This window comes from Sphingobacterium sp. UBA7855, from assembly GCA_002500745.1.
Classification (GTDB): Bacteria; Bacteroidota; Bacteroidia; order Sphingobacteriales; family Sphingobacteriaceae; genus Sphingobacterium.
Map to the genome: position 1 here is coordinate 230,686 of DLST01000012.1, position 99,835 is coordinate 330,520.

Consider the following 99,835-nt stretch of genomic DNA (forward strand, 5'->3'; position numbering starts at 1 on the left):
AAAGTCGCCACAAAACGGTACCTCTATCCCTAAGTCAAGCGGTCTTTGACAGCGCTTAAAGTTTCTTTGGCACATGTTCGAGGCATGTTTGCCTCCCTTCGACTGCGCTTTAGCAGGAATTTGAGCATACTTCTATTTGCGTGATCGCCTTGAACAGAAATTTGCCACAAGCATCGGCAGCGAATTTTTTTTCAAACACTGATTGAAGAACGTGTCAAAAACACTACAAAGATATTGGAATCGTATAACTCACAGCCACAGGCTCTCCTTGCAGTCTACCCGGCTTCCAAGGACCAACAGCCTGAATCGCTGTTGTAATCGCGCTATTGACCTTGATAGGAATATCCTGATCATATTTAAATTTACTGAGTCTACCATCTTTGTTGACAACAAATGTCACGTTAATAAGCCTAGACTTCAATTGAGTAATTAAATTGTCCGGTATATCAATCTTCCGATAAACGGCTTCCATAAACTGCTTCAATTTAAGCGGAAGAATCGGTGCAGATTCCTTCGTCTCAGCATCGTATAAAATAACCTCTCCATTGGCACGGAATCGTTTCCCACTTTGGAGAATTCCACCTAAATACTGTTCTTCATAACGGCTCCCCATATTCCAACCTTCCCATTTACCCTCTCTTTCATTATCCTTTAGCTCTCCTTCAAAATAAGTACCATCCGAATAATCCAGTCGAAGGAATCCATTTCCCCTCTTCAATAGGTAATTTCCCAAAGAATCCATATACAACAAGTGATATGGTTTTGTCATTCTCGAACCCGTAAAGGGATTTTGTGCAGTGTCAATATGCGTCACGAGCATTTTCAATTTTCCTGTCGGATAATAATAGTATGAAGAATCCGTAGGCACACCGTCTGCATCAAATTTCTCTAAGCTTTTCAACTGTCCATTTGGATAGTAGACTGTCGACTCCCCGACATACTTCCACCCAAAAAAACCAACTGTGCTATCTCGGCTATAAGCGAAGGATTTGATGGAATCCGTATCTGTATAGTAGCTAACAATATTAAAAAATCGACTTGATTCATCTCCAACAGGAACAATACATTGGTAAGTATGGGACTCTGGTTTTGTCTTAACAGGATTCCCCGATTTATCAAAGTAATTCACTATCGTATCGCTAATAAACAATCCCCCCCTTGCTTTCGAAGAAAATGTTTCTGTAATAGCTCCTATCAAAATAAGCACAATTAAAAATAAAGTCGATCTGTTCATAAATATGACAACGTTAAAGGACGAAAATACGGCTTTATATAATAACACCAAATCAAAAAAGCGGCAATTTCATTCGAAATTGCCGCTCTTCAAGTATTATAGAATTTAAAAGATTACTTAACGTCCCACCATACTGGTACTGTAATCGCTTTCGTACCTGGATAGTTTAAGTTAGTTGTTAACTCCGTATTCGGATACAACAAACGCTGAGGCATTTCACCATTAGCCAAAATGGATGCTTTTGATTGAATCAAGAATGTAGGATATCCTGTTCTTCTATATTCAGTCCATGCTTCAAAATTTTGGAAACCATTCATTGCGTAATACTTCTGCGTAATGATTGCTTCTAATTTTTTTGAGGCATCTGTTGGAAATTTCCCAGCAACAGCTAAATACTCAGTTAATCCTTCCGCACCTAAGTAGTTAAATGACGCAGTAACACCTTCATTATACAGTGTAGCAACACTTCCTGTCCCCCATCCTTTCAAAGCAGCTTCAGCTTGCAAAAATTTGCTTTCAGCAATAGAGAATAATTTTACAGGAGCGATTGCAGAAGCTGTATTTTTCGCATTTGCCCCAGTTACTGGTGAAGGAGCGGAGACTAATTTCGTGTTTTGTCCTCGGAAGTCCCCCTGTTCTAAGTAAGCTACTGTATCTTGCAAGGTTACATTATCAGCTTTTAACAGTCTATTATACAATGCAAATGATCTTTTATCTTTATTTGCTGCAAATGCTTTAACAGCCGTTCCACTCGCAACTACATTTTGAACATATTTTAAACCAACCATTTCTGTATAGAAAGGATTTTGGTTACCACCTGTCGTCGTAAATGTGATGGAGACATCCTCATTTAAAAATGTCGGATTTGTCGCATACAATGCTTTAATACCTGCTTGAGCGGTCGCAGCATCTACGTTTGAAATACGTAAATAAGCTTTCAATTTCAAGGTATTTGCGAATGCTATCCAAGATGCCTTATCGCCTCCAAAAAGCATATCTTGTTCTCCCGGTGTAGTACCAAGATTACCTTTCAATAACTCAACACCTTTATCAATACTTTCGAAAATACTGTTGTATACCTCTTTTTGTGTTTGATATTTTGGACTTAAGTTCGTTGCTCCTTGCAGCGCTTCATCTAACGGAATATCTCCAAAAGCATCAGTCGCTACTTGCAATGTATATGCTTTCAACAAATACGCCATACCAATTGTATAGTTGTTTGCACCACGCTCCGAATTAATGATGATTTCAGCATTGTTGAGTGCACTTCTATAGATAGTTGACCAAATACGATCCGTTGCTGTATTTTTGAGGTTATACTGATCAATAGTTTGATACTGCGACGATGATGGAGCCTGTGTCCAATATTGCGCCCACAAACCACCATATACTTGAAGCTGATTACCTACGATCTGGCTTAACGAAGCTTCAACTGTCGGCAGCAAGAGGTTTGGTTCTACTTTTTCTGGGTTATTTGGATTTTCATTAACATCCAAATATTTATTACAACTTGTAAATGCTACGGATCCAACCAATGCAGCAAAAACAAACTTTTTAATATTCTTGTTCATTTTGTTATTCTTTATAGTTTAGAAGGATACCTTCACATTGATACCATAGTTACGCAAAGACGGCTGAGCGGTATAGTCAAAACCTTGTGCATTTCCAGCACCAGCAGAATTTACTTCTGGATCTGCATATTTATTTTCGCTTGGCGTCCAGATAAACAGGTTATTACCAAATACACCGACAGTTACATCACCAAAAGGCGTATTTTTTAGCATATCTTTTTTGAATTTATAAGAGATAGCCAAGTTGCGCAACTTCACATAAGAAGCATCTACCACATTCATACCCGCCTCCAAATATGGATAGTAATCCACTTTGTCATAAGTTGCTGTCGTATTTACAACTGAATTACCATTTGCATCTAAGTAAACTGAGTTAGGGAAGATTTGACCAAAACGCTCACCTCCTGTTTCTGCAGATGTACCTGTAAATGCCATGATATCTTTAGTACGTGAATAGAATACACCTCCATGTTTCATATCAAACAATGCAGTTAATGACCAGCCTTTGTAATTGACAGTCGTTCCTAATGAGGCTTGAAATTTAGGATTATAACTTCCTAAATACTTTGCTTCAGAAGTAGGTACTGGTAAACCTGTTTCTTGGTCAACGATAGTTCTACCTTGTGCATCAGTGGCATTTGTCACAGCATAAAATTCACCGTAAGGGCGTCCTTTAGCGGCAACGATAGACATACCTGAGAAACCACCTAAAGAAACTTGATCAATACCATCCATCAATTCAACAACTTTATTGTTGTTTTTAGTAAAAGTACCCATCAATTCCCAGCTAAAGTTTTCTGTTTTCATTGGTGTCCCACGCAACGCAAGTTCAACACCCGAGTTTTTAATCTTGCCGGCATTAACAACATTGAATCCGTAACCTGTCGAATTTGCAATAGGAATTGCTAAGATTTGATTTTTCGAGTTGTTATTGTAGTAACTAAAATCAACAGTTAAACGATTTCTAAAGAAACCCAATTCTGCACCAACTTCAGCTGATGTAGTGATTTCCGGTTTCAACTCTGCATTTCCTAGAGTCGATCCAGACATGAATGCAGACACATTACCAAATGGGAAAGTTGTCGTTCCAAATCCACCACTGATCTCGCCTCTAGAAAATGTTGTCAACAATTGGTATGGATCTGTATCCGACCCAACTTTAGCATAGTTAGCACGCAATTTACCGTAAGAAAGGATTCTCTTCGCATCTTGGCTTAACAACTCAGAGAATACAAATGAACCACTCACACTTGGGTAAAAGAATGAATTGTTTTTCTTAGGTAATGTAGAAGACCAGTCGTTACGTGCTGTCGCTTGTAAGTATAGGAAGTTTTTATACGACAAATTCAAATCTGCATAAAGTCCGACCAAACGACGTTTTGACCATGAGTCTTGGATTAAGTTCAATGGTCCATTGGAGTTCGCTAAATTATAAAAACCGGGCTGTACCAAACCTCCACTTTCGTTAGTTGCTGTACTTAGATTAGAAACATTACGTTGACGAATGTTGTTACCCAACATTAATGATCCTTTAAAATCTTGATTAAAGTCATGGGTAGCAGTAACCATGAAATCATGAATGATCTCTGTTACATTGTATTGATCGATACGATACTCACCATTGTCAATTAGATCGTTACCTGTCGAATAATTACCTGAAGTTTTATCAATTGGTGTAAAATTATATTTTGGAGATTCAGAGCGTCTGCGGTCAGTATAATGATCTACCCCTACACGCTCTTTGAAATCCAGCCATTCAAATGGCTTATAACCGACGTTAAAATTACCCAGAATGCGATTTACATTATTATAATTGTTGTAATTTGCCAATGTCCAATAGGGATTCATAGAATAAGCTCCATAATAGCCATACTCATTACTATGGTTTAGACCATTTGCATCGACATAACCATATCCATTATATGGATTGCTTAAATCTTTCATGTCAGCAACAGGAATATCACGAGGAGTTTGTAACAAGTTATTGTATACAGACGAATTTCCCTGTCCTCCACCTACGTTGTTCGAGTTAATCTGACTATAGTTAGCTGAAATTCCTGCATAAAATTTATTAGAGAATTCAGTTTGACCATTGAATCGAACACCATATTTGTTGTAGTTATCTTTGCTCCCAGGATAAACTCCGTTTGAGTTCAGGGAATTCAGACCTAAATAGAAGGAAGACTTTTCACTACCACCAGAGAAACCTAAATTATTATCTGTTGCAAATCCAGTATTAAAGAAATCTTTTACATTGTTTTTTACGGCCGAGTATGGTTTTGTCTGTCTTACACCATTTATAGCTTGGCCCCATTCTTGTGTCTTTCCTGTGAAAGGCGCACCCCAAGACCAATTTTCTTTTGGATCATTGACAAAAACCAGGTCTCCATTTTTAGTATAACCAGAGTAACCTTGACCATATTCGTTTTGAAACTCAGGTAATTTTAAAATAGAAGAAAAGGTGTTTGTTGTATTGAAAGTAATATCTGTTTTACCGCCACCTCTTTTACCTGTTTTAGTGGTAATGATCAATGCTCCGTTGGATGCACGCGATCCATATAATGCTGCTGCAGCCGGACCTTTCAATATGGTCATCGATGCAATATCATCAGGGTTGATATCATTACCGCGGTTACCAAAATCTACACTTGATAATGATGAACCACCACCGATTACACTGGAGTTGTCAATAGGAACACCGTCAACAACGATTAAGGCTTGGTTATTTCCTGAGATAGACGAACCGCCACGCAAAACGACACGAGATGAACTACCTGGAGAATTTGAGGTCGATGTAATATTCACACCGGCAACTTTACCAGCCAATGCATTGATAGCACTTGAATTTTGACCTGACCGCAATTCCTCGTTGTTCAAGGTCGGTGCTGAATAACCTAATGTTCTCTTTTCTCTTTTGATAGCATTGGCAGTTACGACAACCTCTTCAAGCGCATTGTCATGATTATCTAAAGAAACATTGAACACCGTGTTGTTGTTATTCACAATAATGGTTTTATCGTCAAAACCAACGGAACGGAATACAACAACTTTGCCTGCAGGTACATTCAATGAATAATTACCATTAGTATCGGTCTGTGTAGCCTGATTAGTACCTTGTACAACTACTGTTACCCCTGGTATAGCTTTACCGTCAGCAGATGTAACACGACCACTAATCTTTTTTTCCTGAGCGAATGCGACCGAAGTCAGAATCATTCCGCCAACAAGAAAACTTAGTAATGTTTGTTTCATGTTTTAGTTAGTTAATTTTATTATTTTTTCTAATCCTATATATTGATATAAATTATACCCGTTCATATAACTGTCCAAACATAAATTGTGTAGACAATAAAACCGCAACCTATCAAATAGACTATTGCAGTTCATTTTTTAACAGTTGAAAATATTATTGAAAAAGCAGCCCTAGGTAGATGCAGGGCAATTCTTAGATAAATATCCAGCTGTAAATTTGCTCTTTTCAGCATTTACAGTAAATAATAGTTAGTGCGATTTTTATTAGCGGTGTCAAATATAGAAACCCCAAGTTGTTTTTACAAGTTTTTTAACATAATCCCTCAAAATCAGTAAATACCGCAATAATTAGAAGTCAAATTTGCAAATTGTTACTAAAGAATCATTTTAGAATAAAAACTAATCAAAGCAACCTCAAACAGAATTTTATACGGAATCCGATATATTTAACAAAACATTAACAATGCTAAAAGAAATCTTTGAGACATCATTCTTTAAACTATCAAATATAAAAGAGACTTAATTTATAACGATTCTAAACATAAATTAGTAGAATGAAAACCAAACTTTCATGACCTTATGTCGATCCGTAACAATGAAGGGAAACAAAAAATCTCATCTGGTCGATAGCACTTTAAAATCAAAAAAAAGACGCTCTACCTTCTCAGGCTGAGCGTCTTTCACTTGGTATGAAATAAGTCCAAATACGACTTATTTATTGCTATTAATCAATATACTCAAATTTAGTGTAAGGCACCAAAACTGCTGGAATCTTAATTCCTTTTTCAGTTTGATTATTTTCTAATATCGCAGCTACAATACGTGGCAAAGCTAATGCTGAACCATTTAAGGTATGCGCCAATTGCATCTTGCCATCGGCATTTTTAAAACGTACTTTCAAACGATTCGCTTGGTAAGTTTCAAAATTGGAGACGGATGAAACCTCCAACCAACGCTTCTGCGCAGAACTATACACTTCCATATCGTAAGTCAATGCAGAAGTAAAACTCATATCCCCACCACATAAACGTAAGACACGGTAAGGCAACTCTAATTTCTGCAACAGTCTCTGCACATATAAGCTCATCTCTTCCAGCACTTCATACGACCTTTCGGGATGTACGATCTGCACCGTCTCTACTTTGTCAAATTGATGCAAACGGTTCAATCCACGTACATGTGCTCCGTAAGAACCTGCTTCCCGACGGAAACATGGGGTATAAGCGCAATGTTTGATTGGAAACTGCGCCTCTTTTACAATTTCGTCTCTATAAATGTTAGTGACTGGAACCTCAGCTGTAGGAATAAGATAGAGATTGTCATTACCAACATAGTACATTTGCCCTTCTTTATCCGGTAATTGCCCCGTAGCAAATGCAGAATCTTCGTTGACCAAAATGGGCACCTGTACTTCTTCGTATCCTTCTTCAGCTGCCTGATCCAAAAAGAAATTGATCAATGCACGTTGCAATTTTGCTCCTTTACCTTTATAGATAGGAAAACCCGCACCGGCAACTTTTACGCCAAGCTCTAAATCGACAATATCATATTTGTTCAACAATTCCCAATGCGGCAATGCGTCCTCCGACAACGCAGGGATTTCGCCATGGGTCAAAACAACTTCGTTATCGTCTGCACTTACACCTGCCGGAACGGATTGATGTGGTAAATTGGGTAATTGCACGATCTTCTCATTCAATTCTGCCTCAATTGTTCCTAATTGATCTAAAAGTTGCTTCACTTGCTCTTTATATCCAGAGGATTTGGATTTAACGGTTTCAGCTTCTTCTTTTTTACCTTGACGCATCAGATCTCCAATCTGTTTTGCTGCCGCATTAGCCTCTGCCGAAAGTGCATCAGATTCCGATTGGATCTTACGGCGCTCTTCATCTAAACTAATGATTTCGTCGATCAATCCAATTTCCGTGAAATGCTTGACAGCCAATCTTTCGATTACCGTATCCCTGTTCTCACGGATATAATTTAATTGCAACATAATATAAATGTGTTATTTAAAATAGTGAACAAACTTAGATAAATTTGCCTTTATTTACAAGCTATTTTATTCCCATAACACCTTTAGAAAGGCTTTTTGAACCTATTTTATGCGCTTTACTAAACAATACTCACCTCATCACACAAATATACATCTTGAATAGCGTGAAGCAGCGCTACACCCTCTTGCATCGGTTTTTGAAAGGCTTTACGACCGGATATCAAACCAGTTCCTCCAGCGCGCTTGTTGATAACCGCTGTTTTTACGGCTTCTTGGATGTCATTCTGTCCCGAAGCCCCGCCAGAATTGATCAAGCCTGCCCTACCAGCAAAGCAATTAAGAACCTGGTAGCGGCACAGATCAATTGGATGGTCGGAAGAAAGCTGTGTATACATTCGTTCATCTAGCTTTCCATAACTGCTTTTACCCATATTCAACGCTTTGAATCCCCCATTTAATTCGGGTAATTTTTGCTTAATAATATCGGCTTTGATTGTTACCCCTAAATGATTGGCTTGTCCGGTCAAATCCGCAGCTAAGTGGTAATCTTTATCACCGACTTTAAAAGCCGAATTACGCAAGTAGCACCATAGTACCGTCGCCATTCCCAAGGAATGAGCTTCCTCAAATGCTTTTGCTACTTCAATAATCTGCCGATCTGATTCTTCAGATCCAAAATATATGGTTGCCCCTACCGCAACAGCACCCATATTCCAGGCTTCGCGAATCGTTCCGTACAAGATTTGGTCGGCTCGATTGGGATAGGTCAGCAATTCATTATGATTGATTTTAACCAAAAACGGAATCTTATGGGCATACTTTCGTGCAACGGATCCTAAAACGCCAAAGGTAGAAGCCACAGCATTGCAATTGCCTTCCAAAGCCAGCTTAACGATATTCTCTGGATCAAAATACTGTGGATTTGGAGCAAAAGACGCTCCGGCACTGTGTTCAATACCTTGGTCCACAGGCAATATCGAAAGATACCCGGTATTAGCCAATCGACCCGTTCCAAAAAGTTGTCCCAAACTGCGCAAAACCTGCGGGCTACGATCACTTAAACTGTATACTTGGTCAATAAATTCTGCTTGTGGGAGATGTAGCATTGTTTTGGAAACTGCAGGTTGATCAAATTCTAACAAATAACTCGCTTCTGCACCTAGATGTGCCTGTATTTTTTCGATGTATTGCATAATATATTTATTTTAACGTGATGGAGTTTACCATTATCTTTAAAATAAAACTCTAAAAACCACAGAATGTTTTAGCGCATATAATGTAGTAAAAAAAACTTAACTTTGACCATGTTATATTTAGTTCCAACACCTATTGGCAATCTGGAGGACATGACGTTCCGTGCGGTCAATGTCCTAAAAGAAGTGGACCTCATCTTAGCAGAGGATACAAGGACTAGTGCTCCGCTTTTAAAACATTTTGGAATCGACAAAAAAGTATTTGCACATCATCAGCACAATGAACATAAAGCGGTCTCGGAAATCATTAAATTCTTAAAAGAGGGACAAAACATTGCTTTGATTTCAGACGCTGGAACACCAGCAATCTCCGATCCGGGATTTTTACTGGTACGTGAGGCCATCAAAGAAGGACTGGAGGTACAGTGCTTACCCGGAGCAACTGCATTCGTGCCGGCGCTTGTCAATTCGGGGCTTCCCAACGACCGTTTTTGCTTTGAGGGTTTTCTACCCGTAAAAAAAGGAAGACAAACACGCTTAAAAGCTTTAGCAGAAGAAAAAAGAACAATGATCTTCTACGAATCACCACATCGTATTCTCAAAACAATTGAAGAATTTATCACCGTTTTTGGACCAGAAAGACAAGGGTCGATATCTCGTGAGTTGAGCAAACTCTATGAGGAAAATGTGCGCGGAACATTAACTGATTTAAAATTACACTTTGAAAACAATCCGATTAAAGGAGAATTTGTATTTTGTGTAACAGGATTGGAATAAATTTTAACAATCTTTATGTATTAAAAAGTATTTGACATGAACATGGAACAATTTGCACAGGATGGGCAGGACATAAAAATCATTGAAAAATTGGTTTCTAAAGTCCAGGATATGCTTACTCCAGGAGAAAAAATAGATTATATTGCCGTTCAAAAGAAGCCTGCAGTGACTATTTTACCGGATAGTATTACCATCAGTAATAAGCGCATATTTATGTGCGAGTTTACTAAATTGGGCTTAGCTACGGATTTCGAAATTTTCGGCTGGCAAGATATCAAAGATATTGCGTTTAAAGAGGAAATCTTCGGTTCGAAAGTGACTGTTATTCCTTTTACTGGGGAGAATTTGAGCATCGATTATATCCCTAAGGTTCAGGCCAGAAAATTGTATCAGTATATTAAAGCGGCGCTTGAAAATTATAAAAAAGCGGAATTGGCCGCCGAAAAAGAGAAAATAGTGATTGCTCCAACTGTGGCAAAAGAAGGGATTATCGAAAGACCGGAAAGTAATGCCGCAGGGCAGCCAGCAGCTGCAGCACCTGCTCAATCAGCACCGCAATATTATGGGGCTGGTCAGCCAACTCCGCAGGCGCAGGTTCAGGCACAGCAACCGATCGCATCCACTCCAACTATTCCATCAGTTTCGGCAGCTCCTATCTCACCTGCTGCGGCAAAGGAAGAGGAAGAGGATGAAATTACCTTAAAGCTCAAAAAATTAAAAACGCTCTTCGATAAACAATTGATTACCCAAGAAGAATACGAGAGTAAAAAGCGAGAAGTATTATCCAGTTTATAATTATAAATGGGAGAAAATATATAGTGAAAAACAACTATTTACTGGCACTTTTAAGTGCCTTTTTATTGTGGCTGGGCTGGCCTCCAATCCCCTATTCCAGTCCATTGTTATTTATTGGATTTGTACCGCTGCTGATTGCTGTTGAAAACATTATCCGAAGTGAAACATGCAAAAGAAAAGGCCGTAAAGTATTTCTTACTGCAGGACTCACCGCAGTTGTGTGGAACACCGCCTCGATTTATTGGGTATATAACTCCATTTCGGCAGTTATGCCGGCATTTGCAGCCGTTGTGATCAGCCTGATCCCTTTTTGCCTTGGAGCGGCTTTAATGGCGCTGGCGTTCAGACTGTATGCACAACTACGACGCAAAACGAACATCCTATTATCCCTTTTCGGATTAATGGGATTCTGGATAAGCTACGAATTTTTACATGAATCCTGGGATTTAGCGTTCCCGTGGATGACATTAGGAAATGGTTTCGCCAGTTTCCACCAATTGGTGCAATGGTATGAAATCACGGGAGTCTACGGTGGAACCATATGGATCTGGCTGGTCAACATCTTGGTGTTTACACTTTACCTGAATCGGAAGGAACTTTATCCGATCAAACGTAAGATTGTCCCGATTGCTTCTTTAGCCGCAGTATTGTTACTTCCCACCGCTTACTCGCTGATACGGTACTTTAACTACGAAGAACATCAGAATCCGGCACAAATAGTCGTTGTTCAGCCAAATATTGACCCTTATATTAAATTTAATATAAGTCCTGAGGAACAATTAAACACCTTATTCGCTTTATCAAATTCAGTCGGGAAACCCAATACGGAGTTTTTTATCTGGCCTGAAACGGCGCTTTCACAGAATGGCGATTTCGATGAGGAAAACTTTAGGGAAACCTACTCTTACCAGCGCATCTTAAAATTTTTAGATCAATATAAAAATGGCAATGTACTTTCAGGTATTGAAAGCTATCAGCTGTACAACGATGCCAAAACACCAACTGCGCGCGAAATAGCTCCTCATGTTTATCAAGATAATTTCAATGCCGCGACATTGATCGATTATTCTTCCAAACTACAATTTTATCATAAGTCCAAGCTCGTTCCGGGCGTTGAACAAATGCCTTTTGGTGCAGCCATGAACTTCTTAAAACCTTTATTTAAAGCATTCGGCGGCACTACGGGAGGCTATGGAAAACAGGCCGAACCATCGGTATTTTATGCGCAAAGTGGCATTGGTGCAGCACCGGTCATCTGTTACGAATCCATTTGGGGCAATTATGTTGCTAAGTATGTCAAAAAAGGAGCACAGTTTATTGCGATCATCACCAACGATGGCTGGTGGGGAAATACATCGGGCAAAGACCAACATTTACAGTATGCTAAACTACGTGCGATTGAGAACAGACGATGGGTGGCTCGCTCTGCCAACACAGGGATATCTGGCTTTATTAATCAACGGGGAGATATTGTGCAACAGACGAAATGGTGGCAGCCTGCGGCCCTCAATCAGGAAATTAATTTAAATGAAGAAATTACGTTCTATACGCAAGCAGGTGATATCGCCGCTTATTTGGGTTTGACGCTCGCATTAGGAGGATTTTTGATCCTGATTGTGATCAGACGAAAAAAGGAACTCATATAAATTGAAAAATAGCGCCAATATGAACCAACATATTAGCGCTATTTTTCTTTATCAGAACAGAAAAACTTCCATCCCATACTATCCAGGGCAAAAAGGACCTCATTCTTAGAAACCGCAGTACTCAGACATCGACCTGCCATAATTAGGAAATTAAAATGATAAAAATTAGTGATTTGATAGCGTTAATTTACTTGAGAGATTTGTAATTTTGCGGCATGCAAGTATATTTTGATAATGCAGCGACTACAGCCTTAGATCCTGAAGTAATAAAAGTAATGATCGATGTGATGGACAATAACTTTGGTAATCCATCTTCAATCCATAGTCACGGACGACAAGTAAAGACAATTGTAGAAAAAGCACGAAAAACGATTGCCAATTTGCTTCATGTGTCTCCTGCAGAGATATTTTTTACATCAGGTGGAACGGAAGCAGACAATATGGCTATCGTGAGGTCAATAACCGACTTTGGGATAACCCATGCCATTACCTCCCCCATTGAACATCATGCCGTATTACACACCTTAGAGGAACTGCAAAAAGCAGGTAAAGTGCACCTTGACCTGTTGGAGGTTGATGAAAAAGGCAATTTAAATATCAACCAGCTGGAAGAGCTTTTAATGCGTAACCCCCGCACTTTTGTCTCTATTATGCATGCCAATAATGAAATTGGGAATCTCAACGATATTCACCATATCGCCGAGTTATGCCAAAAGCACAATGCTGTATTTCATTCCGATACTGTGCAGACGATGGGGCATTACCCACATGATCTTACTCAACTTAAAATAGACTTCGTCACAGGAGCTGCTCATAAATTCCATGGCCCGAAAGGGGTCGGCTTTCTTTATATCAACGCCAATAACAAGATCAAACCTTTAATCTATGGCGGAGCACAAGAACGCAATATGCGTGGCGGGACAGAAAATGTATATGGCATAGCAGGACTTGCCAAAGCGCTGGAACTTGCCTATGAAAACATGGAAGAACATCATACTTATATACAGGGGCTCAAATCTTATATGATTGATGAGTTATTGAAAGCAATACCCGACATTGGCTTTAATGGCGTCATCGAACCAGACAAATCATTGTACACCGTATTGAATGTTTCTTTCCCTTGCAGTAACCTCGCTGACATGCTCCTATTCAATTTGGATATTGCAGGCATATCATGCTCTGGCGGAAGCGCCTGCAGCTCAGGGACCGACATAGGCTCTCATGTATTGAATGCGATCAAATCGAGCGCTGAACGCCCCTCGGTGCGTTTTTCTTTTTGTAAAAACAATACCAGGGAGGAAATCGACTTTGTTGTAAATACGTTAAAAGAACTTTGTACAAAAAACCAATAGCATTTTCAGATAAATGTTGAAAAGTTTATCCCAAATGAAATTAAAGCATCAATCATATGTGCGAATGTTTTAAAGATAAAATAAGCTCAAAAACAAGAAAGCCGGAAGTTGTACCTCCGGCTTTCTTGTTATTAAATCATTTATAAAAAGTTAACTCAATTTTTCGTCAACACATAGTATTTGGATATATCTCCGGTAATGTCATTTCCTGAGAGATCCAGCTGACTGAGCATTCCATTTCCAAGTTTGAATTTATAATCTACACCATCTAAGGTAATGATATTACCATCCAACTTCCATTTTCCTTCCCGAACAAACACATCTTCACTTTTATTTAGATATTTAGATGAATATTGATACGTATTGTCAGCATGTAATGAAATTAGTGTTTCAATTCCGTCGCAATCCGCACAAGGCAGCACGCCCTTATATTCACCAATCACTACTTCCGCCTTATCTCTTCCTTTAAGATCCTGTAAATTATCTTTATAGACGGCTACACTTTGCTTGGGATTATCACACCCCACCATTCCAATGATCACCCACAAACCCACAATCCAAATATACCTTTTCATCACATTCTAAATTCAAAAAAATCAGCATCTAACAGTTACACCAATAAATTCATAACAAATTAAATACCAAAAATTTAGAAAAGATTAAAAATCATCATCGTCATCGTCTGCCAAAACTGCCAATGCGCCCTGCAACTCGCCCAGAGCATGGAAATTACGACTTTTGCGGGCGATCTCGATTCCAGATCGGTATGTAGCAATCGCCGACTCTTCTCGACTTAATTTTTCGTACAATTTACCCAGATGATAGTAGGTTCCTACATATTCTGGATTAGACTGTACTAAATCCTCGAATCTCGACATAGCCTCCTGCTCATTCCCCTGCTTGAGATATTCAGCTGCAATCGCATATTTCAGAAAAGGATCCTCCGGGCTCTCTTTCAGAAATTCATTCAGTTGGTCCAATCGTGTTGACATATTTTTTTATTTCAAACTTAGACAAATTGAACTTTATATCCAATATAATACGTATACCTAGTGATAACAATCCACATCCCTGTATGATAGAAAAAAAACATTACTCTTCTAAACCCTTGAGAAATCTATACTTATCCAAAAATTACTATGCTAGCATACAAAATGACAATTTGCTGACGAAACAAATCTGTTGTCAGAAATCACTTGTTCAAAAAGAAAAATTACAAAAACAGCAACAAAAGCATTAAATATCTTGTTACATCAAAAAAAATAATCGAAAAATGCTTGAAAATTTTAAAAATATTCAATATCTATCAATTGCCATCTCAAGGGATTTTGGTTGATCTGAAACTTTTTAATTAAATGAAAATATGGTAAGTTTGGGTAAAACCAATCGTATATGAAAATATTAGTTTGTATAAGTAATGTCCCTGACACTACATCCAAAATCACTTTTACAAATGACAACACTGCATTTAATACAGCTGGTGTACAATTCATTATAAACCCTTATGATGAAATTGCTTTATCTAAAGCAGTGGAATTGGCCGAAGGTGGAAAAGGAACCGTAACTGTCATCAATGTGGGGGATGCATCGACAGATGCAACCATTCGAAAAGCATTGGCAATTGGCGCAGATAACGCTGTACGGATAGATGCCGCTCCCCGCGATGCTTGGTTTGTTGCGAATCAAATAGCAGCGTATGCCAAAGACAATGCATTTGACTTAATTTTAACTGGTCGTGAATCTATCGATTATAATGGTGCTCAGGTGGCGGCAATTATAGGAGAATTGCTACAGATCCCATCTGTTTCCATAGCCAAAAAAGTCGAGGTTGCAAGTGATATGGTGACCGTGGAACGTGAAATTGAGGGTGGTAAAGAAGTGTTAACGGCCAAGTTACCACTCGTCATCGGTACAGCCGAAGGTGTTGCTGAGCCTAAAATACCCAATATGCGTGGTATTATGAGTGCACGAAGCAAACCGCTGGACGTGGTGGAACCGTTCTCCGTAGAACTTCTTGCTCACATTGTCAACTATGAGACACCAGCTCCACGAGGTACGGTCAAACTTGTTGACGCTACTGAGGTAGAAAAATTAGTTTCTCTTCTTCATGATGAAGCTAAAGTTATTTAATCTTTAAACGCTAAAACACTATGTCGATACTTGTATATGTAGAAAATACCGATGGAAAATTCAAAAAATCTGCTTTTGAAGTTGTTTCGTATGCCAAATCCATCGCTGATAACATACAGACTGATGTTGTTGCAATTTCAATCGGGAATGTTGCCGAAGACGAACTTGCTGCTTTGGGCAAATACGGTGCTTCGAAAGTATTAAATGTCAATCAGGAACAACTTGCTTCTTTTGTAAACCGAGCTTATGCTAGTATCATCGCAGAAGCTTTAAAAAGTACGGGTTCGAAATTGCTTGTCCTGTCCAATTCATTTTCCGGAAAAGGACTTGCTCCTCGCATTGCAGCCAAGTTGGAAGCTGGTCTGGCCGATGGCGCGCTCGAATTACCGCACATTACGGATGACAAACTGACGGTCAAAAAAACGGCGTTCTCCAATAAAGCGTTCGCTACGCTCGAACTAACCTCGGATATAAAGGTCATCGCACTAAGTCCAAATGCATATGAAATAAAAGAGACTGGTGGTAATGCCACTGTCGAAACCTTTACGCCCAATATTGACCAACTTGATTTTTCAACCGTGGTTAAGGAGATTGTGCGCGCAACAGACAAAGTTTCTTTACCCGAAGCTGACATTGTGGTCTCTGCGGGCCGCGGTCTCAAAGGCCCCGAAAACTGGGGGATGATTGAAGAACTTGCGGATGTGCTAGGTGCAGCTACCGCATGTTCGAAACCTGTGTCCGACGCCGGCTGGCGCCCCCATTCGGAACACGTAGGACAAACAGGTATTGTAGTGAGCCCTAATCTCTATATTGCAATTGGTATCTCTGGTGCAATTCAACATTTGGCGGGGGTGAGCTCCTCAAAAACCATTGTTGTCATCAATAAAGATCCCGAAGCTCCATTTTTCAAAGTTGCCGATTATGGAATTGTAGGGGATGTATTTGACATCGTTCCAAAATTGACGCAAGCACTGAAGGCTTATAGAGGTATATAAACATTTAATCCATATATTCTCCCCATTTATTGAAACTGAATGGGGAGTTTTTTATTGGTTATAATTGCATATAAAAGCAAATTTATCTAAGTTTGTAAACCGGTTTGAAATTAAAATGAAGAAAATCAGATTAGATATCGTTGGTTTATCCTATAGTCAAACCCAATCAGGGGCTTATGCCCTGGTATTAGGTGAAGTGGAAGGCAACAGAAGATTACCCATCATCATCGGCAGTCACGAGGCTCAAGCTATTGCTATTCGGATAGAAAAAATGATTCCTAGTCGCCCGCTGACACACGACCTATTTCAATCCTTTGGAGAATCATTTGGAATTCGGCTTATTGAAGTTATTATCTACAATCTAATTGAAGGGATATTTTATGCTAAAATGATCTGTTCCGACGGCAACAAGATTGTAGAGATTGACGCACGCACTTCTGATGCTGTTGCCCTTGCAATACGCTTTGAAGCGCCCTTGTATGCCTACGAATTTATTATGTCCTCTGCAGGAATTATTATTGAAGGACATGATTTCGCATTTTTGGAAAATATGGACAAATCCAACAAAGTCCAGGATCCAAGTGTTGTTGAGGTCGAAGAAAAAACACCTTCAAAATCCCCACACAATCCTTTCTCCTCATTGACAAATGAGCAATTGGAACAAGCACTTAATCAGGCATTGACCGAAGAAAACTACGAACGGGCGGCGTTGATTAGGGATGAGATTTCCAAAAGGAAATAGTGCCTTTCATTAGAGCAAAACAAAATTTTAAATAACATCATTTATGTCTATTAAATTAAGATTGACCATCATGAGCTTCTTTCAGTTCTTCGTCTGGGGAGCATGGTTGATTACAATAGCGAACTATTGGTTTGGCACAAAGCAATGGGATGGTACGCAATTTGGAGCCATTTTTGCAACAATGGGAATCGCATCTCTATTTATGCCTACACTAATGGGAATCATTGCCGATCGGTGGATAAATGCAGAAAGATTATATTTTATTCTTCACTTATGTTATGCTGGTGTTTTATTCTATTTACCTCAGGTAAATGATCCAAACACCTTTTTTTATGCGATGCTTGCGGCGATGTGTTTTTATATGCCGACTTTGGCGCTATCGAATTCCATCGCTTATACTGCACTAAATGAAAACAACTATGATCTGGTCAAAGCATTTCCCCCTATCCGGGTGTTTGGCACAATCGGTTTCATCGTCGCGATGTGGATCACCAATTTAACGGGTAGCAAAGCAACGGCCTTTCAATTTTATATCGCCGGAACTGCAGCCTTAGCTTTAAGTCTCTACGCGTTTACGTTACCAAAATGTCCTCCGAAAAAATTACAACAGGAAAATGCTTCTTGGACACAGCTATTGGGCTTAGAAGCGTTTAAACTTTTTGGAAATTATAAAATGGCTTTATTTTTTATTTTTTCCATGTTCTTAGGCGCAGCACTCCAGTTGACCAACGCCTACGGCGACGTATTTTTGGATGAATTTAAATTCTACCCCAAATTTGCAGAATCTTTCGTCGTGAAATATTCGACGATCATTATGTCAATTTCACAAATATCCGAAACGCTCTTTATTCTTGCTATTCCATTCTTCCTGAAAAGATTTGGTATAAAAAAGGTGATGCTGATTTCGATGTTAGCTTGGGTTTTACGTTTTGGATTGTTCTCCTTTGGTGACCCTGCTGGCGGGCTTTGGATGATTGTATTATCCTGCATCGTATATGGCATGGCCTTTGATTTTTTTAATATTTCAGGCTCACTGTTTGTCGAAACCTCCACAACCTCCAGTATACGCAGTTCTGCCCAAGGTTTGTTTATGATGATGACAAATGGCTTTGGCGCCGTGGTAGGCAGTTTTGCTTCTGGGTGGATCATTGATCAATACTTTACCAAAAGTTTTCAGCATAGCAAAGATTTAGCCCAATACCTGGACACAACAGTGGATAACACTCACTTTCTGCACTTCTTAAAGGAAAGAAACATTTCGATCTTACCTGACGGTGTTTTAAGCGGCAATCTTATGCTAAAAGACTGGCATGATATCTGGCTTGCATTTGCGCTCTACACGTTTGTTATCGCAATTCTTTTTGCTTTATTCTTTAGACATAAACACGAGCGTTAACCGCTAAGCTTAAAATAAAAAAAGCCGCAATTAGCGGCTATTTTTTTATTTTAAAAAGACAAATCGTATGATTGGATCTTACTTTATTGCTATAGCTGTTTTTTAACAACATCAGCAGTCAGTTATAACACAATGTAAGCGAATGTTACGGTGAAGGGGTTAAAAATAGCGAAAGGTAATCTGGGGAGATTACCTTCACTTTAAAAACAAACTAAATTTTCAGACGTGTTTCACAACAGATCTACACATTAACCCTAACTCTTTATGAATCAAAAATTACTCTATACAAATATAGGAGACATATGTTAAGTGTATCTTAAGCTATCTTTAAGCTTAAAACAACGCTAAAATGTTTTATCTTACCTCTATAGTTTTCGTTGCAACATGCGTTCTATTGAAAAGATCGATCGCCTCAACCTCAATATGATATTTGCCTGCTTTAAGTTTTGGCAGATTAGCGACCCACAAATGACTGGATTTTTCAGGATTGGAAGGTCTACGAGTGTTCTTCAATTCAGTTGCTGTATCATATTTAGCCAACGAATTTAGAAATGCTGGATCGTTTTCATTTACAAAGTCCATTTCTTTCCATTCCCCCTGATTGATTCTATACCTGACCTTGTCGCCCTCCTTTCCTATAAAGAAATTAGCGTATATCGGATATCTTTTGCTGTACTTTTCCGGAATAACCGAAGCACCATATAAGTCAATCTGATACGTTGCCGGCTTATCGACAACCTTGTAATCGAAACTGTATTGATTATCTTGAATTTTCAAAATAGCATATCCTTTTGGTGTACCATCCCGCATTGTAGAAACAGGAATTCCTTTTTCATTCAACTCGCCAGAGTACCAATCACCCGATGTCGTGCCTACGTTATACTCGTGATGCGGCTTCTCTTGTTTCCATCCGTCTTTTTGCCCATAGAAATACTGCCGCTGAAAGTGTGTATGTGCCGATAAAGACAATGTATGCTTAAATGGAGCGAGCATATCAAAAAGACGTTGTCTATCTTCGTTACGAAAAACATCTGAGTTTTGATGGTATAAAGGAATATGGAACGCCAGCACAATTAATTTATCTTTAGCAACGTTTTTTAAGTCATTTTCCACAAACTCTAGCTGATCTTTACGAAATCCACCTAAATAACCTTTTCCTGTGCGTGGATTCGGATAAATAATATTGTCTAGGATAATAAAATGCGCATTCCCATAGTTGAATGCATAATTGTTGGGACCAAACGTTTTCTCGAATGATTCATCGGAGAGGCTATCTACTTTGGCATCATAGTTCATATCATGGTTTCCCATAACATTATACCAAGGCAATCCCATGGTAGAAATCACCGATTTATATTTTGGCTGTAGGGAAAGATCGTCGCCCACTAAATCGCCTAAGCTGATGCCAAATTTTGCAATTGTCTTATCCGAAATTCCGTTGATCACCCCGTTTTTGAAATAGGACAGTTCTTCCTCCGTGTAAGCCTGTGGATCACCGAAAACAAAAGCTGAAAAGTTTGGATCCTCTTCTTGCTGATACAAAGCAAAATTTACCGCAGCAGGGATTTTCCCTGTGGCAGCTACGGCAGGGTATTTTGAAGCTGGACTGCCGTTCAATTTATGGATATAATAGAATTTTGGATGATTATTTTCATCTAAAGGTACGGCATAACCTGCTGGTTTGACGACGAAAATGATATTGTCATTCCCAATGGGCAATTGATAATTACCATCTTTATCTGTGGTAGTTACCTCACGTCCGTTACTAACAGAAACAGACGCAATACCTTTCTCATTTTTATCTAATTTTCCGTTTTTGTTTACGTCCAAATAAACCTTTCCTTTTGCAAAATCTTGTGCGTGCGTAGCATGTACGAATGCCCAGGAAATTGCTAATGCCAAAAATGTTTTCATATGTTATTTTGTTTTGGCGCTAAAGTATTCCATTCAGGTTAAAGGAGTATAAAGAGAATATAAAGAATTCATCAAGAATCGAAGGGTATATCATGCAATCAACGTACTAATTAACACATATTTAATACTAAAGTAATAGGGATATCATTCGTACTTTATACGTTTTCATACGAATGCCCCCCCTATTAGCTCCCTATAAAGTACCTGTTATATTAGGCTGTATTAGTAGATTGACCTTTGTTCTTGCTTTGCAGTCTTTCATAAATGTTCCTAGAAAAAAGGAGTAGATACAAAAAAAGAGAAACCAATTGCTTAATTTCTCCTTTTACCCTTAGGTCTATTTCTTAATTACCTTGCCTGCGCGGTCGCCAACATGCGGTTGACTTCATCAATCATAGACTTTGCCGCGTCATGCATGCGCGGATTGCCTGCGAAATCGGCATCTAAAGTTACATGTTTGGATTTATCTTTGTAGTTGAACTCCAGATAAAAACGTGGAACCTTAGAATTTGTCGAATCCTGCTGCCATTCGGGACCTGTCATATCGGTATCCAAATTCCAAAAACCCAGCTCCATCGCTTTGCGATGTAAATATAATAAATCGTCTTTTGTAAATTTTACAGTATCGGTAATTAAAGAATCTTTTTTGTCTAAATATTTATAGATACGGGTTTTAGAATTGTACTCGTTGACCATGTGGTTTGGCTCGCCGTATTTGAATTCTATGGATTCAAAATCAGCAAAACGAAAAGGGGCATTTTTGATCATATTACTATAGTAATAAACACAATACATCAAAAACGGCACAATAATACAAAGGCCCAAAAAAATCTTCTTACTCTTTATTGTCATTGCTATAAATTTTGACAAAAATAAGGATTTATATAGGGTATAAAAGTTTATATCAAGATATGACATAAAACCTACATGAGCTACTGCGATCTAAATATTAGGAGAGCCTGCGTCAACAAAGGTCTTGGCATACCAGCTATCAGAAAGATCAGATATAATAACACCCTTGCGCGTTGATACATGTACAAACTTATTATTATGAAGGTATACACCAACATGATCTATCCCGCTACGCCCGAATGAAAAAAATACAAGATCCCCTTCTTGAAGTTTATCGACCTTTTTTCGCTTTACTACTCCTTCCATGTCACGAGAAGTGCGCGGTAAATTTCCTTTATAAACTTCCATGTAGAGCAGATTTACAAAGCCTGAACAATCCACACCGGATTTGCTCTGTCCGCCCATACGATGCGGTATGCCCATCCAGTCATCGATAAAAGAGTAAAGGTTTGGATTTAGCCTTTGAGGACTCACGTTAAGCAAATTGGCATAACTGTCAAGCCGCGATCCCGAAAAGGACCTTCCTCGCGCTGAACTAGCATCTGTCAAAACACCACCCTTAGCAGGATAAGAATTAGCGATAAGTACCTTTTTCTTTGTTGAACAACTGCTCAAAAATAGAACTACACCCAAAAAGAAAACAAAATAAAATCTGACAATCATGCTGTTCAATCTACGTTGTTGCCTAACAAACTTAAGTAAATTGCTATTTATATGCAACACATTTACCGTGTTGCTAAAACATTTTACAGTAAGAACCCCTTTTATCCATCCATCGAAAACCATTCATTATTGGTGACATAATTTTCACCAATGAGGTCTCAGCTACAGCTATTCCAATGCGATATCCCAGTCGAAAGATTCCTTTTCTCGATAAGGATGTCAGAGCAGGAAAAGAATTGTTCAGAAATCGTAACTTTGACGCCTAATTTATTTGACAATGGAAAAATTAAAAGGTGCATTGGCTGTCTTTTTAGGTGCAAGTAGTTTCGGAATACTATCAACATTTGTAAAAAAAGCTTACGGTAAAGGACTGACTTTAGGCGAAGTAACGGGAATCCAGGTATTGTTTGGCATGCTTATACTGTGGCTTATATATATTGTCATCAAACTCTTTTCGGCAAAGTCATTTCACGCTTCAAGCAAAAAATCTTCCTGGGTTAAGATATTGATCAGCGGTACATCTACCGGTTTGGTGAGTGTTCTCTATTATAAATGTGTTCAGCTCGTTCCCGCTTCATTAGCCATAGTCTTGCTAATGCAGTATATCTGGATCGGCGTGCTCATTGAGTTTATCTTTTTTAAGACAAAACCTTCAAAAAACAATTTGATCGGTATTGGAATTGTACTTGTTGCAACCTTATTAGCAACGGGGCTCATTGAAAAAGGATTACAACAACTCAATTTAACGGGTGTGTTATTCGGTCTTTTGGCGGCGACTGCCTATTCGGTGTTCATGATTGTAAATGGGCGTGTAGGCAATGACTACCACCCCATTCAAAAAAGTGCTATTATGGTAACAGGTTCTTGTATCCTGATTTTCACTTTATTTCCACCGTCTTATTTATTTAATGGTCAATTTGATGATAATTTTTTCTATTTTGGATTGATACTTTCTTTATTTGGCACGGTCATTCCGCCTTTATTGTTTGCCTATGGTTTGCCCAAAACTGGATTCTCCTTAGGAGGAATATTGAGTTCGGCCGAACTGCCTGTAGCCACCTGTATGTCATTTTTCATACTTCATGAAAGTGTATCGACTGTTCAATGGATTGGTGTGCTTTTGATCTTGGGTACCGTCATTTGGTTAAATGCAGCAAAGAGCAGTACACATTAGGGGTACCAATCACCTTTCGATCAGATAGCTGCACTCAATTTGAGGATATCTATCCGAATACAGCAATCAAAACTTCGTGATGTCGTACACGCCAACAGCGACAAAAGCGAATAAAAGTCCTTTCTGGGCAATAAAAGCAGACAACTTTCATACAAAAAAGGCAATCTTATTAGAGAAGATTGCCTTTTTGTATGTTATAAATCTTTATTGAACTAATGTGCCAATGTCTCTGGAATTTCTTCCACCTCGACTTCACAGGAGTCCGTTACTTCCATAAATTTAACCGGCACAACCTCATTTACCAATAAGGGATCGTACAAAGTCCGCACTTTAACATAATTTTTAGAGAAACCATGCATGTAACCGTCTTTCTCATCAGCCTCAAACAATACGTCTCCGATTTCTCCTAATTGCGATTCATAGAAAGCACGACGCTTCTTCTCAGAAAGGATATGCAGCATTTTGCTGCGATCGCTACGTTGCATTCCCGGTACTGCTCCATCCATTTGCGCGGCAATCGTATTTTCTCTTTCTGAATAGGTAAAGACATGCAGATAAGAGATGTTCATATCATTCAGGAAATTGTAGGTATCGATAAAATCTTCACGTGTTTCTCCTGGAAATCCAACAATGACGTCAACACCGATGCAACAATTAGGCATTAAAGACTTGATATATGCCACACGCTCTGTGTAAAGCTCTCTTTTGTACCTTCTGCGCATTAAACTTAGAATTTTATTGCTTCCAGACTGTAAAGGCATATGGAAATGTGGAACAAAACGTTTTGATTTTGCCACAAACTCAATAATATCATTGGAAAGCAGATTGGGTTCTATCGAAGAAATCCGAATCCTGTCGATACCTTCGACTTCATCCAAAGCCTTTACCAAATCCAAGAATCGGTCTTCACGTTTACCATCACGAATACCAAAATCACCAATATTAACTCCTGTTAACACGATTTCCTTTACACCTGAAGCTGCAATTTCTTCCGCTTGACGCACAATATCTTCGATCTTACCGGAGCGGCTTCCGCCACGCGCTAGAGGGATTGTACAAAACGTGCACGAGTAATCACATCCATCCTGTACTTTTAGGAAAGTACGCGTACGATCACCAATTGAATAAGCAGATACAAATTGATTGGTCTCATCGATCGGACCATTATAAACGATTGTCTTTTCCTGTTTGGTCAAATCATTGATATGCTCAATAATATTAAACTTTTCTGCAGCACCCAAAACCATATCTACACCAGGAATCTCGGCGATTTCTTTTGGTTTTAGCTGCGCATAACAACCAACAATCGTAATATAAGCATTGGGAGAGTGCTTTAAAGCTTCCTTAACCACTTTTCTACACTTCTTGTCAGCATTATCCGTTACCGAACATGTATTGATTACATAAACGTCCGCACGGCTATTGAACGCTGTGGTATCATAGCCCGCTTCTTTAAATAAACGACCAATGGACGATGTCTCCGAATAATTCAGTTTACATCCAAGTGTATAAAAAGCTACTTTTTTATTCTCCATAATATTTTGCAAAATTACATTTTTTTTCAGTAACCACTCTTATCATTTTAAGTTTTGACTTTCTCGTTATAAGGATTTTCCTTAGTTTTGACTATCTTGAATGCTGAATGCACAGGCGGCTTATTATAGTCAAACGAAATTAGTCAGGACCTTGATGTATTCAGGTATTCCCCGATCGAGAATCAGACCCATAAAGTAGTGCTATACATTCTCATAGAGTTCGATAATAGCATTGATATTTGACATTTAAAAATTACTTTTTTACAGATGAAACAATATTTAGATTTACTCAGACATGTATATACAGATGGTGTTGTAAAGACAGATCGTACAGGCACAGGCACCAAAAGTGTCTTTGGATATCAGATGCGTTTCAACCTCCAGGAAGGTTTTCCTTTGGTAACAACAAAGAAATTACACCTGCGATCCATTATACATGAGTTAATCTGGTTCCTAAAAGGCGAAACCAATATTCAGTATCTCAAAGAAAATGGCGTAAGTATTTGGGACGAATGGGCTGACGAACAAGGAAATTTGGGCCCTGTGTACGGATCGCAATGGCGGTCTTGGCCGACGCCCGACGGCCGTCATATTGATCAAATTGCACAAGTAATTAATCAGCTTAAAAGTTCGCCGGATTCCCGTCGTATTATTGTATCGGCATGGAATGTTGCTGAAATAGAACATATGGCATTACCGCCTTGTCATGCTTTTTTCCAATTTTATGTCGCTCCAGCGCAACCCGAAAAAGGAATTTTAAAGCCACAATTGTCCTGTCAACTCTATCAGCGTAGTGCGGATATATTTTTGGGTGTACCTTTTAACATTGCATCTTACGCACTTTTAACCATGATGGTTGCCCAAGTGTGTGATATGGAAGCGGCTGAATTTATTCATACCCTAGGTGATGCGCATATTTATAGTAATCACTTTGAACAAACCGAACTTCAATTGAGCAGAGAACCTAAAGCGCTACCACAGATGAGCATTAACCCCGATGTAAAAGATATTTTTGATTTCAAATTTGAAGATTTTGAATTATTGAACTACGAATCACATCCTCATATCAAAGCTCCGGTTGCTGTTTAATTATGATGGCACCTAATTTTGCAACAACATTCTTTTAGCGGATAAATAATCACCTTATATCAACAATGAGCAACCCAACGATCACATTAATTGTCGCTGCATCGGACAACAATGCCATCGGAATCAACAACAAGATGCCTTGGCATTTACCAAACGACTTTAAATATTTCAAGAAAAATACTATTGAACATTCTGTACTGATGGGCAGAAAGACATTTGAGTCCATAGGTAAAGCATTACCGGAAAGAAGGAATATTGTCATCACACGCAACGCAGATTTTCAAGGTGAAGATATTGATGTCGCTAACAGTATTCAGGAAGCACTTTTATATTGTCGCGACGAGCGCGAAGTATTTATTATTGGTGGTGCAAACATCTATCAGCAGGCCCTTCCACTCGCCAACAAAGTACTTTTAACACGGGTGCATACCACCGTCAAAGGAGATGCTTTCTTTCCTGCATTACCAGCCGAAGAATGGGAATTGGTTTCCTCAGATGCGCATCAGGTGGATGAAAAACATGCATTTGCTTATACCTTTGAAGTTTATTCAAGAAAATAGTTCTGTGTTTACGAATTTCAAAACGCAATATATTGGAGCAAAAAGCTCCATGATCCTATGGACATTACGTTTCGTAATTTTCTTACTGGGTACCTCGAACCGAGCTCTTGCACAATTTAGCCCGCCAACCACGATACGAACTCCAAGCGGGAACGTTACTTTACCGGGCGTATATACCCCCCGGTTCTATTCTTTCAATAGCGAACCGATAAGCAGTAGGTATAAATTTTATATTGTTTTGAAAAATGACAGCACCGTTGTTGCAAAAACAAAAATAAAATTAAGAACCACAACAGCACCCAGTGAAATATCCTGGCGAGAAAAAGGCAAGAAACATACGGTAACGCCCGAGCAGACAAAAGAAATCTATCGGATAGATTATTGGAACAAGAAAATAAAAGGCATTCCACAGGACAGTTGCTGGTTATTTTTGGTCGACACTGTCAGTCATGAACAGCGAATCCGCCGGTATAGCATGACCGCTGATATCAATCAGCCTACCATATCACATTTCAAAATGGAAAAGGCGAAGGAAATTTTACCACTGAAAAAAGAAACCTTGGAGCCTTATGTAGAGGGAAATGAAAAAGCAAAAAAGCTCCTGTCAAAAAACAAATTGTTAAAAGCTATAGAAGAGCTTAATAGACAGGACTAAACAAGCGCAACACTTGGATATAAAGCACATGTACAAATACTTTATCTTAATTTTCACCCTATTCATGTCAGACGCATACGCTCAAAAGATAGATACTGTTTACCTGGAAAAATTACTCCAGAGTCATCCTGATCTATTTCAAAACATATTGAGGCATCCGACTAAAAATGAGGTGCAGATTCTGTATACGCAAATTGATCGTGACAAATCCAATATGCCGCATTTCAGATCCTATAGCTATCGAATGAATCCGAACTGGTATTTTTATCCAGCAAGTACCGTAAAGTTGCCGACAGCAATTCTGGCCTTAGAAAAAATCAATGACCTACAGATTGCAGGTCTCAGCAAAGACACCCCCCTCCGTATTGATGCTGCATTTGAAAAGCAGACGAAGGTTCTTGTAGATGAGTCGGCAGCCAATGGGCTTCCTTCCGTGGCACAATATGTAAAAAAAATATTATTGACCAGCGACAACGATGCCCAGAACAGGCTTTTCGAATTTATTGGCCGTGCGGAGCTCAATAGAAAACTTAAAAAATATGGTACCCAATACAGCCGCATTGTCAACCGCCTCGCTATTGGTGACAAGGGCATATGGGCCAAACATACCAATCCTATAACCTTTTACAATGGGGAAAATAGTATTTATAAACAAGAGGCACAGTTCGACCCCAAAGACTATCCCATCAAGCTGGCCAATACCCTTCAGGGAAAAGGCTATATAAACGACAAAGATGAGCTAGTCCATGCCCCCTGGAGCTTTGAAGGATTAAATGTCTACGCTCTTCAAGATCAACAGCTCATCCTGCAGAAATTGTTATTTCCTGAAGCATTTCAGCCTAAAGATAGATTTAACCTGAAAAAAGATGACTACGCACTACTCTATGATTATATGTCGCGCTATCCGTTTGAATCAGATTTCCCGAAATATGATCCAGCAGAATTCTGGCCAACGTATAGCAAGCTCCTTTTTTATGGCCGTGAAAAACATACGACCCTAAATCCCAACATACGGATCTTCAACAAGTATGGTGATTCTTATGGCTATAACATTGATAATGCTTATATCGTCGACTTTGAACATGGGGTAGAATTTATGCTCGCCGTTGTTGTGCAGTCCAATGAAAATGGTATCTACAACGATGGACGCTATGAATACGAAACAGTAACCTACCCCTTTTTAAAAAATATCGGGCAGGTAATCTATCAGGAGGAATTGAAAAGGGTAAAAAAGTTTAAACCCGATCTATCCAAATTTGATTTCAGAAAATAAAATACAAAAGACGGCTTTCAGAAAATTGAAAGCCGCCTTTTGTTATCTTTAGTTACCACGTCTCATATTATTAACTTTAGCAACCGTCCCCCCTTCTATTCATATCCCCTGGAAAAGGACAATATTATTTCGACTGCAAGGCTGTTTCGATCAATTCTCCATAGAAATCACCTTCTTTCATTCCAAAAGCGCGTACTTGCTGCGGTATAAAACTTTGCGCCGTCTGCCCCGGAATGGTATTGATTTCAATAAAATAAAAGTTATCGGTTTCGTTTTCCAAAAAGAAATCTACACGTACCATACCTTTGCAATTCAATCTGACATAAATCTCTTTCAAGATACGTGCAGCCCGTTCCTGCTGTTCGTTAGTCAGCTCTGCCGGCGTAATCTCTTCGGTCAGTCCAGGTATATATTTCGCTTCGTAGTCAAAAAATTCGCGCGTAGTCCGAACCTCCGTAGCAGGTAAAACAACAAGCTCGCCTTTTGAATTGCGAAAAATTCCTTCCGAAAACTCCCGTCCGGTAACAAATTCTTCGACAATGACCTGTTTACCTGTATTTTCTGCATCAAAAGCTTTGTCGATCGCTTCTTTTAACTGTGCAGATTCTTTCACCTTGGTCATACCGATACTGCTCCCACCTGCATTAGGTTTCACAAAATAAGGCAGCGAAAGATTGCTTTCCACTATTTTGAGTGCCTCCGGGCGTTGCGATTCAAACAGTAGGACCGATTTTGCCAAATGCAGCTCTGGAATATCCGATAAAATCGCCTTTGTATACCCTTTATTCATCGTCAAGGCAGAAGTTAGCGCGTCACATGACGTATAAGGAATATCTAATAAGTCAAAATAACTTTGGAGTCTCCCATCTTCTCCAGGCACACCGTGTACCATAATAAATGCCAAGTCAAAAACCAAAACATCCCCATGCAATGAAAGCGTGAAATCTGCTTTCGAAATGGGATGCTGCTGACCATCTACATCTTCATAGTACCATGCTTCTTTGGTCACCGTAATCATATACACATCGTATTTGTCGTGATCAAGCTGCGAATTGACGAAGGCTGAACTTTTAAAAGAAACTTCAGCTTCTCCTGTATAACCTCCAGTTATTAATGCTATTTTTGCTTTCATAAATTTTAGCGATTCGAAGAGCAAATATAATTTGCTATACACGGAAAAACGAATAATTTTGTGACGAATAATTTTATTTAATCTTTCTGCAAACTTGGCTTTAATATTGCGGTTCTATGCAGAATTAATTTTTATTAACAGAAAAATGTCCAAAGTAGTACAATATCTTCAGACCCCCACATTTAGGAAAAATCTTATTGCCGCTTTCATTGCGATAGTATGCCTATTCCTTTTCGTTTATATTGGTCTGAAAGTATATACCAAACATGATGAATCTATTGCGGTCCCTAAAGTCAAAGGACTTCATATCAGTGCCGCTATTCAGGCGCTGGAAAATGCGGGACTCGAATATCAAATTGATTCTGTCTATCAGATGGACGCAAAGCCTGGTATGGTCATCGAACAAGATCCTGAAGAAGGATTTCATGTAAAATCGGGTAGAACTATTTATTTGACCATTATCACACAGGTCGCACCTGAAGTTGCTTTTCCAAATATAAAGGATAAAACATTGATCGAAGCCACTGCCATTTTGAAAAATCATAACCTTCGAATAGGAGACACTTCGTATGTAGCGGACATCGCAAGAGATATCGTTTTGGATGCTCAATTCGCAGGACAGTCCATCCGTAATGGACGGATGATACCTAAAGGTTCGCGTATAGATCTCGTTTTGGGAAATGGATTGGGAGCAAATGAAGTGGAAATACCTAATTTAATTGGACTTCCGTTAAATGAAGCGAAGTTTGCGTTATCTGGAGCTGGACTAGGTCTGGGCACTGTAACGTATGATCCAAATGTAACGGATACTGCTACCGCAGTAATCAGTGTACAATCACCAGGAATCGAAAAAGGCTTAACCAGCTTAGGCGCTAAAATTGATGTAACACTTTCAATTACAGCACCAGCACCTATTACAGATGCTCCTGCAGGTGTTACAACAACACCTAAACCACAAGCAAACCAAACCCAAGCTAATCCGAATGCCCAATCGAAGCCTGCTGCACCGGCGAAGAGTACGACCACAAATACGCCGACAACGAAACCTGCAAATAACGCCGTGGGCCAAAAGAAAGATAAAGAAAACAAAGGTAATAGCCTTGGGTTCTAAGGCTACGACCGTAAATTGAAATTGCATTGAATCACTGATAAAAGATGCTAAAGTCTTTAAAGATTCAACACGATAAACATAAGAAAAAACTGCGTTTCATACGCGAGATTTTTCGAACATTGACCGCTAAAGGCTGCATGAATGCCATAAATAGCGAACAAAAAATGATTAAAAAATTTTAGAATGAAAAATAAAAAGGGAATACCAAGTTGGTTAAAAATAATTGCTCTAATCGTTGTTGTCGTTGGAGCTTATTTTGCTTGGAAATTTTATAGCACGTTTTATGCTTCGAATGTATCGGGAGATAAAAAGTACCTGTATATACACGAGGGTGAAAAGTATGAAGATGTACTGAAATCAATCAGCGATTCAAATCTATTGGACGATATCGCTTCATTCCAGCGTGCAGCGCAATATAAAAAATATGAAAAGAGTGTAAAACCAGGTCGGTACTTATTGACACCTGGAATGAACAATAGACGTTTAGTTGGCAATTTAATGGGTGGCTACCAAGACCCCGTAAAATTCCGATTCGCCAATGTCCGATTAAAAGAAAATATGGCGGCGCTTCTTGGAAAAAGTTTCGAGGCTGATTCTGCGCAATTTATCGCTGTGCTGAATGATGAAGCTACGGCGCAGAAGTATGGATTTACGAAGGAAAATCTGATTACGATGTTTATTCCTAATACGTACGAAATTTACTGGAACACTAGTCCTGAAAAGATAATCGCTCGTTTTGATGATGAATGGAAAAAATTCTGGAATACGGATCGCACGGCGAAAGCAAAAGCGCTTAATTTGACTCCACAGCAGATCAGCACGTTAGCTTCCATTGTCAAAGGGGAAGCGCTACATCAAGATGAAATGCCCATGATTGCGGGACTTTATTTAAACCGCCTTAAAAAAGGAATGTTATTACAGGCAGACCCAACAGTAATCTTTGCCAATAATGATTTTACAATCAGAAGGGTATTGAATAAGCACCTAAGGACAGACAATCCCTACAATACATATATTTATAGAGGATTGCCCCCAGGCCCGATTTCTATTCCAAGCATCGCTGCTATTGATGCAGTGTTGAACTTCAAGCAGCACGATTACATCTATATGTGTGCGAAAGATGATTTCTCGGGTTACCATAATTTCGCAAAAACTGAAGCAGAGCATTTAATCAATGCGCGCAAATTTCAACAGGCTTTGGATGCTAGAAATATTAAAAAATAATGTTTGTATTTGATCATCAGATTCGCGTTCGCTATGCAGAAACAGACCAGATGGGCTATGTCTATTATGGCAATTACGCTGCGTTTTATGAAATAGCTCGAACTGAAATGCTGCGGAGTACAGGGATCTCATACCGAGAACTGGAAGAAATGGGGGTCATGCTCCCTGTCACAGAGATGAAGACCAAATATCTAAAACCAGGCAAATATGATGACCTGATTACAATACGTGTAACCATCCGAAAGAAACCTGCTGTTCGTATTGTCTTCGAATATGAGCTTTTCAATGAGAATGGAGAGCTACTTAATCAAGGAGAAACGACATTGGTCTTTGTCAATATGGAGAAAAATAGACCTTGTATGCCACCGCAAGTTTTCTTGGATAAGATGAGTAAATATTTTAATTAAAATGGGGAAAATCCACCAATGGCTATTAAATTTTGAACCTTATTTTAGATTGATCGAATGGAGTAAACGGGTCGTTCTACCTGGGTTTGGGTCGCTCCCTCTTTACACCGTAGCTGTATTTTTCTTTCAGGAAATTTCCAAAGACTCCATTATTAGCAAAGCTTCTTCCCTTTCCTACAGCTTTCTATTAGCTATTTTTCCAGGCATCATCTTTTTATTTACGTTAATCCCATATATTCCAATAAATAATTTTCAAGAGCAATTGTTGGATTTTCTTGCTGTGGTTATTCCTAAAAATGCATTTCTCGTTGTTGAAACAACTTTGGAAGATATTATCAAAAACCAAAATGGCGGATTGCTGTCCTTCGGTTTTGTGTTTGCAGCCTATTTTGCCACCAACGGCATGGCCTCCCTCATGAATGCATTCAATAAAGCATCGTTAATGACAGAAAAACGGCCTTGGATCAAAAAACGACTGTTGGCCTTAGCTTTGGCCTTCTTAATTATCTTTGCCCTGACTGTTGGAATGACGATTTTTACGATTGCTGGCATTACGATAGACTATCTTAAAGAAACGACGGGTATTAAATCAAGCTTCTGGGCGATATTGCTTAAGATAGCCCGATGGTTGATTATATTCGCTATCTATTTTTTCACAGTGAGTTGTATCTACAAATTTGGTCCTTCAACCTCCAATAAGTGGAAACTCTTTAGTGCAGGAGCATCGATGGCCACCATTCTGGCAATATTGACTTTTTCGATATTCACTTTTTATATCAATCACTTCGGTGCGTACAACAAATTGTATGGCTCTATCGGAACTTTAATTGTCATTATGCTCTGGATTTATTTGAATACGCTTATTTTATTATTGGGTTATGAGCTCAATGCTGCTATTGCGCTGTCCAAACAAACCATTGTTATTGCCAAACCACGTATTTTCAATTCGTTTAAGAGAGAAGATTAAGTCTTTTAAGCAGTTTAACTTATGCTTTCTAAGAAAGGAATTTCAGCAAATAAAGTCGATAAATAACAGAGTCAACGTTCAATTAATACCTTGGACATCTTGAGCTATAAAAACATCCCTATAACTGAAAGTATTTCAATAAAATAAGAAAAATAAAGTTTTGCATTTAAAGTTTTTTTGTACCTTTGCAACTCCTACAAAGTAGGAAAAAGGAGAAAATTAATTAATGGCAAAAAAACAAGAAGCAGAAAAAGAATTAGCAGCGAAAAACGCAGAGCTACAAGGTGCTGACACTAAAGTAGTGAAAGACACTGAACAAATTGAATCAGAAGCTGATTCAAACTTAATCGACGAAATCAAATCAAACACTTGGATCACACCAGAAGGTGAATTTGACTGGGATGCAAATGATAAAGGTTTCGGAAATTATAGCGAAGCTGAACGCGCTAAACTTGAAGCACAATACGCAGATACTTTTAACCAAGTTAATCAAGGTGAAATTATCGAAGGTACTGTAGTTTCTATCAACAACAAAGACGTAGTCTTAAATGTTGGTTTCAAATCTGACGGTTTAGTTTCTTTATCAGAATTCCGTGACTTACCAGAATTAAAAGTTGGTGATAAAGTTGACGTATTCGTTGAATCTCAAGAAGATGCTAACGGTCAATTAGTACTTTCTCGCAAACGTGCTAAAACTCAAAAATCTTGGGAAGCTATCAATGAAGCATTAGAAAATGATGCAATCATTACTGGTTTCGTTAAGAGCCGTACTAAAGGTGGTCTTATCGTTGACATCAAAGGTGTTGAAGCATTCTTACCTGGATCTCAAATCGATATCAAACCTATCCGTGACTACGATGTATACGTAGGTAAAACAATGGAATTCAAAGTTGTAAAAATTAACCACGAATTCAAAAACGTTGTTGTATCGCACAAAGTCTTAATTGAAAACGACTTAGAAAACCAAAAATCTGAGATCGTAGCTAAATTAGAAAAAGGTCAAGTATTAGAAGGAACTGTTAAAAATATCACTGACTTCGGTGTGTTCATCGACTTAGGTGGTGTTGACGGTTTGTTGCATATCACAGATATCTCTTGGGGTCGTATCGAGCATCCAAAAGAAGTTTTATCACTAGATCAAACGATCAACGTTGTTGTATTAGATTTTGATGATGAGAAAAAACGTATTGCTTTAGGCTTGAAACAATTATCTGAACATCCTTGGGAATCTTTAGACACAGCATTAGAAGTTGGATCTAAAGTTAAAGGTAAAATCGTAACAGTTGCTGATTACGGTGCTTTCTTAGAAATCATCCCAGGTGTTGAAGGTTTGATCCACGTTTCTGAAATGTCTTGGTCACAAAACTTACGTTCTCCACAAGAGTTCTTGAAAGTTGGTGATGAGATCGAAGCACAAATCTTAACATTAGATCGCGATGAGCGTAAAATGAGCTTAGGTATCAAACAATTGACTCCAGATCCTTGGAAAAACATCACTGAGCGTTACCCTGTAGGTTCTAAACAAACAGCTGTTGTTAAAAACATGACTAACTTCGGTGTATTCGTTGAGTTAGAAGAAGGTATCGACGGTTTGATCCACATCTCTGATTTATCTTGGTCTAAAAAAATCAACCACCCTAACGAATTCACTAAAGTTGGTGAAACATTAGACGTAGTTGTTTTAGAATTAGACGAAGAAAACCGTAAATTATCTTTAGGTCACAAACAATTGGAAGAAAACCCTTGGGATACTTTCGAAACAATCTTTACTGAAGGTTCTATTCACGAAGGTACTGTGATCAAAGTTGGTGATAAAGGTGATATCGTAGCTTTACAATATGGTGTTGAAGGTTTCTGTCCTTCTAAACACTCTGTTAAAGAAGACGGTTCTTCATTGAAAGTTGATGAAGTTACTTCATTCAAAATTATTGAGTTCAACAAAGAGAACAAACGTTTAGTAATTTCTCACTCTCGTATCTGGGAAGAAGAGAAAGAAGAAGCTCGCAAAGAAGAGTCTAGCAACCGTAAAAAAGACGCTAAAGCTGAGTCTTCAGCTGTTAAAAAAGTAAAAGATTCTGTTGAAAAATCTACTTTAGGCGATTTAGACGTGTTAGCTCAATTGAAAGAGCAAATGGAAAATGATAAAAACGCTAAGTAATTAGCAATCTAAATCCATAAAAAGCGGCTGTTCCAAAAGAACAGCCGCTTTGTTTTTACAGGGATGCTTTTGTAATTTTGCAGCAATAAACGTTATTGTTATGTCATTCAAATCAGCCTTAATCAACCCCACCGAACTTCTGGAATCATTGGGACAGCATACTGACATTGTCCTCCTCGATTGCACCATAGACAAAGTTGGCCAATCGATTAAAGATGTCAAGCTTGAAATACTTCCCCATTCTCATTTTTTTGACATCGAAGGAAAACTATCGGATCCTCATTCTAAATTGCCACATACCCTCGTTTCGCCCGAAGTATTCGAGCGCGAAATGCAAAATTTGGGGATTAATCAGGATAGCACAGTCGTGTTATATGACAGATGGGGCGTTTATTCCAGCCCAAGGGCCTGGTGGATGTTTAAGGTGATGGGATTTGCACAGGTCTTTGTTTTAAATGGCGGTGCTCCCGCCTGGAAAAACAATAAACTGCCACTCGTAGACCAGTATACAACCGCTGCAAGTCGCGGTAACTTTAAAGCCCAATTTCAAGCAAACCTGTATGCCGATAAAGCGTATATCTTAGCTCATTATCGGGATGCACTGGTAAATATTTTTGATGCCAGAAGCAAAGGTCGATTTAGTGGTTTAGTAGCTGAACCCCGAAAAGGCCTTCATGGTGGGCATATCCCCCATTCTAAAAATCTCCCTTTCGAAGAATTATTTGACGGAATAGTCTATAAACCCGTTGATGAACTGAAACAGCAATTTGATCATTTTAATGCGACCGGAAATGAATATGTATTTTCGTGTGGGTCGGGTATCACGGCCTCAATCTTAGCATTTGCTGCTCATCTTACCGGTCACGAGCAAATCCGTGTATACGATGGTTCTTGGTCAGAGTGGGGCCGTGAAGAACTCAATCTTCCAATCGAAAAATAAGTCAAAATAAAGTATTCCAAGAATAGAGATTATCCTCCAGGCGGATTTTTTCCGCATCCAGCAGATCACGAATAATCTCTATTCTTTGCTTTTCCGTACCTAATGTTAAACTACCCACCAAATCATGGATATTCTTCGCACCGGCAAGTAAACTGCTCTTTATTTCGGCTTTTATATTTGTCCGTTGCTTTGCCTGATGATTACGGATCAGGCATAAATCACATACTTCACAGAACCCCGCATTTTTCTCACCAAAATACAATAACAACGATTGACTACGGCAATTGCTTCGCTCGATATAATTAATCATGCCATTGACCTCCTCTTCCTTCACCTGATGGCGATCCCGAATAAAGACATGGTCGATATGCAGATGTTTATAATCGACCCGATTCTGTAGGAATGTCAATTGCGGTGAATCTGTAGAAGGCAAATAAGTCGCTATTTCCAACGTTTCTAACGACTTCAATAACTCTACTACACGACCGTATGGTATACCTAACTTTCCTGCAAACTCGTATTCATTGATTAATATGAAATTCTCAAATACGCCGCCGTAGCTACGTAAAATAGCCTTGACGAGCTTATCATATTTTGCATACTGAACCTGAAATTTATATAGCTCAGAACTGTCAATCTCAAATTTAAAGCGAGAAGGGATTGTAACAGCCTCCGACAAGACCAGCCAAGTATCCCTTTCTAAAAATTTCAGTGCACTCATCACTGGCACCAAGGGTAACTGATATTTTTTAGCAAATGTAACGACATCAAAATCCACTGTCACCCCCTCTCCAGAACCATAGGGAATCTGAAAATGATTACAAAGGTAGTGATAGGTTTGTTGAATAAAGGAAATATCTGGAAAACTAGCTTGCAGATTATCCAGTAGTTTCTGCTCATCTGCTTTTTGATAAAGAATAACAGGATAGGCCTTCTTGCCATCTCTTCCTGCTCTACCGGCTTCTTGATAATAGGCCTCCAGCGAATCCGGCAAATCGAGATGAATCACAAAGCGCACATCTGGTTTATCAATCCCCATTCCAAAGGCATTTGTAGCGACGATAACACGAACAATATTTGTCATCCACCCATGCTGCTTCTGATCCCGCTCTTGCCCAGAAAGTCCCGCATGGTAATAATCCGCCGAAATGCCATTATTGACTAAAATACGGGCTACTTCTTGTGTTTCGCGACGGTTTCTGACATAAACAATACCGCATCCGCCCAATTTATGGATGATGCGTACCATGCGGCCCATCTTATCTTCCTCTTCAATAGCCATATAAGCTAGATTATCCCGAAGAAAGCTTTTGACGAATACATTTTCTTTCGAAAAATCGAGTTTCTGCTGAATATCGGTTATCACACGCGGCGTTGCAGTGGCCGTAAGAGCCAAAAAAGGCACTTTGGGATGTAATTCACGTAATTTAGCTAACTCTAAATAAGGCGGCCTAAAATCATATCCCCATTGGGAAATACAATGCGCTTCATCAATGGCAAATAGATTGACATTCATAAATCGTATACGTTCTCTTACGATGTCATTGTATAACCTTTCAGGAGAGAGATAGAGAAATTTTATTTTTCCATAAACGCAGTTATCCAAGGTAATATCTACCTCTCTCTTCTTCATACCCGAGTAAATTGCGACCGCCTGAATTCCATTTCTTTTCAAATGTTCAACCTGGTCTTTCATCAACGCAATGAGTGGTGTAACCACAATACAAATTCCTTCTAGCATCAATGCAGGTACTTGAAAACAAATCGATTTTCCCCCACCTGTCGGCAATAAAGCCAAGGTATCTTTACCAGAAATGACAGATTGAATAATTTCTTCCTGCAGGGGTCTAAATGAGTCAAATCCCCAGTATTGCCTTAAGATTGATATACTATCTTGCGTCATAAGTTCTCCTTATTCCAAACATACGCAAAATTATCTTTCATGAGATAATTTTGTATCCCCAAACTATCCAGCATACGTTGCGTAAGCAGACACTTTTCCATTGAGTTGGACCCATCCAGCACAACAAGTTTTGGTCTAATTTGCTTTAATACATCTGGTAAACCATAAAAAAAATTTTTTCGAATAATGACAATATCAGCCGGTGACATCGTTCCTTTCGGATGGGACAAAATAGCGATTTTGCCTAAAGGAAGCGTAACAAAATAGTTCTTTCTATCCCGCCCATTTAATGGCACAAATTGAACTTCACCTGTCGATAACAATCCAATTTCCCTTCCACATGCATATTGTAATCCTTTGGCCTGCAAAGAATCAAAAGTGCTATAAACAATTCCGCGACCAGCTTTGAAATACCCCATAGTCAATTCATGTTTTGTATTGTAAATACGAAAGCGTTCTAAATCATTACTTTCTAACCGTTTTTTCCCAATGATTAGCGACATCCCAATTCCACAATATAGCCCCAGCCATACGTACCTTTTATCCTTCCACTGAAAAGCATATAAAAAAGAGAAAACTGCAAAATAGGCCAAAAATAAAACACTAAATTCCATAGTGCTTATCTTTATAGTCGAAAGAGGTAAATGGCCAATAAATTTCAAACATGATAGTATAAAATGAATGAGATTTTCTAAAAGAAAACCTAAAATCTCATTTAGCCAGTCGACAGGGCTAATGGTCATAATAAAACCAGCATACATCACTAGCGTGGAAGGAATATCGACAAGTAAATTGGCAATCAGAAAATAAGTGGGGAACTGTCCAAAATAATAAAGACTTAGCGGTGTTGTCAGTATCTGTGCTGCAATAGAAACTGTTAATAAATCTCTTACAAATCGGAATATAGAACTTTTGATCGGCAAAAGTACATTCACCAACGGTGCACATAATATCATACCCAAAACTGCTAAAAAAGACAATTGGAAACCAACGTCGTAAATAGCCCGGGGCGCAAACAATAGAATCAATACAGCAGCAATAATAAGCGAATTCAAGCTTGAAAAACTTCGTTTAAAATATTGTGCACATAGAACAAAACTAATCATAATAGCTGCGCGTGTAATTGGTGCATCAAGCCCTGCTATAAAGGCATATATCCAGATCGTGCTCCATAATAAAATTAATGGTAGCCACTTCAGATAAAGTGGCCATGCTATTTGTTTGATAATAAGAGATAAAAACCCAAATAAAACAGCAACGTGCATCCCCGATACACTTAAGATATGTACAGTTCCTGTATTCGTGAAAGCCTCCATACTACCGGTACTGATCTCGCTTCGAAAACCGTATAACAATGCCGATGCAATAGCAAAATTTTCATCCCCTTTGAGATGGCTACGGAGCTTAACTAAAAAATACTTTCTCGTTTGCAAAGCAGCTTCAAACACAGAAAACTCCCTTGTTGCTTGCCAACTGATCACCCTATAGTAAGCAGATTTTACAAAAACTTCATGATATATTAAGTACTTTCTCATATACTCCCTATAATCAAACTCCATCGGATTACGTGGCGGAGCTATTCTCTTCACATCCCCTTTTAACCACAGGAAGTTACCAAATTGAAGGAAGTTTTTCGCACTCAATTTTAGGGTTATCATCAATCGACCGGAAGTTTGTACAAACTCACCTTGCCTATATACACCGATCACTTCTGCAGAAAAACGGGTAATATGCTGCTTTATCTGAGGTTCCTCTATTATTTTCACTACATAACTCTCTGCATCGATCTGAGAGAAATGGTTTGCGATAACTATAGGGTCATTGCGCCAATAGTGAAAGATTCCAAACAGTATAACAGTTAGGTAATACCCGAACAAATAACCATATTTGCGAATTTTACCCCTAAAAAAATAGCAACACATGGTTAGCAGGGCCATTACAATCAACGCCTGTTGTAAATATTGAAATATTGGGCGAGAAATTGGTAATGTAGGAGCCAAAAGAAGCATCAAAATATATAGGATTGCAATTTTAAGAATGGGAATTCGCTCTAATCTTTGGAGAAAACTTAACTCATTCATAATTGCCATTTCAACTGTAATTTAACCTCAGATTTTATGTTACCGTCGATCTGATCCAATCCTGTTCCAATAGTCTCTCTTCCGGGATAATAATATATTCCGTACTTCGCCCATACTCGAAGATGGCGGCTTAAGCGATAGTTTAGATTGAGGTAGGTTCTCCATCCCTTTGTATTGTACATGCCGAAACCAGCTGCGTACAGTACATCTTGCTCATAAGCATAGATTCTATTGTCATAGCTAGCCGCGTCAAAATATGCGATCCGCATATTTGACTGTAACTTTCCAGCTGCCGACTTCCAGAATACATCCTGAAAAAACATATATCCGAAACTGTTTTCCTGATACTCTTTTTGGAACATATTGGCTTCTGCGCGTGAACGAATAGTCCACCGGGAACTAAGACGATAATGAAATTCTACCCTTAACTGCTGCTTAACTGTATTCACAAGCCCATGCTCGGTCTGTCCCTCTCCTGTGTAGTTAACTTGTTTTAATCGGTTGCGATAACGCAAGGAAAGTTGCCCCTTTTTATACCACATGTAACTTAGCTGACTGAAGAAATCAGCTCCTGTAGATAGTGTATCAGCCTGATACTTTGCTCCCGGAAAACGGAATACATCAGCATAATTAGACCAGAGTAGTTTTCTTCCAAGTTGGTACGTTAATCCCAAATATCCCCCCTGCTCATTTGACGTATCACCCGATTCACCAAATCCATGTCCATAAAAAGTATGAAAATTCTTCTTGTAGTCGCGAAGTGAAAGGACCGTAGACAATCGCGGATGTAAACTGATTATCGCGCCTGCTAATAACGCGGAACCGCCATCCATGCTGTTGGCATATTCGCCGAACACATAGATATTTCGAATCGTATAGTTTGTATACAAACTTATGTTTCGCAGAAAATCTCCTTCAAAATCAGCTTGCTGTCGTATTCCCTTTCCCTTGATTTTAAAGACATCTAACTGGGTCTCGTTAAAATGAACACCTGCTTTGAACCGTTTATAGCGCCACAATAGATTCAATCCATAGGCCATTTGAGATGCAGCACCACGATATTTCTGTTCGGTTGGAGTGCGATGTAAACCAGTACTTGCAATCGTTGAAATCGTTGCCGGAAAAGTTGTACGGTCAACATTTCCGTCAATAGATCGATAAGAAAAATAAGGTGTAATTTCTATATGTTTAATCTGCAAAGTTCCGGCAATACCACGCATAAAATTAACCTCATTTAACGAAGTGTAGGATTTTACACCAATCCCTTGTCTTGCGGCATGCTGTACCAATCCTCCTTTTCCGAAATTCAAACCATTCCACATACTGAGCCCCTGTCCAAACTGCAAGGCATAGTCGCCGATGACGATATTCCTGAAACGGCCAAAATTTTTTATCGACAAACTCAAGCTATAGAAATCAAACCCCATTTTTTGCCGATCTCTAAAAAAGGGTTCCCCGGCATCTTTTTTCATATTAACGGCGAGTTGGATTCTATCGTTCAATTGAGCTCTGTACCTCAGCGCATAGCGATTAGCATCGCCGAGATACCTGGATCGCGTTGTATCAGTGATACGATAGCCTTTCGATTTTTCGAGCGTCCGAGCATACCGCAACATAATTTCTTGCTTAAATTTCCTTAACTTAAGGACGCTTAACGGTGATTCAGAGCCTATTTGTACAAAAGGCAGCAATAAATGGACAATTCGTTCATTAAATCCTTCGATGGCCTGTAGTTCCAGTATATTGATAAATTTCCCTGATATAGCCCTATGCTCAAGCAGGTGATCAATTAATAAAGGATTTAGAAATTGTAACTCAGCGAGTTCGCTACCATCAGTTTTATTGAGATCGATGGGGTGTTTGAGGTAATGATGCCACTTTTCAGTCAGTTCGCTCAAATCAGCATCCTCGGGAAGATCTTCCGATAAACTTTCAAATAAATCTTGGAGATCGATTTTTTCATTTGTCTGCGCCATACAGGTTCCAATAAAACAACCTATAAAGAGCAAAATTTTGCTACAATATTTCATAATAGGTTTTAATTAATATTGGCTAGATGTTAGGCGATGAAGCTTTTATCCCGGCAGAAAAAAGACTCATTAGCATGAAAATAGGAAATATAAATGAATAAAAAAAGCCTGATGAGAAATTCATCAGGCTTTGCTATTCATTTATGTACACTTCCGTTAGGCTAAACTTACATTAAATATCAATTTTAGCATAACGTGCATTTTTTTCAATAAATTCACGACGCGGAGCAACTTCGTCTCCCATTAACATGGAGAAAATACGGTCACATTCCGCCGCATTCTCAATAGTTACTTGCCTCAAGGTACGCGTTTCAGGATTCATAGTCGTATCCCATAGCTGTTCAGCATTCATCTCTCCAAGACCTTTGTAACGCTGTACGTGCACACTATCCTCTTTACCAGCTCCCTTCAAACGCTGAATAGCATTAATACGTTGATCTTCATTCCAAGCATATTCATGTTCTTTTCCTTTTTTGACCAGGTATAGCGGCGGCGTTGCAATATAAACATATCCTCTTTCGATCAATTCCTTCATATATCTGAAATAGAATGTCAAGATTAATGTTGTAATGTGGGATCCATCCACATCGGCATCCGTCATGATGATGATGCGGTGATAACGTAGCTTTTCAAGATTCAGTGCTTTAGCATCCTCGGCAGTACCTACACTCACGCCCAAAGCAGTAAACATATTTTTGATCTCCTCATTTTCGTAGATCTTATGTTCCATCGCTTTTTCGACGTTTAAGATTTTACCACGTAAAGGCATGATCGCCTGATGTTTTCTATCACGGCCAGACTTAGCTGTACCACCCGCAGAATCACCCTCGACAAAATAGATCTCACATTTCGTAGGATCGTTGTCTTGACAGTCGGCCAATTTACCCGGAAGTCCAGAGCCCCCCATTACGGTTTTACGTTGGACCAAATCACGGGCTTTACGAGCCGCAGCACGTGCTTGAGCTGCAATGACAACCTTTTGCACGATAGCTTTTGCTTCACGTGGATTCTCTTCCAAATAAACACCTAAGATCTCACCAACAGCAACATCTACAGCCCCCATCACCTCGGAATTACCGAGTTTAGTTTTTGTCTGTCCTTCAAATTGAGGTTCTGCAACTTTCACTGAAATTACAGCCGTCAATCCTTCACGGAAGTCATCACCCGTAATTTCAACTTTCAAATTCTTAAGCAAACCAGACTTGTCCGCGTAAGCCTTCAATGTACGGGTCAAACCACGACGGAAACCAGCAACATGCGACCCACCTTCAATGGTATTAATGTTATTCACATAAGAATGCACATTTTCAGAATACGTATCATTATATTGTAAAGCCAGTTCGACAGGAATACCTTGCTTTATACCTTCCACATAGATTGGATCTGGAATCAACGCCTGACGGTTTCCATCTAAAAATTTAACAAACTCCTTAAGACCTCCCTCAGAATGGAATGTTTCTTTTTTCTCAGAACCGTCCTCATTTGTCTCACGTTCGTCATTCAACGTCAAACTCACCCCTTTATTTAAAAAAGCAAGCTCACGAAGACGATTTGCCAAAGTATCGTAATTATACACCGTAGTCTGCGTGAAAATCGTAGGGTCTGGATGAAATGTTACAATTGTACCAGTCTTATCAGATACCCCAACTTCTTTCACATCATACAAAGGCTTACCAATTTGATATTCCTGCTGAAAAACCTTCCCGTCACGATGAACCTCGGCCTTCAGAAGAGTAGATAATGCATTTACACAGGACACACCTACACCATGCAAACCGCCAGAAACCTTATATGTATCTTTATCAAACTTACCCCCAGCATGCAATACTGTCATTACAAGCTCTAAGGCAGATTTATTTTCCTTTTTGTTGATTCCTGTAGGAATACCACGACCGTTATCCCGAACAGAAATCGAATTATCTTTATGGATAGTTACAAAAATGTCTGTACAATATCCTGCAACAGCTTCATCGATTGAATTGTCAACTACCTCGTATACCAAATGGTGTAGCCCTTTTACACCGGTATCACCAATATACATGGATGGACGCTTACGAACCGCCTCTAAACCCTCTAATACCTGGATATTATCGGCGGAATAGGTGGATGCATTTTTATTTTCTTCGCTCATTGAAAACCTCTTAAATGTAATATCCAAAAATACGAAATTTTGCCCGATTTATCAAGCCCACAAACAAGTATCAAGCGGATATCTAGAATTGTCAGAACATCGGATAATTTTACTTTTTTATTCTAAAAATTAGAATTTCAATTTTTTTGTGGTAGGTTTGTTTTCAGTAATAATTTGCAAAAAAACAAAATAATGAATACTATATCTTCAATTGTATCTAAAGTGCCCTTTGCCCTTTTGTTGGCTGGATCGATTGCATCATGTAATCAAGGTACAAAAACAGCAAGCGAGCCTGCAAAAAATGATTCCAATACCGTAAAAAAGGAAAATCGGGGAAGTAATAAAGATAAAATTGTCTATTTAAACTCCGATTCTCTTTCAGAAAAATATCAATATTTTAAGGATATTAAATCAAAGCTTGAAAATAAAGTAAAGAAAGCACAAACGGACCTGCAATCCAAAAGTACGGCCTTCCAACGTGAAGTTGCCGAATACCAAAAAAATGCAGCAACAATGTCGGCTGCTGATCGACAAGCTACCGAACAAAAATTAGCACGAAAACAAGATGAGCTTGCACGCTTGGACCAGACAGCGTCTTCCTCGATAGCAAAAGACGAATCTGAAGAATTCAACAATGTTTATAACAAAATAACTGAATTCCTAAAAAAACATGCGGCTGAAAATGGATATAAGTTAGTGTTGACCTATTCAAAAACCAATCCTACAGTCTTATATGCTGATCCTTCTTTGGAGATCACCAATGAAGTAATCAAACAATTAAACGAAGAATATAAATCGTCTAAAAAATAGAAGATTACAATAATCTAGGAAGCCATCAACTGAGTTGATGGCTTTTTTTATTTTCTTTCTTATCTTGTCCTTACAAAATTAGATTTATGGTCAGAACGATTGTTGAAAAGGAAATCGCAAACTACGAATGGATAGATATAGCTGAGCCAACCTCAGAAGACTTCAATTTTATTAAACAGCGTTTTAATTTAAATGAAGCTTCGATCAAGGACTCTAAAGAGCCAGAACATCTGCCTAAAATTGAAGAATTTGACAATTATACCTTTGTTATACTCCGCGTCATGTCAGACAATTTCAAAGAGAATTCAGACAGTATCGGAGAAATCACCGACCGCCTTACCATCTTCTACGGAAGTGATTTTGTAATTACTGTACACAAACGTCGCATCGAATTTCTAGAAAAGCTCAAGAATATTGAATTCACATCTATCAAAACAAAAAACAGCCGTAAACTGGCTGTTTTTATCACGACTGCGGCGGTATTTACTTTTAGCCAAACCTTGGAGCAACTTTCAACACGCATCGATGCATACGAAGAATTGATATTCCTGAAACGCATGCGACAACAGCCAGTATTGAAAAATCTCTATTTTATCAAAAGACAAATTGATGTTGCACGTAAAGTGATCTTTCTCTACAAAGAGGTTGTTGAGCATTTTCATTCATCTTCAAAAAAAGATGTATACACACGGGATCTTAAAGATCTACAGGTTCGAACAGCGACATTATATGAAAACTTATCTGAAAATGTAGCTCAGCTACTGAATGTATACTTCAATATCTCGTCCAATCACACCAACGAAATCATGCGCATCCTCACAATTTTCTCCGTATTTTTTATGCCAATTACATTTGTTGCAGGAATTTATGGTATGAATTTTAAAAACATGCCCGAACTCGAATGGTACTACGGATATCCGATTGCCATAGCGATCATGATCGCCATATCTCTTGCGATCTATCTCTGGTTCAAAAGAAAAGGTTGGTTATGATAAGCCAACCTTTTTCTTTGCAGTAGTCACTACAAAATCTTTAAGATAGAATGGCTCAAAATAAGCAACATCCTCAAATAGCTTCCGCTCAAATTTTTCAAATGCCAATGGTGATAAAAAAGCCGCAGAATCTTTGAAACCACTTAAAATATTTACTCGCTCCGTTGAACTGAACAAAGTTTCAAATTTATCGGCTCCCGCACCAAACAATTGGACACGATCGTAGTCTAACAACAATCCATTGAAATAATCTATATCGATAATCTCCGCTGAGGTTGCTCTTACTAACGTAGCATCATGATCGTAAACAGCTGTATAGACTTCCATACGACGTGCATCGAGCATCGGAAGATAAGCCTCACCTACTGTTAGACCAAATTGACTTCTATACCCTACAAATAAAGCTTCCAATGTATTAATAGCAATTAACGGAATATCTAAGGCATAGCAGAGACCTTTGGCGGTAGACACTCCTATACGAAGTCCAGTATAAGAGCCCGGTCCCATACTCACCGCAACCGCATTCAAATCCTGCATATTTCGACCGGTTTGTTTGAGAATTTCCTCGATCAAAATAGTTAGTTTGGCTGCATGTGCATTCGGTTCATCGAGATTGATAACATGTAATGTTTGACCATTTTCACTCAGGGCAACCGAACATACAGTCGTTGATGTATCTATCTGTAAAATTAAATTATTCATCGTCTTTATAGAAATCAAGGTACAGGATCATGCCCGTGACCACCCCAGGGGTTGCAACGTGCTATTCGTTTCAAAGCCATCCAACCACCTTTAAAAGGACCGTATTTTATAATAGCTTCCTTACCGTACTGAGAACAGGTAGGCGTATATCGACAACTGGCGCCTAAAAATGGCGAAATGAAAACTTGATAGAAACGAATAATAATTAAGAAAATAAAACTAAACAAGGGGCTAATCCCCTTTTTCCAAATAAGCTTCAGCACATTCATCCTGCAATTTTTTCAGCATTTTATTCATTGCGATACGAAACACATCATATGCTAAGATCTGCTTGCCCACATATTGAATAGCTAAATACAAAGTTACATTATGTTTCAACAAAAATGGAATCAAATCATTCGATTTTTGCAAACGGTAACTTTCACGCATCATCCGCTTAATTGAATTGCGATCAATTGCTCTTTTAAACCTACGTTTGGATACAGAAATTATTGACTGACAAGAAGGGTAATGGTCAGCTATATTGTTTTTCTCAAAAATAAAAACAATTTTAAAGGGATACAAAACAAAAGAAGAACCGCTTTTAAAAAGCGCATCAATACGTCTTTTTGCACATAACCGTTCTTCTTTTGTAAATGTATTTTTCATACGATGACTTAATCTTATTTAGAAAAAGCTCTTATAAGTGGCCACCGATCTTTGTCAAAGATTAACCTTTGTGACGGTATTCGTCAGACACTGTAAGACGTTTTCTACCTTTGGCTCTACGTGAAGCTAATACTCTTCTACCGTTTGCAGAGCTCATACGCTCTCTAAAACCGTGTTTGTTTCTTCTTTTTCTTTGCGATGGCTGAAATGTTCTTTTCATGACGCTATTATGCTAATTTGTTCTTACTTCAATTAATACAAAACTCCCCAAGAGGAATGCAAAAGTAAAGTTTATTTTAGACAAAAACAAACAATATTCAGAACATTTAAAGTTAATATGTAGTCAGCAGGCTAAACTATTCAGCTACAGGGGAAAAAAACACCTTTCAATGTTCAAAAAATAAAAACAACAGCACGATCCGAGCGCGCTGCTTTTTAAGAATATAACCCGTCAGTGAAACTATTTATTTTTTAAAATATCTCTGATTTCTGTCAACAGTGTTTCTTCCTTACTTGGAGCTGCCGGTGCAGCAGGCTTTGCTTCTTCCTTACGTTTCAATGCATTTAAAGCCTTGATAACACAAAAAATACAGAATGCGACTATTAAAAATTGAATAACTACGTTGATAAAATTTCCGTAATTAATGGATACCTCTGCTTGTTTTGTAGCCTCATCAGCGGCCTTCAAAATCAATTTTTTGGATGAAAAATCAACACCACCAGTTAAATACCCTATCGGTGGCATGATGATATCGTCGACCAATGAGGTAACGATCTTACCAAAAGCTCCACCTATGATAACACCGACAGCCAAATCGACTACACTGCCGCGCATTGCAAACTCTTTAAACTCTTTTAGAAATCCCATATTTAATTTTTTTAGTGTATTAATATTAACAAAACTAGTAATTGTGACATAAATCTAATTAAAATATGCTAATTTTTTATCGTTAAACTAACATTAACCTGTATTAATTAAGTTTACATCCATTTTTCATAAAAATGCGCCCAATTTACCGCTACCCAATTTTTATTAACTTAATTTCTTATATTTGCACGTTAACTAGTAAAATATCAAGATATACTGATTATTGTTAGTACGTTATTTCATACGGTAATTAAAGCCCAGCATCAGAAAGCAAATCTATGAAAAAGATTCTTATAGCAGACGACCACGGCATTGTACGGTTAGGAGCCTCCGTTATTATTAAAGAAACTCTTCAGAAAGCAGAAATATTCCAAGCTGAAACCTTTGACGAGGTTCTCGACAAGATAAAGGTAGAAGATTTCGACCTACTATTGCTGGATATTAATATGCCTGGAGGAAATAATATACGCGTTGTTGAGGAAATCCTTCAAATTCGTCCAAGCATCAAGATTTTAATTTTTTCATCTTATGACGAATCGCTATATGCCTTACGCTATATTGAAGCTGGGGCAGTAGGCTATCTCAATAAAACAACAGCTATGGCTGAACTTTCGAATGCTATTTTGGCTATTCAGGATAGAGGAAAGTATATGTCGAGCAACGTACAGGATTTATATATTCAGAAATTGACACAAAGTAAATCTGAGCTGACGAAATTAAACCCTTTGGCACGTTTGTCAAATAGAGAGGTGGATGTCGCTAAGCAATTGATCAAAGGACTTGGCATCATTGAAGTATCTGGCTTATTGGAGTTAAGCCCATCAACCGTAAGCACGTATAAAAGCAGAATATTCGAAAAACTTAATGTCTCTAATATCCCTGAACTGATCGAACTTTTTAGAATACACTCCAACAATTAGTGATGTTGTTGGAGTGCTTTTTTAGCATATTAGCTCAATTTGTCCATCGTAACAACCGGAATATCCCTTACATTTAAATCTTTTAAAGGCTCACATTTCTTGTAAGAATATCCCACTTCTGCTTCTAAATCCCACAACATCGGTGCTAAAAAATTGAGGCAGGTAGTGAATCCTTGAACCGTAGCTGAGAAATCACCCGTATCTTTCGAATTCTTAGCTTCATTTTCTATCTCAAACGGACCACTGAAACCACGTTCTTGCAATAGGTCGACAAATCCTCGCCAATCCATACTGTCAGAACCGCCAAAGCCAGGCAACATCGCTTCGTAATGATGTCTATCCCAATCATGCCCTGGAATACTTACATTGGCTTTTTTAGCCAATTCCATATCCACATGTTGCATTGGATACATACCGCCCCAATCAATACGTGCGGCTGTCTGTAAATTACGTGTGGTCTTCACATGTATACGCTGCAGACGTGCAATATCCGTATTACGGATTACCTCAATTGGATTTGTGTTTTGCCACACATCATGTGAAGGATCATAGATCTCGCCATGAGCCTTACTTGGTATCATCGCATACATTAATTTTCGTGCGGCCAACACAGCTGGCAGATTATTGTAGGTTGAGCTATAACGTGATGATCGCCATCCCTCCATGGGGCAATTCTCATAAAGAATGGTTACGCCCAAACTTTCTGCATAGTCAATAATGGGATCAAATACGCGTTTGTATTCTTCGAGATTTTTTTGAAATCCATCAATTTGATTGCCCAGTTCGTGGTTATAGCCTACAAATGTTCCTACCTTGACGTTATTTTCATCGCCACCAAGCAAATGTGCAATACGGATCAATTTCAGTAAATGATTTTGATTCTTCACGCGTTGTTCAGGGTCGCCTCCAATCATATTTTCAAAAGCACCAAGCGAAAGTTTTAAGTCAGCTTGATTGAACAGATCGATAATTTCCCTCGCTTTTGCGGGAGTAAAATCTTCATAATCCAAGTGAGTCGCTGTATGGTCTTCGCGGGTACCATCTTTTCTAAAGACACAAAGGTCTATACCACCGGCTCCTATTCTCTTGGTTGTTTGAATCAACTCCGGTAAGGATAATTTATCAAATGCAGAACTCATCACCCATACAGGGTTATTTAATTTTGTCGTCATAGCTTATATAGTTGTCTTTCGATATTTAAAGATACTAAAAAAGCCGTCTTTTTGGACGGCTTTGTATTATTTAATAGCGAATCAATTAATCTACATTATCATGTAGAAAAGAATTATTCGGTCGAATTTCGGTATTTCCATCTTCAAAAGAAAGTGTGAAACGAGACACCTGAGACTGTGAAGAATGCGGCGTGTCTTCCAATGACATTTGCTTTCTTTTATAAGCAGGCTCATTTTCTAACTCGTGAAGACCATTAGAAGATTTTAGCTTCATACTTAACTCCTTTAAACGTAGAATTCGCTCTTTAGTGCGCACCAATTGATCTTCAAATGAAACCTGTTCTTCTTCAACCTGAGGAACTTCGACCTGTTCATTTGTCGTACTTGATGAAAATGTCGGCTTCTCCTCATATGCTGACGCTGAAGGGGTAGTATACGAATCAAAAACTGTTGGCATCTGGAATTGAAAGACAGATGGTGAAGTTTTCAATTGAAAGTCAGTATCTCCAAATGGCGTTTCTTCTTCATAATCATTATCAAATCCTAAGTCATGACGTATAACCTGTGGTTCTTCTACAGCAACATGCTGTTGTTGTACGGCATTTCTTGGTGAAGTGAACAAATCAGATTGCAAATTATTTGGAGTTGGCGTATTTGAAGAAGGAACTGGTGTATCCACACGTTGAACCGGAGTCACGAAACTATTCGTAGCTGGAACTTCTTTTGGTGCTACCTGAGAAACAGGTTTAATAAAGGAATTAGCCGGTTCAGCAGTTAAGGGCATGGACACCTTTGTATTTTCACGTTCTTTATCGCGCTCTTCAGATGTCTGAAAACCAGTAGCAATAATTGTTACCGACAACTCATCCTCAAAGTTCTCATCAATACAGTTACCCCAAATTAAATCAGCTGACAAACCAGCTTTTTCCTGAATATAATCAGTAATGATTGCAACCTCATCCATAGTTACCTCTTTTGTCCCAGAAGTAATATTCAACAAAATATAGCGAGCTCCCTCAATTTCATTATCTTTCAACAGCGGTGAGGCCAAAGCACCCTCAACAGCGCGCAATGCTCGGTCTTCACCTTCAGCAACAGCATTTCCCATAATGGCAACGCCACTATCATTCATTACCGTGCGTACATCCTTAAAATCCACGTTTACATAACCGGGGATTGTGATAATTTCGGCAATACCTTTTGCTGCTGTTGTTAAAATATCGTCCGCTTTCGCGAAAGCCGCAGTCATCGTTAAATTACCAAAAATTTCGCGAAGGCGATCATTCGAGATGACCAAATAAGAGTCTACATATTTACGTAACTCAGACAACCCTTCTTCAGCTTGTGAACGACGACGTTTGCCTTCAAATGTAAATGGTGTAGTGACAATAGCAACAGTTAAAATACCCAACTCTTTAGCTGCCTTGGCCAACACAGGACTAGCGCCTGTACCGGTACCACCGCCCATACCAGCTGTTATAAATAGCATCTTTGTATTGGTACCAAGCATACGCTTGATATCCTCAATACTTTCGATCGCCGAATTTTCTCCAACATCAGGATCCGCACCAGCTCCCATACCTTCGGTTAGACTTATTCCCAATTGAACTTTATTAGGAATCGGGCTCAATTCTAATGCCTGTGCATCAGTATTACACACGATAAAATCTACCCCACTAATTCCTTGTTTATACATGTGGTTTACGGCATTACCGCCACCGCCACCAACCCCAATAACCTTGATTATTGAAGATTGTTCTTTTAACATTTCAAACTGTATTGACATAACTTATCCCTATTTAACTTACAATGAAGATGATATCAAAATGAACCAAACCCACTATACGTAATGTAATAATAATATAATTTCAACAAAAGTTTTCCACATTTGTTAAATTGTGGAAAACTTCGACTTTTGTGGAAAACTTATTTTTTATCTAAAAAAGTTGCATCATCGATTTCGTTACCATCTTTGATAAAACGTTTAAACCATGATAGCAATCCTTGCTCTTTTTGTTGTTGCTCTGAAACCTCTTTTGTTGTCATCGTAGCTGTCTGCACTTTTTTCGACGGGGCGTGCATTTCTCTGCGGCTGTCTTCTTCATCCTCATGGGATTGAATTCCCTTAATCAACAAACCAATACTTGTTGCATACAAAGGACTTTTCAATTCTTCAAACAACGGTTTCGGTAAAACCTCATTCTTAGAAAGATATTCATTCGGAAAGCCGATACGACAATCTATTCCGGTAATATATTCAACAAGTTGTACTAAATGCTTTAACTGAGCACCACCACCGGTGATAACAATACCACCAATCAGTTTATTCTCGTATCCGGAAGATTTGATTTCATAGTATACATGTTCGATAATTTCCTCCATTCTAGCTTGAATAATATATGCCAAATTTTTAACGGAAATCTCTTTGGGTTCCCGACCTTTCAATCCTGGCACACAAATCACCTCATTTTCCTTATTTTCATCAGCTAGAGCCGATCCGAAACGAGTTTTCAACAATTCAGCCTGCGAACGCAAAACAGAACATCCCTGACGGATATCTTCCGTTACAATATTACCGCCTAAAGGAATCACTGCAGTGTGACGAATAATTCCTTCATGGAAGATGGCAACATCCGTGGTTCCACCACCAATATCTACTAATACAACACCAGCATTTTTTTCGTCTTCATCCAATACAGCTTCAGAAGACGCTAGAGGCTCGAGAATCAATTCTGCAACTTCCAGATTGGAATTATCAATACATTTTTTGATGTTTTTAATATCAGTTACCCGACCCGATATAATATGGAAATTCGCTTCAATACGACGACCAGCCATACCAATTGGTTCGCGAATACCCGGTTCGTTATCTACCGTAAACTCTTGAGGTAAAACATGTATAATTTCTTCTCCTGGAGGCAGTACCAGTTTATACATATCCGAAATCAATCGTTCAATATCGCGTCGAACGATTTCATCATCACCATCAGTTTTGGTAAATATTCCACGGTGTTGAATACTTTTGATGTGTTGTCCAGCAATTCCCACATTCACTACTTTAATATCCACATTAGACTGTGCTTCGGCTATCTCGACAGCCTCTAAAATACTTCCCACAGTTTTTTGGATATTAGCCACCACTCCACGGCTTACACCCGCAGAATCAGCTTTCCCCACACCTAATAATTCAATTTTGTTTCCTGAGCTACGTCTCCCAACCGTAACACAAATTTTGGTAGTACCAATATCGAGTCCCACGATAATTGGGTTTTCTCTTTCAATTTCTGCTGCCTTTGAGTTCATAATTTCCTGTATTGTTGCTGTATTACTATAATGTATTATTTGCTATTTTTTTTGTTTGATCATCCGAAAAACTCCAGTTTCCACGCTTTTCACAGATAATCTGACCACTATATTTTACGTTGACAACACCATAAGCGTTTATACCCACCTTTGGCATGATCTGCGTATAAAAGGTCTTTAATAATTCAAATTTTTGTGCTAAAGAATCTGCCGATCCAACAATCAACTGTTGCGTCCCTATGCGTGGTACAAGTTCAATATCCTTATCTCCATTAACATATATCTGCACCACTTGATTAGTCCATAACTCATCGTTTTTTATAAATTCAACTACCTTCACCAAATCCTTAACCAATGGAGTTGAGATGGTATCTAGTGCTTCATTATATCCTTCAGCGATGTTGCCGGTAGCAACCATAATGTGTGGGATATATTTCAACGTTGTCGGTATCTTTAAACCATTAGGATCGACATAAAACTCCTTTCCATTTTTATTGATGACCCGCATGACAGCCTCGCGCTGACTAATATTAATTCTAATCGTACCATCCATATCGGCATGTATACTGGCATTGGAAACATAAGGTAGTTGACGCAAGGTTTTTTCAACCTTATGAAAAGGGATTTCATTCACTTTCTTTCCAACGAAACTACCATAGTTCTGTTCGATCAATTTGGAGATATCAGCCTGATCTATAAAAGCCTCGGTTCCTTCAATAACAATTTTTATATCTTTGCAAAGCTGTTGTTCATCACGTTTACCCACAATATTCATAATCACGACGACGACTATTACACCAATAAAGAACAGCGTAAAGTACAGTACACGATTCCATTGTATGTCACGTAATCTTTTAAGCATGCTCCAAAATTGTCTGTAACGGTTTAACCAATTTGTCAATATCACCCGCCCCCACTGTAACAATCAGCTCTGGATTTTCATTGCGTGCAAAATCCAAGACCTCTTCGGGAGTCACAATGCGCTTTTTCTCAGCTGTAATTTTATTTAACAACCAGCTGGAGTTTATGCCTTCAATCGGATTCTCCCGTGCTGGATAGATTTCCATTAACAACAGATTGTCTGCCATGGATAACACCTCTGCAAAACCATCTACAAAATCGCGCGTACGCGTAAATAAGTGCGGCTGAAAGACCACATTTAGTTTTTTTGTAGGATACAATTTACGCATCGAAGTTAAAAATGCACGCAGTTCCTCTGGATGGTGCGCATAGTCATCGATATACACCGTTCCAGGTTTACGGACAATATATTCAAACCTTCTTTTTACGCCTTTGAATGTTGTCAATGCCTTCTTTATCGCTTCATTTTCAATCCCAAGTAAACGGGCTACTGCAATCGCGGCTACCGCATTTTCAACATTGTGAGTTCCAGGAATACCTAAATGGATATCATGTATCCGCCCGTTGGTATCTTGGTAGTCAAAAAAGAATTCTCCATCGCGTACATGCACATTGGAAGCATATGCATCAGCGATTTCATGGCCTGAATAACTGATTTGCCCAGCAAACTCAAGGTCCTTTCTTATAATACGTGTACCTCCTTCAACTACTTTATCCAAGAACAATTGGAATGATTCGAGCAGATGGCTGCGATCGCCATAAATGTCCAAATGATCCGCATCAGAAGAAGTTACTATTGCGATATTGGGGTGAAGCGTCAGAAATGACCGATCAAACTCATCAGCCTCAACCACAACTGTATTATTATTTCCATAAAGCACATTGGTACCGTAGTTAGAACTGATTCCACCTAAAAAGGCAGAACAGTCATAACCCGAATCCTTCAATACATGTGCCACCATTGTAGAAGTTGTCGTTTTACCATGTGTACCGGCAACAGCGACCGTAAATCTACTCTCACTAATGATCCCCAAAACCTGCGATCTCTTATATAGTATATGTCCTTGAGATTCCAAAAAAGCTTTGATCCTTGAATCTTTCGGAATGGCTGGTGTAAAAATGACTAATGTCTCCGCTGTAGGTACGTGAAAAATAGCATCAATCGTATTGATATCATCCTGATATGAGATCGCGATTCCTTCCTTGACTAAGGTTTTAGTCAGCTCAGTTTCTGTACGGTCATAGCCATTCACCTCACAGCCCAAATGCTTAAAATAGCGCGCAAGACCACTCATGCCTATCCCACCTATTCCGATCAAGTAAACTTGTTTTATTGCATCTAGATTCATACGCTTCCTCTATTTTTTATTTACCAATTTATACACCTCCTCGGCAATCTGCACGTCAGCATTCAACTTACCGAGTTTTTTAATATTTTCACTTAATTGTGCGACATGATCTGCATCTTTCAATAAAGTTAAAGCAGCAGGCACCAAGTCTTTTTTTGCATCACTATCCTTAACCAATAACGCAGCCCCCTTATTGACCAATGCCATTGCATTTTTGGTCTGATGGTCTTCGGCCACATTAGGTGAAGGCACAAGAATAACAGGCTTACCGACTACACAGAGCTCAGAAATCGTACCCGCTCCAGCGCGGCTAATAATTAAATCTGCTGCAGCATACGCATAATCCATACGCTGTAAAAAGGCCAACATCTTAATGTTGTCGGGCAGCTGACCTGTTAACTCTTCCCGTAACTTTTCAACGTAGAAACTACCGCATTGCCAAATTACTTGGACGTCCTCTCCCTTTAACTCATTAAGGTAAGCAACGACACTTTCATTTAATGTTTTAGCCCCCAAACTACCGCCGAGCACCAAAATTGTCTTTTTGTGTGGATCTAACCCAAAGAACGTTAAAGCTTCTTCTCTTTTCCCCGCTATTGCAATGGACTCGCGTCTTATTGGGTTCCCGGTAAGTAATACTTTCTCAGCAGGAAAAAATTGCTCCATCCCCTCATAGGCGACACATATCTTTGCTGCCTTTGCCCCAACTTTTTTATTGGTCACCCCTGCATAGGAATTTTGTTCCTGCACAACTGTTGGTATACCCAATTTATTCGCCATCATTAACAATGGACCCGAAGCAAAACCTCCTACGCCTACGGCTACATCAGGTCTAAATTCTTTAATTACACTCTTCGCCTTATTCAAACTTTTCATCAGCTTAAACGGCAAAAAAATATTCTTCCAAAGTTGCTTTCTATTGATCCCTTGGATATCAAGTCCAACAATACGATATCCCGCAGCTGGTACTTTATCCATTTCCATCCGACCATTAGCACCTACAAATAGAATTTCATTTGCAGGATCCATCGCCTTCAGTGCATTTGCAATTGAAATCGCCGGAAAGATATGTCCTCCGGTTCCACCTCCACTAATAATTACACGAATTGCCATGCTCAATTTTTTATTATGCTGGAATTGATCCTATAACCACTTTTTTCGGTTTAGGCTTTTCATCCAGCTCTTCTTTACCTTTTAATTCTTCAATATTTCTGCTCACGCTAAGAATTATTCCAAGCGCCACGCTCGTAAATAAAATAGAAGTTCCTCCCATACTAACCAACGGAAGCGGAACTCCTGTAACCGGACCTAAACCTACAGCAACAGCCATATTCGCTAAAGCTTGGATAGTCAAACTAAATCCTAAACCAGCAGCGAGAAAGGTACCGAAAGCTTTAGGACTCATCGTGACAATACGGATACATCGATACATAAAGGCCAAATACAGAAATAGTAAGATTACTCCTCCTACAGTACCATACTCCTCAATGATGATCGCATAAATAAAATCGGAATAAGGATGTGGCAACACGTTACGCTGTACACTATTTCCCGGCCCTTTTCCAAAAAGCCCTCCCGTTGCTATCGCAATTTTCGCATTGTTTGCCTGATAATTTTTATCATCCTGGAAGGATACCGTTTTATCAACCTTTTCAGTATGAAAAAAAGATTTTACCCGACTGATATAGGTTGCCCTACGTGGACCAAAAAAGATAACCATCATCAGAAGAATACCACCACCACAGCAGACGATAGCGATTTGCTTAAAACTAATCCGACCGATCAAGAGCAATAAAACACTCACACCAAACAGCATCAATGCGGTGGATAAATTGGCCAGAGCGATCAAAATAAATACACCACATACCGATCCCATAATAGGTAAGAACGATTTTTTCACATCTTTGATCTCTTCCTGTTTCCGGGATAACATCCGCGCAAGAAAGACAATGAGTGACAATTTTGCCAAATCCGATGTTTGAAACGTTAAACCGATACCGGGTATGGTCAACCAACGACTGGCCTCATTAACTTTACTACCAAATAAGAGCGTAAACAACAACAAAGGGATTGTAATGCCCATCATAATTTTGGATATACCAGCGTAATACCGATAATCCAGCTTATGAGAAAGATACATGAGAATAAACCCAACAGCTATGATAGAAAAGTGCTTTAGCAAATACATTTCTGTTCCCTTCCCTTCTTTATACGCCAACGTACCCACCGAGCTGTATACAGCCAAAAGTGACCATCCCGATAAGATAATCACAATGATCCATATCCATCGATCACCCTTCAATTTAGACATTATATTCTGTAGCATATACTTCCTCCTTTATTGGGTTATACCTTTTATAATTCCATGACAGCAGCCTTAAATTTATCGCCACGGTCTTCATAGTTCTTGAACCAATCAAAACTGGCACATGCCGGGGACAACAATACGGTATCACCTTTCTGCGCCAAATGCGAAGCCAACACCACCGCATCTTGCATAGAGGTGCTATTGACAATAATCTCCACATCTTGTTCAAATGCCGTATGAATTGCAGCAGTATCTTTACCCAGACAGACAATAGCGCGCACTTTGTTTTTCACCAAATCAGCAAGCATACTGTAATCATTTCCTTTATCCACACCGCCCAAAAGCAATACAATTGGTGTAGAGAAACTTTCCAAAGCATACCAAACTGAATTGACATTCGTTGCCTTTGAATCGTTAATGTAATTTATACCGCCGATACAGGCCACATGCTCAAGCCGATGTGGAATGTTCACATACGACCCCATGCTCTCCTTCATCACTTGATTTCTCAATTCCTGCACTTTCGCGATTAGCCCGGAAGCCATGCTATTATAAATATTATGCTTCCCCTGCAATGACAATTCCTCAGCTCTCATAGTGAATGTATCGTTATTTGGTGTATTGATAATTATTGTCTTATTGGCATTCAAATAAGCGCCCAACTCGACAAGTTGTTCTTGCGTAAAAGGCAAATAAGTCCCTTTACTACGATGTCTTTCCAATCCTTTAATTGTTTCTGGATCGTCTAGACAGTATATAAAATAATCCTTCTCCGTTTGATTCTGAATCATCCTGAATTTTGAATCCACATAATTTTCCATTTTATGGTCATAGCGATCCAAATGATCAGGCGTAATATTCAATATAACAGCAACATCTGCTCTAAAATGGTACATATCGTCCAGCATAAAGCTCGATATTTCCAGTACATAACAATCAAATTGTTCTTTAGCTACCTGAAGCGCAAAGCTCTTTCCAATATTACCGGCCAATCCAACATTTAAGCCACCGTGCTTAAGCATTTCATAAGTCAACATCGTCGTCGTAGACTTTCCGTTTGATCCTGTAATACAGATTAACTTTGCGTCGGTATATTGTGCCGCAAATTCAATTTCTGCAATCACGGGTATATTCTTTGCTTTCAATGCGACAACCAAAGGCACCGTCTCTGGAATACCGGGACTCTTCACAACCAAATCCGCATTTAATATACGCTCCTCATCATGATTACCTTCTTCAAATGCTATCCCCTCAGCTTTCAACTGTTCCTTATAATGATCCGCTATAAGCCCTTTATCTGAGACAAATACATCAAATCCTTTTTCTTTTGAGAGAATAGCCGTTCCAACGCCACTTTCGCCTGCGCCTAAAACGACCAAACTTCCAGATTGAGGATAATATGTTGTTGCAATGTTTGACATCATTATCTAATTTTCAATGTTACAATAGTAAGAATGGCCAATATGATTCCTACAATAACAAAACGTGTTACGATTTTTGCTTCGTGATACCCCTTCTTCTGAAAATGGTGATGTAATGGCGACATCAGGAAGATCCTTCTGCCCTCACCATATTTCTTTTTCGTGTATTTGAAATACGACACTTGAAGAATAACCGAAAGGTTTTCCAAAAGAAATACACCACACAAGATCGGAATCAACAATTCTTTCCGGATCAGGATAGCGAAAGCAGCAATAATACCTCCTATAGCCAAACTTCCCGTATCACCCATAAAAACTTGAGCAGGAAATGTATTATACCATAAGAAACCAACGCAAGCCCCTACAAATGCTCCGGCGAAAATCACGAGTTCTCCCGAATTAGGGATATACATGATATTGAGATAATCTGAAAAAATCACGTTACCAGACACATACGCTAGAATCGCTAGCGTGACACCGATTATAGCTGAAGTACTCGTGGCCAAACCATCAATACCATCCGTTATATTCGCACCGTTTGACACAGCCGTCACGATGAAGATTACCACAACTAAAAAAACAAAAAAAGTTAAATAGTCACTCTGCAATCCAAACATCTTAAACACCTTGGCATAATCAAACTCGTTGTTTTTATAAAAAGGTATATTTGTCTTCGAGGATTTGACGTTTTCTGCATAGGTCTTCTCACCAGTACCTTCGTTGATAACCACTTCAACGGGTTTGGTGGAAGTAGGTTTATCTACTCCTTTTCGAACAACAATATCAGGATGAAAGTACATCGTACAAGCAATAATCGCTCCCAATCCAACTTGTCCAACAACCTTAAACTTACCGGCCAGACCTTCTTTATTATTTTTAAAAACCTTGATATAATCATCCAAAAAACCAATTGCTCCCATCCATAATGTGGTTACTATCATGATAATTACATAGATATTCGTCAATTTTGCAAATAATAAAGTGGGAATAAGAATACCTGCGATAATGATAATACCACCCATAGTCGGTGTACCAGCTTTCTTTTTTTCTCCTTCCAGTCCCAAATCACGAATTGTTTCTCCAACTTGCTTATTATGTAAGAATTGAATCAATTTCCCCCCAAAAACCGTGGTAATGATCAATGAAACAATTACAGCCATAGATGTCCGGAAGGAGATGTACTGAAACAAACCTCCTCCTGGTATATGAATGTATTCACTAAGCCACGTAAAAAGATGGTACAACATATTTCTATTTTTCGTTAAATGTATTCTCTAAAACTTCCTTATCATCGAAATGATGCTTCACACCATTTATATCTTGATACTTCTCATGTCCTTTTCCCGCCACCAGGATAATATCGCCCGGATTCGCCAGCTGATAAGCCACCCTTATCGCTTCCTTACGATCCGCTATAGAAAGCGTCTTCGCCTTTTGATCTGATGCCACACCAGCTTCGATATCTCTAATAATCTGATAAGGATCTTCCGTCCGCGGATTATCAGATGTAATTAAAAAACGGTCACTATAACGCAGAGCCGCCTCTGCCATTTCAGGTCTTTTGGTCTTATCCCGATCGCCACCGCATCCTAACACCGTAATGATTTTTTGCTCTGGACGTCTCAAGGCGCTGATCGTTTTGAGTACATTTTCCACAGCATCAGGCGTGTGTGCATAGTCTACAATTCCAAAAATACCCGTAGCCGATTTCAGTGTTTCAAATCTTCCTTCTGCCCCTTTCAACGTACTGAGTGCAGTCAACACTTTCACCGTTTCCTGCTCAAGTAAGATCGCAGCAGTATATACCGCCAAAAGATTGTATGCATTAAAATCACCGGTCAATTTTACCCACACTTCCTGTCCGTCAACACTCATCAGCATACCATCGAAATGGCTTTCAATAACTTTTGCTTTAAAATCCGCACCTGAACGTAAGCCGTAGCTTTTCCGATGTGCCACCGTATTTTGAAGCATGACCTGACCGTTTCGATCATCCGCATTGGTCAAAGCAAAAGCATTTGCATCTAAATCGTCAAAAAACTTCTTCTTTGCTTTAATATAATGATCGAACGTTCCATGAAAATCCAGGTGATCATGCGTAATATTCGTGAATATAGCACCCGCAAACACTAAACCTGCGATACGTTCCTGAACTACAGCGTGTGAGCTAACCTCCATAAAGGCATAATCACAGCCATCATTAACCATATCATGCAGCAACTGATTCAGTTGAATAGGATCTGGGGTGGTATGCGTTGCAGGTATAATCTTTGTTCCAATCTGATTTTGCACGGTAGATAAAAGCCCCACATGGTACCCCAATTCAGTAAACAACTGAAACAACAAGGTAGCAACTGTCGTTTTACCATTTGTGCCCGTGACACCGACCAGCTTGAGTTGTTCCGAAGGATTTCCGTAAAAATTAGCTGCGGCTACACCTAATGCATAAGCAGAATCGGCGACTAAAATATACGCTACAGAGTCTAATATATCATTTGGCAACTCCTCGACAATAACGGCTCTTGCTCCCGAAGTAATTGCCTTGTCTATATATAAGTGACCATCTGTCTGAACACCACGCACTGCGATAAACAAACTTCCCAACTCCACTTTTCTGGAATCAAAGCACAAAGAGTGCACATCAACCTCTTCAAGGTTTCCTACAACCTGTTGTACAGGGATAGCATGCAATACTTTTTTTAAATCCATCATTACTTAAGTTCTAAATTTATCGCCGTCCCAAAAGGCAGTTTCTGCCCAGCTACGAGTGACTGTATTCCCACTCTCCCTTTTCCAGTCACGTGTGCTTTAAAGCCTGCGTTTTCTACCACATATAGGGCATCCATCAATCCCATTCCAACAACATTCGGAACAATTCCTTCTCTATATTTCAAGTCTACAAACGGCACTCCCCGCGTAGATGTATCCACTTCTCCCCGCGCAATTGTATCCCAATTCACCGTATTAATTCCCAACCTATCGTACACTTTTTTACTCGCTTCTCTCGACCCTTGTAAAGTCAACGGCATTCTTCCACCTACATTGACCGCTTTAAACGTCTTTTTTCCTTTCATCTCCATATCGTTCGCGTACACCATATCGGCAAGCTCTTTAAATACAGGCCCTGCAACTGATCCACCATAATATCCATTTCTCGGGTTACGGATCACCACAATAATGGAATATTTCGGATCCTCAGCTGGAAAGTACCCTGCAAAGGAAGATTGGTAGCGTCGTGCACCATATCCTCTCGAACCATCTGCCATCTGGGCAGTACCAGTTTTTCCACCAGAACTATACAGCGGGCTCGCTACGCTTTTACCTGTCCCTTCAGTCATCACCCCTTCCATCATTCCCCTCACTTCTGATAAAGCATGGTCTGAAGCTATCTTTTCATTGAGGACTTTAGCCTTAAACGTTTGAATCGTATTCCCCAAATGCCGAATTTCCTTAACAAAAAGTGGCGCTATCAATTTACCGTTATTTGCAACAGCATTATAAAATGTCAACGTTTGCAACGGGGTAATCTTCATTTCATAGCCATAAGCCATCTGCACCAAAGACAATCCACTCCAGCTCTTGCTCTTCGACGATTTTACCAGAGGTACTCCTTCTCCCGGAATCTGCAGACCTAGTGTTTTCCCGAAACCGAAAGAATGCAGCTTCGAGGTAAATTGGTCTGGATTATCTTTATACGCTTGGTAAACAAATTTAGTAACCCCCACATTCGACGATTCCTCAAAAGCTCTTTTAGCCGAAATTACCGACTTCTTGGGCGCATGTGAATCACGAATGGTATGTTTGTAAATTGGCCAGTTACCATTACCAATATTTACAGTTGTACTCGAGTCAATTTTTTTATCATCAATCAAAGCTAGATAAGAAGCTAGCTTAAACGTTGACCCCGGATCTGCACTTTGCGCAATGGCAAGATTGAACTTTTCACGATAGACCCCATCTTTATCGCGCATAAAGTTGGCCACCGCACGCACCTCCCCTGTTTTCACCTCCATCATCACAACACAACCTTCATCTGCATTACTCGTAATCATCTGCTTCTCTAGCGCCCTTTGCGCCATATCTTGCATATTTACATCAATGGTAGAGATAATATCAGACCCATCAACTGGAGCAACTTCGATATCTTTGTTAACAGGAATCCATACACCTCCTGCGATGCGCTGCATCAATCTTTTCCCACTTTTTCCGTCGATATATTCTCCATATGCACCTTCCAGTCCAACATGAATATTTTCTTTCACGTTTTTATAACCGATGGTTCTAGCAGCAAGATTGACAAAAGGCAAAATACGTTTGTTTTGGCGATCTGTAATCAAACAACTTGGAAAACGCTCCTTATTGACGCGAGCAGATTTAAGCAGTGGAAATTGCTTTACTCTTTTCAAATCCTGATGCGATACATTACGTTTAAGCAGCAAATAGCGTTGCTTTTTATTCCGTGCTTGTTTTAATAATGTCAAATACTGCCGAGATGATTTATCTTTAAAGAAATCAGCAAGCTTAATCGCCAAGGAGTCAACTTTTAAGTTGAAATACTCTTCATCCTCTTCTGGAATAGCCATGGCGTCGAAACGAAGCTCATACTCAGGCACTGAAGTAGCCAGCAAACTCCCGTCGTTTGAATAAATATTCCCACGAGCAGCTTCCACCTCCCGTTCCTGAATAGAAAGGCTATCCGCTAGAGCTTTCCAATGCTGTCCATCGACATACTGCAACTTTGCCATTTTTCCAAACACCAAAAACGCAAGCAACACGATAAGCCCAAAAGCAAAGTAGACACGAACAAGAATCGTATTTCTGATACTCATAACTCTTCCTATTTATCTTCTTTATTCTCTATAACTTCGATCTTGATCGGTGGTTCCACTCGCTCTTTCAAACCCAAAGAATCTACACGCTTAGCAATTTCTGTTTGTGTAGACATTTTCATCAGTTCAGCGGAAAGAGACTTATGATCCCACCCCAATTCTTTCACCTCTTTACTCACTTTATCGATACTCCGAATAGTTCGCTCGGCAAAATGACGATTGGAAATATACAACATCATCAGAAAGGCTATAAACGCTCCAAATGGCAAGTAATGCAATATTCTGTTTAACGATAGGTCTCCAACGGTAAAAAGCGTTTTAATAAACGCTTCTGTTTGTTCGGCCTTTTCTTCGACAGTTTCTTGCAGTTCCTCTTGAACCTCTTCGCTCAACTCTTTCTGTCTTATGGTATTTCTGCTCATCCTCTCGCTCCATTTTTAAGACACACCCAACTTTTCAGCAATACGCAGTTTCGCACTGCGCGATCTATTATTTAAAGCCAGCTCCTCCGCAGAAGCCGTAATCGCTTTACGGCTAACCACAAGAAATGGCTTAATTTCATTTCCAAAAAAATCTTTCTCAACCTCTCCTTTAAACTTACCTTTAGCCATAAAATTTTTAACCAAACGATCCTCCAAAGAATGATAGGACATCACCGCCAATCGACCTTCAACATGTAGCACATCAACTGTTTGCAACAAAAATTCCTGTAAGGCTTCCAGCTCGCGATTCACTTCTATACGAAGCGCCTGAAAAACCTGCGCATGATACTTATGTTCTTTACCTTTCGGAACCATCCGTTGAATTACCTCTTTCAATTCGGCAACAGTCTGGATCGGTTGCGCTAAACGCGCAGTAACAATTGTTTTTGCAAGCGACTTAGCATTCATGATTTCACCATACATCCCAAAAATGCGGTGAAGATCCTCCTCCGAATAGGTCGCCAAAAGCGACTTCGCATCTAAATCACCAACTTGATCCATACGCATATCCAGATCCGCGTCAAAGCGAATAGAAAACCCACGATCAGCCGCATCAAATTGATGCGAAGAAACACCTAAATCTGCCAAAATCCCGTCTACTGAACGCACACCTTCCAAACGAAGACTATTTTTTAAAAACCTAAAGTTCTGATGTATCAATGTAAAGCGAGGGTCGTCGATCGCATTCTTCAATGCATCCGGATCCTGATCAAAAGCAAATAACTTCCCTTCTGGCCCCAATCTCTTTAAAATCTCTCGAGAATGACCACCACCACCAAAAGTCACATCCACATATATGCCATTCGGCTTAATCGCCAAAGCATCCATGCACTCTTGTAACATAACCGGAACATGATAGACATTTTCCATACGCTTATAGTCCAAAATTAATATCCCCCATTACCTCTGCCGCCAAAGATGATATATCCTCTACTCCGCCATCACCCATCAATTCCTCATATCCTTCTTTTGACCAAACCTCAATCTTATTAAACTGACAAGCCAAAACCAATTCAGTGCTTATGCCAGCAAATTCCAACAAACTTTTTGGTAACAAAACACGCCCCGCAGCATCCAACGTTAATTCCGTAGCGCCACGCGTAAAAGCACGCACAAACGCCCGTACTTTAGGATCGAATTGATTCAATTTCGCCAGCTTAGCCGTCATCAAATCCCACTCTTCTCTTGGATAAAATACCAGATGTTTCTCAAAACCGCGATTCACAACAAGACCATCCCGCTCTACATGAGGCATTTGCCTCTTGAGCGCAGCTGGCAACACCATCCTTCCTTTGGCGTCTAGCTTGCATTCGAATTCTCCGATCAACTGAGTCATATCGTCAATTATCCTATTCTAATTTAAATGTAAAAGTATACACTTTCTCCCACTTTCCCCCACTTTATAACATAAAAAAGTTTTCCACATCAATAAATAGCTACAACAGACAAAATCTTCTTTGAAAGAAAAATGCTGCAAAACCTAATTTACAAGCAGTTAAATCCATATTAACTTATAAATACCCCATGTTATAGCACAGTTTATTGTCCATACTTTTCTCTAATAAATTTGAAATGAATTGTAAAAATCTTGGGCCTATCCACTTAATTTCGACCATTTTTTTAGTAAAAGAAGATAAAGTGGGAGCCATAAAAAAGACGAAAGAGCATTGTGGAAGAAAGTGGGAGGAGGCTATTCAAATAACCCAAGCAGAATTCGTTATTGTCGAGTAAAACCAATAATTTTGCGTCAAATATAATTTTCATAACGATATGCACAGAACACACACTTGTGGCGAATTGACACTAGCTGACTTAGGGAAGACGGTTACCCTAAGTGGATGGGTTCAAAAATCCCGCGATTTAGGCGGTATGACTTTCATCGATGTTAGAGACCGATATGGTATCACACAATTAACGTTCAATGCAGATGATGATGCGTCTTTACGCGCCAGTGCCCGCGAACTCGGAAGAGAATATGTCATCAAGGTAACTGGAGAGGTTATCGAACGCTCTAATAAAAATGCTAAAATCCCCACTGGAGATATTGAAATCAAGGTTTTAAATCTTGAAATACTAAATGCCGCAAAATTACCCCCATTTACAATAGAAGATGAAACAGATGGTGGCGATGATATTCGAATGAAGTATAGATACTTGGATTTACGCCGTAACCCCGTGCGCGAAAACCTTATTTTACGCCATAAAACTTCACAAGAAATTCGCCGTTATCTTGACTCCCAAAATTTTTTGGAAGTTGAAACCCCTTATCTAATTAAATCAACTCCAGAGGGAGCACGTGATTTTGTAGTCCCTTCTCGGATGAATCCAGGAGAGTTTTATGCGTTACCACAATCACCTCAAACCTTTAAGCAACTCTTGATGGTCTCAGGTTTTGACCGCTATTTTCAGATTGTAAAATGCTTCCGTGATGAAGATCTACGTGCAGATCGCCAACCAGAATTTACACAAATAGATTGCGAAATGTCGTTTGTGGAGCAAGAAGATGTTCTAAATATCTTCGAAGGGCTTGCAAAACACATATTCAAAACAATCAAGGGGATCGACCTAGGTACTGTTCCCCGTATGACTTACGCAGACGCGATGCGTCTCTACGGATCCGACAAACCGGATATCCGTTTCGGAATGCAGTTTGTCGAACTAAACGATGTTGCCAAAGGAAAAGGTTTCCCCGTATTTGATGCCGCGGAATTAGTGGTGGGAATAAATGCTGAAAACTGTGCTCATTACACCAGAAAACAATTGGATGCACTGACAGATTTCATCAAACGTCCACAAATCGGCGCAACCGGATTGGTCTATGCGCGTGTTAATGAAGATGGTTCAGTCAAGTCCTCTGTGGATAAATTCTTCACCCCAGAACAACTTAGTGCAATCGCGACAGCGTTCCACGCGAAACCGGGCGATCTTTTACTAATTATGGCAGGAGGAACAGATAAAGTTCGCAAACAACTCAATGAATTACGCCTTGAAGTTGCGTCACAACTCGGTTTTCGTAACAAAGAAACCTTTGCTCCATTATGGGTCGTTGACTTCCCGCTATTGGAATGGGACGAAGAAAACGGTCGTTACCACGCCATGCACCACCCGTTCACTTCACCAAAACCGGAAGATATACCGCTTTTAGATACCAACCCCGGAGAAGTAAGGGCAAATGCTTATGACTTTGTATTAAATGGCGTAGAAGTAGGTGGTGGTTCAATCCGTATCCACGACAGAGAACTTCAATCGCTCATGTTCAAACATTTAGGATTCAGCTCCGAAGATGCAAAAAAACAATTTGGATTCTTAATGGAGGCCTTTACATTTGGTGCTCCCCCACATGGCGGATTGGCTTTTGGCTTTGACCGACTAGTATCCTTATTGGCAGGCTTAGACTCTATCCGCGACGTCATCGCCTTCCCAAAAAATAATTCGGGAAGAGATGTTATGATTGACGCTCCGTCAACCATTCACCAAGAGCAGCTGGATGAACTCAACTTAAATATTGCGATAAATTCATAAATTATGTAACTCGGTTTTCGAGAAACAATTTATTAACAGTATATTTAAAAGTTGGTAATTTTTACCAACTTTTTTTGTGAAAAATTAGCAGATTAGATGGCAGAGAGTACCGCTAATGCATTTATTGAGGAAAGTGCACGAAAAGCATTTGATACCAAACACCGCGATATTATCAATTACAATATCGACAAATACAGCATGGCTTTCGAAAAAGGCAAGAGCAAATTTGCAAATCTTGAAAATAGCAAGATAAAAGCCAATTTGATCAAGTGGAAGGTTATGGAAAATCTCGACCATTATCTGTTGCAGTTTGAAGCAAATTTCACTGCACGAGGTGGAAAAGTCATCTGGGCAAACGACGCCACAGAAGCACTGGAAGAGATCTATACAATTATTCAGCGTAAAAAGGCAAAGTCTGTAGTCAAGTCCAAATCGATGGCAACAGAAGAGATTGAGCTCAATCATTTTCTGGCTTCCAAAAATATTGATGCAATAGAAACCGATCTAGGGGAATATATTATTCAGCTGCTCGATCAAAAACCCTATCATTTTGTTACCCCAGCCATGCACTTGAGCCTGGAAGATATTGCCAAGCTTTTTCATGAGAAATTTGATACCCCATTAGATGCTTCCGCAGAACAACTGACGATGAAAGCGCGTGAATTACTTCGTGATCGCTACTTATCAGCTGAAGTCGGAATTACTGGGGCCAATTTTCTGATTGCTGAAACTGGCAGCCTAGCGATTACCGAAAATGAAGGAAATGCCCGATTGACATCGACGTTCCCCAAAACACATATCGCTGTAGTTGGAATAGAGAAAATAATACCCAACTTACAGGACTTAGACCTATTTTGGCCGCTTTTATCTACACACGGTACTGGTCAGAATTTAACGGTTTACAATACACTACTTACAGGGCCTAAACAAGCTTACGAATCCGACGGTCCCGAAGAGATGTATGTCATTCTGCTAGACAATGGCCGAAGCAAACTGCTTGCTGAAAAAGAACAGCGTCAAGGCTTGTATTGCATCCGTTGCGGAGCCTGCCTCAATGTATGCCCAATCTATCAGAACATCGGCGGCCATACTTATGAAACAACTTATCAAGGCCCAATTGGATCGCTCATATCGCCGCATCTAAATGGAATGAAGGAATTTAAACACCTGAGCTACGCGTCTACACTCTGTGGAAAATGTACTGAGGTCTGTCCGGTTGGTATTGACATACAACGCATGCTCCTTGTGAACAGAAAAGATTCAGTTGATCAAGGTCTAGCTTCAAAAACGGAGGAAAAAGCTTGGCAGTGGTTCACTTATGGAATTATGCGAAGAAAATTGGTCGATTTTTTCGGTGGAAAATTCAAAAATTTTTTCATCCGAAAACTCTTTCAGAAAACTTGGGGTGATCAACGGGAGTTACCAAAATTGGCTGACAAATCGTTCTCCAAACAGTGGAAAGAACATCAAAAAAATAAAGAATAATAAAACAAGAAAGAGGGAACCGATGGTTCCCTCCTCTACTAACACTCACCAATATTTAATATGAAAACTAACCTTTTTTAATGTTTATGATGCTTTTACATCGGCGTCATTTGTTTTATTCACTTCTCCTTTTCTAAAGTCTTTTCTTTTGAGCTGTCTGTCTTTTTTCCAATGCTCTTTGTGCATTTTTCGATTTTCAGCATAAGAATCTTTTAACGTTTTTTGCTGCTCTGGGGTTAACATTCCCATCATTTTTTCATGCTCCGCCAAACGTTGCTTTCTCATTTTTGCACGATGTTCCTTCCGTTCAGCGGCCATTTTCTGATGATCCTGTGCTTGCTTCAAATTAAAGGCATAGATATCTTTACGCTGTTTATCTGTAAATTTTAGCTTCTGATCCATGCGATCAGTTTTCATCTTAGCTACTTCCTCAGGAGTTTTATTTTTAAAACCATCTTGCATCCTTCCACCTCTATGTTTATGCAATGAAGTTTGCATTTCTTTTAATTCTGGTTTAACATCTTTTTTTTCTTGAGCGAAACCGGCTAACATCAATCCAGATAGAGCCAAACTTAACATCAATTTTTTCATTTCTTTATTTTTTTTAAAACCAACAATCATTTTTTTAATAAGTACTCTTTTTCAACTTATTTATTAGTAAGAGCGATATCGGCTATCAAAAGTTTAATTGATGATTTGTTAAATAAAGTTAAGAAAAGCTTATTGGCTTACAGCACTTAAACGGATCGGTAACGTATACGCCACACGTACTTTAAGTCCATTCTGTACCCCAGGCTTCCATTTTTTCGCCTTCTTCAATAAGTTTATAGCAGCCTCCCCAGTACCAAATTTCATGTCACGTTTGACAACAATATCTGTTAATGACCCATCTTTCTCAACGACAAAAGAAACCTCTATAATACCAGATACCCCCTGATCTAAAGCCTCTTGCGGAAAGCTATAATTCTCGGCAATCCATTTCATAAACGCGGGTAACCCTCCTATAGGTATTGGCATAATCTCCACCGATGTAAATGTATTGTTAGCATCACCATTGGTTCCACCGCTGGATACCGAACCAATCCCGTAGCCAGTAATATCACCATCTCTTTTCGAAGAACCAAATTCACCGCGCGCAATGTACGTTCCTGATGGACTTGCTTTCAATGTAATCCTTGAAGTCATTGTATTGGGATTCTTCAGCTCATCCTGACGCACAAGTTCTTCCGTAACTTGATTGGCTTTGGCCACTTTTATATCAGGCATTCTCACCAGATCAAATTTGGATACATCTTGGGCAACCTGCTGCGGGGCTTTCTCATGCATCGTTACCGCTTCTTCAGGAACCGCCTCTTTTTCCTCTACCTTTTTTTGAATTTCTTCCAGCATGTCGGGTCCGATATCTTTTACCGTATAAATCACGGCTGGAACAGTTTGCTTAAAATATGTATTATAGGCATAGGATCCTCCTATCAGCAAAACTGCAAAAGAAACAACAATTCCTAAACCTACATTTGTTGCTTTATCAGAGAGATTTCGCAACTCGTAAGCACCATACATTTTGTTACGACCAGCAAAAATAACGTCCAGCCATTCTTTGCGGTAGATATTCAATTTAGAGTTCATCATAACATTAAAGTTTAAATCTTTTCATTATGATGCGCGAAAGCCTTATATTTCACAAAAAAAATATAGATGCTTATGAAGTCATTTTTTTTAGCTATTTTTCTACTTACATTATATGCTTGTGGCAACAATCAACATCAATCCAAGACTGCAGTTAAGCATGAAAATACGGAAGAAAGAATTTCACCCTATTTTGGTTTTTTAAACCAGCAGAGGGACTCACTTATCGCTCTTCCGATGGATCAAGCAATGGAAAGTCCCGAAAAATATAATTATGTTATTGTAGAAAACCAAGTCAGCCCCCTTGAGTTTGTTCAAAATAAAACAGATAGTAAGGAGAGCAACGGTAGACAGACCGCACAGAACTTTGCAAATAGTGAAGGTTCATTATTTAAAATTAGCGCTGCAATTAAATCCGGCGAATTTGGTATGCTTGTCAACAAAGCTTTTATAGATCAGTATAAGATCGAGAAGTTTACACAAGTTCAAAGAGAAACTTCCCCAAATATTAGGGAGCAACTTGAAAAAAAATACAACAGAAAGATTAACAAAAGTACAACTGTTGCCACCCTTAGCGACGAGTCCGAGTTTAACCTTACCGTGTTTGAAAATCAACAAGACTCTGCTTTAGCTGTATTTTCCTACGCAAAGGATGAACAGCTGATCAATTTGGATTTCCCGGCTTTATACGATGATATCAGCACTTGGCGTGTTGATGACGGCGGTCAGTTTGATAACGAGGCTTTTCAAATACTAACAGTATTGCGCTCTAAGCAAGGAATTGGTTTTATCAGTATCTTTTGGGGAGCTGAAGGTTATGAACTGAATTTCTACCAGCCTAAGAAAAACGTATTTACTTCGGCGGCACAAGCCTATGGATATAGCTCGCCATTGTAAACTAGTAACTCTGCTAAGTTTCCCAAGCACAACGAAATTGCCGTGGGAAACTTGAAAAACCTACTTGATTATAGATGCATTCTAGCCATAGGAGCCACATCCTGACCCACAAAATCTTTCTTTAAAAATTTATGGTAACCCGCAATCGCAATCATCGCTGCATTATCAGTACAATATTCAAATTTTGGTATGAAGACCCTCCAATTGTATTTTTCACCCATTTCAATCAAGCTGTGTCGGAGACCAGAATTAGCCGAAACGCCACCTGCGATAGCGATATCCTTTACACCAATTTCCTTTGCCACTTTCTTTAATTTATTCAACAGAATAGATACAATACGCGATTGTACACTGGCACACAAGTCGGCTATATTGTCTGTCAGAAAATCTGGATTCAGCTTCAATTGGTCTTGAACCAAATAGAGTATTGCGGTTTTCAATCCTGAAAAACTAAAATTTAAACCAGGGATCTGTGGTTCAGGAAGCCTATAAGCGTTCGGATTTCCATCTTTAGCATATTTATCTATAAGCGGTCCACCCGGATAAGGAAGATTTAAGATTTTAGCTGTCTTATCAAAAGCCTCCCCCGCTGCGTCATCCAACGTCTCCCCCAAAAGTTCCATTTCAAAATAATCTTTCACCAATACAATTTGTGTATGACCACCGGAAACTGTAAGACATAAAAAAGGAAAGTTTGGCTTCGGATCTTCAATAAAATGAGCTAAAATATGCGCCTGCATATGGTTTATATCAATTAAGGGTATATTTTGCGCTAGTGCAAATGACTTAGCAAAAGACGTTCCTACCAAAAGTGCACCTAATAATCCCGGCCCACGTGTAAAACTCACTGCATCTATTTGATTTTTGCTTACTTTTGCTTGGCGAATGGCTTCGTCCACTGTTGGAATAATATTTTGTTGATGAGCGCGAGAGGCCAACTCGGGAACTACTCCACCATATTTTGCGTGGATTGCCTGAGTGGCGATAACATTTGAGCGGATTTCACCGTTTATACAAATAGAAGCGGAGGTTTCATCACAAGAGGACTCGATCCCTAAAATAATAGCCATAGCTGGAGGTAATAAATTTTAATACAAAAGTATCAAAAAAATAATTAAAATAGTATCAATAGTCCTGGGTAGTATAGTCATTATACTGCTTGCATTGGCATTGTCCCTGCAATTGAAGCCCGTACAAAACTATGTTGCACAAAAAGCTGTAGACTATTTATCAAAGGAACTAAATACCAAAATAAGTCTCAAGAGCATCTATTTTAAGCCCTTCAAATCTATTGTCGTAGAAGATTTTCAACTCTATAGTCCGCAAGGAAAAAAAATAATACATTCAGGCAAGCTAGAAGCTAATGTCAACCTTTCTGAGTTCATTGAGTCGAACAAGATTGTAATCAATAAATTAACCATTGAAGACACTGAAGCTTCCTTCGAACAATTTCAGGACAGCAGTAATATTTCATTTTTAATTCGATATTTCAACCCACCAAAAAAAGAAAAAAAGAAAAGTTCAAAAAAACTCATCTTTGCGATCAAAGAAGTTATTATCAAAAACAATGCGTTCAACTACATTGACCACAAACGTAAGCATTACAATAAAGTGGTTGATTTTGGAGATTTAAGAATATCTAAATTAAACGCTCATCTTGATAATATTAAAATGGATTCCAATCAATTTTCAGCAGATATTAAGACATTTAACCTGCATGAAAAGAAAGGATTGGTTATTAAAGGTCTTCTTGCACGTACGACGATAAGCAATACGGCTATTGAACTCAGTGAACTGATGTTGGCAACCAACCGTTCTACATTCAAGAATTATGTCAAACTTAGCTACAACAGCTTTGACGATTTTTCGGACTTCATCAACAAAGTTCAGGTAAAACTACGTGCACGGGACTCCCGTATTCACTCTGAGGATATTGCTTTCTTTTCCTCCCCCATGCACCAGGTCAAATTTGACGTTAATATAAAACGTGCAAATCTAGAAGGAACTGTATCTTCCATCAACGCTTCACAAGTCGATTTAACAATTGGTAAGAAAACGAGTTTAACAGGTGATCTACAAATTATTGGGCTCCCTGACATCGATAAAACAGATTTCATCATTCCACAGGTAGCAATTTCATCCGAATATCAAGACTTAAATCGGGTTATTGCCGATTTAGGAAATCTAAAAAACTTTAAACTCCCGGAAATTGTTCAGCTTTTCAATAGATTTTCTTTCAAAGGAAGTCTAAATGGACTGTACAATAAATTTAAAACAAAGGGAATTTTCGCGACCGATATTGGTGATGTTACAGCAGATGGATTGCTGGATATCCAGAAAGAAACTAGATATGCAGGTAGCTTCCAATCAAAAAAATTCGATATCGGAGCGATTACAAAAGTAAAAGATTTAGGAACAACAGGGTTCAATCTACAAGTAGACGGAACAGGCACCGAACCAAAAAAGCTCGCATTAAAGATAAAGGGAAATCTGACAAATTTCAACTTCAAAAATTACAGTTACCAAGATGTACAGATTGAAGGAAATGCAGCCAAACAACTGTTCCTTGGCTCCGGAAAAATATCCGATCCAAATTTAAAATTACAGTTTACAACAGATATTGACTGGTCCGCCACCCCCAATTATCATTTAGATGCTGACATTCAGCAAGCTAATCTAAAAAAAATCAATTTCTTTCAAGGAGATTCCATCAACATTACAAATACAAAATTCCATACCAGCCTAATTGGGGATAATATCAATAACATTACCGGTGAGTTTAAATCAGACAGTGTAAGCTTCACCTCTTCGAAGGGGCAATTTGTTATACGGAACATCAACTTTCTAGCAGAAGGAGATGAAAATGCCCGATCGTTAACCTTGCAGTCGGCTATCGGACATATCGACCTCAAAGGAAGAATAGATCTTAATACGATAGTTCCCTATTTTAAAGCTTTAGCGATGCGCTATGCCCCAGCTATTGGTTTTGAGAAGGATATGTTTACCCGTCAAGACTTTGACCTCAATATTAATATTACTTATTTCAAGCCTATCGCAACGTTCTTTAAAAAAGATATCGCGCTGGACAGCGGTGCAACATTGAACGCCAAATTTGAAAGTGAAAAACAAACGGCTAATTTTAATTTTTACGCACCTGAATTAAAATACAATGGTATCCGACTCACTCACCTGATTATCGATCAAAATGCCAATTTGAGAAATATGGAACTGCAGACCTCCATTGATCGAATTAACTTTACCGACAGTACCTATATTAAAAACGTCAATATTTCAAACACGCTGGCAAACGATAGTTTACAATTCAACATCAAAATGTCGGAACTAGAGGCAAGCAACAGTCTAGATCTGAATGGAGTCATCCGTTTTGCTCATGCCAAACCTGCCTATATCAATTTCTATCCGTCGAATATCTTGATCAATAGAGAGAGCTGGCTAGTCAATAAAGATGCACAGCTGAAAATATCGAAAGGAAAATGGTACTTTGAAAAACTAACGCTAAGTCATGATAACCAAAAGGTCCACATTGACGGTATACTTTCCAATGAAGAAAGTGATCAGATCAATCTTAAATTCCAAGACTTTAACCTCACTTCGTTAAATGGTATAACCAAGCCTTACGGCATCAATCTCTCTGGGAATATGAATGGAAATATCGAAGTTAATGCTGTGTTTAAATCTCCCTTTGTGGTAGCCAATATAAAGACTTCTCCTATTCTTTATAACAATATTCCCATCGGTTCACTGGCGCTTAGTGCTAATTATGACCCCGAAAATCAACACGTGAAATTGGATAGCAAGATTGAAGAAGGTAATAAATTGATTCAGCTACAAGGTTCTTATAATCACTTAAATGAAAATAATAAGCTTAATCTTAAGGCCAAACTAGCAAATACAGATGTATTTATTTTCCAGCCATTTTTACGAAGTTTAGTATCCAATATCCAGGGAAAAGTGAACGCAAATCTTACTATTGAAGGTGACATTCTAAACCCCAAAATTACAGGCGACGGCAAATTGGAAAATGCTTCGATGATTATCAATTATCTCAAAACCCCCTATCGGCTTTCTGATAAAATTGAGCTTAATAACAATCGAATCTTTCTAAAAGGATTAAAAGTATATGATCCAAAAAACAATGTAGCGACCATTGATGGGGTTGTCGACCTCAACAAATTAAGTGACCCTGATATCGATATTACCGCAGAAGCCAAGAATTTTTTAGTATTAAATACCACAATTAAAGACAACGACATCTACTACGGAACGGCTTACGCCTCGGGCAATTTCAAGTTTAAGGGACTTACCTCAGCAATGAATATCAACATCCGTGCTAAATCCGAAGAAAATACTGTTATCAATATCCCTTTCAACAACGCGAGCACCATATCAGATACCGACTTTATTTACTTTATCGAGAAAGACTCCACAAAAATCAAGAAAACCACAAAAAAACGAGATTTCAACGGTCTGACCATGAATATGGATCTCCTAATAAACCCCAATGCAGAGATCAATTTATTCTCCAGTATGGGCGAATTATCGGGTCGGGGAAATAGCAATCTTAATATGCGAATATCCTCTTTGGGAGATTTTGAAATGTTTGGTGATTTTATCATCAACAGTGGAAAATTTAATTTCACCGCCCAAGATTATATCAATAAGATCTTTGATCTCAAAGAGGGTGGAACCGTGCGATGGGCTGGAAATCCTACAGAAGCCAATATCAATATCAACGCCATCTATCAACAAAGAACGAGCTTAGCACCGCTTTATAATGCAGCCGGACGTGAAGAAAATCCCGAACGCGTATTGGCACAGGCCGATATGATCTTAAAAGGTCAATTAAGTCAGCCTGAGATTACCTTCGACATCAATTTTCCGCAGAATCCCGGCGTAAAGGATGAGTTGCAAGGTTATTTTTCGGATGCTAACAATGTCAATCAACAAGCACTCAGTCTGATCGTGCGAAGGAGTTTTACACCCGGTACACAAACTGACTTCGGTAAAGAAGTCAACAACACTTTGCTATCTGCGGGAACTGAATTAGCATTCAACCAAATCAACAACATCATAGCCCAATCGCTTAACATCAACTTCTTTGATATTAATATCAAATCTTTAAATGATGCTTCCGCTTCGCTACGTTTATTTAATGACAGACTTGTCTTGACCGGGGGGATCTCGGATCGAAGAAGTCAAGCCCTTACGGATTTAAATGTTTTTTCAGATCGGGTTTCTACCGATGCCGAAGCGATGTTTTATTTAAGAAAAGATGGCCGTTTAGTCCTTCGGGCCTCAAATAGATTAAACACCCGGAATTTTCTTCTTAGCCCCAACGATGGCGAGTATATAAGCGCTTTTGGATTACTGTATAGACAGGAATTCAACAGCTTCTCCGAGTTCTTAAAACGGCTATTTCCATTTGGCAAGAAAACGATTACGACAGCCCCTACCGAAACAAATAAAAGCAAGGTCAATTAACCCTTTCCGTTTAATTCTTTAGGTAGTTCAACCGGTCTCTTCAAACTCAAGAAAACCTCTTTCAATTCCAACAGCCCCAACTCCCATTCCAACCGCATTGTCCCTATTCCATGAATTCATGTCGATTGCAACAGCATCGCTTTTGTATTTCAGCTCCATATAACTGCCGACTCAGGCGATTTGCGGATGATCTGAACAATAAAAACTAGTGTAAAAAAGCTGCGGCCGCGCTGCGAAGACAATAAAAAAAGTCCCTTCAGTAGATTGAAGGGACTTTTTTTTATTTAAAAATCGCTTAGGATAATTTCTCGAATTCTTTGTATTCGATTTCTTCCGGATTCAATTTAACTAAACCCTTCAAGTGATCAAATACCTTCAAAGCTTTAGCTTCTTCGAACAAACGATTACCTTGTTCGCGATCTTGCAATAATTGAATTGCAAATTGGTTTAACTGCTCATCAGAAGGCTCCTCATTGATGTTATACATCTTGATTTGCGCATAGATGCGTTCTTTCGCTAAATTGATCACCTCATCATATTTAACTTCAAGACCGTTTTCCGTAACCACACGATTTTCAATGATCGTCCATTTTAAGTTGTTTAAGAAATCGGCAAATCCTTCGTTTAATTCTTCTTCAGAAATACTTGGATTAGTTGCTTTCAACCATCTTTTTAAGAACTCTTCAGGGAACGCTACATCAACCTTTTCCATACCAAAAGTATACATGTCATTACGTAACTTTTGATCAGAATTTTGTTTGAATAAGTTTTCGACTTCTTCTCTCACTTTTTCTGTGAATTGAGCTTCTTCCGTCACTTCACCTTCAGTAAATAATTTATCGAAAAATTCTTGATTAAGATCAGCTTCCTCTAGACGGTTGATATTCTTAACAGTCAACTCAAATTTAGTGACGTCCAAAGCAGTTGCTTCCTCTTCGGTAATACCTAATATCCGTGCTAAATCTTCTGTTTTAAATGCTTTCTTAACATCAATCTTAACGACATCGTCCTTTTTAAGACCAACCAAAGATTTTTTGACCTTAGCATCTTCTACAATATCAGTACGTATAGAAGTTGTTTTCTCTAAGCCATCCTCTTTATCTTGTTTCAATGTTGCATACAATACATCACCTTCTTCAGATACTTCTGGATTAGTCATTTTTCCATAGCTACGACGCAAGTTCTTGATACGATCTGCCAATGTTTCTTCATCAGCTTTGATTTCGTAAGAAGTAAATTCAGTCTCAGCAGTGAAAGGCAATTCAAATGCCGGAGCAAGACCAATTTCATATTTAAAGTTGAAATTGTCTTTATAATCCCAGCTGTACTGCGCATCATCTTCCAAAGGAAGTGGCTGACCTAAAACTTCTAATTTATTTTCAGTAATGTAATTGGTGATTTTTTCATTCACTAATTTATTGACCTCATCAAATAAAATAGACTTACCATAAGTACGTCTGATATGTCCAACAGGAACTTGACCTGGACGGAACCCTGGCAATTTTGCTTTTTTAGCTTGCGCTTTAATCTCTTTGTCGACTTGAGGATTATAATCTTCAGGTGCTAATGCGACGTTGACTACCGCATTGATTGCATCTACATTCTCGTGTGAAATATTCATACTCTTTTTAGCTATATCGCATTCATAAAAAAATCCTCCCGAGGTTTTAAGTTCGGGAGGACATCAAGTGCGGAAGAAGGGACTCGAACCCCCACGCCTTGCGGCGCCAGATCCTAAGTCTGGTGCGGCTACCAATTACGCCACTTCCGCATTAGGATTTCTTTTGATGCCACAAAGATAGAAACCAAACGTATATCCTGCAAGTATTTTCTTCTCTTTTTTTATTTTTTTTCAATATTCCGCTAACCTCTTGCATAATTCATTATTATTCATTTACTTTGAATATCAAAGTACTTTTATGGAACAGAAAGATTTATATAAAGAGCTTGGGCAGATCAGATTATTAATGGAAAAATCATCCAAATTTGTTTCAATAAGCGGATTATCGGGCGTCCTTATGGGCTGCTATGCGCTCGTGGGAACCCTAATAGGATACTATATTATATATCAACCTCAAGGTGCCGAACTATTCGGAAGCGAGCATTTGGAAAGATCCCAAGTGCTTTTGATCATTGCGCTGACCATTTTATTCTTATCCTTAGTGACTGGATGTGTTATGGCGCGTAGAAAGGCTAGAAAAAGTAAACAGTCCATTTGGAATATGACAAGTAAATCACTTTTATTTGCAGTTTCAATTCCACTGCTTGCAGGTGGCTTCGTATCGGCACTGTTTTTTATCCAGGGGCACTACCAGATGGTTGCCGCTATGCTGCTTATATTCTATGGACTGGCATTGACTGCAGGGAGTATTTATACTTTTTCCGAAGTGAAAGCACTAGGTATAATAGAAATCTGCCTTGGCTTGATCGTACTAGTTTTTCCGGATAAAGGATTACTTTTGTGGGGATTGGGATTTGGTGTGTTACACATCATCTATGGTTTTATCGTTTACAAAAAATACGAATCGTGAAATTAGATCTTTCTCTATATGACAAAATATTTGAAAACAGAGTGCGACTCCAGATAATGAGTGTTCTCGCGGCAAATGAGGAATACGATTTCAATTCTTTGAAAGAATTGTTGGAGGTAACTGATGGTAACCTTGCCTCCAATCTGAAAACGTTGGAAAAGGAAGAATATATTGTTGTAGAGAAAAGCTTTGTCGAACGTAAGCCAAATACCCGATATAAAAGAACTCCTAAAGGACTAAAAGCATTTGAAAATCACCTTGCTGCACTAGAAAATTTAATAAAACAACAATACAAATAATTTTTTTGTCCATTTACTTTGAAAAACAAAGTACTTTTAAAAAATAGAAAAATGAAAAAAATCAGATTAAAACTCATGTTATACCTATACAATTCGTCCTCCAAAGTGTATGCGAACATCTTCAAATGGAACAAAAAACCATGGGGAATCTCAAAAGCAGATTTCATGAACTATCCAATTGGAAGCATTGGACATAACTTAGGACTTTTCTATAAAAGTAAGGGTTTCGATGTCATGCCCAAATTGGAAAATCACGATGTCTTTCATATCTTGACTGAAACCGGAACAGAAATACAGGATGAAATTGCCATGCAATTCCTTCTGCTGGGTAATGGAAAGATCAGCTTGTATCTTATTGCGATGCTTCTTATTGGCGGTACTTTATTCCCCGAACACTTCGGTTACTATAAAAGACACTTTCAGAAGGGCCGATCGCTCCAAAGCTTTCACCGTTTAGAATTTAAAGAAATTCTGCACTGGCAATTAACGGAGATCCAAGTTGCCTTATACAGTAAAAATATTCAAATCAACTTAAACAGCTGAGTCATGAACTATTATTAATTGCCCCGCTTTCATTAATAAACGATTTTATTGAAAGCACCAAAATAGCGAATAAGATCGGTCAGTATGAATACCTAACAACGTCATCTTTATGCGGTATTGATGCAAATGTTGCGTAAAAAATATAAATCAGGCATCCGACTAGTGATATCAAAAAGAGATCCTATTTTTATACTGCGTCTCACAATTATTGCCAAATTCTGTAACTTGCGAAGAAATTTTTCAGCGGCATAGAGACTTTTAAACAGATGAAAAAACTTACAATATTTACAATAGCAATTATGGCTTGCAACCTAAGCAATGCACAAGAAGGCAAAGACGGAAAAAAAGATAATAAATTGACATCGGAATCGTCGCAACCAATTACTCCCAGCACACTTTGGGATCTTGGACGTGTTTCGGCTGAAGGACTTTCTAAAGATGGTAAAACACTGGTGTATGGAGTCTCCAATTATAACCTGGAAAGTAATTCAAGTGAAAAAAATCTATATACGGTTTCACTCACCAATGGAGCCGTTCATCAGTTCACCGATCAGAAAGGTGGCGAGTCAGTGGTTCAAATCGAAAAAAATGGCGATGTTATCTACTTGTCCAAAGGTCAACTCTGGAAAAAAAATCTGTCAATGGGAGAAGCAGTCCAATTAACGTCTGGTGACATGCAATTGGAAAATGTTAAGTTTTCACCCGACGGAAAACAAATACTCTTCAGCCAGTCCGTTCTAGTAAAAAAATACCACAGCACGGATAAATACCCCGAATTGCCGAAGTCAGACGTTTATATCTATGACAACTTAGATTATAGACATTGGGACACCTTCAACGATGGTAAGTTCAGTCATCCTTTTGTAGCGAGTTTTGTGGATGGTAAAGTTGGTGAGCCGGTAGATCTGTTGAAGGACCAACCCTTCTATAGTCCGCAGGCGCCATTTGGTGGCGCTGAAGATTTCACTTGGTCTCCAGATAGCAAGGCCGTGTTGTATGTCTGCAAAAAGAAATTCGGAACAGATTACGCCGTTAGTACCAACACCGATATTTACAGGTTTGACATCGCTACTGGAACAACATCCAACTTAACTGAGGGAATGAATGGGTATGATACCTCCCCAACATATTCTCCCGATGGAAAGAGCCTAACTTGGCTAAGCATGAAGACCGATGGGTATGAATCGGACAAAAATGACATCATATTATTTGACAAAAATAGTTCCATCCGTCTTAACCTAACAGCGCATTGGGACGGTACAGTCAATAGCTTTGTTTGGAGCAATGACAATCGAAAAATCTATTTCACCGCTGCTACGAAAGGCACCGTACAATTATTTGAGCTTGAAGTCCCTACCAATATCAAAACAAAAGCCTTACCTAAGATCCATCAAATTTCAGCCGGCGACTTTGATATCACGGGCATTGTAGGCCAGGTAGCTGATAAATTGATCGTCAGCTCCACAAAATTCACCCGCGCAACCGAGATCTTTAGTTTTGACCTAAAAGGCAAGTCCTTAACTCCTGTCACCAGAGTCAATGATGCTAAGTATGCAAGGATTAGCGAAAACAAAATTGAGAAACGTATCACCAAGGCATCCGATGGAGCAGATTTGTTTTCATGGGTCATTTATCCACCAAACTTTAACCCCGCAAAAAAATATCCAACTATACTTTATTGTGAAGGTGGCCCTCAATCTGCCCTCACGCAATTTTATTCATTCCGCTGGAACCTCCAGTTAATTGCATCGCAAGGTTATATTGTGATTGCGCCAAACCGTAGAGGGATGCCTGGTTGGGGTGTAAAATGGAATGAGGCTATTTCTCAAGACTGGGGAGGTCAACCTATCCAGGATTACTTAGCAGCCATAGACGACATTTCCAAAGAATCTTACGTAGATACCGCACGCCGTGCGGCCATTGGAGCCAGCTATGGTGGCTATTCGGTTTACCAATTAGCGGGCGTACACCAAAACCGTTTCAAGACGTTCATTGCGCACAATGGTTTGTTCGATATGAGAAGTTGGTATGGAACCACGGAAGAACTATTCTTTGCTAACCATGAATTGGGCGGTGGATATTGGGAAAGCAAAAATGAGAAATCTTACACAGCGTTCAATCCGATTGAAAAAGCAAATAATTGGCACACCCCGATTTTAATCTTTCAAGGTGGAAGAGATTACCGTGTTCCAATCGGACAGGGGCTGGCGGCATTCCAATTGGCTCAGCTCAAAAAGATTAAGAGCCGTCTAGTCTACCTTCCAGATGAAAATCATTGGGTACTGTCCGGGCAAAATGCGCAGGTTTGGCAAAATGAATTTTTCACCTGGCTGAAAGAAACCCTTTAGGTAGGAAGGTGAAATCGTCCATCAAGTTTAAATGTTGTTACCGAAAACGCCACGCCATGCGTGGCGTTTTTGTTTCCACTCAATTGACCTTCTCATTCTCCGCGTTATAAATCCATACCACGTTAATCATTATCCAGGGGTTTACAGGGGGTTAACAGGGGGTCTACAGCGGTTTACAGCGGTTTACCCCTATTAACCCCTTGTTACCACCCTGTAAAAATGGAGTTAAATCGGTGCTAATGTAAAACTTGGTATAAGCTTGCTAACTAGAAGGTATTGGTTAGCAAGCACACAATGCAGGGGAGCAAATTTAAGGCATTGAATGGGTTGACGAATTACAATCCCAAAAGTCAACCTCTTGAAAACAAAAAAGCCTGCAATATGCAGGCTTTCGCTATAAGATTATTTGTGTTTTCTAAACGCTACTTTTCACCCTTTTTTCCAAAAATAGAAAGCTTAATATATTTTCCAGGATTCTCTTTAACATCCTTCATCAGATAATCCATTTCTTTTGAAGCGTTATTCAGATTATTATATAAAGCTTCATCATTAAGCAATAATCCAATAGAACCCTTACCGTTGCTAATCTTACCGGTAATCTCCTGAAAATCATTAACGGCTGTATTTACTTTGTTCATGGTGTGTTCAAAATCCAATCGGGCCGCTTTGTCTGTGATATTATTTAAATTGGACATAATCGCATTGATCTTCTCTCCATTTTGTGAAAAGTTGGATGTAATTGATTCCATGTTGGCCATGATGCGATTGAGTCTTCCCTTTTCGTTTCCAACTAGGCCTTCTACGTCTTTTGTGATTCCTTCCACATTTTTCAATGAGGTAGATATGCTATGAATGCTTCTTTTAAAGTCGTCCTGAAACTCCTTATCTAAAACATTATTCACAACGGACAGTGTTGAATCTAGTTTAATGGTAATGGTTTCGATCCTCTTTTGGATAGGCTCAACCTTATCCATAATATTCGGTTGGACACCTGAAGCTAAAAAATCACCATCCTTTGCTAATTCCTTACTGTTGCCCATTTCAAAGACAATCGCTTTACTCCCCAGCAAATCTGTACTTGAAATTCTGGCAATTGTGTTTTTCGGCACGGCGTAATCAGAGTGAATTTTAAATTCTGTCTTAATTTTGCCATCAGGTTGGAGAATCATCTTGGATACACGTCCGATTTGATACCCGTTCACTAAAACAGGCTTGGATGGAGTTAATCCATCAACGGCCTCGTAGGTTGTGTAATAGGTGTTATCGCTACTAAAAACATCATTCCCTTTTAGAAAGCTATATCCAATAAATAATAAAACTATTGCAACCGTTGCTAATATGCCGACCTTCGTCTCGTTTGATATTTTCACAAATAATCTATTTAGTAATGATCATTAATTTAAGTTTAAAACAGCACAAAAGCAAATCTGTTTAGCGTTCTACGGAATTTTTATAGATTTTTATAGCAGAAACCAGATTATCAACAATCTCTTGTTGTCCCGCATCAGACAATAAGTAGCTTTCCTCTTCTCTATTACTTATAAATCCAATCTCGGTCAATACCGCTGGCATACCCGCTTCCGCAAGTACAGCTAACCCTTTCTCCCAGAAGCCTCTACTGTATCGACCAGCTTTCACGTACTCCCCCTCTATCATTTGCGCAAGACGTATACTTTTTTCGCGAAATCGATTTTTCATCAATGAGAAGATGATTGCACTTTCGGGATCTTTGGGATCAAATCCCTGATAGTTTTCTTTATAATTGGATTCCAATAATAAGGATGCATTTTCACGAACAGCAGCATCCTGTTGGCCTAAACGATGTGAACCAGAGACCAACGTTTCGGTACCGTGCGCACTAGAACCACTGGAATTACAGTGGATTGATATAAATAAATCTGCTTTATTAGCATTCGCTAAACGTATACGTTTATAAAGTTCCACAAATTCATCGGTCGTCCTTGTGTAGATGATCTTAATACCAGGAATATCTTTCTGAATCTGCTTTCCTAATTTTAAAGCCACATCTAAAGCGACATTTTTTTCCAAAGATCGTCTTCCTTGTGCACCGGTATCCTTACCACCATGGCCAGCATCAATTACGATTGTCCTTATCTGGTACTCCGGAGGCTCGGGCTGCCCATTGTTTAATTTGAAAGAATTCAATAAAAAAAATCCCAAAGTAGCCAACATGACGCTACACCATTTTCTAATTCTTAAATCTGATTTCATTGAATAATTATTTGCTCTACTATAAACGAATCAAAATGAGTCAATATTATTTGTTGAATAGATAACGATATTTAACATATTTTCTATTGCTTTTTTGACTAATTTTGTCTCTCGAAGTTTAACATTATTTCACAAAAATAACATTTGTCTTTAATTTTGAAGTCGTTAATCAACATTTTAACACTATTTATCATTCTTGCAGTGAGCACTGCTAGTCATGCTCAAAGTAGTATTCCATTAAAACAGAACGGACTTCAAAGTAAGAACCCTACTTCGACGACCAATAAGTTGCAAGATACCAGTAAGACTAAAGCGGGCGACACGACCAAATCTGTCCGGGATACCACCAAGAAAAAAGGAGGTGGCCTGCAGGCAGAAGTCAGCATTATCGCGGTGGATTCGCAAAAATCCGAAGTTGCAAAAAACATCAGTCACCTTTATCGTGGTGCAAAGGTTAAATATCAGGATTTTGAACTTTCTGCTGATTATATCCGTCTTGACCGAAACAAGAAAAAGATTTTTGCTTCCGGAATTTATGATAAAACCGGCAAATATGTAGGGCGTCCTATCGTTATTATGGGAAATGGCGAATCACCTAAAACGGTGGATTCACTCTATTATGATTACGAGAAACAGGAAGGAAATACCTATGGTATTATGACCGAGGTGGATGGTGGATATATCCAGGCCAATATTGTTAGAAAGAACATTTACGACGAAATGTCTATCTATAAGGGGCTTTACAGTACTTGTAATCTGCCCTACCCACATACCCATTTTGGTATCCATATTACCAAGGGTATTGTCACTAAAAACCAGATTATTTCTGGACCAGCTTATCTAGTGGTCATGGGCGTACCAATGCCTGTGGCATTTCCCTTCGCTTTCTTTCCAAAACCGGATAAAAGGGCTTCTGGCTTTCTCTTTCCTTCTTTCGGAGAAGATTACACCAGAGGGTTTTCCATGCGTGATTTAGGCTGGTATTTGGCCTTCAATGATTATTGGGATAGTGAAATTCGAGGTTCATTGTACTCAAAAGGTTCGTGGGAAGCCTCCATCAATACACGCTATACTGTCAATTATAAATTTAACGGTGGTTTTAATATCCGTTATGCCAATACCAAAGTTGGCGTGGAAGGAACATCTAATTATGGCTCCAACAAAGATTTTAACGTCACTTGGAACCATACCCAGCGCCAAGAAGCCAATCCCGGAACGTCTTTCTCCGCCAGTGTAAACTTCGGTACCACTTCTTTCTTTCAAAATACAGGAACTGGCAGTACACTAAATACCTATGAAAATCTTGCGCGTAACCGAATGGGATCATCCATCAGTTACGGGAAAGTATTTGCAGACGGAAAGATAAACCTGACAGCCAGCTTAACCCATAATCAGGATATGGCTACACGCAGTATACAAATGAGTTTACCGAATATCAGCTTAAACGTATCTTCTTTCAATCCATTTGACAGCAAAGACCGTGTCGGTGAACAAAAATGGTATCAGCGTATCAATGTAGGATATAGTTTTCAGGCGCAGAACTCGGTGAGCACTATTGATACATTGTTATTTAAACCGGGGGGCTTCAAAAAATTCCAAAATGGTTTCCAACACAATATCCCGATCAGTTTGTCGCTAAACGCGTTTAAATATTTTCAGTTTAATACCAGTGTCAATTATACAGAGCGTTGGTATTTGCAAAGCACCAGACAACGCTTTGATAATACAGCTGCAGGTTATACGCAACGTATTGACACCGTCCAGGGATTCAATCGTGCTTACGATTACTCCGTATCCACCGGACTTTCGACTAAGATCTATGGTATGTATCCCAAGATCGGTAAAATTCAGGCCATCCGACACGTGGTTACACCGTCCATCAACCTGAACTATAGACCTGACTTTTCGGATCCGAAATATGGCTTCTATCAGCAGTATAACGACCAATATGGAAATAGAAATGTATACTCCATTTTTAGTCAGGGTGTGTATGGCTCTCCTTCCGCAGGAAAATCAGCAGGTATAGGTTTTTCCATCGACAATAACATCGAAGCTAAAGTGAAAAGCAAATCGGATACCACAGATGGAGGGTTTAAGAAAATCCCTATTCTTCAGGGTCTAACCTTCAGCGGAAATTACAACTTCGTTGCCGATTCACTTAAATTGTCCCCTATCACCTTCTCTGGCCGTACCGCTTTTTTCGACCAAAAGATGAATGTCAACTTCAACGGTACTTTTGACCCCTATTCAGTGAATGAAAATGGTGTTCGCGTCAATCGATATGCCATAAAGGATGGTAGCCTGGCGCGTCTGACAAATTTCGGTCTTTCTTTTGACTATAGCCTGAACCCCAAAGCTGCAAAATCACGTAATAATAACATCGATTCGTTAAGAAAAGAAATGTCCGGCGCAGGTATGACTCCCGAACAGGCACAGGCCTTAGCTAGAATCAGCTCAGATCCAAATGCATTCGTAGATTTTAATATTCCTTGGAATCTTGCGGCATCGTTCAGTTTCAATACGTCCAAATCATTCAACTCGAGCACGCGAAGAATGGAGAGCCAATTTACAAGTACCTTAAACTTACATGGTGACTTCAGCGTTACGCCAAAATGGAAAGTTACTTTTCAATCGGGATACGATTTTAAACAAAAGGAAGTGGTCATGACCTCTTTCAATATCTATCGAGATCTGCATTGCTGGGATATGTCGTTCGGCTGGATGCCTTTTGGGCGATACCGAAGTTATAATGTGACGATCCGGGCTAAGGCTTCGATCTTACAAGATCTTAAGCTTACAAAAAGAGCAAGTTCAGGAGGCAGTTATTTTTAAAATAACTGCTTTTTCTTTTCAGAAGCCCCCTATCAAATGCATATTAGTCGTTCCGCCGAATCGCAATTTTATGTAAGTTTATATCCTGAATCGTCCGATGTTGATTTTTTATTTTTAAGCTTTGGCGTAAGGAAACTGTATGCTGAAAGGTTAGAAAGATCAAACAATATACCCAAATGCATATGATCAATTACGGCGAAGTGTTAAACAATTACAACAAGATGAAAGCAGAGATTATTACCATAGGCGATGAGATCCTCATCGGTCAGATTATGGATACCAATTCGGGGTGGATTGCCAAACAATTACTCCGATTCGAAGTCGATATCGTTCAAATGACATCGATCCCTGATACAGAAGAAGCTATTTCAAAAACGCTGAAAGACGCGTCTTCCCGGGCAGATTTAATTTTAATCACCGGAGGTCTAGGCCCAACCAAAGATGATATTACTAAAAAAACAGCTGCAAAATATTTTGAAACAACCTTGGTTCGCGACGAAAATGTACTTCGTCATGTGACAAATATCTTTGAATCGCGTAAGTTAAAAATGCTTGATATCAATCTGCAGCAGGCCGATGTACTCGCAAATTGTGAAGTCTTATTTAATGACTATGGTACTGCGCCCGGCATGTTGGTAAACCAAGGCGAAAAGCGGTTTATATTTATGCCCGGAGTTCCTTTTGAGATGAAATTTCTGATTGAAAAACACGTACTCCCATTGTTAGCAAAACAAGATCCAGACCTGTTTATCTGTCACGAAACAATCTTGGTCGGAGGTATCGGTGAATCCTATTTAGCAGAAGAAATAAAAGATATCGAAACCGAACTGCCACCTAACATAAAATTGGCCTATCTACCGACATTGGCATTTATCCGGTTAAGATTATCCGGAAAAAGCAGAAACAAGTCTGATATTATGCTTCAGGTTGCTCTTTTCAAAAAGAAACTTATCCATCGTCTTCAGCAGTATGTTGTAGCAGATTATGATACAGGCATAGAGTCCCATTTGGTCAAAGAGCTCACCCATCGCGGCAGTACCATCACTACGGCAGAAAGCTGTACTGGTGGTAGCCTCGCCGCTTCTATCACTTCAGTAGCGGGAAGCAGTGCTGTATTTCTTGGCGGCACGATTCCCTATTCCAACAAATTGAAACACCAACTGCTCAACGTCAATGAAGAAACATTGGCTCAATATGGTGCCGTAAGTGAACAGACCGCAATCGAAATGGCCTCGGGCTCAAAAGCAGCGTTCTCTTCGGACTATGCCATCGCAACGACTGGAATAGCCGGTCCAGGTGGGGGCACCGCTGAAAAACCTGTTGGAACGATCTGGGTGGCTGTCGCCGGGAAAAAAGAAGTTATAACTAAAAAGTTTCAATTTGACAATGACAGGCTCATCAACATCGAACGTACACGAATGAATGCCCTTTTATTATTATGGCAACTGTTATTAAAAGAAAAAGAACAAGAAGCACAATAAGATAAAATAATGTTTTTAAAAAACCGCTATTTATGGAATAATATTTTAAATTGTTGAAAGTAAACCACAATTTAATTAACTTCGTTTTTCTATAACGAGATTGCTAAAAAATATGGCTTTATATAAACTCTTACTCCCAAAAATGGGAGAAAGTGTATCCGAGGCAACAATCACAAAATGGTTAAAACAACCTGGTGACCGGATTGATGAAGATGACACTTTATTGGAAATCGCAACTGACAAAGTTGATTCAGAGGTACCTTCTCCCGTAAAAGGCGTTCTAAAAGAGCAACGTTATACCGTAGACCAGACCGTCCAAGTGGGTGAAGTCGTTGCAATTATAGAAATTGAAGGCGAAGATGAAGAACCTACGCCTCCTCAACAAGATATTACAATCCCTTCAGCGACAAGCTCGGAAGAGCCTACAGCTTTGAACATACCAGGTATCGAACAGTTGCATAATGTCGAGGCTGATGCAACTTCGGCTCAGTACGAGAGTACGCTTCGTTTCTATTCCCCTTTAGTGAAGAATATTGCTCGTCACGAAGGATTGTCTCAAGACGAACTTGACCGTATACAGGGGACGGGAGCAGAAGGAAGAGTGACGAAGGAGGATATCTTAACGTATGTAGCGCATAGAGATTCATCATCCAAATCTGAAAAAGCTATTCAGACAGATCAGGCTGAAACACGCACGGAATCGCCCAAAATAACCGTAACAGCTCCATCCCATGTTCATACCGTTGCAAATGGCAATGATGAAATCATTGAAATGGATCGCATGCGAAGAATGATTGCAGACCATATGGTCAAAAGCACGCAGATTTCTCCCCATGTATGTTCATTTGTCGAGGCAGATGTAACGAATTTGGTTTTGTGGCGCAATAAAGTTAAAGATGCCTATAAAAAGCGTGAGGGAGAAAATATTACGTTTACCCCTTTATTCATTGAGGCTATCAGCAAGGCACTTAAAGATTTCCCATTGGTCAATATCTCGATCGATGGTTACAATATTATTAAGAAGAAAAACATTAATATCGGTATGGCGGCCGCATTGCCTAATGGGAATCTTATCGTGCCAGTAATCAAAAATGCAGATCAATTGAGTTTAGTGGGATTGAGTAAAAGTGTAAACGATCTTGCACAACGGTCGAGAGCAAATAAATTAAAACCCGACGACACACAAGATGGTACATTTACATTCACCAATATCGGCGCTTTCGGCAATATAATGGGCACGCCTATCATTAATCAGCCGCAAGCTGCAATCTTGGCAGTAGGTTCAATAACAAAAAAACCAGCAGTAATAGAAACGGAATATGGCGATATGATTGGCATTAGACATATGATGTATCTATCCCTCTCCTATGACCATCGCGCAATTGATGGAGCACTTGGAGGTACATTCTTAAAACGCGTTGCAGATTATTTGGAAAATTGGGATACGAATAGGGTAATCTAACATCCAAAATCGATCAATAGAAAAGGCTCTGTCAGTTGTTACTGACAGAGCCTTTTTTTGATGAGTATATACTTTTCTATTTCAACAAACTTTGTTCAAACTGCATTTTCTTCTTCTTTATTACCCGTTGAAATCGCAGATAGAGTAAAAGAGAAGAAGTCAACAAGCCTAATGTCAGCCCATACCATATTCCCTGGATGCCCCAGTTAAATACTATCCCCATTAGATAGCCGCTTGGCAAACCAATAATCCAATACGCAACAAATGTAATAATGGTGGGAATATTGACATCACCCATGCCCCGTAATACCCCAAGACCGACCACTTGTGTGCCATCAAACAATTGGAAAAGTCCCGCTATGATCAACAGTTGAGAAGCAATAATAACGACGGCATGATCTGATGTAAAAATATAAGGCAGAAAATTGTTCAGCAATGCAAACAAGGAAGCCGTAATCAACATAAAGATCAATACCAACTGGTATGAAGTAATCGCAAACCGTTCAAGACGGAAAAGATTTCTATTCCCATAGCTATTCCCCACCTTGATCGTGGCAGCAGCAGCAATCCCGCTTGCCATCATATACGTCATGGCGGCCAGTTGTATGGCTACCTGATGGGAAGCTTGCGCCGTAGCACTTATTGTACCGGCTAAGAGGGATGCCCCGGCAAAGGCCCCAATTTCAAAAACATATTGCATCGCTACTGGCGCTCCAATCCGCAATATTTTAAGCAGTCGATCCCAATCGATCAGGGTCACTTTAAAATATTGGATATACCCTTTGAATTTCTGCGATCGTAACACATAGGTCATCATGACAGTCATCATGAGCACACGGTCAATCAATGTACTATATCCAACCCCTTTGACTCCCATTGGACTGATGCCAAACATCCCTTTGACAAAGATGATTGCCAAAATAATATTCAGTACATTTCCCCAAATAGTTACATTCATGGCTTGCTTGGTAAATCCTAATCCCTCGGCAAATTGCTTGAATGTACTGAACACCATCAGTGGAAGCATCGATAAGCTAAGGATAAGCAAATAAGGCTTCGCTTCCTTTACCACCGCCGGATCTTGGTCGAGGTGATCGATAGCCAACATAGAACCAAAGTAAACTAAAGCAAACAGTAAAAGACCCGATAGAAGATTTAACCAAAAGCTATTAGATAACAAGATGGCACACTCTTTCTTATTATCACGACCATTCTCTTGCGCAATCAATGGCGTGATGCCATACGCGATACCCAATCCGATAACCATAACAACCATGAAAACAGCATGCACTAATGAAACTGCTGCCAGTGGAATAGTCCCTGCAAAATGTCCTACGATCACACTATCTGCGGTATGGACCAATGTATGTCCCAATTGTGATATCACGACTGGCCCCGCCAATACCATCGTACTTTTGTAATACGGCTTGAAAGTTTTAAATTTTCCCAACATAATCGATTTCTCAAAAAATAGCCATAAAAGTACGAAGATATTTCTGTCCTATCGTCATATTATAAAATATTTAGCAAAAATACAACAATTTAAAGGCGCTAGACACGTACCGCGTGTTAAGTAATTTTTATGTTTCAAATACCTTAAAAATATCTTAAATTTACTTTTGGGTCTAAGAACTATAGAAATATAAATGTAACTTAGCATCTAGTTAGTAATCAAAAGAAGAGGAAAAAGAGTATGTACAATCCAGTAATAGCATTTCTAAACATCGGCACGCAGGAGATGATCTTAATTGTGTTTGCAATCTTGTTACTTTTTGGAGGCAAGAAGCTTCCTGAATTGGCGAGGGGTTTAGGAAGAGGGATACGTGAATTTAAAGATGCGTCAGAAGGTATAAAACGTGAGATTTCAGATCAAATCAATAATTTCGAAAAAGACATAGACGTTAAGCCAGAAGTAAAAGAAGAAGCTGTTCCTAATGACGTACGTCTGGCGGAAGAAAAGGCCCAGACAGCGCACCAAGAAGAGGTTAAACCAAATGAAACTGCACAGGGATCAGAAATAGAACAGCCAAAGAAAAAATATGAGTTCACCACTCCCGCCGGTGTAGTGGAACACAATCCCCACAAGCAACCGGATTATGGAGAAGAACCATCTCATATCACTTACGGATATAATGATCATTTTGCTGAAACTAAAAACAACGAAGTAGAAGATAAAAAAGTTCCTGAGCAGGACAATACCCATAAACCTGCCTAATTTTACTATTTTAGTTTATAATTAGATATACTTAGAGCTGTTGAATCACCATTCAACGGCTCTACTTTTTAAGATAAAACCATCAATGAGCTTATCAACACACGAAATTATTATTGCTAACGAGCTTTCTATTAGCGAAAAACAAGTTCGCACGACTATTGCACTATTAGACGAAGGTGCCACCGTTCCCTTTATCTCGCGCTACCGTAAGGAAATGACCGGAAGTCTAGATGAAGTTCAAATCACCGCCATCAGAGATCGTTTCCAGCAATTGCGGGACTTAGATAAACGCAAGGAAGCTGTTCTGAAATCAATAAACGATCAAGGGAAATTGACCCCAGCACTTGAACAACAAATATTAGGTACCGAAACCATGGCCAGCTTGGAAGATATTTATCTCCCTTACAAACCTAAGCGCAAAACGCGCGCAAGTGTGGCTCGTGAGAAAGGGTTGCAACCCTTAGCGGATCTTATTTTAGCACAAGAATCTGGCGATTTCCTTGCACTTGCCGAAAGTTTAGTGGATGCAGAAAATGGCGTAAAAAATACGGAGGACGCGTTGGCAGGTGCTCGCGATATTATCGCGGAAATCATTGCAGAAGACGCTACTGTAAGAGCTAAATCGAGAGCTATTTTTCTCGAAAAAGGCTCATTTGTTTCAAAAGTAGTTCCTGGAAAAGAAGAAGCTGCAATAAAATATAAAGATTATTACGACTGGTCTGAATCCTTAAAAGATGCTCCATCGCATCGTGTGCTGGCCATGCGCCGTGGTGAAAAAGAAGAATTGCTCTACTTGGACATTGCTGTCAATGAAGAGGAGATTCTACCGCGTATCGAATCTATCTTTGTAAAGAGTGGCAACACTGCAGCTGCTCAGGTAAAACTTGCCCTGATAGACAGTTATAAACGTCTCCTCAAACCGTCCATGGAAACAGAAATACGTGTATTAACCCGTCAGAAAGCAGATGAGGAAGCCATCAAAGTTTTTGCAGATAACGTGCGTCAATTGCTTTTAGCCGCTCCATTGGGACAAAAGAGATTACTTGCAATCGACCCCGGGTTTCGCACCGGCTGTAAAACAGTCGTATTAGATGAACAAGGCCAGCTTAAAGAAAATACAGCTATCTTCCCACATACTGGTGCCAATGGATTGGCAGAAGCCCAAAAAACCATTAAGTATTTAGTATCGAAATATGCTATCCAAGCCATCGCGATCGGAAATGGAACAGCTGGCCGCGAAACTGAAGAATTTGTAAGGAAGCTTGGATTAAACAATGTGACTATTGTGATGGTCAATGAAAGCGGAGCTTCCATTTATTCTGCTTCCGAAACTGCCCGGGAAGAATTTCCAGATCAAGATGTTACGGTACGCGGCGCAGTATCCATTGGCAGACGATTGATGGACCCACTTGCTGAACTGGTTAAGATTGATCCAAAATCCATTGGTGTCGGACAATACCAGCACGATGTAGACCAAAACAAGCTACAAACCTCTCTCGACGACACGGTCATCAGCTGTGTAAATGCCGTAGGAGTTGAACTGAATACAGCATCCAAACAAATTTTATCTTATGTTTCCGGTCTAGGTCCATCCCTGGCACAACAGATCATTAAATATAGAAACGAGAATGGCCCCTTTGCTTCAAGACGTGAACTGAAAAAAGTACCTCGTCTTGGCGATAAAGCTTTTGAACAAGCAGCTGGCTTTCTTCGCATTCGGCATGCAGCAAATCCATTGGATTCGTCGGCAGTACACCCCGAACGATATGCTTTGGTTGAGCAAATGGCCAAAGATTTAGGAAAAAAAGTGGACGATTTATTGAAAGATGCTGATCTTAGAAAATCTATTCCCTTAAAAAACTACATTTCAGAGGAGGTAGGCCTACCGACATTAAACGATATTCTAAGTGAATTAGCGAAACCGGGACTAGATCCACGCGAAAAATTCGAAGCATTCTCATTCACTGAAGGTGTCAACAGCATTGGGGATCTAAAGGTCGGTATGAAACTTCCAGGAATCGTCACTAACATTACCAATTTTGGGGCTTTTGTTGATATCGGTGTCCACCAAGACGGTCTGGTACATTTAAGTCAATTATCCAATCGTTACGTATCAGATCCTCAAGAGATCGTGAAAGTACAGCAGCATGTGATGGTTACAGTGACGGAAGTTGATGAAAAACGTAATCGCATTGCTTTATCTATGAAGACCGAAGAAAAGTCCACTCAGCCAAACAACAGGAGAAAGGATAACAAAATACAGGTCGAACCACAAACGGATATGGCAAGTAAGCTAGCTGCCTTAGCTAGTAGGTTCAAATAGATACGTTTAATTTCACCTAAAAGAGCTGATCTTTGCTGGACTTTCTCCCATAAAGTATATACACTTTTGGAAGCGTTCCATTAATGGTCAGCTGTTTTGTTTCGTTAAATCTGATTTAAATGACTCATAGCGACTCTTTATTTGTATCTTTAAAGAAAACAAAGATAAGACCGTTATGAAAAATTGCACGCTATTATTCTTCCTTTTTTTTGGGATCTGTTTTTCTAAAGCCCAAGCACAACAGCAACTTCATGACGGAGCCTATCTGTATCAGGATGGCATGAATAAGCATTTAGTGCTTGTTAAAGACCATTACATCTCCTTTATAAGTTACGATGATGTGAGGAAACGTTTTCAACATACTTGGGGTGGCACACTTGATAAACAGCAGAATTTGATCAATATAGTTATCGAATATAACTCACAGGATTCGACTACTGTCGGTAAAACGATGCAATTGCCGTATCGGGCTGAAGTAGATTCTCTCCATCTAAAAACAGCCGATAATTACCATCTCTATATGAAGCAGAAAAAGATTCCGCAGGATCTTGATGCACTTTGGCGGATTAGTGGGCGTCAACAGGAGGGAAAAATGAATAATATTCCAAAAGCAGATCGCAAAACAATCAAAATATTAGTTGATGGATATTTTCAATGGGTAGCGATTAATCCTGCACAAAAAGGTTTCTATGGTACTGGCGGGGGATTGTATGAATATGCTCAAAATCGGTATACTGAAACACTACAATTCTTTTCAAGAGACAATAATCGAGTTGGGCAGGCGCTCGCCTTTGATGGTGAAATTGTGGCTGGAGCATGGCACCATAAAGGAGAAAGTTCGAAAGGAGACGCTATTTATGAAATCTGGAGCAAAGAAATAACAGAATAAAAAAAATGACAATAGAACAATTTCAATCTCTTGAAAGTCCTGTTCAGCACTGGACGGCAGTACAAAAATCACTTTGGTATGATCTAAAAGGACATTGGAAAACAGCCCACGATCTGATTGATCAATTAGGCGGAATTGACGCAGCACATGTTCATGCATACTTACACCGAAAAGAAGGCGATCAATGGAATGCAGAATATTGGTACCGCCGCGCAAAACAGGATGTTTACCAGGGTAGTCTGGAAGAAGAATGGAAAGAGCTCTTTAAGCGATATGTATGATAATAGACAATTTTCCACGGGTCTGTTCACTTTTTAATACATTCCTCAACAACGTTGTGACAATGCTATTAAAAAAAATATATTTTTAACTCAATAGCACTCAAGCCCGCCCCATCCTAACAAAATATTGCCAATTAAGAGAGCTTTACAAGGAAAAATCGATAATTTTACGTAACAAACCTATCACAAAGAAAAATATTATAAGTCCAACAAACAGAATGGCACAGATATTGAATAACAGATACTATACTTGAGAAAGTATACTTTTCATAAATTTAGGTTAATAATTGGTTAGGTTAAACACTTGAAGTTCCCCACTTCAAGTGTTTTTTTTTGTAGAATTCGCTTGCATCAAATACTTTTTATTCCGCTTCTGGTGTGACTTCTATGGGATCATACCGAAAGTTTGGGGGGCAGTAAGTTTTAAGCATATAATTTCATAACTCGGTATAGGAAGAATGTAGTATCTCTAACCCCTCTGAATATGGCTCTAAAAGATTTTAATTTAGCGTTGAAAGATTCTGCAGAAGCATTCGTACTCTTATTATCAAAATAGTGAAGGATATTTGCGTGGTGTGCCGCAATAGATCTTGCTACACTTTCGAAAGACTGTATTCCAGCGTTTTCTACCTGATTATGCCATAACGCTAGTTTAGTAAAAGCACCTTCTTTACTCTTAGATTTATGGAAGATGTTACCTAATTCTAGACTCAAATCATACGCTCTTTTTAATAATGGAAACCGCAAGAAAAGCAGCTCTGCTCGATATTTTTGACTTTCAGACCATCTAGAAGGATGTTTGAATAGTAGATGCCTAGATCTTGCAAGTAATTGTTTCAAGGTATCTCCGTTTGAAAGTATTTCTGGCTCATAAGACTCTCCTTGCTTACGAGCTTGTGTTATCTTATAACTTTCTTCATCTAAGACCTCCCAGCGATATTTGATCCGTAACTCCTGTACAGCATCGTAGGCTAGTTTTTGTACATGAAATCTATCTATTACTCGTCTAGCATTTCTAAAGCATCGCTGGATAGCTTTAGCCATATTGGGTGCCATGTCCATGGTCACTTCCTTTACTTTATTCCTCAATCTTAAAGGAATACGTTCTAAAACGTTAATAATATCTTCAGCTTTAGTTCCTTTGATGGTAGCTAAAATAGTTCCTTTTTTGCCTTTAGCCGCTTTATTACTCAGAATAGTATAAAGTTCGCCGTTACTGAAGCTCGTTTCATCAATACTAAGTTTTTCGCTTATATTATCTGTAAAAAGTGTCCATTGCTCTGCGTGAGATTTCTGATCCCAAGACTGAAAATCGCTCAGATAATTCTTGTATTGATCTTGTAATTGCTTGCCATCTATTTGAAAGAATAAACCTACTAGATGAGCACTTACAGGATGATTATCTAAATATCTTCTTTAAAAAAAGCCCAAATTCTGTAGTCATTCGAGCACCTTGTTGTACCAAGTTCCAATCTCTTGAGATAATCTCTCCACTATCCAGTACAGTCCAACGACGACGACGGACATGGAGCGTAACCTTTTGTCCTCTAATAGGAAAGTCGGATATCTCCGTAGAAGGCATAAAACCTTTGGATTCTAATTTACTGCTCTGATAATCTGCTGGTGGAATATTAAGCTCATCTAAATAAATATGAAGTTGGTCCTCCACTTGATCTACTTCCTGAATTTGAAAATATTCTAAAAGCCCTTCGGGCATTAATAAGGATAGTAATTTACGTTCGGCGTCTTGCAAGGTTGATTCGTTTTTAAAGATGCTAATTTAGAAAATTATTACTATTCCCCCCAAGAATTCCGCTTGATCCC

General features: G+C 39.1%; 82 protein-coding genes and 1 tRNA gene. 38 read left to right on the top strand and 45 right to left on the bottom strand.

Going from position 1 to position 99,835, the window contains the following annotated elements; translation table 11 throughout:
• Nucleotides 1-223 precede the first annotated feature (223 nt).
• From B2107_RS11320 to B2107_RS11340, 5 genes are all read right to left on the bottom strand, one after another.
• Complete coding sequence (locus B2107_RS11320; RefSeq protein ID WP_293955738.1) at nt 224-1,234, bottom strand: hypothetical protein; 1,011 nt, start codon at nt 1,232-1,234, stop codon at nt 224-226.
• A 113-nt stretch (nt 1,235-1,347) separates the two neighbouring features.
• Entirely contained in the window at nt 1,348-2,805 is a 1,458-nt protein-coding gene (locus B2107_RS11325; protein ID WP_293955739.1) for a SusD/RagB family nutrient-binding outer membrane lipoprotein, read from the bottom strand.
• Nucleotides 2,806-2,823: 18 nt separating this feature from the next.
• Nucleotides 2,824-6,057, bottom strand: a complete 3,234-nt coding sequence (locus B2107_RS11330) for a SusC/RagA family TonB-linked outer membrane protein (RefSeq protein WP_293955740.1) — start codon at nt 6,055-6,057, stop codon at nt 2,824-2,826.
• A 724-nt stretch (nt 6,058-6,781) separates the two neighbouring features.
• Nucleotides 6,782-8,053, bottom strand: a complete 1,272-nt coding sequence (gene serS / locus B2107_RS11335) for a serine--tRNA ligase (protein ID WP_293955741.1) — start codon at nt 8,051-8,053, stop codon at nt 6,782-6,784.
• A 119-nt stretch (nt 8,054-8,172) separates the two neighbouring features.
• Nucleotides 8,173-9,246, bottom strand: a complete 1,074-nt coding sequence (locus B2107_RS11340) for a class I fructose-bisphosphate aldolase (RefSeq protein WP_293955742.1) — start codon at nt 9,244-9,246, stop codon at nt 8,173-8,175.
• A 111-nt stretch (nt 9,247-9,357) separates the two neighbouring features.
• Between B2107_RS11340 and rsmI the strand changes: the two genes are divergently transcribed.
• The 4 genes from rsmI to B2107_RS11360 all read left to right on the top strand — a co-directional run bounded on the left by rsmI (nt 9,358) and on the right by B2107_RS11360 (nt 13,816).
• Nucleotides 9,358-10,023: a 16S rRNA (cytidine(1402)-2'-O)-methyltransferase gene (gene rsmI, locus B2107_RS11345; RefSeq protein ID WP_293955743.1), complete on the top strand. Its 666-nt coding sequence runs from the start codon at nt 9,358-9,360 to the stop codon at nt 10,021-10,023.
• A gap of 36 nt (nt 10,024-10,059) precedes the next feature.
• On the top strand, nt 10,060-10,818 hold the full coding sequence (locus B2107_RS11350) for a PH domain-containing protein (RefSeq protein WP_293955744.1): 759 nt from the start codon (nt 10,060-10,062) through the stop codon (nt 10,816-10,818).
• Between the two features lie 23 nt (nt 10,819-10,841).
• Nucleotides 10,842-12,464 (top strand): apolipoprotein N-acyltransferase, encoded by a 1,623-nt coding sequence (lnt, locus tag B2107_RS11355; RefSeq protein ID WP_293955745.1) that lies wholly within the window; start codon nt 10,842-10,844, stop codon nt 12,462-12,464.
• A gap of 215 nt (nt 12,465-12,679) precedes the next feature.
• The gene (locus tag B2107_RS11360; protein ID WP_293955746.1) at nt 12,680-13,816 is read left to right on the top strand and encodes a cysteine desulfurase family protein; all 1,137 of its coding nucleotides are present in this window, start codon (nt 12,680-12,682) and stop codon (nt 13,814-13,816) included.
• A 155-nt stretch (nt 13,817-13,971) separates the two neighbouring features.
• On the opposite strand, the gene B2107_RS11365 is transcribed toward B2107_RS11360, so the two are convergent.
• Together B2107_RS11365 and B2107_RS11370 are read right to left on the bottom strand one after the other, a co-directional pair.
• Nucleotides 13,972-14,391, bottom strand: a complete 420-nt coding sequence (locus B2107_RS11365; RefSeq protein ID WP_293955747.1) for a copper resistance protein NlpE — start codon at nt 14,389-14,391, stop codon at nt 13,972-13,974.
• Nucleotides 14,392-14,475: 84 nt separating this feature from the next.
• Nucleotides 14,476-14,808: a tetratricopeptide repeat protein gene (locus B2107_RS11370; RefSeq protein WP_293955748.1), complete on the bottom strand. Its 333-nt coding sequence runs from the start codon at nt 14,806-14,808 to the stop codon at nt 14,476-14,478.
• A 400-nt stretch (nt 14,809-15,208) separates the two neighbouring features.
• Between B2107_RS11370 and B2107_RS11375 the strand changes: the two genes are divergently transcribed.
• The 4 genes from B2107_RS11375 (at nt 15,209) to B2107_RS11390 (ending at nt 19,079) form a co-directional block, all read left to right on the top strand.
• Nucleotides 15,209-15,946, top strand: coding sequence for an electron transfer flavoprotein subunit beta/FixA family protein (locus tag B2107_RS11375; protein WP_293955749.1), 738 nt, complete (start codon nt 15,209-15,211; stop codon nt 15,944-15,946).
• 20 nt (nt 15,947-15,966) lie between these two features.
• On the top strand, nt 15,967-16,941 hold the full coding sequence (locus B2107_RS11380) for an electron transfer flavoprotein subunit alpha/FixB family protein (RefSeq protein ID WP_293955750.1): 975 nt from the start codon (nt 15,967-15,969) through the stop codon (nt 16,939-16,941).
• Nucleotides 16,942-17,056: 115 nt separating this feature from the next.
• Nucleotides 17,057-17,683, top strand: coding sequence for a bifunctional nuclease family protein (locus tag B2107_RS11385; protein WP_293955751.1), 627 nt, complete (start codon nt 17,057-17,059; stop codon nt 17,681-17,683).
• A gap of 43 nt (nt 17,684-17,726) precedes the next feature.
• Nucleotides 17,727-19,079, top strand: a complete 1,353-nt coding sequence (locus tag B2107_RS11390; protein ID WP_293955752.1) for a nucleoside permease — start codon at nt 17,727-17,729, stop codon at nt 19,077-19,079.
• A gap of 354 nt (nt 19,080-19,433) precedes the next feature.
• On the opposite strand, the gene B2107_RS11395 is transcribed toward B2107_RS11390, so the two are convergent.
• From B2107_RS11395 to B2107_RS11405, 3 genes are all read right to left on the bottom strand, one after another.
• A complete protein-coding gene (locus tag B2107_RS11395; RefSeq protein WP_293955753.1) occupies nt 19,434-20,993 on the bottom strand; it encodes a calcineurin-like phosphoesterase family protein in 1,560 nt (519 codons plus the stop codon).
• A 348-nt stretch (nt 20,994-21,341) separates the two neighbouring features.
• On the bottom strand, nt 21,342-21,845 hold the full coding sequence (locus B2107_RS11400) for a hypothetical protein (RefSeq protein WP_293955754.1): 504 nt from the start codon (nt 21,843-21,845) through the stop codon (nt 21,342-21,344).
• A gap of 90 nt (nt 21,846-21,935) precedes the next feature.
• Nucleotides 21,936-22,508, bottom strand: a complete 573-nt coding sequence (locus tag B2107_RS11405) for a C40 family peptidase (RefSeq protein WP_293955755.1) — start codon at nt 22,506-22,508, stop codon at nt 21,936-21,938.
• Between the two features lie 277 nt (nt 22,509-22,785).
• On the opposite strand from B2107_RS11405, the gene B2107_RS11410 reads away from it, so the two are divergent.
• Nucleotides 22,786-23,682 carry an EamA family transporter gene (locus tag B2107_RS11410; RefSeq protein ID WP_293955756.1) on the top strand — a complete coding sequence of 299 codons (897 nt, stop codon included), beginning with the start codon at nt 22,786-22,788 and terminating at the stop codon, nt 23,680-23,682.
• 212 nt (nt 23,683-23,894) lie between these two features.
• On the opposite strand, the gene mtaB is transcribed toward B2107_RS11410, so the two are convergent.
• The gene (gene mtaB, locus B2107_RS11415) at nt 23,895-25,217 is read right to left on the bottom strand and encodes a tRNA (N(6)-L-threonylcarbamoyladenosine(37)-C(2))-methylthiotransferase MtaB (protein WP_293955757.1); all 1,323 of its coding nucleotides are present in this window, start codon (nt 25,215-25,217) and stop codon (nt 23,895-23,897) included.
• Nucleotides 25,218-25,484: 267 nt separating this feature from the next.
• Between mtaB and B2107_RS11420 the strand changes: the two genes are divergently transcribed.
• The 4 genes from B2107_RS11420 (at nt 25,485) to B2107_RS11435 (ending at nt 28,794) form a co-directional block, all read left to right on the top strand.
• Entirely contained in the window at nt 25,485-26,306 is an 822-nt protein-coding gene (locus B2107_RS11420; RefSeq protein ID WP_293955758.1) for a thymidylate synthase, read from the top strand.
• Nucleotides 26,307-26,371: 65 nt separating this feature from the next.
• Nucleotides 26,372-26,866 (top strand): dihydrofolate reductase, encoded by a 495-nt coding sequence (locus B2107_RS11425; protein ID WP_293955759.1) that lies wholly within the window; start codon nt 26,372-26,374, stop codon nt 26,864-26,866.
• On the top strand, nt 26,826-27,521 hold the full coding sequence (locus B2107_RS11430; protein WP_293955760.1) for a hypothetical protein: 696 nt from the start codon (nt 26,826-26,828) through the stop codon (nt 27,519-27,521). Before B2107_RS11425 ends, B2107_RS11430 begins: the two co-directional genes overlap by 41 nt.
• Before the next feature lie 64 nt (nt 27,522-27,585).
• A complete protein-coding gene (locus tag B2107_RS11435) occupies nt 27,586-28,794 on the top strand; it encodes a serine hydrolase (protein ID WP_293955761.1) in 1,209 nt (402 codons plus the stop codon).
• Between the two features lie 124 nt (nt 28,795-28,918).
• Here B2107_RS11435 and B2107_RS11440 read toward each other — a convergent pair whose 3' ends face one another.
• Entirely contained in the window at nt 28,919-29,926 is a 1,008-nt protein-coding gene (locus B2107_RS11440) for a D-alanine--D-alanine ligase (protein WP_293955762.1), read from the bottom strand.
• A 145-nt stretch (nt 29,927-30,071) separates the two neighbouring features.
• Here B2107_RS11440 and B2107_RS11445 point away from each other — a divergent pair, with 145 nt between their 5' ends.
• The 6 genes from B2107_RS11445 to B2107_RS11470 all read left to right on the top strand — a co-directional run bounded on the left by B2107_RS11445 (nt 30,072) and on the right by B2107_RS11470 (nt 36,733).
• Complete coding sequence (locus tag B2107_RS11445; RefSeq protein ID WP_293955763.1) at nt 30,072-31,037, top strand: PASTA domain-containing protein; 966 nt, start codon at nt 30,072-30,074, stop codon at nt 31,035-31,037.
• A gap of 183 nt (nt 31,038-31,220) precedes the next feature.
• Nucleotides 31,221-32,261 carry an endolytic transglycosylase MltG gene (gene mltG, locus B2107_RS11450; RefSeq protein WP_293955764.1) on the top strand — a complete coding sequence of 347 codons (1,041 nt, stop codon included), beginning with the start codon at nt 31,221-31,223 and terminating at the stop codon, nt 32,259-32,261.
• Nucleotides 32,261-32,668, top strand: coding sequence for an acyl-CoA thioesterase (locus B2107_RS11455; protein WP_209576611.1), 408 nt, complete (start codon nt 32,261-32,263; stop codon nt 32,666-32,668). Before mltG ends, B2107_RS11455 begins: the two co-directional genes overlap by 1 nt.
• Before the next feature lies 1 nt (nt 32,669).
• Nucleotides 32,670-33,635, top strand: a complete 966-nt coding sequence (locus B2107_RS11460; RefSeq protein WP_293955765.1) for a YihY/virulence factor BrkB family protein — start codon at nt 32,670-32,672, stop codon at nt 33,633-33,635.
• Between the two features lie 226 nt (nt 33,636-33,861).
• The gene (gene rpsA, locus B2107_RS11465) at nt 33,862-35,793 is read left to right on the top strand and encodes a 30S ribosomal protein S1 (RefSeq protein ID WP_293955766.1); all 1,932 of its coding nucleotides are present in this window, start codon (nt 33,862-33,864) and stop codon (nt 35,791-35,793) included.
• Nucleotides 35,794-35,893: 100 nt separating this feature from the next.
• Nucleotides 35,894-36,733 carry a sulfurtransferase gene (locus B2107_RS11470; RefSeq protein WP_293955767.1) on the top strand — a complete coding sequence of 280 codons (840 nt, stop codon included), beginning with the start codon at nt 35,894-35,896 and terminating at the stop codon, nt 36,731-36,733.
• Nucleotide 36,734: 1 nt separating this feature from the next.
• On the opposite strand, the gene B2107_RS11475 is transcribed toward B2107_RS11470, so the two are convergent.
• From B2107_RS11475 to gyrB, 4 genes are all read right to left on the bottom strand, one after another.
• Nucleotides 36,735-38,636 carry a RecQ family ATP-dependent DNA helicase gene (locus tag B2107_RS11475; protein WP_293955768.1) on the bottom strand — a complete coding sequence of 634 codons (1,902 nt, stop codon included), beginning with the start codon at nt 38,634-38,636 and terminating at the stop codon, nt 36,735-36,737.
• Nucleotides 38,633-40,726 (bottom strand): ComEC/Rec2 family competence protein, encoded by a 2,094-nt coding sequence (locus B2107_RS11480; protein WP_293955769.1) that lies wholly within the window; start codon nt 40,724-40,726, stop codon nt 38,633-38,635. The genes B2107_RS11475 and B2107_RS11480 overlap by 4 nt, the downstream gene beginning before the upstream one ends.
• Nucleotides 40,714-42,693, bottom strand: a complete 1,980-nt coding sequence (locus B2107_RS11485) for a helix-hairpin-helix domain-containing protein (protein WP_293955770.1) — start codon at nt 42,691-42,693, stop codon at nt 40,714-40,716. Before B2107_RS11485 ends, B2107_RS11480 begins: the two co-directional genes overlap by 13 nt.
• A gap of 226 nt (nt 42,694-42,919) precedes the next feature.
• Nucleotides 42,920-44,878, bottom strand: a complete 1,959-nt coding sequence (gene gyrB, locus B2107_RS11490; protein WP_293955771.1) for a DNA topoisomerase (ATP-hydrolyzing) subunit B — start codon at nt 44,876-44,878, stop codon at nt 42,920-42,922.
• Between the two features lie 192 nt (nt 44,879-45,070).
• Here gyrB and B2107_RS11495 point away from each other — a divergent pair, with 192 nt between their 5' ends.
• Both B2107_RS11495 and B2107_RS11500 read left to right on the top strand, forming a co-directional pair.
• A complete protein-coding gene (locus B2107_RS11495; RefSeq protein ID WP_293955772.1) occupies nt 45,071-45,688 on the top strand; it encodes an OmpH family outer membrane protein in 618 nt (205 codons plus the stop codon).
• Between the two features lie 86 nt (nt 45,689-45,774).
• Nucleotides 45,775-46,680, top strand: coding sequence for a CorA family divalent cation transporter (locus B2107_RS11500; protein WP_293955773.1), 906 nt, complete (start codon nt 45,775-45,777; stop codon nt 46,678-46,680).
• Here the strand turns inward: B2107_RS11500 and tsaB are convergent.
• From tsaB to mscL, 5 genes are all read right to left on the bottom strand, one after another.
• Nucleotides 46,675-47,382, bottom strand: a complete 708-nt coding sequence (gene tsaB / locus B2107_RS11505; RefSeq protein WP_293955774.1) for a tRNA (adenosine(37)-N6)-threonylcarbamoyltransferase complex dimerization subunit type 1 TsaB — start codon at nt 47,380-47,382, stop codon at nt 46,675-46,677. The two genes, B2107_RS11500 and tsaB, sit on opposite strands and share 6 nt — an antisense overlap.
• A 14-nt stretch (nt 47,383-47,396) precedes the next feature.
• A complete protein-coding gene (gene yidD, locus B2107_RS11510; protein ID WP_209576635.1) occupies nt 47,397-47,651 on the bottom strand; it encodes a membrane protein insertion efficiency factor YidD in 255 nt (84 codons plus the stop codon).
• Complete coding sequence (locus B2107_RS11515; protein ID WP_293955775.1) at nt 47,614-48,030, bottom strand: ribonuclease P protein component; 417 nt, start codon at nt 48,028-48,030, stop codon at nt 47,614-47,616. Before B2107_RS11515 ends, yidD begins: the two co-directional genes overlap by 38 nt.
• Nucleotides 48,031-48,091: 61 nt before the next feature.
• Nucleotides 48,092-48,250 (bottom strand): 50S ribosomal protein L34, encoded by a 159-nt coding sequence (rpmH, locus tag B2107_RS11520; RefSeq protein ID WP_075991291.1) that lies wholly within the window; start codon nt 48,248-48,250, stop codon nt 48,092-48,094.
• Nucleotides 48,251-48,490: 240 nt separating this feature from the next.
• The gene (gene mscL / locus B2107_RS11525; RefSeq protein WP_293955776.1) at nt 48,491-48,898 is read right to left on the bottom strand and encodes a large-conductance mechanosensitive channel protein MscL; all 408 of its coding nucleotides are present in this window, start codon (nt 48,896-48,898) and stop codon (nt 48,491-48,493) included.
• A gap of 278 nt (nt 48,899-49,176) precedes the next feature.
• On the opposite strand from mscL, the gene B2107_RS11530 reads away from it, so the two are divergent.
• The gene (locus B2107_RS11530) at nt 49,177-49,818 is read left to right on the top strand and encodes a response regulator transcription factor (RefSeq protein WP_209576641.1); all 642 of its coding nucleotides are present in this window, start codon (nt 49,177-49,179) and stop codon (nt 49,816-49,818) included.
• Nucleotides 49,819-49,847: 29 nt separating this feature from the next.
• Here the strand turns inward: B2107_RS11530 and B2107_RS11535 are convergent, their stop codons facing one another.
• The 14 genes from B2107_RS11535 to mraZ all read right to left on the bottom strand — a co-directional run bounded on the left by B2107_RS11535 (nt 49,848) and on the right by mraZ (nt 66,879).
• Nucleotides 49,848-50,990 (bottom strand): sugar phosphate isomerase/epimerase family protein, encoded by a 1,143-nt coding sequence (locus B2107_RS11535; RefSeq protein ID WP_293955777.1) that lies wholly within the window; start codon nt 50,988-50,990, stop codon nt 49,848-49,850.
• A gap of 85 nt (nt 50,991-51,075) precedes the next feature.
• Complete coding sequence (gene ftsZ, locus B2107_RS11540) at nt 51,076-52,776, bottom strand: cell division protein FtsZ (RefSeq protein WP_293955778.1); 1,701 nt, start codon at nt 52,774-52,776, stop codon at nt 51,076-51,078.
• A gap of 140 nt (nt 52,777-52,916) precedes the next feature.
• Nucleotides 52,917-54,293: a cell division protein FtsA gene (gene ftsA / locus B2107_RS11545; protein WP_209576646.1), complete on the bottom strand. Its 1,377-nt coding sequence runs from the start codon at nt 54,291-54,293 to the stop codon at nt 52,917-52,919.
• Between the two features lie 25 nt (nt 54,294-54,318).
• A complete protein-coding gene (locus tag B2107_RS11550; RefSeq protein WP_293955779.1) occupies nt 54,319-55,155 on the bottom strand; it encodes a cell division protein FtsQ/DivIB in 837 nt (278 codons plus the stop codon).
• A complete protein-coding gene (gene murC / locus B2107_RS11555) occupies nt 55,148-56,503 on the bottom strand; it encodes a UDP-N-acetylmuramate--L-alanine ligase (RefSeq protein WP_293955780.1) in 1,356 nt (451 codons plus the stop codon). The genes B2107_RS11550 and murC overlap by 8 nt, the downstream gene beginning before the upstream one ends.
• A 9-nt stretch (nt 56,504-56,512) precedes the next feature.
• Nucleotides 56,513-57,616, bottom strand: a complete 1,104-nt coding sequence (gene murG, locus B2107_RS11560; RefSeq protein ID WP_293955781.1) for an undecaprenyldiphospho-muramoylpentapeptide beta-N-acetylglucosaminyltransferase — start codon at nt 57,614-57,616, stop codon at nt 56,513-56,515.
• Between the two features lie 13 nt (nt 57,617-57,629).
• Nucleotides 57,630-58,829 carry an FtsW/RodA/SpoVE family cell cycle protein gene (locus tag B2107_RS11565; RefSeq protein WP_075991285.1) on the bottom strand — a complete coding sequence of 400 codons (1,200 nt, stop codon included), beginning with the start codon at nt 58,827-58,829 and terminating at the stop codon, nt 57,630-57,632.
• Nucleotides 58,830-58,858: 29 nt separating this feature from the next.
• Complete coding sequence (gene murD / locus B2107_RS11570) at nt 58,859-60,232, bottom strand: UDP-N-acetylmuramoyl-L-alanine--D-glutamate ligase (protein WP_293955810.1); 1,374 nt, start codon at nt 60,230-60,232, stop codon at nt 58,859-58,861.
• A 2-nt stretch (nt 60,233-60,234) separates the two neighbouring features.
• Complete coding sequence (mraY, locus tag B2107_RS11575; protein WP_293955782.1) at nt 60,235-61,479, bottom strand: phospho-N-acetylmuramoyl-pentapeptide-transferase; 1,245 nt, start codon at nt 61,477-61,479, stop codon at nt 60,235-60,237.
• Nucleotides 61,480-61,483: 4 nt separating this feature from the next.
• A complete protein-coding gene (locus tag B2107_RS11580) occupies nt 61,484-62,944 on the bottom strand; it encodes a UDP-N-acetylmuramoyl-L-alanyl-D-glutamate--2,6-diaminopimelate ligase (protein WP_293955783.1) in 1,461 nt (486 codons plus the stop codon).
• On the bottom strand, nt 62,944-65,061 hold the full coding sequence (locus B2107_RS11585) for a penicillin-binding protein (protein WP_293955784.1): 2,118 nt from the start codon (nt 65,059-65,061) through the stop codon (nt 62,944-62,946). The genes B2107_RS11580 and B2107_RS11585 overlap by 1 nt, the downstream gene beginning before the upstream one ends.
• Nucleotides 65,062-65,069: 8 nt before the next feature.
• Entirely contained in the window at nt 65,070-65,483 is a 414-nt protein-coding gene (locus B2107_RS11590) for an FtsL-like putative cell division protein (protein WP_293955785.1), read from the bottom strand.
• Nucleotides 65,484-65,498: 15 nt separating this feature from the next.
• Nucleotides 65,499-66,413 carry a 16S rRNA (cytosine(1402)-N(4))-methyltransferase RsmH gene (gene rsmH, locus B2107_RS11595; protein WP_293955786.1) on the bottom strand — a complete coding sequence of 305 codons (915 nt, stop codon included), beginning with the start codon at nt 66,411-66,413 and terminating at the stop codon, nt 65,499-65,501.
• A 4-nt stretch (nt 66,414-66,417) separates the two neighbouring features.
• On the bottom strand, nt 66,418-66,879 hold the full coding sequence (mraZ, locus tag B2107_RS11600; RefSeq protein WP_070564930.1) for a division/cell wall cluster transcriptional repressor MraZ: 462 nt from the start codon (nt 66,877-66,879) through the stop codon (nt 66,418-66,420).
• A 236-nt stretch (nt 66,880-67,115) separates the two neighbouring features.
• Here mraZ and B2107_RS11605 point away from each other — a divergent pair, with 236 nt between their 5' ends.
• From B2107_RS11605 to B2107_RS11615, 3 genes are all read left to right on the top strand, one after another.
• Nucleotides 67,116-67,274: a hypothetical protein gene (locus B2107_RS11605; protein ID WP_293955787.1), complete on the top strand. Its 159-nt coding sequence runs from the start codon at nt 67,116-67,118 to the stop codon at nt 67,272-67,274.
• Nucleotides 67,275-67,313: 39 nt separating this feature from the next.
• Nucleotides 67,314-69,065, top strand: coding sequence for an aspartate--tRNA ligase (gene aspS, locus B2107_RS11610; protein ID WP_293955788.1), 1,752 nt, complete (start codon nt 67,314-67,316; stop codon nt 69,063-69,065).
• Nucleotides 69,066-69,161: 96 nt separating this feature from the next.
• Nucleotides 69,162-70,550 carry a LutB/LldF family L-lactate oxidation iron-sulfur protein gene (locus B2107_RS11615; protein ID WP_293955789.1) on the top strand — a complete coding sequence of 463 codons (1,389 nt, stop codon included), beginning with the start codon at nt 69,162-69,164 and terminating at the stop codon, nt 70,548-70,550.
• An 84-nt stretch (nt 70,551-70,634) separates the two neighbouring features.
• Here the strand turns inward: B2107_RS11615 and B2107_RS11620 are convergent, their stop codons facing one another.
• Nucleotides 70,635-71,171 carry a hypothetical protein gene (locus B2107_RS11620; protein WP_293955790.1) on the bottom strand — a complete coding sequence of 179 codons (537 nt, stop codon included), beginning with the start codon at nt 71,169-71,171 and terminating at the stop codon, nt 70,635-70,637.
• A 99-nt stretch (nt 71,172-71,270) separates the two neighbouring features.
• Nucleotides 71,271-72,179: an energy transducer TonB gene (locus B2107_RS11625; RefSeq protein ID WP_293955791.1), complete on the bottom strand. Its 909-nt coding sequence runs from the start codon at nt 72,177-72,179 to the stop codon at nt 71,271-71,273.
• 72 nt (nt 72,180-72,251) lie between these two features.
• On the opposite strand from B2107_RS11625, the gene B2107_RS11630 reads away from it, so the two are divergent.
• Complete coding sequence (locus tag B2107_RS11630; RefSeq protein WP_293955792.1) at nt 72,252-73,073, top strand: hypothetical protein; 822 nt, start codon at nt 72,252-72,254, stop codon at nt 73,071-73,073.
• Between the two features lie 68 nt (nt 73,074-73,141).
• Here the strand turns inward: B2107_RS11630 and tsaD are convergent, their stop codons facing one another.
• Nucleotides 73,142-74,143 (bottom strand): tRNA (adenosine(37)-N6)-threonylcarbamoyltransferase complex transferase subunit TsaD, encoded by a 1,002-nt coding sequence (tsaD, locus tag B2107_RS11635; protein WP_293955793.1) that lies wholly within the window; start codon nt 74,141-74,143, stop codon nt 73,142-73,144.
• A gap of 94 nt (nt 74,144-74,237) precedes the next feature.
• Between tsaD and B2107_RS11640 the strand changes: the two genes are divergently transcribed.
• Entirely contained in the window at nt 74,238-78,575 is a 4,338-nt protein-coding gene (locus tag B2107_RS11640; RefSeq protein WP_293955794.1) for a translocation/assembly module TamB domain-containing protein, read from the top strand.
• A 295-nt stretch (nt 78,576-78,870) separates the two neighbouring features.
• Here the strand turns inward: B2107_RS11640 and B2107_RS11645 are convergent, their stop codons facing one another.
• Nucleotides 78,871-80,196 (bottom strand): trigger factor, encoded by a 1,326-nt coding sequence (locus tag B2107_RS11645; RefSeq protein WP_293955795.1) that lies wholly within the window; start codon nt 80,194-80,196, stop codon nt 78,871-78,873.
• 68 nt (nt 80,197-80,264) lie between these two features.
• Nucleotides 80,265-80,346, bottom strand: a tRNA-Leu gene (locus B2107_RS11650).
• A 148-nt stretch (nt 80,347-80,494) separates the two neighbouring features.
• Between B2107_RS11650 and B2107_RS11655 the strand changes: the two genes are divergently transcribed.
• The 4 genes from B2107_RS11655 (at nt 80,495) to B2107_RS11670 (ending at nt 84,296) form a co-directional block, all read left to right on the top strand.
• Nucleotides 80,495-81,106, top strand: a complete 612-nt coding sequence (locus tag B2107_RS11655; RefSeq protein ID WP_293955796.1) for a hypothetical protein — start codon at nt 80,495-80,497, stop codon at nt 81,104-81,106.
• Complete coding sequence (locus tag B2107_RS11660) at nt 81,103-81,405, top strand: winged helix-turn-helix domain-containing protein (protein WP_293955797.1); 303 nt, start codon at nt 81,103-81,105, stop codon at nt 81,403-81,405. The genes B2107_RS11655 and B2107_RS11660 overlap by 4 nt, the downstream gene beginning before the upstream one ends.
• Nucleotides 81,406-81,456: 51 nt before the next feature.
• Nucleotides 81,457-81,948 (top strand): hypothetical protein, encoded by a 492-nt coding sequence (locus B2107_RS11665; RefSeq protein WP_293955798.1) that lies wholly within the window; start codon nt 81,457-81,459, stop codon nt 81,946-81,948.
• A gap of 266 nt (nt 81,949-82,214) precedes the next feature.
• A complete protein-coding gene (locus B2107_RS11670) occupies nt 82,215-84,296 on the top strand; it encodes a S9 family peptidase (RefSeq protein ID WP_293955799.1) in 2,082 nt (693 codons plus the stop codon).
• Between the two features lie 422 nt (nt 84,297-84,718).
• Here the strand turns inward: B2107_RS11670 and B2107_RS11675 are convergent, their stop codons facing one another.
• Both B2107_RS11675 and B2107_RS11680 read right to left on the bottom strand, forming a co-directional pair.
• Nucleotides 84,719-85,666 carry an MlaD family protein gene (locus B2107_RS11675; RefSeq protein WP_293955800.1) on the bottom strand — a complete coding sequence of 316 codons (948 nt, stop codon included), beginning with the start codon at nt 85,664-85,666 and terminating at the stop codon, nt 84,719-84,721.
• A 61-nt stretch (nt 85,667-85,727) separates the two neighbouring features.
• Nucleotides 85,728-86,528: an N-acetylmuramoyl-L-alanine amidase family protein gene (locus B2107_RS11680; RefSeq protein WP_293955801.1), complete on the bottom strand. Its 801-nt coding sequence runs from the start codon at nt 86,526-86,528 to the stop codon at nt 85,728-85,730.
• Nucleotides 86,529-86,684: 156 nt separating this feature from the next.
• Here B2107_RS11680 and B2107_RS11685 point away from each other — a divergent pair, with 156 nt between their 5' ends.
• From B2107_RS11685 to B2107_RS11695, 3 genes are all read left to right on the top strand, one after another.
• Nucleotides 86,685-89,360, top strand: a complete 2,676-nt coding sequence (locus B2107_RS11685) for a putative LPS assembly protein LptD (protein WP_293955802.1) — start codon at nt 86,685-86,687, stop codon at nt 89,358-89,360.
• Nucleotides 89,361-89,536: 176 nt separating this feature from the next.
• A complete protein-coding gene (locus tag B2107_RS11690) occupies nt 89,537-90,841 on the top strand; it encodes a competence/damage-inducible protein A (protein ID WP_293955803.1) in 1,305 nt (434 codons plus the stop codon).
• Nucleotides 90,842-90,953: 112 nt separating this feature from the next.
• Nucleotides 90,954-92,303 carry a dihydrolipoamide acetyltransferase family protein gene (locus B2107_RS11695; RefSeq protein ID WP_293955804.1) on the top strand — a complete coding sequence of 450 codons (1,350 nt, stop codon included), beginning with the start codon at nt 90,954-90,956 and terminating at the stop codon, nt 92,301-92,303.
• Between the two features lie 76 nt (nt 92,304-92,379).
• Here the strand turns inward: B2107_RS11695 and B2107_RS11700 are convergent, their stop codons facing one another.
• Nucleotides 92,380-93,756 (bottom strand): MATE family efflux transporter, encoded by a 1,377-nt coding sequence (locus B2107_RS11700; protein ID WP_209576702.1) that lies wholly within the window; start codon nt 93,754-93,756, stop codon nt 92,380-92,382.
• Between the two features lie 240 nt (nt 93,757-93,996).
• Here B2107_RS11700 and B2107_RS11705 point away from each other — a divergent pair, with 240 nt between their 5' ends.
• The 4 genes from B2107_RS11705 to B2107_RS11720 all read left to right on the top strand — a co-directional run bounded on the left by B2107_RS11705 (nt 93,997) and on the right by B2107_RS11720 (nt 98,011).
• Nucleotides 93,997-94,518, top strand: a complete 522-nt coding sequence (locus B2107_RS11705) for a Sec-independent protein translocase subunit TatA/TatB (protein WP_293888067.1) — start codon at nt 93,997-93,999, stop codon at nt 94,516-94,518.
• Between the two features lie 85 nt (nt 94,519-94,603).
• Nucleotides 94,604-96,841, top strand: coding sequence for a Tex family protein (locus tag B2107_RS11710; RefSeq protein WP_293955805.1), 2,238 nt, complete (start codon nt 94,604-94,606; stop codon nt 96,839-96,841).
• Nucleotides 96,842-97,016: 175 nt separating this feature from the next.
• A complete protein-coding gene (locus tag B2107_RS11715) occupies nt 97,017-97,730 on the top strand; it encodes a hypothetical protein (RefSeq protein ID WP_293955806.1) in 714 nt (237 codons plus the stop codon).
• Nucleotides 97,731-97,735: 5 nt separating this feature from the next.
• Complete coding sequence (locus B2107_RS11720; protein ID WP_293955807.1) at nt 97,736-98,011, top strand: hypothetical protein; 276 nt, start codon at nt 97,736-97,738, stop codon at nt 98,009-98,011.
• Nucleotides 98,012-98,434: 423 nt separating this feature from the next.
• Here the strand turns inward: B2107_RS11720 and B2107_RS11725 are convergent, their stop codons facing one another.
• Entirely contained in the window at nt 98,435-99,370 is a 936-nt protein-coding gene (locus B2107_RS11725) for an ISAon1 family transposase (protein WP_349682263.1), read from the bottom strand.
• 40 nt (nt 99,371-99,410) lie between these two features.
• Nucleotides 99,411-99,764, bottom strand: coding sequence for an ISAon1 family transposase N-terminal region protein (locus B2107_RS11730; protein ID WP_293955808.1), 354 nt, complete (start codon nt 99,762-99,764; stop codon nt 99,411-99,413).
• Nucleotides 99,765-99,835: the final 71 nt, after the last annotated feature.

Excerpts from the sequence above, each read along its gene's own strand:
- B2107_RS11320 (WP_293955738.1), bottom strand. The coding sequence starts at position 1,234 with ATGAACAGATCGACTTTATTTTTAATTGTGCTTATTTTGATAGGAGCT.
- B2107_RS11325 (WP_293955739.1), bottom strand. The coding sequence starts at position 2,805 with ATGAACAAGAATATTAAAAAGTTTGTTTTTGCTGCATTGGTTGGATCC.
- B2107_RS11330 (WP_293955740.1), bottom strand. The coding sequence starts at position 6,057 with ATGAAACAAACATTACTAAGTTTTCTTGTTGGCGGAATGATTCTGACT.
- serS (WP_293955741.1), bottom strand. The coding sequence starts at position 8,053 with ATGTTGCAATTAAATTATATCCGTGAGAACAGGGATACGGTAATCGAA.
- B2107_RS11340 (WP_293955742.1), bottom strand. The coding sequence starts at position 9,246 with ATGCAATACATCGAAAAAATACAGGCACATCTAGGTGCAGAAGCGAGT.
- rsmI (WP_293955743.1), top strand. The coding sequence starts at position 9,358 with ATGTTATATTTAGTTCCAACACCTATTGGCAATCTGGAGGACATGACG.
- B2107_RS11350 (WP_293955744.1), top strand. The coding sequence starts at position 10,060 with ATGAACATGGAACAATTTGCACAGGATGGGCAGGACATAAAAATCATT.
- B2107_RS11360 (WP_293955746.1), top strand. The coding sequence starts at position 12,680 with ATGCAAGTATATTTTGATAATGCAGCGACTACAGCCTTAGATCCTGAA.
- B2107_RS11365 (WP_293955747.1), bottom strand. The coding sequence starts at position 14,391 with ATGAAAAGGTATATTTGGATTGTGGGTTTGTGGGTGATCATTGGAATG.
- B2107_RS11370 (WP_293955748.1), bottom strand. The coding sequence starts at position 14,808 with ATGTCAACACGATTGGACCAACTGAATGAATTTCTGAAAGAGAGCCCG.
- B2107_RS11375 (WP_293955749.1), top strand. The coding sequence starts at position 15,209 with ATGAAAATATTAGTTTGTATAAGTAATGTCCCTGACACTACATCCAAA.
- B2107_RS11380 (WP_293955750.1), top strand. The coding sequence starts at position 15,967 with ATGTCGATACTTGTATATGTAGAAAATACCGATGGAAAATTCAAAAAA.
- B2107_RS11385 (WP_293955751.1), top strand. The coding sequence starts at position 17,057 with ATGAAGAAAATCAGATTAGATATCGTTGGTTTATCCTATAGTCAAACC.
- B2107_RS11390 (WP_293955752.1), top strand. The coding sequence starts at position 17,727 with ATGTCTATTAAATTAAGATTGACCATCATGAGCTTCTTTCAGTTCTTC.
- B2107_RS11395 (WP_293955753.1), bottom strand. The coding sequence starts at position 20,993 with ATGAAAACATTTTTGGCATTAGCAATTTCCTGGGCATTCGTACATGCT.
- B2107_RS11400 (WP_293955754.1), bottom strand. The coding sequence starts at position 21,845 with ATGACAATAAAGAGTAAGAAGATTTTTTTGGGCCTTTGTATTATTGTG.
- B2107_RS11405 (WP_293955755.1), bottom strand. The coding sequence starts at position 22,508 with ATGATTGTCAGATTTTATTTTGTTTTCTTTTTGGGTGTAGTTCTATTT.
- B2107_RS11410 (WP_293955756.1), top strand. The coding sequence starts at position 22,786 with ATGGAAAAATTAAAAGGTGCATTGGCTGTCTTTTTAGGTGCAAGTAGT.
- mtaB (WP_293955757.1), bottom strand. The coding sequence starts at position 25,217 with ATGGAGAATAAAAAAGTAGCTTTTTATACACTTGGATGTAAACTGAAT.
- B2107_RS11420 (WP_293955758.1), top strand. The coding sequence starts at position 25,485 with ATGAAACAATATTTAGATTTACTCAGACATGTATATACAGATGGTGTT.
- B2107_RS11425 (WP_293955759.1), top strand. The coding sequence starts at position 26,372 with ATGAGCAACCCAACGATCACATTAATTGTCGCTGCATCGGACAACAAT.
- B2107_RS11430 (WP_293955760.1), top strand. The coding sequence starts at position 26,826 with ATGCATTTGCTTATACCTTTGAAGTTTATTCAAGAAAATAGTTCTGTG.
- B2107_RS11435 (WP_293955761.1), top strand. The coding sequence starts at position 27,586 with ATGTCAGACGCATACGCTCAAAAGATAGATACTGTTTACCTGGAAAAA.
- B2107_RS11440 (WP_293955762.1), bottom strand. The coding sequence starts at position 29,926 with ATGAAAGCAAAAATAGCATTAATAACTGGAGGTTATACAGGAGAAGCT.
- B2107_RS11445 (WP_293955763.1), top strand. The coding sequence starts at position 30,072 with ATGTCCAAAGTAGTACAATATCTTCAGACCCCCACATTTAGGAAAAAT.
- mltG (WP_293955764.1), top strand. The coding sequence starts at position 31,221 with ATGAAAAATAAAAAGGGAATACCAAGTTGGTTAAAAATAATTGCTCTA.
- B2107_RS11455 (WP_209576611.1), top strand. The coding sequence starts at position 32,261 with ATGTTTGTATTTGATCATCAGATTCGCGTTCGCTATGCAGAAACAGAC.
- B2107_RS11460 (WP_293955765.1), top strand. The coding sequence starts at position 32,670 with ATGGGGAAAATCCACCAATGGCTATTAAATTTTGAACCTTATTTTAGA.
- rpsA (WP_293955766.1), top strand. The coding sequence starts at position 33,862 with ATGGCAAAAAAACAAGAAGCAGAAAAAGAATTAGCAGCGAAAAACGCA.
- B2107_RS11470 (WP_293955767.1), top strand. The coding sequence starts at position 35,894 with ATGTCATTCAAATCAGCCTTAATCAACCCCACCGAACTTCTGGAATCA.
- B2107_RS11475 (WP_293955768.1), bottom strand. The coding sequence starts at position 38,636 with ATGACGCAAGATAGTATATCAATCTTAAGGCAATACTGGGGATTTGAC.
- B2107_RS11480 (WP_293955769.1), bottom strand. The coding sequence starts at position 40,726 with ATGGCAATTATGAATGAGTTAAGTTTTCTCCAAAGATTAGAGCGAATT.
- B2107_RS11485 (WP_293955770.1), bottom strand. The coding sequence starts at position 42,693 with ATGGCGCAGACAAATGAAAAAATCGATCTCCAAGATTTATTTGAAAGT.
- gyrB (WP_293955771.1), bottom strand. The coding sequence starts at position 44,878 with ATGAGCGAAGAAAATAAAAATGCATCCACCTATTCCGCCGATAATATC.
- B2107_RS11495 (WP_293955772.1), top strand. The coding sequence starts at position 45,071 with ATGAATACTATATCTTCAATTGTATCTAAAGTGCCCTTTGCCCTTTTG.
- B2107_RS11500 (WP_293955773.1), top strand. The coding sequence starts at position 45,775 with ATGGTCAGAACGATTGTTGAAAAGGAAATCGCAAACTACGAATGGATA.
- tsaB (WP_293955774.1), bottom strand. The coding sequence starts at position 47,382 with ATGAATAATTTAATTTTACAGATAGATACATCAACGACTGTATGTTCG.
- yidD (WP_209576635.1), bottom strand. The coding sequence starts at position 47,651 with ATGAATGTGCTGAAGCTTATTTGGAAAAAGGGGATTAGCCCCTTGTTT.
- B2107_RS11515 (WP_293955775.1), bottom strand. The coding sequence starts at position 48,030 with ATGAAAAATACATTTACAAAAGAAGAACGGTTATGTGCAAAAAGACGT.
- rpmH (WP_075991291.1), bottom strand. The coding sequence starts at position 48,250 with ATGAAAAGAACATTTCAGCCATCGCAAAGAAAAAGAAGAAACAAACAC.
- mscL (WP_293955776.1), bottom strand. The coding sequence starts at position 48,898 with ATGGGATTTCTAAAAGAGTTTAAAGAGTTTGCAATGCGCGGCAGTGTA.
- B2107_RS11530 (WP_209576641.1), top strand. The coding sequence starts at position 49,177 with ATGAAAAAGATTCTTATAGCAGACGACCACGGCATTGTACGGTTAGGA.
- B2107_RS11535 (WP_293955777.1), bottom strand. The coding sequence starts at position 50,990 with ATGACGACAAAATTAAATAACCCTGTATGGGTGATGAGTTCTGCATTT.
- ftsZ (WP_293955778.1), bottom strand. The coding sequence starts at position 52,776 with ATGTCAATACAGTTTGAAATGTTAAAAGAACAATCTTCAATAATCAAG.
- ftsA (WP_209576646.1), bottom strand. The coding sequence starts at position 54,293 with ATGAACTCAAAGGCAGCAGAAATTGAAAGAGAAAACCCAATTATCGTG.
- B2107_RS11550 (WP_293955779.1), bottom strand. The coding sequence starts at position 55,155 with ATGCTTAAAAGATTACGTGACATACAATGGAATCGTGTACTGTACTTT.
- murC (WP_293955780.1), bottom strand. The coding sequence starts at position 56,503 with ATGAATCTAGATGCAATAAAACAAGTTTACTTGATCGGAATAGGTGGG.
- murG (WP_293955781.1), bottom strand. The coding sequence starts at position 57,616 with ATGGCAATTCGTGTAATTATTAGTGGAGGTGGAACCGGAGGACATATC.
- B2107_RS11565 (WP_075991285.1), bottom strand. The coding sequence starts at position 58,829 with ATGCTACAGAATATAATGTCTAAATTGAAGGGTGATCGATGGATATGG.
- murD (WP_293955810.1), bottom strand. The coding sequence starts at position 60,232 with ATGTCAAACATTGCAACAACATATTATCCTCAATCTGGAAGTTTGGTC.
- mraY (WP_293955782.1), bottom strand. The coding sequence starts at position 61,479 with ATGTTGTACCATCTTTTTACGTGGCTTAGTGAATACATTCATATACCA.
- B2107_RS11580 (WP_293955783.1), bottom strand. The coding sequence starts at position 62,944 with ATGATGGATTTAAAAAAAGTATTGCATGCTATCCCTGTACAACAGGTT.
- B2107_RS11585 (WP_293955784.1), bottom strand. The coding sequence starts at position 65,061 with ATGAGTATCAGAAATACGATTCTTGTTCGTGTCTACTTTGCTTTTGGG.
- B2107_RS11590 (WP_293955785.1), bottom strand. The coding sequence starts at position 65,483 with ATGAGCAGAAATACCATAAGACAGAAAGAGTTGAGCGAAGAGGTTCAA.
- rsmH (WP_293955786.1), bottom strand. The coding sequence starts at position 66,413 with ATGGAAAATGTCTATCATGTTCCGGTTATGTTACAAGAGTGCATGGAT.
- mraZ (WP_070564930.1), bottom strand. The coding sequence starts at position 66,879 with ATGACTCAGTTGATCGGAGAATTCGAATGCAAGCTAGACGCCAAAGGA.
- B2107_RS11605 (WP_293955787.1), top strand. The coding sequence starts at position 67,116 with ATGAATTGTAAAAATCTTGGGCCTATCCACTTAATTTCGACCATTTTT.
- aspS (WP_293955788.1), top strand. The coding sequence starts at position 67,314 with ATGCACAGAACACACACTTGTGGCGAATTGACACTAGCTGACTTAGGG.
- B2107_RS11615 (WP_293955789.1), top strand. The coding sequence starts at position 69,162 with ATGGCAGAGAGTACCGCTAATGCATTTATTGAGGAAAGTGCACGAAAA.
- B2107_RS11620 (WP_293955790.1), bottom strand. The coding sequence starts at position 71,171 with ATGATTGTTGGTTTTAAAAAAAATAAAGAAATGAAAAAATTGATGTTA.
- B2107_RS11625 (WP_293955791.1), bottom strand. The coding sequence starts at position 72,179 with ATGATGAACTCTAAATTGAATATCTACCGCAAAGAATGGCTGGACGTT.
- B2107_RS11630 (WP_293955792.1), top strand. The coding sequence starts at position 72,252 with ATGAAGTCATTTTTTTTAGCTATTTTTCTACTTACATTATATGCTTGT.
- tsaD (WP_293955793.1), bottom strand. The coding sequence starts at position 74,143 with ATGGCTATTATTTTAGGGATCGAGTCCTCTTGTGATGAAACCTCCGCT.
- B2107_RS11645 (WP_293955795.1), bottom strand. The coding sequence starts at position 80,196 with ATGAATATTTCACACGAGAATGTAGATGCAATCAATGCGGTAGTCAAC.
- B2107_RS11655 (WP_293955796.1), top strand. The coding sequence starts at position 80,495 with ATGGAACAGAAAGATTTATATAAAGAGCTTGGGCAGATCAGATTATTA.
- B2107_RS11665 (WP_293955798.1), top strand. The coding sequence starts at position 81,457 with ATGAAAAAAATCAGATTAAAACTCATGTTATACCTATACAATTCGTCC.
- B2107_RS11670 (WP_293955799.1), top strand. The coding sequence starts at position 82,215 with ATGAAAAAACTTACAATATTTACAATAGCAATTATGGCTTGCAACCTA.
- B2107_RS11680 (WP_293955801.1), bottom strand. The coding sequence starts at position 86,528 with ATGAAATCAGATTTAAGAATTAGAAAATGGTGTAGCGTCATGTTGGCT.
- B2107_RS11690 (WP_293955803.1), top strand. The coding sequence starts at position 89,537 with ATGCATATGATCAATTACGGCGAAGTGTTAAACAATTACAACAAGATG.
- B2107_RS11695 (WP_293955804.1), top strand. The coding sequence starts at position 90,954 with ATGGCTTTATATAAACTCTTACTCCCAAAAATGGGAGAAAGTGTATCC.
- B2107_RS11700 (WP_209576702.1), bottom strand. The coding sequence starts at position 93,756 with ATGTTGGGAAAATTTAAAACTTTCAAGCCGTATTACAAAAGTACGATG.
- B2107_RS11705 (WP_293888067.1), top strand. The coding sequence starts at position 93,997 with ATGTACAATCCAGTAATAGCATTTCTAAACATCGGCACGCAGGAGATG.
- B2107_RS11710 (WP_293955805.1), top strand. The coding sequence starts at position 94,604 with ATGAGCTTATCAACACACGAAATTATTATTGCTAACGAGCTTTCTATT.
- B2107_RS11715 (WP_293955806.1), top strand. The coding sequence starts at position 97,017 with ATGAAAAATTGCACGCTATTATTCTTCCTTTTTTTTGGGATCTGTTTT.
- B2107_RS11720 (WP_293955807.1), top strand. The coding sequence starts at position 97,736 with ATGACAATAGAACAATTTCAATCTCTTGAAAGTCCTGTTCAGCACTGG.